109 protein-coding genes and 4 tRNA genes (2 of these 113 cut by a window edge) are annotated in these 113,562 nt (G+C 69.2%); 70 read left to right on the forward strand and 43 right to left on the reverse strand.

Translation table 11 applies throughout. The features are described from left to right. On the forward strand, positions 1 to 1,064 hold the 3' portion of the coding sequence (locus tag MA876_RS11835) for a glycosyltransferase (RefSeq protein WP_248149117.1). It extends 610 nt beyond the left edge of the window; only the last 1,064 of its 1,674 coding nucleotides appear in the window; its start codon lies beyond the left edge, outside the window; the stop codon is at positions 1,062 to 1,064. On the opposite strand, the gene MA876_RS11840 is transcribed toward MA876_RS11835, so the two are convergent. Beyond that, positions 1,050 to 2,213 (reverse strand): glutamate--cysteine ligase, encoded by a 1,164-nt coding sequence (locus tag MA876_RS11840; protein WP_248149118.1) that lies wholly within the window; start codon positions 2,211 to 2,213, stop codon positions 1,050 to 1,052. The two genes, MA876_RS11835 and MA876_RS11840, sit on opposite strands and share 15 nt — an antisense overlap. A 191-nt stretch (positions 2,214 to 2,404) precedes the next feature. Here MA876_RS11840 and rpsP point away from each other — a divergent pair, with 191 nt between their 5' ends. The 5 genes from rpsP (at position 2,405) to glgX (MA876_RS11865) (ending at position 6,640) form a co-directional block, all read left to right on the forward strand. After that, positions 2,405 to 2,833, forward strand: coding sequence for a 30S ribosomal protein S16 (rpsP, locus tag MA876_RS11845; protein ID WP_248149119.1), 429 nt, complete (start codon positions 2,405 to 2,407; stop codon positions 2,831 to 2,833). 4 nt (positions 2,834 to 2,837) lie between these two features. Beyond that, complete coding sequence (locus tag MA876_RS11850; RefSeq protein WP_248149121.1) at positions 2,838 to 3,068, forward strand: RNA-binding protein; 231 nt, start codon at positions 2,838 to 2,840, stop codon at positions 3,066 to 3,068. Then, positions 3,068 to 3,652: a ribosome maturation factor RimM gene (gene rimM / locus MA876_RS11855; protein WP_248149123.1), complete on the forward strand. Its 585-nt coding sequence runs from the start codon at positions 3,068 to 3,070 to the stop codon at positions 3,650 to 3,652. Before MA876_RS11850 ends, rimM begins: the two co-directional genes overlap by 1 nt. A 1-nt stretch (position 3,653) precedes the next feature. Continuing rightward, complete coding sequence (trmD, locus tag MA876_RS11860; RefSeq protein ID WP_248149125.1) at positions 3,654 to 4,343, forward strand: tRNA (guanosine(37)-N1)-methyltransferase TrmD; 690 nt, start codon at positions 3,654 to 3,656, stop codon at positions 4,341 to 4,343. Between the two features lie 86 nt (positions 4,344 to 4,429). Continuing rightward, positions 4,430 to 6,640: a glycogen debranching protein GlgX gene (gene glgX / locus MA876_RS11865; protein WP_248149130.1), complete on the forward strand. Its 2,211-nt coding sequence runs from the start codon at positions 4,430 to 4,432 to the stop codon at positions 6,638 to 6,640. A gap of 175 nt (positions 6,641 to 6,815) precedes the next feature. Here glgX (MA876_RS11865) and map read toward each other — a convergent pair whose 3' ends face one another. Further along, on the reverse strand, positions 6,816 to 7,598 hold the full coding sequence (gene map, locus MA876_RS11870) for a type I methionyl aminopeptidase (RefSeq protein ID WP_248149131.1): 783 nt from the start codon (positions 7,596 to 7,598) through the stop codon (positions 6,816 to 6,818). 117 nt (positions 7,599 to 7,715) lie between these two features. On the opposite strand from map, the gene MA876_RS11875 reads away from it, so the two are divergent. The 8 genes from MA876_RS11875 (at position 7,716) to MA876_RS11910 (ending at position 13,086) form a co-directional block, all read left to right on the forward strand. Further along, on the forward strand, positions 7,716 to 8,210 hold the full coding sequence (locus MA876_RS11875) for an MFS transporter permease (protein WP_248149132.1): 495 nt from the start codon (positions 7,716 to 7,718) through the stop codon (positions 8,208 to 8,210). A gap of 171 nt (positions 8,211 to 8,381) precedes the next feature. Then, a complete protein-coding gene (gene rplS, locus MA876_RS11880) occupies positions 8,382 to 8,726 on the forward strand; it encodes a 50S ribosomal protein L19 (protein WP_248149133.1) in 345 nt (114 codons plus the stop codon). A 163-nt stretch (positions 8,727 to 8,889) separates the two neighbouring features. Further along, positions 8,890 to 9,645 (forward strand): signal peptidase I, encoded by a 756-nt coding sequence (lepB, locus tag MA876_RS11885; RefSeq protein WP_248149135.1) that lies wholly within the window; start codon positions 8,890 to 8,892, stop codon positions 9,643 to 9,645. Next, entirely contained in the window at positions 9,642 to 10,301 is a 660-nt protein-coding gene (gene rnhB, locus MA876_RS11890; RefSeq protein WP_248149137.1) for a ribonuclease HII, read from the forward strand. Before lepB ends, rnhB begins: the two co-directional genes overlap by 4 nt. Before the next feature lie 22 nt (positions 10,302 to 10,323). Then, entirely contained in the window at positions 10,324 to 10,647 is a 324-nt protein-coding gene (locus MA876_RS11895; protein WP_248149139.1) for a DUF2469 family protein, read from the forward strand. Between the two features lie 125 nt (positions 10,648 to 10,772). Further along, positions 10,773 to 11,141 carry a YraN family protein gene (locus tag MA876_RS11900; protein ID WP_248149141.1) on the forward strand — a complete coding sequence of 123 codons (369 nt, stop codon included), beginning with the start codon at positions 10,773 to 10,775 and terminating at the stop codon, positions 11,139 to 11,141. Further along, positions 11,138 to 12,622 carry a YifB family Mg chelatase-like AAA ATPase gene (locus MA876_RS11905; protein WP_248149154.1) on the forward strand — a complete coding sequence of 495 codons (1,485 nt, stop codon included), beginning with the start codon at positions 11,138 to 11,140 and terminating at the stop codon, positions 12,620 to 12,622. Before MA876_RS11900 ends, MA876_RS11905 begins: the two co-directional genes overlap by 4 nt. Further along, entirely contained in the window at positions 12,619 to 13,086 is a 468-nt protein-coding gene (locus MA876_RS11910) for a hypothetical protein (protein WP_248149156.1), read from the forward strand. The genes MA876_RS11905 and MA876_RS11910 overlap by 4 nt, the downstream gene beginning before the upstream one ends. Before the next feature lie 65 nt (positions 13,087 to 13,151). On the opposite strand, the gene MA876_RS11915 is transcribed toward MA876_RS11910, so the two are convergent. The 11 genes from MA876_RS11915 to MA876_RS11960 all read right to left on the reverse strand — a co-directional run bounded on the left by MA876_RS11915 (position 13,152) and on the right by MA876_RS11960 (position 21,170). Further along, complete coding sequence (locus MA876_RS11915; protein WP_248149158.1) at positions 13,152 to 13,556, reverse strand: hypothetical protein; 405 nt, start codon at positions 13,554 to 13,556, stop codon at positions 13,152 to 13,154. 126 nt (positions 13,557 to 13,682) lie between these two features. Further along, complete coding sequence (locus MA876_RS11920) at positions 13,683 to 14,108, reverse strand: hypothetical protein (protein ID WP_248149169.1); 426 nt, start codon at positions 14,106 to 14,108, stop codon at positions 13,683 to 13,685. Between the two features lie 5 nt (positions 14,109 to 14,113). After that, complete coding sequence (locus tag MA876_RS11925; RefSeq protein ID WP_248149171.1) at positions 14,114 to 14,344, reverse strand: hypothetical protein; 231 nt, start codon at positions 14,342 to 14,344, stop codon at positions 14,114 to 14,116. After that, positions 14,341 to 14,520, reverse strand: coding sequence for a hypothetical protein (locus MA876_RS11930; RefSeq protein WP_248149174.1), 180 nt, complete (start codon positions 14,518 to 14,520; stop codon positions 14,341 to 14,343). The genes MA876_RS11925 and MA876_RS11930 overlap by 4 nt, the downstream gene beginning before the upstream one ends. Further along, on the reverse strand, positions 14,513 to 15,091 hold the full coding sequence (locus MA876_RS11935; protein WP_248149177.1) for a hypothetical protein: 579 nt from the start codon (positions 15,089 to 15,091) through the stop codon (positions 14,513 to 14,515). Before MA876_RS11935 ends, MA876_RS11930 begins: the two co-directional genes overlap by 8 nt. After that, complete coding sequence (locus tag MA876_RS11940) at positions 15,084 to 15,470, reverse strand: hypothetical protein (RefSeq protein WP_248149180.1); 387 nt, start codon at positions 15,468 to 15,470, stop codon at positions 15,084 to 15,086. The genes MA876_RS11935 and MA876_RS11940 overlap by 8 nt, the downstream gene beginning before the upstream one ends. Next, positions 15,470 to 16,279: a hypothetical protein gene (locus MA876_RS11945; RefSeq protein WP_248149182.1), complete on the reverse strand. Its 810-nt coding sequence runs from the start codon at positions 16,277 to 16,279 to the stop codon at positions 15,470 to 15,472. The genes MA876_RS11940 and MA876_RS11945 overlap by 1 nt, the downstream gene beginning before the upstream one ends. A gap of 5 nt (positions 16,280 to 16,284) precedes the next feature. Next, positions 16,285 to 18,291 carry a DUF3631 domain-containing protein gene (locus MA876_RS11950; protein ID WP_248149185.1) on the reverse strand — a complete coding sequence of 669 codons (2,007 nt, stop codon included), beginning with the start codon at positions 18,289 to 18,291 and terminating at the stop codon, positions 16,285 to 16,287. Continuing rightward, complete coding sequence (locus tag MA876_RS11955; protein WP_248149188.1) at positions 18,288 to 18,650, reverse strand: hypothetical protein; 363 nt, start codon at positions 18,648 to 18,650, stop codon at positions 18,288 to 18,290. The genes MA876_RS11950 and MA876_RS11955 overlap by 4 nt, the downstream gene beginning before the upstream one ends. Beyond that, positions 18,647 to 18,775 (reverse strand): hypothetical protein, encoded by a 129-nt coding sequence (locus MA876_RS19070; protein ID WP_275562774.1) that lies wholly within the window; start codon positions 18,773 to 18,775, stop codon positions 18,647 to 18,649. The genes MA876_RS11955 and MA876_RS19070 overlap by 4 nt, the downstream gene beginning before the upstream one ends. An 874-nt stretch (positions 18,776 to 19,649) precedes the next feature. Continuing rightward, positions 19,650 to 21,170 (reverse strand): recombinase family protein, encoded by a 1,521-nt coding sequence (locus MA876_RS11960; protein ID WP_248149191.1) that lies wholly within the window; start codon positions 21,168 to 21,170, stop codon positions 19,650 to 19,652. 123 nt (positions 21,171 to 21,293) lie between these two features. Here MA876_RS11960 and dprA point away from each other — a divergent pair, with 123 nt between their 5' ends. Continuing rightward, positions 21,294 to 22,502: a DNA-processing protein DprA gene (gene dprA / locus MA876_RS11965; RefSeq protein WP_248149194.1), complete on the forward strand. Its 1,209-nt coding sequence runs from the start codon at positions 21,294 to 21,296 to the stop codon at positions 22,500 to 22,502. Positions 22,503 to 22,682: 180 nt separating this feature from the next. Further along, positions 22,683 to 23,585: a tyrosine recombinase XerC gene (locus MA876_RS11970; protein ID WP_248149197.1), complete on the forward strand. Its 903-nt coding sequence runs from the start codon at positions 22,683 to 22,685 to the stop codon at positions 23,583 to 23,585. Positions 23,586 to 23,597: 12 nt separating this feature from the next. Here MA876_RS11970 and MA876_RS11975 read toward each other — a convergent pair whose 3' ends face one another. Beyond that, positions 23,598 to 24,149, reverse strand: a complete 552-nt coding sequence (locus tag MA876_RS11975) for a murein hydrolase activator EnvC family protein (RefSeq protein WP_248149199.1) — start codon at positions 24,147 to 24,149, stop codon at positions 23,598 to 23,600. 304 nt (positions 24,150 to 24,453) lie between these two features. Between MA876_RS11975 and rpsB the strand changes: the two genes are divergently transcribed. The 9 genes from rpsB (at position 24,454) to MA876_RS12020 (ending at position 31,276) form a co-directional block, all read left to right on the forward strand. Continuing rightward, entirely contained in the window at positions 24,454 to 25,440 is a 987-nt protein-coding gene (gene rpsB / locus MA876_RS11980; protein ID WP_248149202.1) for a 30S ribosomal protein S2, read from the forward strand. A gap of 98 nt (positions 25,441 to 25,538) precedes the next feature. Then, positions 25,539 to 26,366: a translation elongation factor Ts gene (tsf, locus tag MA876_RS11985; protein WP_248149203.1), complete on the forward strand. Its 828-nt coding sequence runs from the start codon at positions 25,539 to 25,541 to the stop codon at positions 26,364 to 26,366. A 110-nt stretch (positions 26,367 to 26,476) separates the two neighbouring features. Then, the gene (gene pyrH / locus MA876_RS11990; RefSeq protein WP_248149207.1) at positions 26,477 to 27,196 is read left to right on the forward strand and encodes a UMP kinase; all 720 of its coding nucleotides are present in this window, start codon (positions 26,477 to 26,479) and stop codon (positions 27,194 to 27,196) included. 52 nt (positions 27,197 to 27,248) lie between these two features. Next, entirely contained in the window at positions 27,249 to 27,803 is a 555-nt protein-coding gene (gene frr, locus MA876_RS11995; RefSeq protein ID WP_248149210.1) for a ribosome recycling factor, read from the forward strand. A gap of 7 nt (positions 27,804 to 27,810) precedes the next feature. Then, positions 27,811 to 28,845 (forward strand): phosphatidate cytidylyltransferase, encoded by a 1,035-nt coding sequence (locus MA876_RS12000; RefSeq protein WP_248149213.1) that lies wholly within the window; start codon positions 27,811 to 27,813, stop codon positions 28,843 to 28,845. Further along, positions 28,842 to 29,477, forward strand: coding sequence for a DivIVA domain-containing protein (locus tag MA876_RS12005; RefSeq protein WP_248149216.1), 636 nt, complete (start codon positions 28,842 to 28,844; stop codon positions 29,475 to 29,477). The genes MA876_RS12000 and MA876_RS12005 overlap by 4 nt, the downstream gene beginning before the upstream one ends. Before the next feature lie 70 nt (positions 29,478 to 29,547). Then, on the forward strand, positions 29,548 to 30,258 hold the full coding sequence (locus MA876_RS12010; RefSeq protein ID WP_248149219.1) for an aggregation-promoting factor C-terminal-like domain-containing protein: 711 nt from the start codon (positions 29,548 to 29,550) through the stop codon (positions 30,256 to 30,258). 11 nt (positions 30,259 to 30,269) lie between these two features. Further along, on the forward strand, positions 30,270 to 30,554 hold the full coding sequence (locus MA876_RS12015) for an Rv1322 family protein (protein ID WP_248149222.1): 285 nt from the start codon (positions 30,270 to 30,272) through the stop codon (positions 30,552 to 30,554). Next, positions 30,551 to 31,276, forward strand: coding sequence for an alpha/beta hydrolase (locus MA876_RS12020; protein ID WP_248149238.1), 726 nt, complete (start codon positions 30,551 to 30,553; stop codon positions 31,274 to 31,276). The genes MA876_RS12015 and MA876_RS12020 overlap by 4 nt, the downstream gene beginning before the upstream one ends. Here MA876_RS12020 and MA876_RS12025 read toward each other — a convergent pair. Further along, the gene (locus MA876_RS12025) at positions 31,273 to 32,343 is read right to left on the reverse strand and encodes an AI-2E family transporter (protein WP_248149241.1); all 1,071 of its coding nucleotides are present in this window, start codon (positions 32,341 to 32,343) and stop codon (positions 31,273 to 31,275) included. The genes MA876_RS12020 and MA876_RS12025 overlap by 4 nt on opposite strands. A gap of 163 nt (positions 32,344 to 32,506) precedes the next feature. Between MA876_RS12025 and MA876_RS12030 the strand changes: the two genes are divergently transcribed. After that, positions 32,507 to 34,333: a DUF8094 domain-containing protein gene (locus tag MA876_RS12030; protein ID WP_248149243.1), complete on the forward strand. Its 1,827-nt coding sequence runs from the start codon at positions 32,507 to 32,509 to the stop codon at positions 34,331 to 34,333. Further along, the gene (locus tag MA876_RS12035; protein WP_248149246.1) at positions 34,330 to 35,265 is read left to right on the forward strand and encodes a tetratricopeptide repeat protein; all 936 of its coding nucleotides are present in this window, start codon (positions 34,330 to 34,332) and stop codon (positions 35,263 to 35,265) included. Before MA876_RS12030 ends, MA876_RS12035 begins: the two co-directional genes overlap by 4 nt. Here MA876_RS12035 and glgB read toward each other — a convergent pair. From glgB to glgX (MA876_RS12050), 3 genes are all read right to left on the reverse strand, one after another. Further along, complete coding sequence (gene glgB, locus MA876_RS12040) at positions 35,262 to 37,382, reverse strand: 1,4-alpha-glucan branching protein GlgB (RefSeq protein ID WP_248149253.1); 2,121 nt, start codon at positions 37,380 to 37,382, stop codon at positions 35,262 to 35,264. The genes MA876_RS12035 and glgB overlap by 4 nt on opposite strands. Further along, complete coding sequence (locus MA876_RS12045) at positions 37,379 to 39,463, reverse strand: maltotransferase domain-containing protein (protein WP_372491524.1); 2,085 nt, start codon at positions 39,461 to 39,463, stop codon at positions 37,379 to 37,381. The genes glgB and MA876_RS12045 overlap by 4 nt, the downstream gene beginning before the upstream one ends. A gap of 71 nt (positions 39,464 to 39,534) precedes the next feature. Then, positions 39,535 to 41,619: a glycogen debranching protein GlgX gene (gene glgX / locus MA876_RS12050; RefSeq protein WP_248149256.1), complete on the reverse strand. Its 2,085-nt coding sequence runs from the start codon at positions 41,617 to 41,619 to the stop codon at positions 39,535 to 39,537. A 55-nt stretch (positions 41,620 to 41,674) separates the two neighbouring features. On the opposite strand from glgX (MA876_RS12050), the gene MA876_RS12055 reads away from it, so the two are divergent. From MA876_RS12055 to ligA, 3 genes are all read left to right on the forward strand, one after another. Next, entirely contained in the window at positions 41,675 to 42,832 is a 1,158-nt protein-coding gene (locus MA876_RS12055; RefSeq protein ID WP_248149259.1) for a cysteine desulfurase family protein, read from the forward strand. A gap of 182 nt (positions 42,833 to 43,014) precedes the next feature. Beyond that, entirely contained in the window at positions 43,015 to 44,112 is a 1,098-nt protein-coding gene (mnmA, locus tag MA876_RS12060) for a tRNA 2-thiouridine(34) synthase MnmA (protein ID WP_248149263.1), read from the forward strand. A gap of 29 nt (positions 44,113 to 44,141) precedes the next feature. Then, positions 44,142 to 46,523: an NAD-dependent DNA ligase LigA gene (gene ligA / locus MA876_RS12065; RefSeq protein ID WP_248149267.1), complete on the forward strand. Its 2,382-nt coding sequence runs from the start codon at positions 44,142 to 44,144 to the stop codon at positions 46,521 to 46,523. Between the two features lie 132 nt (positions 46,524 to 46,655). On the opposite strand, the gene MA876_RS12070 is transcribed toward ligA, so the two are convergent. Then, positions 46,656 to 46,898 carry a hypothetical protein gene (locus MA876_RS12070; protein ID WP_248149270.1) on the reverse strand — a complete coding sequence of 81 codons (243 nt, stop codon included), beginning with the start codon at positions 46,896 to 46,898 and terminating at the stop codon, positions 46,656 to 46,658. A gap of 144 nt (positions 46,899 to 47,042) precedes the next feature. On the opposite strand from MA876_RS12070, the gene MA876_RS19075 reads away from it, so the two are divergent. Further along, positions 47,043 to 49,889: a helix-turn-helix transcriptional regulator gene (locus tag MA876_RS19075; protein ID WP_308221657.1), complete on the forward strand. Its 2,847-nt coding sequence runs from the start codon at positions 47,043 to 47,045 to the stop codon at positions 49,887 to 49,889. On the opposite strand, the gene MA876_RS12085 is transcribed toward MA876_RS19075, so the two are convergent. Then, positions 49,870 to 51,573, reverse strand: a complete 1,704-nt coding sequence (locus MA876_RS12085; protein WP_248149273.1) for a long-chain-fatty-acid--CoA ligase — start codon at positions 51,571 to 51,573, stop codon at positions 49,870 to 49,872. The two genes, MA876_RS19075 and MA876_RS12085, sit on opposite strands and share 20 nt — an antisense overlap. Before the next feature lie 110 nt (positions 51,574 to 51,683). Between MA876_RS12085 and gatC the strand changes: the two genes are divergently transcribed. From gatC to MA876_RS12115, 6 genes are read left to right on the forward strand one after another with little or no spacing between them, the layout of a single operon-like run. Next, positions 51,684 to 51,983: an Asp-tRNA(Asn)/Glu-tRNA(Gln) amidotransferase subunit GatC gene (gene gatC / locus MA876_RS12090; RefSeq protein ID WP_248149276.1), complete on the forward strand. Its 300-nt coding sequence runs from the start codon at positions 51,684 to 51,686 to the stop codon at positions 51,981 to 51,983. Beyond that, positions 51,980 to 53,500, forward strand: a complete 1,521-nt coding sequence (gatA, locus tag MA876_RS12095) for an Asp-tRNA(Asn)/Glu-tRNA(Gln) amidotransferase subunit GatA (protein ID WP_248149279.1) — start codon at positions 51,980 to 51,982, stop codon at positions 53,498 to 53,500. Before gatC ends, gatA begins: the two co-directional genes overlap by 4 nt. Continuing rightward, entirely contained in the window at positions 53,500 to 55,014 is a 1,515-nt protein-coding gene (gatB, locus tag MA876_RS12100) for an Asp-tRNA(Asn)/Glu-tRNA(Gln) amidotransferase subunit GatB (RefSeq protein ID WP_248149281.1), read from the forward strand. The genes gatA and gatB overlap by 1 nt, the downstream gene beginning before the upstream one ends. A 38-nt stretch (positions 55,015 to 55,052) precedes the next feature. Further along, the gene (locus MA876_RS12105) at positions 55,053 to 56,312 is read left to right on the forward strand and encodes a DNA polymerase IV (protein ID WP_248149284.1); all 1,260 of its coding nucleotides are present in this window, start codon (positions 55,053 to 55,055) and stop codon (positions 56,310 to 56,312) included. Between the two features lie 48 nt (positions 56,313 to 56,360). Then, positions 56,361 to 56,681: a hypothetical protein gene (locus MA876_RS12110; RefSeq protein ID WP_248149287.1), complete on the forward strand. Its 321-nt coding sequence runs from the start codon at positions 56,361 to 56,363 to the stop codon at positions 56,679 to 56,681. Beyond that, the gene (locus MA876_RS12115; RefSeq protein WP_248149289.1) at positions 56,656 to 57,249 is read left to right on the forward strand and encodes a nucleoside/nucleotide kinase family protein; all 594 of its coding nucleotides are present in this window, start codon (positions 56,656 to 56,658) and stop codon (positions 57,247 to 57,249) included. The genes MA876_RS12110 and MA876_RS12115 overlap by 26 nt, the downstream gene beginning before the upstream one ends. On the opposite strand, the gene MA876_RS12120 is transcribed toward MA876_RS12115, so the two are convergent. The 5 genes from MA876_RS12120 to orn form a co-directional block, all read right to left on the reverse strand. Beyond that, positions 57,250 to 57,735 (reverse strand): DUF2017 family protein, encoded by a 486-nt coding sequence (locus tag MA876_RS12120; protein WP_248149292.1) that lies wholly within the window; start codon positions 57,733 to 57,735, stop codon positions 57,250 to 57,252. Next, positions 57,732 to 58,034 (reverse strand): ATP-dependent Clp protease adapter ClpS, encoded by a 303-nt coding sequence (gene clpS, locus MA876_RS12125; RefSeq protein WP_372491525.1) that lies wholly within the window; start codon positions 58,032 to 58,034, stop codon positions 57,732 to 57,734. The genes MA876_RS12120 and clpS overlap by 4 nt, the downstream gene beginning before the upstream one ends. Next, complete coding sequence (locus MA876_RS12130; protein WP_372491530.1) at positions 58,025 to 58,372, reverse strand: metallopeptidase family protein; 348 nt, start codon at positions 58,370 to 58,372, stop codon at positions 58,025 to 58,027. The genes clpS and MA876_RS12130 overlap by 10 nt, the downstream gene beginning before the upstream one ends. Positions 58,373 to 58,400: 28 nt before the next feature. Beyond that, positions 58,401 to 58,476 (reverse strand) — tRNA-His (locus MA876_RS12135). 37 nt (positions 58,477 to 58,513) lie between these two features. Next, positions 58,514 to 59,140 carry an oligoribonuclease gene (gene orn / locus MA876_RS12140; RefSeq protein WP_248149315.1) on the reverse strand — a complete coding sequence of 209 codons (627 nt, stop codon included), beginning with the start codon at positions 59,138 to 59,140 and terminating at the stop codon, positions 58,514 to 58,516. An 86-nt stretch (positions 59,141 to 59,226) separates the two neighbouring features. On the opposite strand from orn, the gene MA876_RS12145 reads away from it, so the two are divergent. From MA876_RS12145 to MA876_RS12160, 4 genes are all read left to right on the forward strand, one after another. After that, positions 59,227 to 59,299, forward strand: a tRNA-Arg gene (locus MA876_RS12145). Positions 59,300 to 59,361: 62 nt separating this feature from the next. Then, on the forward strand, positions 59,362 to 62,289 hold the full coding sequence (locus MA876_RS12150) for an alpha-mannosidase (protein WP_248149318.1): 2,928 nt from the start codon (positions 59,362 to 59,364) through the stop codon (positions 62,287 to 62,289). Positions 62,290 to 62,298: 9 nt separating this feature from the next. Next, a complete protein-coding gene (locus MA876_RS12155; protein ID WP_248149320.1) occupies positions 62,299 to 63,654 on the forward strand; it encodes an MFS transporter in 1,356 nt (451 codons plus the stop codon). 27 nt (positions 63,655 to 63,681) lie between these two features. Beyond that, on the forward strand, positions 63,682 to 63,894 hold the full coding sequence (locus MA876_RS12160; protein ID WP_248149323.1) for a methyltransferase: 213 nt from the start codon (positions 63,682 to 63,684) through the stop codon (positions 63,892 to 63,894). A 32-nt stretch (positions 63,895 to 63,926) separates the two neighbouring features. On the opposite strand, the gene yczE is transcribed toward MA876_RS12160, so the two are convergent. Next, the gene (gene yczE, locus MA876_RS12165; RefSeq protein ID WP_248149327.1) at positions 63,927 to 64,559 is read right to left on the reverse strand and encodes a membrane protein YczE; all 633 of its coding nucleotides are present in this window, start codon (positions 64,557 to 64,559) and stop codon (positions 63,927 to 63,929) included. A 61-nt stretch (positions 64,560 to 64,620) separates the two neighbouring features. Here yczE and yczR point away from each other — a divergent pair, with 61 nt between their 5' ends. Continuing rightward, complete coding sequence (gene yczR / locus MA876_RS12170; protein WP_248149332.1) at positions 64,621 to 66,045, forward strand: MocR-like transcription factor YczR; 1,425 nt, start codon at positions 64,621 to 64,623, stop codon at positions 66,043 to 66,045. Between the two features lie 4 nt (positions 66,046 to 66,049). Here yczR and MA876_RS12175 read toward each other — a convergent pair whose 3' ends face one another. Next, the gene (locus tag MA876_RS12175; RefSeq protein WP_248149335.1) at positions 66,050 to 66,313 is read right to left on the reverse strand and encodes a hypothetical protein; all 264 of its coding nucleotides are present in this window, start codon (positions 66,311 to 66,313) and stop codon (positions 66,050 to 66,052) included. Positions 66,314 to 66,546: 233 nt separating this feature from the next. Here MA876_RS12175 and MA876_RS12180 point away from each other — a divergent pair, with 233 nt between their 5' ends. The 4 genes from MA876_RS12180 (at position 66,547) to MA876_RS12195 (ending at position 69,904) form a co-directional block, all read left to right on the forward strand. Further along, positions 66,547 to 67,053 carry a single-stranded DNA-binding protein gene (locus MA876_RS12180; protein ID WP_248149338.1) on the forward strand — a complete coding sequence of 169 codons (507 nt, stop codon included), beginning with the start codon at positions 66,547 to 66,549 and terminating at the stop codon, positions 67,051 to 67,053. A 45-nt stretch (positions 67,054 to 67,098) separates the two neighbouring features. Further along, positions 67,099 to 67,614: a DUF6993 domain-containing protein gene (locus MA876_RS12185; RefSeq protein WP_248149341.1), complete on the forward strand. Its 516-nt coding sequence runs from the start codon at positions 67,099 to 67,101 to the stop codon at positions 67,612 to 67,614. A 126-nt stretch (positions 67,615 to 67,740) separates the two neighbouring features. Further along, entirely contained in the window at positions 67,741 to 69,420 is a 1,680-nt protein-coding gene (gene ettA / locus MA876_RS12190; protein ID WP_248149344.1) for an energy-dependent translational throttle protein EttA, read from the forward strand. Then, positions 69,413 to 69,904 (forward strand): acyl-CoA thioesterase, encoded by a 492-nt coding sequence (locus MA876_RS12195; protein WP_248149347.1) that lies wholly within the window; start codon positions 69,413 to 69,415, stop codon positions 69,902 to 69,904. Before ettA ends, MA876_RS12195 begins: the two co-directional genes overlap by 8 nt. Here MA876_RS12195 and MA876_RS12200 read toward each other — a convergent pair. Continuing rightward, a complete protein-coding gene (locus MA876_RS12200) occupies positions 69,892 to 70,761 on the reverse strand; it encodes an acyl-CoA thioesterase (protein ID WP_248150138.1) in 870 nt (289 codons plus the stop codon). The genes MA876_RS12195 and MA876_RS12200 overlap by 13 nt on opposite strands. A 108-nt stretch (positions 70,762 to 70,869) precedes the next feature. Between MA876_RS12200 and MA876_RS12205 the strand changes: the two genes are divergently transcribed. After that, positions 70,870 to 71,541, forward strand: coding sequence for a DUF8185 domain-containing protein (locus MA876_RS12205; protein ID WP_248149350.1), 672 nt, complete (start codon positions 70,870 to 70,872; stop codon positions 71,539 to 71,541). Here the strand turns inward: MA876_RS12205 and MA876_RS12210 are convergent. Genes MA876_RS12210 through MA876_RS12220 form a run of 3 tightly spaced genes read right to left on the reverse strand, consistent with a single transcriptional unit; the run spans position 71,538 to position 74,783 of the window. Further along, positions 71,538 to 73,208, reverse strand: coding sequence for an FAD-binding dehydrogenase (locus tag MA876_RS12210; protein ID WP_248149353.1), 1,671 nt, complete (start codon positions 73,206 to 73,208; stop codon positions 71,538 to 71,540). The two genes, MA876_RS12205 and MA876_RS12210, sit on opposite strands and share 4 nt — an antisense overlap. Positions 73,209 to 73,242: 34 nt before the next feature. Next, positions 73,243 to 73,698: a globin gene (locus tag MA876_RS12215; RefSeq protein ID WP_275562794.1), complete on the reverse strand. Its 456-nt coding sequence runs from the start codon at positions 73,696 to 73,698 to the stop codon at positions 73,243 to 73,245. Beyond that, positions 73,695 to 74,783: a mechanosensitive ion channel family protein gene (locus MA876_RS12220; RefSeq protein ID WP_248149364.1), complete on the reverse strand. Its 1,089-nt coding sequence runs from the start codon at positions 74,781 to 74,783 to the stop codon at positions 73,695 to 73,697. Before MA876_RS12220 ends, MA876_RS12215 begins: the two co-directional genes overlap by 4 nt. Positions 74,784 to 74,863: 80 nt before the next feature. Between MA876_RS12220 and MA876_RS12225 the strand changes: the two genes are divergently transcribed. Then, positions 74,864 to 76,738, forward strand: coding sequence for an endonuclease/exonuclease/phosphatase family protein (locus tag MA876_RS12225; RefSeq protein WP_248149367.1), 1,875 nt, complete (start codon positions 74,864 to 74,866; stop codon positions 76,736 to 76,738). Positions 76,739 to 76,781: 43 nt separating this feature from the next. Here the strand turns inward: MA876_RS12225 and pepN are convergent, their stop codons facing one another. From pepN to MA876_RS12240, 3 genes are all read right to left on the reverse strand, one after another. Beyond that, positions 76,782 to 79,328: an aminopeptidase N gene (gene pepN / locus MA876_RS12230; protein ID WP_248149370.1), complete on the reverse strand. Its 2,547-nt coding sequence runs from the start codon at positions 79,326 to 79,328 to the stop codon at positions 76,782 to 76,784. Between the two features lie 89 nt (positions 79,329 to 79,417). Then, positions 79,418 to 80,770, reverse strand: coding sequence for a permease prefix domain 1-containing protein (locus MA876_RS12235; protein WP_248149373.1), 1,353 nt, complete (start codon positions 80,768 to 80,770; stop codon positions 79,418 to 79,420). 1 nt (position 80,771) lies between these two features. Further along, positions 80,772 to 81,131: a PadR family transcriptional regulator gene (locus tag MA876_RS12240; protein ID WP_248149376.1), complete on the reverse strand. Its 360-nt coding sequence runs from the start codon at positions 81,129 to 81,131 to the stop codon at positions 80,772 to 80,774. A gap of 72 nt (positions 81,132 to 81,203) precedes the next feature. On the opposite strand from MA876_RS12240, the gene MA876_RS12245 reads away from it, so the two are divergent. From MA876_RS12245 to MA876_RS12270, 6 genes are all read left to right on the forward strand, one after another. Further along, positions 81,204 to 81,746 (forward strand): ribose-5-phosphate isomerase, encoded by a 543-nt coding sequence (locus MA876_RS12245; protein ID WP_248149379.1) that lies wholly within the window; start codon positions 81,204 to 81,206, stop codon positions 81,744 to 81,746. 9 nt (positions 81,747 to 81,755) lie between these two features. After that, entirely contained in the window at positions 81,756 to 82,733 is a 978-nt protein-coding gene (locus MA876_RS12250) for an Fpg/Nei family DNA glycosylase (RefSeq protein ID WP_248149382.1), read from the forward strand. Between the two features lie 9 nt (positions 82,734 to 82,742). Further along, complete coding sequence (locus MA876_RS12255) at positions 82,743 to 83,393, forward strand: FMN-binding negative transcriptional regulator (protein WP_248149392.1); 651 nt, start codon at positions 82,743 to 82,745, stop codon at positions 83,391 to 83,393. Next, a complete protein-coding gene (locus MA876_RS12260) occupies positions 83,390 to 84,874 on the forward strand; it encodes an amidohydrolase (RefSeq protein ID WP_248149404.1) in 1,485 nt (494 codons plus the stop codon). Before MA876_RS12255 ends, MA876_RS12260 begins: the two co-directional genes overlap by 4 nt. 64 nt (positions 84,875 to 84,938) lie before the next feature. Beyond that, the gene (locus MA876_RS12265) at positions 84,939 to 86,336 is read left to right on the forward strand and encodes a sensor histidine kinase (protein ID WP_248149416.1); all 1,398 of its coding nucleotides are present in this window, start codon (positions 84,939 to 84,941) and stop codon (positions 86,334 to 86,336) included. A gap of 4 nt (positions 86,337 to 86,340) precedes the next feature. Beyond that, the gene (locus tag MA876_RS12270; RefSeq protein WP_248149419.1) at positions 86,341 to 86,997 is read left to right on the forward strand and encodes a response regulator transcription factor; all 657 of its coding nucleotides are present in this window, start codon (positions 86,341 to 86,343) and stop codon (positions 86,995 to 86,997) included. A 93-nt stretch (positions 86,998 to 87,090) separates the two neighbouring features. On the opposite strand, the gene MA876_RS12275 is transcribed toward MA876_RS12270, so the two are convergent. Both MA876_RS12275 and MA876_RS12280 read right to left on the reverse strand, forming a co-directional pair. Beyond that, positions 87,091 to 88,365 (reverse strand): ion channel protein, encoded by a 1,275-nt coding sequence (locus MA876_RS12275; RefSeq protein WP_248149420.1) that lies wholly within the window; start codon positions 88,363 to 88,365, stop codon positions 87,091 to 87,093. A gap of 72 nt (positions 88,366 to 88,437) precedes the next feature. Then, positions 88,438 to 88,923, reverse strand: coding sequence for a Dps family protein (locus MA876_RS12280; RefSeq protein ID WP_248149421.1), 486 nt, complete (start codon positions 88,921 to 88,923; stop codon positions 88,438 to 88,440). A gap of 163 nt (positions 88,924 to 89,086) precedes the next feature. Here MA876_RS12280 and MA876_RS12285 point away from each other — a divergent pair, with 163 nt between their 5' ends. From MA876_RS12285 to MA876_RS12295, 3 genes are all read left to right on the forward strand, one after another. Beyond that, a complete protein-coding gene (locus tag MA876_RS12285) occupies positions 89,087 to 91,231 on the forward strand; it encodes an acyltransferase family protein (RefSeq protein WP_248149422.1) in 2,145 nt (714 codons plus the stop codon). After that, positions 91,228 to 91,764 (forward strand): gamma carbonic anhydrase family protein, encoded by a 537-nt coding sequence (locus MA876_RS12290; RefSeq protein WP_248149427.1) that lies wholly within the window; start codon positions 91,228 to 91,230, stop codon positions 91,762 to 91,764. The genes MA876_RS12285 and MA876_RS12290 overlap by 4 nt, the downstream gene beginning before the upstream one ends. Before the next feature lie 243 nt (positions 91,765 to 92,007). Continuing rightward, positions 92,008 to 92,358, forward strand: a complete 351-nt coding sequence (locus tag MA876_RS12295) for an A1S_2505 family phage non-structural protein (RefSeq protein WP_248149433.1) — start codon at positions 92,008 to 92,010, stop codon at positions 92,356 to 92,358. Here the strand turns inward: MA876_RS12295 and MA876_RS12300 are convergent, their stop codons facing one another. Together MA876_RS12300 and MA876_RS12305 are read right to left on the reverse strand one after the other, a co-directional pair. Further along, positions 92,359 to 93,240, reverse strand: coding sequence for an alpha/beta fold hydrolase (locus MA876_RS12300; protein ID WP_248149437.1), 882 nt, complete (start codon positions 93,238 to 93,240; stop codon positions 92,359 to 92,361). Positions 93,241 to 93,371: 131 nt separating this feature from the next. Beyond that, positions 93,372 to 93,445 (reverse strand) — tRNA-Gly (locus MA876_RS12305). Positions 93,446 to 93,699: 254 nt separating this feature from the next. Here MA876_RS12305 and MA876_RS12310 point away from each other — a divergent pair. The 5 genes from MA876_RS12310 to clpX all read left to right on the forward strand — a co-directional run bounded on the left by MA876_RS12310 (position 93,700) and on the right by clpX (position 98,169). Beyond that, positions 93,700 to 93,773: transfer RNA gene (locus tag MA876_RS12310), tRNA-Pro, on the forward strand. A gap of 69 nt (positions 93,774 to 93,842) precedes the next feature. Further along, entirely contained in the window at positions 93,843 to 95,270 is a 1,428-nt protein-coding gene (gene tig / locus MA876_RS12315) for a trigger factor (RefSeq protein ID WP_248149451.1), read from the forward strand. Between the two features lie 143 nt (positions 95,271 to 95,413). Next, positions 95,414 to 95,998 (forward strand): ATP-dependent Clp protease proteolytic subunit, encoded by a 585-nt coding sequence (locus tag MA876_RS12320; protein WP_248149454.1) that lies wholly within the window; start codon positions 95,414 to 95,416, stop codon positions 95,996 to 95,998. A 30-nt stretch (positions 95,999 to 96,028) separates the two neighbouring features. Continuing rightward, positions 96,029 to 96,700, forward strand: a complete 672-nt coding sequence (locus tag MA876_RS12325; RefSeq protein ID WP_275562804.1) for an ATP-dependent Clp protease proteolytic subunit — start codon at positions 96,029 to 96,031, stop codon at positions 96,698 to 96,700. A gap of 200 nt (positions 96,701 to 96,900) precedes the next feature. Beyond that, positions 96,901 to 98,169 carry an ATP-dependent Clp protease ATP-binding subunit ClpX gene (gene clpX / locus MA876_RS12330; protein ID WP_248149458.1) on the forward strand — a complete coding sequence of 423 codons (1,269 nt, stop codon included), beginning with the start codon at positions 96,901 to 96,903 and terminating at the stop codon, positions 98,167 to 98,169. Between the two features lie 31 nt (positions 98,170 to 98,200). On the opposite strand, the gene MA876_RS12335 is transcribed toward clpX, so the two are convergent. Next, entirely contained in the window at positions 98,201 to 100,255 is a 2,055-nt protein-coding gene (locus MA876_RS12335; RefSeq protein WP_248149462.1) for a M3 family metallopeptidase, read from the reverse strand. Positions 100,256 to 100,346: 91 nt separating this feature from the next. Here MA876_RS12335 and MA876_RS12340 point away from each other — a divergent pair, with 91 nt between their 5' ends. Genes MA876_RS12340 through MA876_RS12350 form a run of 3 tightly spaced genes read left to right on the forward strand, consistent with a single transcriptional unit; the run spans position 100,347 to position 102,459 of the window. Further along, positions 100,347 to 100,970, forward strand: coding sequence for a winged helix-turn-helix domain-containing protein (locus MA876_RS12340; RefSeq protein WP_248149466.1), 624 nt, complete (start codon positions 100,347 to 100,349; stop codon positions 100,968 to 100,970). Further along, positions 100,967 to 101,185 (forward strand): hypothetical protein, encoded by a 219-nt coding sequence (locus MA876_RS12345; protein ID WP_248149469.1) that lies wholly within the window; start codon positions 100,967 to 100,969, stop codon positions 101,183 to 101,185. Before MA876_RS12340 ends, MA876_RS12345 begins: the two co-directional genes overlap by 4 nt. 2 nt (positions 101,186 to 101,187) lie before the next feature. After that, positions 101,188 to 102,459 (forward strand): MFS transporter, encoded by a 1,272-nt coding sequence (locus MA876_RS12350; RefSeq protein ID WP_248150145.1) that lies wholly within the window; start codon positions 101,188 to 101,190, stop codon positions 102,457 to 102,459. A 30-nt stretch (positions 102,460 to 102,489) separates the two neighbouring features. Here the strand turns inward: MA876_RS12350 and MA876_RS12355 are convergent, their stop codons facing one another. From MA876_RS12355 to MA876_RS12365, 3 genes are all read right to left on the reverse strand, one after another. Further along, on the reverse strand, positions 102,490 to 102,738 hold the full coding sequence (locus tag MA876_RS12355; protein WP_248149472.1) for a hypothetical protein: 249 nt from the start codon (positions 102,736 to 102,738) through the stop codon (positions 102,490 to 102,492). Then, on the reverse strand, positions 102,738 to 105,323 hold the full coding sequence (valS, locus tag MA876_RS12360; protein ID WP_248149475.1) for a valine--tRNA ligase: 2,586 nt from the start codon (positions 105,321 to 105,323) through the stop codon (positions 102,738 to 102,740). The genes MA876_RS12355 and valS overlap by 1 nt, the downstream gene beginning before the upstream one ends. A 78-nt stretch (positions 105,324 to 105,401) precedes the next feature. Continuing rightward, positions 105,402 to 106,061 (reverse strand): pentapeptide repeat-containing protein, encoded by a 660-nt coding sequence (locus MA876_RS12365; protein WP_248149479.1) that lies wholly within the window; start codon positions 106,059 to 106,061, stop codon positions 105,402 to 105,404. A gap of 345 nt (positions 106,062 to 106,406) precedes the next feature. Between MA876_RS12365 and MA876_RS12370 the strand changes: the two genes are divergently transcribed. The 5 genes from MA876_RS12370 (at position 106,407) to ndk (ending at position 113,200) form a co-directional block, all read left to right on the forward strand. Then, a complete protein-coding gene (locus tag MA876_RS12370; protein ID WP_248149481.1) occupies positions 106,407 to 107,165 on the forward strand; it encodes an endonuclease domain-containing protein in 759 nt (252 codons plus the stop codon). Positions 107,166 to 107,674: 509 nt separating this feature from the next. Continuing rightward, positions 107,675 to 111,031, forward strand: a complete 3,357-nt coding sequence (ileS, locus tag MA876_RS12375) for an isoleucine--tRNA ligase (RefSeq protein ID WP_248149484.1) — start codon at positions 107,675 to 107,677, stop codon at positions 111,029 to 111,031. Then, entirely contained in the window at positions 111,028 to 112,368 is a 1,341-nt protein-coding gene (locus MA876_RS12380) for a bifunctional folylpolyglutamate synthase/dihydrofolate synthase (RefSeq protein ID WP_248149486.1), read from the forward strand. The genes ileS and MA876_RS12380 overlap by 4 nt, the downstream gene beginning before the upstream one ends. After that, positions 112,365 to 112,769, forward strand: coding sequence for a DUF4233 domain-containing protein (locus MA876_RS12385; RefSeq protein WP_248149488.1), 405 nt, complete (start codon positions 112,365 to 112,367; stop codon positions 112,767 to 112,769). The genes MA876_RS12380 and MA876_RS12385 overlap by 4 nt, the downstream gene beginning before the upstream one ends. Before the next feature lie 17 nt (positions 112,770 to 112,786). Beyond that, positions 112,787 to 113,200, forward strand: a complete 414-nt coding sequence (ndk, locus tag MA876_RS12390) for a nucleoside-diphosphate kinase (RefSeq protein WP_248149490.1) — start codon at positions 112,787 to 112,789, stop codon at positions 113,198 to 113,200. A gap of 1 nt (position 113,201) precedes the next feature. On the opposite strand, the gene MA876_RS12395 is transcribed toward ndk, so the two are convergent. After that, positions 113,202 to 113,562 carry the 3' portion of a vitamin K epoxide reductase family protein gene (locus MA876_RS12395; protein WP_248149492.1) on the reverse strand. The gene runs 257 nt beyond the window's last position, so 361 of the gene's 618 nt are visible here — the last part of the coding sequence; its start codon lies off the right edge, out of view; its stop codon occupies positions 113,202 to 113,204.

Genomic DNA, 113,562 nt, shown 5'->3' on the forward strand with positions numbered 1-113,562 from the left:
ATCCCGCCGACAAGCTCGAGATCCTCATCCTCGTCGAGGAGGAGGATGACGAGACGCGCGATGCCATCGCGGTGAGCGATCCGCCCGCGAATTTCACGGTCGTGACGATCCCCAAGGGCGCGCCGCAGACCAAACCGCGCGCGTGCAACGTCGGGCTCGAGGTCGCCCGCGGCGACTACCTCGTGATCTACGACGCCGAGGACGCCCCCGAGCCGGATCAGCTCAAGAAGACGCTGATCGCCTTCTCGCGCGCCGATCCGTCGGTCGTCGTGATGCAGGCGGCGCTCAACTACTTCAACGCGCGGGAGAACATCCTCACCCGCATGTTCTCGCTCGAGTACAGCTACTGGTTCGACTACATGCTGACGGGGCTCGACGTCCGCGACCTGCCGATTCCGCTCGGGGGCACGTCGAACCACTTCCGCACGGGCGCGCTGCGCGAACTCGGCGGGTGGGACCCGTACAACGTCACGGAGGACGCCGACCTCGGCATCCGGGCCAGTGCCCTCGGGTACCGCGTCGGCGTCGTCGACTCGACCACGATGGAAGAGGCGACCTCGCACATGGGGATCTTCATCGGGCAGCGCAGCCGCTGGATCAAGGGCTACATGCAGACGGCGCTTGTGCACGCTCGGCGCCCGTTCGCCCTCATCCGCGAGATCGGGGTGCGGCGGTTCGCGGCGTTCGCGCTGCTGATCGCCGGCACGCCGCTGACCTTCCTCGGCGTCATCCCGTTCACCGCCCTGACGATCTTCTCGTTCGTGTTCCCGTGGATCGATGCGTCGGCGGCGTTCCCGCCCGTCGTGCTGTGGCTCTGTCTGCTGAACTTCCTGATCGGCAACGCGCTGATGGTATACCTCAACATGATGGGGCCCTACAAGCGCGGGGCGTTCTGGCTCGTCGGGTGGGCGATCCTCAACCCGATCTACTGGCTGCTGCACTCCGCTGCGTCGTACAAGGCGCTGTGGCAGCTCATCACGAAGCCGCACTACTGGCAGAAGACCGAGCACGGACTGTCGAACTTCGTCCTCGAGGAGGAGCCTGCGCAGTCAGTGCCCCAGTGACGCGAGGTGCTCGCGCAGCGTAGGACCTGCGCGGAACTCGCGGATGAGGTGATGCACGACTTCGCGCAGGTCGCCGTCCGCGGCGTCGGCGACGAGGGTCTGGCGCGTGGAGCTCGCGCCTTCGGTGAGGATCCGCTCCAGGCCGGCGAACTCGCGCGCGCACTTGAGGTCGACGGCGATGTCGGCGAGCAGGTCCGTCGTCTCGCGCAGGTGCTCCACGACCTGCCGCTGCGTGCCGTCGGCATCCACGATGACGCGGGCGTCGAGCCCGTACCGGGCGGAGCGCCATTTGTTCTCGCGCACGAACCACGGCGGGAGCGTCACGAGCTCACGCCCCTCGTCGAGTTCGCGCGAGAAGTGCTCGACGAGCACCTGGACGAGGGATGCCACGGCCGCGAGTTCGGGAAGGGTCGACATCCCGTCGCACGCGCGGACCTCGATCGTGCCCCACTTGGGGGCGGGGCGGATGTCCCACCGCACTTCGCTCGCGTCGGCGATGACGCCTGTGCGCACCATCCCGTCGAGGTAGGTCTCGAACTCCGCCCAGTCGCCGAGCGGCCAGGGAAGCCCCGCCGTGGGCAGCTGCTGGAAGACGAGGGCGCGGTTGGACGCGTAGCCGGTGCGCTCGCCCGCCCAGAACGGGCTGGAGGCCGACAGCGCCTGCAGGTGGGGGAGGTACACCGTCAGGGCGTTGATGATGGGGAAGACCTTGTTGACGTCCTCGACGCCGACGTGGACGTGGATGCCCCAGATCATCATGTTGCGTCCCCACCACTGCGTGCGCTCGATGAGCTTGTGGTAGCGGGTCTTGTCGGTCACCTGCTGGTCGTACCACTGCGCGAAGGGATGACTCCCCGCGCAGAGCAGCTCGACGTCGAGAGGATTCGACACCGTCCGCACGGCGGCGATCGCGTCGGCGATGTCGTCGACGGCGGCAGCGACGGTGTCGCCGATCCCACTGGTCACCTCGACGGTGTTCGTGAGCAGCTCACCGGTCACGGTGTAGCGCTCATGCTCCGTCGCGGCATCCAGCGCCTCGATGATCTCGGGGGCGCGCGGCACGAGATCGCCGGTCTCGCCGTCTGCGAGCATGAGCTCCCATTCGATTCCGACCGATGATCGGGCGGATGTCGCGAAGGCCTCCGTCATGGGCACAGTCTGACATGCGCACCACGTGTCGCCATGGTTCGCGACGTGCCGTGTCATCTGGCAGAATAGAGGGTCGGACGACGTACTCGACCCTCTATCCAGTACGAGCGTCCCCCTTCAGAGCTTCCGCCGGGTGTGCACCCCACTCTCCAGGCGATCAGTTCGTCCACTCCCACACATTCAGGAGAATCGTGGCTGTCAAGATCCGTCTCAAGCGCCTCGGCAAGATCCGTGCGCCCTACTACCGCATCGTCGTGGCCGACTCGCGCACCAAGCGCGATGGTCGTGTCATCGAAGAGATCGGCAAGTACCACCCCACCGAGCAGCCCTCGTTCATCGAGGTCGACTCCGACCGCGCGCAGTACTGGCTCGGTGTCGGCGCGCAGCCGACCGAGCAGGTGCTCGCGATCCTCAAGCTGACCGGCGACTGGGGCAGGTTCCAGGGCGACGCGAACGCCGTCTCGACCGTCCAGACGGCCGAGTCCAAGGCCGCGTTCGAGGCTGACACGACCAAGAAGTCGGTCGTCAAGCCCAAGGTCGAGAAGAAGGCCGAAGAGCCCGTCGCCGAGGCTCCCGTCGAGGCGGAGGCCGCTGCAGCCGACGCCGACGCGGCAGAGTAAGACCTTGCTCGCCGCCGCGCTCGAGCACGTCGTCAAGGGGATCGTCGATCACCCGGACGACGTCCGCATCCATTCGTCCACGTCGCCTCGCGGTGACGTCCTCGAGGTGCGTGTGCACCCGGACGACCGTGGACGCGTGATCGGGCGCGGCGGCCGCACGGCCAAGGCGCTGCGCACGCTCATCTCCGCTCTCGCCGACGGCCGCCGCGTGCGCGTCGACGTCGCCGACGACTGATGGCCGCTGCATCCCCCGACCGTACGCAGCTGCGTGTCGGCCGCCTCGTCAAGGCGCACGGACTCAAGGGCGCGTTCAAGCTCGAGCTCTACACCGACGACCCCGAGGGTCGATTCGCGCCGGGCACGACCTTCACGCTGCAGGTTCCCGAGTCCTCGCCGTGGCACGGCAAGCCCCTCACGGTGCGCGAGTTCCGCTGGATGAACAGCCACCCCGTCGCGTTCTTCGAAGGCGTCGACGACCGCAACACGGCGGAGGAGCTGATCCGCGCGATCCTGTGGATCGACCAGGATTCCGCCGATGCCCCCGCCGAAGAGGACGCCTGGTACGACCACCAGCTGGTGGGTCTCGATGTCGTGCGCGACGGTGCGAGCGTGGGCCGCGTCATCCGCGTCGACCACCTCCCCTCGCAGGACCTCCTGATCGTCAAGACCGCGGGCGATGAAGTGCTCGTGCCGTTCGTCAAGGCCATCGTTCCCGAGGTCGACATCGCTGCCGGTCGCGTCATCGTCACGCCGCCGCCGGGACTCTTCGAAGAGCTGCCCGGGGCCGACGACATCGCAGAAGAGTCCGCCGAGGACTGACGTGCGCATCGACGTCGTCTCGATCTTCCCCGAGTTCTTCGACGTGCTCGAGGTGTCGCTGCTGGGCAAGGCGCGCGGCAGGGGCATCCTGGACATCCGCGTCCACGACCTGCGCGCGCACACCCACGACCGTCATCGCACCGTCGACGACACGCCGTACGGCGGCGGTGCCGGAATGGTCATGAAGCCCGAGCCGTGGGGCGACGTGCTCGACGAAGTGGCGACGGATGCCGCATCCCGCCCGATCTTCGTCTTCCCCTCGCCCGCGGGCGAGCGGTTCACCCAGGCGACCGCACGCGAACTGTCGTCGGCGCCGCATCTCGTCTTCGGCTGCGGCCGCTACGAGGGCATCGACGAGCGCGTCTTCGCCTACGCCGCGACGCTCGGCGACGTACGGCTCGTGAGCCTCGGCGACTACGTGCTCAACGGCGGGGAAGTCGCCGCGATGGCCATGATCGAAGCGATCGGCCGCCTCGTTCCCGGGGTCGTCGGAAACCCCGAGAGCCTCGTCGAGGAATCGCACGAGGACGGACTGCTGGAGTACCCCTCGTACACGAAGCCCGCGTCGTGGCGCGGCTACGACGTGCCCGAGATCCTGCGCAGCGGCGACCACGGCAAGGTCGCGCAGTGGCGCCGTGGTCAGCAGCTCGAGCGGACGCGAGAGCGTCGACCCGACCTCCTACCCGACTGACCGCGCGGAGTCCAGCGTCGGCGGCGAGCGTTCCGGCTGGCTAGCCTGAAGTCGGGGGCCGACGTACTCCCGGAACGGGAGAAGCCGTGGAAGCATGGCCGGGATCGACCTATCCGCTGGGTGCGACGTTCGATGGAAACGGCACGAACTTCGCGCTCTTCAGCGAGGGCGCGACCAAGGTCGAGCTGTGTCTCTTCGGCGAACGCGGGCACGAGACGCGCGTCGAGCTCGTCGATGTGGACGCCTTCGTGTGGCACGCGTACCTCCCGAACGTCGGCCCAGGGCAGCGTTACGGCTTCCGGGTGTACGGCGAGAACGACCCCGCCCAGGGGTTGCGCTTCAATCCGAGCAAGCTCCTGCTCGACCCCTACGCGAAGGCCGTCGAGGGACAGGTCGAGTGGGGGCAGACCGTCTTCGGCTACGACTTCGGCGATCCCGACTCACGCAATGACGACGACTCGGCAGCGGCGATGATGAAGGGCGTCGTCATCAGCCCGTTCTTCGACTGGACGGGAGACCGCCAGCCGAAGACCCCGTACGCCGAGTCGTTCATCTACGAGGCACACGTGAAGGGACTCACCGAGCTGCATCCGGATGTCCCCGAAGAACTCCGCGGCACCTACAGCGGAGTCGCCCACCCGGCTGTCATCGATCACCTCGTGAAGCTCGGCGTGACGGCGATCGAGCTGATGCCCGTCCACCAGTTCGTCGACGACTCGACACTGCAGGAGAAGGGGCTCTCGAACTACTGGGGTTACAACACAGTCGCCTTCTTCGCGCCGCAGAACACCTACTCGTCGACGGGTGAGCGCGGGCAGCAGGTGCAGGAGTTCAAGGGCATGGTGCGGGCGCTCCACGCGGCGGGCATCGAGGTGATCCTGGATGTCGTCTACAACCACACCGCCGAGGGCAATCACCTCGGTCCCACGCTGTCGATGCGTGGCATCGACAACGCCGCCTACTACCATCTCGAAGACGACGACAAGCGGTATTACACCGACTACACCGGCACGGGCAACAGCCTCAACGTGCGGCACCCGCACACACTCCAGCTCATCATGGACTCGCTGCGCTACTGGGTCCTCGAGATGCACGTCGACGGATTCCGGTTCGACCTCGCCTCGACCCTCGCGCGCGAGTTCTACGAGGTGGACCGGCTCGCGACGTTCTTCGAGCTCGTCCAGCAGGACCCCGTGGTCTCGCAGGTCAAGCTCATCGCCGAGCCGTGGGATGTCGGGCCGGGAGGCTACCAGGTGGGCAACTTCCCGCCCCAGTGGACGGAGTGGAACGGCAAGTACCGCGATACCGTCCGCGACTTCTGGCGCGGCGAGCAGCAGGCACTGGGTGAGTTCGCGTCGCGGCTCACCGGGTCGTCCGACCTGTACGAGCACTCGGGGCGCAGGCCCGTGGCATCCATCAACTTCGTCACCGCCCACGACGGCTTCACGCTGCGCGACCTCGTGTCGTACAACGACAAGCACAACGAGGCGAACGGTGAAGACAACAACGACGGGGAGTCGCACAACCGCTCCTACAACTTCGGCGTCGAAGGGCCGACGGACGATCCGGAGATCAACACGCTCCGCGCACGACAGCAGCGCAACTTCATCGCGACACTCCTTCTGTCGCAGGGCGTGCCGATGCTCCTGCACGGCGACGAGCTGGGCCGCACGCAGGGCGGCAACAACAACGGCTATGCGCAGGACAACCCGACGACCTGGATCGACTGGTCGAAGGTCGATCAGCCCCTCGTGGAGTTCACGGCGGCGCTCGCGCGGCTGCGACGCGAGCATCCGACCTTCCGGCGCAGCCGATTCTTCGACGGGCGCCCCGTCAAGATGGAGGAGGGTGCGCCGATCCCCGACATCGTGTGGGGGCGACCGGACGGCACGGTCATGCAGCCCGAGGACTGGGACTCCGGGTTCGGTCGCGCGATCAGTGTCTTCCTGAACGGCGGCGGCATCCGAGAGCGGGATCGCCGAGGTGAGCCGATCGACGACAAGCACTTCTTCATCCTCTTCAATGCGGGCGACGAACCGACGGACTTCACGCTGCCTTCGCCGCGGTTCAGCCCCGAGTGGGACGTCCTGATCGACACGGCGGGAGTCCGGGCGAACACCGACCCGATCAAGCCGGGCGACGTCGTGACTCTCGAGCAGAAGTCGCTGATGGTGCTGTGCGAGCACACGCTTCCCGAGCCCGAAGTCGACCATTCCGTCGCGGCGTCGCTCACGGCCCAGGCGAATCCGCTGCACCCCGACGATCTGCCGGGCAAGTCTCCCAAACCGGAGCTGTGACATGGCGCGGCATCCGATCTCGACCTATCGGCTCCAGATCCGAAAGGACTTCGATCTGGATGCCGCTGCCGCGATCACCGACCACCGTCGCGATCTGGTGTGTCGTGGGTGTGCGTGTCGCCGCTGCTGACCGCGTGCACGCGAGAGCGTCGACCCGACCTCCTACCCGACTGAATCAGGCCGCGCCCAGGTGCGAGCGGTCGGTCAGCACGATCGGGCCGTCTTCGGTGATCGCGATCGTGTGCTCGGAGTGGGCGCCGCGCGAACCGTCGGCCGATCTCAGCGTCCAGCCGTCCGGATCGGTGATCAGCTCGTCCGTCGTCTGCAGGAACCAGGGCTCGAGCGCGAGCACGAGACCCGCCCGCAGGGGATATCCCCGCCCGGGCTTGCCGTCGTTGGGCACGTGCGGATCGCCGTGCATGATGCGTCCGACGCCGTGGCCGCCGAAGTCGGTGTTGATCTCGTAGCCGTCCGCGTGTGCGATCGTCGCGATCGCGTGAGAGATGTCGCCGATGCGGTTGCCCGCGACGGCGGCGGCGATCGCGGCATCCAGCGCGCGTTCCGTCGTGTCGATCAACGCGAGGTCCTCGTCGCGGGGTGTGCCGACGACGAACGAGACCGCGGAGTCGGCGACCCAGCCGTCGACGGACACGGCGAAATCGAGCGAGACGAGGTCGCCGTCGCGCAGGTCGTAGTCGAAGGGGAGCCCGTGGAGCACGGCGTCGTTCACCGAGGTGCAGATGACCTTGCCGAACGGACGCGCGCCGAACGACGGGTGGTAGTCGATGTAGCAGGACTCGGCGCCGGCGCGACGGATGAGGTCGTGCGCGCGACGGTCGATCGCAAGCAGGTTGGTGCCGACCTTCGTCTCGTCGCGCAGTGTCGCCAGTGTCTCGGCGACGAATCTGCCCGCGGGCTTCATCGCCTCGATCTCGGCGGGGGTGCGCAGCTCGATCATCGGCCGTCCTCTCTTCAGGTCCATTCTGTCGGATGCACGGGCCTCTGGCTGAGAGGATGCCCCGGGTCGCACGCGGACCGGGCCCGCGGTCCCGCGGACCGGCGTAGCATCTGTGGCATGTGGCTTCGTCGCGGATTCTTCGGTTGGCTCCTTCCGGCCGCCTTCGTGCTGCCGCTGTGGCTGTTCATCGGCTGGGCGGTCACGGGCGCCGGCGGCTGGGCGTTCCTGTGGATGGTGTTCGCCGTCCCTGGTGTCTTCGTCTGGCAGCTGATCCTGACCCTTCTCGTGCGCGCGCGCGGCACCGTCCGGGCGCAGCGCGCGGTGTCGTGGTGGGACGTGCTGGGCTTCACCGTGTGGCATCTGCTCGTCATCGCGCTCGGCTTCTTCAACCCCGCCTGGTGGACCCCCGTGCTCATCGTCGCGGTGCTCGTTGGGCTCGGGCTGTTCTGGGGGGAACTCGCTCAGCTGTGGCGCGAAGCGCGCCCGACCAGCATCCTTCTCCGCACGAACGACGGCGTCGGCTACATCCCGCCGACCCCGACGTCCGAGCCTGCCGCCGAACGCCCCGAGATCATCGTGGTGACCGAGAACCGCAGGCCGACCGACGCCTGATCGTCGCGTTTTGGCCGGTCGCGGCATCCATGGCAGAATGGCTGTTTGTGCCCTGACCAGGTTCTGCCTCAGGGGAACCGTCGCCCGGCCTTCGCCGGCGGCCTCGGGCACACGACATCCTTTCCATTCCTTCCCGCGGTCGACCTGTGGCGGCCGCAGAGAGAAACGATCATGCAGATCCTCGACTCCGTCGACGCGGCATCGCTGCGCTCCGACATCCCGACCTTCGCCCCCGGCGACACCGTCAAGGTGCACGTCAACATCACCGAAGGCAACCGCTCGCGTATCCAGGTGTTCCAGGGCGTCGTCATCGGCCGCTCGGGCGACGGCGTGCGCGAGACCTTCACGGTCCGCAAGATCAGCTTCCAGGTGGGCGTCGAGCGCACCTTCCCCGTGCACAGCCCGGTCATCGACCACATCGAGCTCGTGACCCGCGGTGATGTGCGTCGCGCCAAGCTCTACTACCTGCGCGAGCTCCGCGGCAAGAAGGCCAAGATCAAGGAGAAGCGCGACTGATCGCGTCTCCTGCGAAGCCCCGGACCACCGCGGTCCGGGGCTTCGTGCTTCCCGCCGAGAACAAACCGCGAATGCGCGCCCGGCGACGCGCTGCGGCGCGTCGGATGTGCGAACCTTGGAACACGACTGCGCCCCCGCGCGGCGAGCACCTCGAAGGACCCAGATGACGACCGAGCAGACCGCTCCCGAAGCGCCGCTCCCGACACGACGATCCGAGGCAGAGCGCAACGCTCCGCGGCGGAAGGGCTGGGTCGTGTTCCTGCGTGACGTCGTCGTCATCATCCTCGTGGCGGTGCTCGTCTCGTTCCTGGTCAAGACGTTCGTCGTGCGGTCGTTCTACATCCCTTCGGGATCGATGATGAACACCCTCATGATCGACGACCGCATCTTCGTCGACGAGCTCACGCCGCGTTTCGGCGCGTACGAGCGCGGCGACATCGTGGTCTTCCGCGACCCCGGCGGCTGGCTGCCGCCGAGCCAGCAGCCTGCCCGTCCGCCCGTCCTCGAAGCGGTCGATTGGGTGCTCTCCCTCGTCGGGCTCACAGCTCCCGACAGCGACGACCATCTCGTCAAGCGCATCATCGGGCTGCCCGGCGACCACGTCGTGTGCTGCAACGCCCTCGGCCAGATCACCGTGAACGGCGTGCCGATCGACGAGACCGCGTACACCAACCTTCCCGACGGCAGCCCTGCCTCGGCGGACTCCTTCGACGTGACCGTGCCCGAGGGGAGCCTCTGGGTGCTCGGCGACAATCGGAACCGGTCCAAGGACTCGCGCTACAACCAGGACCAGCCCGGAAAGGGCTTCGTGCCGATCGACAACGTCGTCGGCCGGGCGTTCATCATCACATGGCCGTTCGACCGGTTCGGGCTCCTCGATTTCCATCACGAGGTCTTCTCGGGGGTGCCGGCTCCATGACGGTCGCCGAGCCTCGTCTGACGCTCGAACGCCGGCTGCTCAAGGAGCATCCGATCGTCATCGCGTGCGACGAGGTGGGACGGGGCGCCCTCGCGGGTCCCGTCGCCGTGGGCGCTGCGGTCATCGACGCACCCCGCGCGCGCAAGCGCGTCCCGCAAGGGCTCCGCGACTCCAAGCTCGTGCCCGAGCTTCGGCGGCCGGATGTCGCGGCCCGCGCTGCATCCTGGGTATCCGCGAGTGCGGTCGGATGGTCGAGCTCCGCCGAGATCGATGAGATCGGCATCATGCGGGCGCTGGGGCTCGCCACGATCCGCGCCCTGGCCGACCTGCGCGCGCACGGCATCGTGCCCGAGGAGGCGATCGTGATCCTCGACGGCAACTACGACTACATCACGCCTGCGGGCGCGACCGGTCTCCTCGTCCGGCCCGTCATCAAGGCCGACCGCGACTGTGCGAGCGCCGCCGCGGCATCCGTCATCGCCAAAGTCGCGCGCGACGCGCTCATGACCGAACTCCACGACGACGAGCCGGTGTACGGGTGGGCGCGGAACAAGGGCTACGCGAGCCCCGACCACCGCGACGCGATCCGATCCCACGGGCTTTCGGCACAGCATCGGGCCTCGTGGTCCATCGCCGACGCCCCGACGCTCTTCTGAGCATCTCTAAGATGGAAGCACCATGGATGACGACGTCTTCGAGGACTACGACCGCGAACTCGAGCTGGCGCTCTACAAGGAGTACCGCGATGTCGTGGCGCAGTTCCAATACGTGATCGAGACCGAGCGCAGGTTCTACCTGGCCAACGAGGTCAACGTCGTGCGTCGCGACACCGAGCACGACTTCTACTTCGAGATCTCGATGACCGACGTCTGGGTGTGGGACATCTACCGCGCCGACCGGTTCGTCAAGAGCGTGCGCGTCCTCACCTTCAAGGACGTCAACGTCGAAGAGCTCTCGCGGCGCGACTTCCACCTCCCCGAGGAGCTCTCGCTCGACAACTGAGCATCGCTCTCCTCCACCGTCGCTCGCGCTCATCGGTTCCTCCACCGCGGGGGTCGATTCCGCCCCTCTCCACGGTTCGCCGGATCTAGGGTTCGGCCTCGATGCGCTGCCCGCAGGCTGGGGGAATGGCAGCGAAAGACGACCTCGGCAGAGCCGGTGAAGCCCGTGCAGCGCGGTACCTCGAGACGATCGGGTGCACGATCGTGGACCGCAATTGGCGGTGTCGCGACGGCGAGTTGGATCTCGTCGCGACGACACCGACCTCGCTCCTGATCGTCGAGGTCAAGACGCGCCGCGGCGCCGGGTACGGGCATCCGCTCGAGGCGATCGATCCGGTCAAGCAGACCCGACTGTGGCGGCTGGGCATGGCGTGGATCGCCGCGCATCGGGATGTCGTGCAGGGGCGTCGGCTCCAATTCGCCGCGATCGGTCTGACGGGCCCGGATCCGGCGACCGCAGTACTCGATTTCGTCCCCGACCTCGAACTGCGATGAGCGTCGCGCGCACGTGGGCCGTCGCGCTCACGGGTCTCGACGGTCATCTGATCGACGTCGAGGCCGACCTTTCCAACCAGCTTCCCGAGTTCAAGATCATCGGCCTCGCCGACAAGGCGCTCGGCGAAGCCGTGCAGCGCGTTCACAACGCGAGCGCCAACAGCGGCCTGCCGCTGCCACGACGACGTCTGACGGTCAACCTCTCGCCTGCGAGTCTTCCCAAACAGGGCTCGGGCTTCGATCTCGCGATCGCGATCGCGGCGCTCGCGACCGAGACGGCGATGGATGCCGCGTCCGTCGCCTCCACCGCCCACCTGGGAGAACTCGGGCTCGACGGCAGGCTCCGGCCCGTGCCCGGCATCCTTCCCGCCGTCCTCGCCGCGGCTCGCGGCGGCGTGCGCCGTGTCGTCGTGCCCGCCGCGAACCTCGCCGAGGCCGCGCTCGTCGACGACGTCGAGGTCGTCGGCGCGATCAACCTCGCCGCGGTAGCCGCGCTCCACGGCGCCGCCGTCGATGTTCCGGATCAGATGCCCGTTCTCGTGCCCGACACGGATCCCGTTGCGGAGTCCCGTCTCGACCTGGCCGACATCGTGGGTCAACCCGAGGCTGTCGATGCGCTCGTCGTCGCCGCGGTCGGCGGCCACCATCTGCTCATGTCGGGGCCGCCCGGTGCGGGCAAGACGATGCTCGCGCGGCGGCTGCCCGGCATCCTCCCCGACCTCGATGACGACGCGGCGCTCGCGGCGGCATCCCTGCGCTCCCTCTCGGGCCGCGCCGTCACGTCGCTCTCTCGAGTACCGCCGTTCGAGGCCCCGCACCACAGCACGAGCGTCGCGGCGCTCGTCGGCGGCGGGTCGCGCGTCGTGCGTCCGGGCGCCATCGCACGCGCGAGCGAAGGCGTCCTCTTCCTGGATGAAGCGGGGGAGTTCCAGGCCAGCGCTCTCGACGCGCTCCGCCAGCCGCTCGAAAGCGGCGCGATAGAGATCCATCGCGCCGGCTTCTCGGCCTCCTTCCCCGCCCGGTTCCAGCTCGTCCTCGCGACGAACCCCTGCCCCTGTGGCAATTACGGCGTGCGGGGTGCGGCGTGCATCTGCACTCCGATGGCGATGCGGCGCTATCTCGGCAGGCTCTCCGGCCCCCTGCTGGATCGCATCGACATCGAACTGCACCTCGCACGGGTCTCGGTCGCGGCACGCGCTCGCGAGCTGCCCGCCCTGACGACGAGTGCCGCGCGCGCCCGCGTGCACGAAGCGCGACTGCGCTCCGCTCATCGTCTGCGCGAAACGCCGTGGACGCTCAACGTGCAGGTGCCCGGAACGTGGCTGCGCGACGGGCCGTCCGCGCCCAGCCCGGCCGTGCGTCGACCGCTCGATGCCGCACTGCATCGAGGTGCGCTGACGCTGCGCGGGTACGACCGGGTCCTGCGTCTCAACATATCGAGTCAAGTCATAACTAATGACGGCGATAGGCTCGCGTCGTGACTCCGAGCCCCGCCGCAACCGAAGCCGCGACGACGGCCGCCGCGATCGATCCGACTCTTCTCGTGCTGCTGCCGATCATCGGCGTGTTCGCGACGATTCTCGGCGGCTTTCTCGGCGCGTGGATTCAGGGTCGCCGGGAGCATCGGAAGTGGAAGCGAGAGAAGCGGTACGAGGCTTACGTGCGGCTCGTCGCGACGCTCATCCAACTGCGAGAGCTCCGCCGCGAAGAAGCCGATCGGAAGCTCGACCCCGACAATCCACGATTCGCCAACCTCGAAGCGCGTCTCGACAAGTTCAGCGATATCAAGGGAGATCTGCAAGCGCCGTATACGGTGCTCGGGCCGAGGGCGATTGGCGACGCCTTCGCGCTCGTGAACTCGCTCCCGCCCGATAGCCCCGAGTCGATCGCGGCGTGGGATGCGCTCGTGGGGGCTATGAGGAAAGAACTCGACGTCGACGACTGAGCCCTCCCGCCCGCGAGAAGAGGGCCGGGGCACTCTCATTCCCCGGCCCTCTCGTCTCTGCCCGCTTAGGTGTGTCCTAGTCGGTTGTCGCTCGGGCCGGCTTGCCACATCGTGACGCGGCTCGGCGCCGACGAGAGATCCGTCCCGCGAACGCCCGGCATCGTGACGGCGCCGATCACGTTGAGGTCGCCGCCGATCGACACGGAGCCGGCCATGTAGGCCGCGACGTACGCCGCCACCTTCATGTCGATGCGGGCGTCGATCTGCGCGTTCGTCCATCTCGACGCCGTCCATGCGTCGAGCTGCGCCTGCATGTCGGCGATCAGCGCCTGGAGTTTCGCGACGTTGTTTGCGAGCGCTTCGCCGCTAGGTGCCTCAAGTGTGGAGATCCGCGTGGCGAGGTCGTCGAGTTCGTCGATCAGCCAACCGAGCTCGGAGGGGATCGCGCCGACGCGCGTGCTACGACGCATTCGGATCACTCTCCCGCGCGATGTAGCGAGAAAGGCTCGCGGACATGTGTTCCATCTGTGCGACGAGCCCCTCGAGCTTCGCGAGGAGGTCGCCGTTCGTCGGTTCCGTCTCGACGGCCGCGGCGGTCACGATGCGCCGCCGTAGCGTGTCGCGTGCCAGGCTTCGCGCTGCCGCTCATAGGCGCCGCGCTCGTTCTCGTCGTGCGCGGCGCGCTGCCGGGCGTGATACGACTCGACCGTCTCGCGGTGCCCGTCGTCGGCGATCGTGCGTGAGGGGGTGGCCTCTTCGCTTTGCCAGCCCCTCGTCGCGCCTCGCACGACGCGACGGCCGGAACGGGCGGGCGGGCCCTCGAGGCGGCGGGCTTGAATCTCCGACGTCGAGAGCGTTTCGCGCTCGTCCGCCTCGTCGTCGCCGGAGTCTTTGACGCGCGCCCGACGATCGCCGGTAACGAGGGCGTCGGCTTGCTTCTCGGTCGGCGTTCGCCTCGACGCGAGCTCATCTTCGATCGCGTCGATTCGCTGCTGCAGTCGTCGTTCTTCTCGTGTTGCCACTGTGATCAGTGCTCCTTCGTTGTCGGTGCGGCCATGAAGCCGCGGGCGGTCAGCACGGCCACCGCGGCCGCACGGTTCGGGGCGAGCACGGCGACCTCGCCGTCATGCTTCGCGAAGCAACGGCGGCAGAGGATCCCGCCGCTCGGGAGGATGCCGTGGTCGCCATTGGCGGGGATCTCCCGCTTCATGCATCCCGAGCATGTGAACGGCGCGTAGGCGTAGGGATTCGTGGTCATCGCTGCGCCTTTCCCGCTGCGCGACGGCTTGCCCGGTAGCGGGTCGTGACCGCGTCCCACTCCAGCGACTCGGCCTCGGTGAACTCGCGGTCGAGAGCGAGCAAGGCGCGGATGCGGTCGCGGGTCGAGTCGACGGCGCCGAGCGGCCGCCACGCCTCGGGGAGCGGCCTACTCATCGTCGTCGTCCGTGAGGTAGAGCACTCCGTCGACCTGATAGCCGATCGAGCCGACGGCGGGGCCTCGGCGACGTCTGCGCGGCTTCTCCGGCTCCGAGGGCTCAGAATCCGTCGCCGGCTCGTCTGTCGCGGGAGACGGCGACGGGGCGCTCCGCGTGCCGTGATCCGGCCGGGCGGCCGCCGCCTCGGCTGCGCGCGCGGCCTGCCGCTTCTCGTAAGCCTTCGCGCGCTTCGCGTTGTCCTTCTCGGCGATCGTCACGACGGCGAAGAGGTCAGGGAGATCGGCGGCCGGCGTCGGCTTCGCGTTCGGGCGATGCGCCCGCGCGTCGCGACGGTACGCCTCGCCCCATGCCCGTTGCTCGAGGATCGTCATCCGTTCCCACTTCGCGCGAGCCTTCGCCATGCGCCGATCGAACTTCGCCGAGTCGCGGGCCTTCTCGGCGGCGAGCTTCTTCGGCGTCATGCCCGGCTGTGCGAGCCGGGTCGCGTCGAGAATCGCGATCGTCTCGCGGAGCTCTTCCAGGACGAGATTCGGCGTGTCGTCGTCGCGCGTCCGCCTCGGCTTACGCATCGTCGCCCGCCTTGATCGTGAGGCCGAGCATCCGCACGCGGGCGGCGTCGGCGGCGAGGATCGTCCGATAGCAGGCGTTCCGCTCGGCGATCGTCTCGGCGCTCGCCAGGTCGATGTTCGCCTGCCGGATGATCTGGTCCTGCCGATCCTCGACCTCGGCGCGGATGAGGTCGGGATCCTGCTGCCCGAGAAGCTCGATATAGCCGGCGCGGGCGAGTTCTTCGACCTCGACCTGCGTCCGGCCGATCTGCCGAGCGATCACGCCCCATCCCGTGCCCGTGCGGCGGAGGGCGATCGCGCGGATCGCGTCCTCCACGTCGCGCTCACGCATCCGCTCCGCCGTCCGCTCGAGCTCGGCGGCCTTCTTCTTGCCTCCCATTAGTCGTCCTCGGGGTCGTTCTCGTCAGTGAGGTCTTCTCCCTCGTCGTCGTCCTCGGGGTCGTTCTCGTCGTCGAGGTCGTCGGACTCGTCCGCCTCGGCCTGCATGCGTGCGGCCTTCTCGGCTTCCTTGACGGCCTCTTTGACCTGCTCGAGGATCTGCGCGGCGTAGCCGACGGCCTTCGCGAGCTCGGTACGGGCGAGATCGACGTGGACGGCCGGGGCGCCGGCCTCGCCCATCTCCCGGCGCGCTGCCTTCATCGGGGCGGGCGTGAAGTCGCCGCTCGAGAGCATGCCGAGCAAGCCGAGGGCGCCGGTCATCGTCGCCTCGGCGCGGAGAGCGATCTGCGACGCACTGGCGACGGAGAGGATCGCGGAGTCGAGAGCGGTCAGCCCTTCGGCGCGAAGCGCCGGCGTGTTGTGGGCGACGCATTCGATGTACTCGTCGCGGCGCGATTCGAGCCCTCCGAGCGCGCCCTCCCAGGCGAGGTCGAGATCTTCGACCGCCTCGCGCGCTGCCGCGCGGAGCTTCTTGATCTCCTTCGGCTTGACCGGCTTCCCTTCGCGGGCCGCGTTCCGGGCCGCGATGCGCGCGTCCTCGTCGGCACGTTCGAGGGCGACGTGGGCGGCCTGCCGCTCCCGCTCCACCTTCTTGAACGCGACGTGCGCCTCGGTCACCTTCTCGGCGATCTTCTTGACGGCGGCGACGTCCGTCGAAGCGGGGTCGATGACGTGGAGACGGTTGAGCGAGTAGCCCTCGCGGCCGTCATTCCAGCGGATTTCGTTGATCTTGAGTTCGGTCGTGCTCACTGTGATCAGTGCTCCTTCGTTGTGGCGGTTGTGGGATTGTCGAGCGGCAGGGTTACCGGCTCGGCGGGGAAGTCGGGGAGGTAGCGCAGCCATGCGTCGGCGAAGTCGGCGCGCTCCCAGCCCTTCGCGACGCCGATCGAACCGCCGAAGCGGATCGCGTGCGCGGGCGGGATGCCGTAGCCGTCAAACGTGCGGCCGAGGAAGCGCGAGTCGATCGCGCCCTTTCCGCCGAGGTCGCTCCACGGCGCATCTTCCAGCCCGACGAGCTCGAGAAGGATCTCCGTGGAGCGCAGTCGGGCGTCGCCGTCCTTGTCGAAGATGCGCCGCACGTCGGCGAGAAGTCGGATGCCGAGCGACGCCGGACGATCGCGGGCGTCGCGGAGGATGACCAGGGCGGCGTCGCGGGCAAGGCGCGGCCATTCTCCGCCGGCGGCATCCGCGACGGCGAGGAGTGGTTCCCAGACGTCTGCGTCGCGATCGGCGATCCCGTCGGGCATCTCCGGCCAGGGTGCGCCGATGCTCTTCGCTGCCGTGCGCGCCCACGCTGCCAGGCGATCGCGCGTCGCCTCGAGCTCGCTGCCGTTCTGCCGCTCGCGGTAGGGCTCTACGACCTCGTCGGCGCGGCGGCGGCGCATGGGGATGACGACGGAGCGCGTGCGGATCGTGTCGGGGAGTTCGCCGAGGCCGGCCATTGCCACGGCCGCGAACGTCGAGAACTCTTCGAGGATGACCTCTTTACCGCGCGTCGCCGCTCGGTTGTACTTCGCGCCGCGGCGATGCCCGCTGTTGTAGATGCCGCGGAGCTCTTCGGCCGTCGCGTCACGCGATCGCACGCCGAAGAGGGTGTCGACCTCGTCGTGGAGGATCGTCGGCGGACGATCGCCGGAGTCGATACGACGGGCGAGGAAGGCGACCGACGTGTTCATCGTCTCGACGGCGTCGGGGACGAGACGCGCGAGCACTTCGAGGACTCGCGTCTTCCCGCTGCCCGGCTCGGGGCTGTTGACGTAGAGGCGAGGCGTCGAGTCGAAGCGGTCGATCATGTGGGCGTGTGCCGCCCACAACGTGACCGCGGCCTCGTGCCATTCCGTCGGCAGGGAGACGAAGCGGCGGATCTGCCGGCGGATCTCGTCGAGTACGACCGCGCCCTCCGAGAGCGGAAGCGTTGCCGGCTCGGCGTGGCGCTGCGCGATCGCTCGCTTCTCGTCGTGTGTGAGAGCGAACGTCGCCGGCGGGAGTCCGAAGCGGCGGACGGAGCCCTGCAGCGCGTTGTCGAAGGCGGCGGCGTACTCCGAGCCCCACCCGTCCGCGTAGACGGCGCGGGCCTTATCGATCGCCTTCTCGACGCCGGGGTGCCCGGCTTGGCCGAGCTTCACGAGAGCCGCGACGGCTTCGAGCATGTCGGCGTGCCCCATGTCTCGGGAGCGGAACGCCTTCCGTGCTGCCTTGACCTCGTCGGACGGCTTGCCGGGCACCAGACGCTCGAGGTACTCGTCGACGCCGGCCAGGGTGTCGCGGCCGGCGGATGCCGAGCGCTGCCCGCTCACGACGAGCCACGCGGGCGCCTCTGCGAGCTCGGCGACGGATGCCGGCGGCGCGACGTAGAGGACGGCGTAGGACTCGCCGGTGCGGCGGTCGATCCCGCTGCCGCGCTCGAAGAGATCCGCGGAGCCGTTCGGAACGTCGATCCCCTCCGGCGCGACGTAGAAGGCGTGAGAGCCGCCCGAGGGCGTCGCCTGCTGCCACGTCGCCGGGAGATCGTGGCCGAGGCGTGCGAGAGCCGCGAGGCCGTCCTTCCCGCCTTTCACGTCGAAGTCGGCGATCGCGAGGCCGGAGGGGCCGGCGACGACGGCGGGGAGCGCGTCGGGATGCTTCGCCCACCAGTCGCGGATCGTCTTCTTCGACGTCGTCGCGTCCTTCAGGCCGTGCTTCGTCAGGGGGCGCTTGTCCGAGCCGCACGGGAAGACATGCCAGCCGAGGCGCGCGGCCGCGAGCGCGTGATCGACGCTCACTTGCCGGCCTCGTTCGTGTTGCGCATCGCTGCGGCGATCGACTCCGCGATCGCCGTCCGCCAGAGGATGATCGCCGTCCGACGGCGGGCCTCGCGGTTCGGCCACTGCCGATCGGCGAAGCGGCGGTCGACCTCTTCCAGCCACGGCTCGAGCTCGGCGGCGGAAGGCTCAGGCGCGCGCTTCTTACGAGGCGGAAGGCCGGCCGCCTCGCGCTCGGCATCTACGCGCGCCCATCGCTTCGTGGCGGCCGCGCGCGAGCGCTCGGAACGCTGCTCGGGCGTCATGTTCGCCGCTGCGCGGATGCCGCCGAGCGATGAGTGCGCGCGGTCCGGCGTCGGCCCCTTCCCTCGGCCGGTCATCGCACACCCGCGAAGAGGGCGGCGAGGTCGGAGACGATCGCGGGGCGGAGCGGCGGGGCGTCGTCGACGACGCGGGAGATGATCGCGCGCTCTTCGAGTGAGAGCGGGGCGAGCGGTGCAGACATGGCAATCGAATCCCTTTGAGAGATTCGCGATGTCTGCAAGGACGGGCGAAGAGGCCCCTCCTCGGCGTCGGAGTTGACGCCTGCCCGGTGACTCTGCGGCACCGGCCGGATACGACGAGCCTAGCATGGCTTGGCATCGTTGCAAGCGCATTTATCCCAGGTCAGTGTCGCTTTTCGGCCAATGGCTGAGAGAGGGCCGACGGGGCTCGGAGGGTGTAACCGCGTGTAACCGACGTGTAACCGATGCGGCGTCGAAACTCCCGCGGAAATACGCGGGTGTAACCGATGTAACCGATGTAACCGACTTCTGCGGGTGAAGAGGGCAGACGGGGAGCGGGATGTGCCCGAGTGCCTGCTGTTACCTACCTCCCCAAAACAACAACAAGTAGCGGGAGAGGCTTACCCTCGCCTTCTCGGCCGGAACTCGGTTACATCGGTTACATCGGTTACGCGCTCGGCGCTAATCGGGGGAGCGGGCAGGGATAAGCGGTTAGCAACGTGGCACGGTCACTATTCCAGCGGCAGGGGCGAGACAGTGAGCCCCGTGCGAGTTCGAGGACGGCCGCCGCCTCTGCCTCTATCGCCAGGATCTCGGCCGCCGCCACTATTCGCGGATTCTCGGCCGAGTTACGACCAGCCATTCCACGCGAGCCGGAGAACTCGAGGCGGGGCCGAACTACCGCCGCCGCTACTCTGTCGCCATGGACGCGAGCGAACTCGAGCCGTGCGCGATCTGCGGCTCCCCGGTCTACGAGACGTTGGTCCCCGGCGATCGGCGCGCCGGCGTCTCGGGAGCGTCGAGCGTCGAGCGGATATGCACCGATCTCGCGTGCCCGAGTAACACGGGCCGCGGCCTCCCCTTCGCCGCTGCGCCCTAGTGCCAGGCGAGATCTAGCGTCGCCTCGGTATGCGCGAGACGGCCGGCGCCGTCGCGGGGCGTGCGCGAGCCCTTGCCCGGCGATCGCATGACGATGCCGACGAGCTTCCGCACGACTGCCCGCTGCCGGTCGATATCGAGGCCGGCCCACGCCTCCGCGACGGCCGTCCATCGCGCCTCGTAGTCGTCGCCTGCCGCCTCTGCCGTCTCGACGAGGGCGCCGAGCACGTTCACGCGGCCGGCGTCCGTGAGCGCTGCCTCGAGTCGGGCGATCCGCTCGCGCACGTCACGGAGGGCCGGCGTCGCGGCGTCCATCGTCGTGAGCCCCTGCCCGACGAGCGAGAGCACGTTCTGCTCGCCCGCCTTCGCCTCGCGGAGCTCCGTCTGGAGCGCGACGGCGTCGGGCGTATCCGTGCGGCGGAGGATCTGCGCGGCGACGTCCGGCCGTGACAGGCGATCGAGTACGACGTGCTCCACGTAGTGATCGGCGTCGTCGCGCTTCCGGGATAGGTGAGGGCTCGCTCCGCATCGGTACGTCGCGACGCCGTTCTTCGTCGCGCCGGCCTTGACGGGCGCGCCGCACACCCCGCATGTCGCCGTGCCCGATAGAAGCGCCTTCGGCGTCCCGCCGGGATTGGATCGCCGAGCGGGATCGGAGAGCAGGTCACGCGCTGCCGCCCACGTCTCCGGCGAAACGAGCGGCTCCCACGACCCCGTCGGGAGATCGCCGAGGCCGAGGTTGTGCGACTGCGACGGCGATCCGCTCTCACGAGGCGGCGCCACGAGTCCGGCGTATCGAGGGTTAGCGAGCACGGCGCGGACGGCGTACGGCTCGAAGGCGTGCCCGACGGTCGTCGTCAGGCCGTCATCGTTCCACGCGCGAGCGATCGCCCGAAGCGTCGCCCCGGCGAGAAGCATCGCGTAGCCGCGCCGGACGGCTGCCGCTTCGGGCGCGTGCGGCTCGTGCCCGTAGTCCGGCCACTCTCGCCCGTCCGCTCCGACGCGCTTCGGCCAGTCCGTCGAGGCGCCCGCGCGGAGCTTCGTGTAGCCGAACGCGCGTCGCCCGCCCGCGGGCAGCAGACGTTCCCGGCGATGGGCGTTTGCCCGCTTCTGCCGCTCGCTCTTCCGGCGAACCTCGAAGCGCGCGAGGCCGGCCGCGAGAGTCGCCCGGAACTCGCCGTCGGCGGTCGTGAGATCGAGCTCGCCGTCGACAGTGGCGATCCGCACGCCCGTCTCGAGAAGCGTCACGAGATCGCGGATGCCGCGAAGGATCCTGTCCTGATCGACCGCGACGACGACGTCGATCCGGCCGGCCTTCGCGTCTTCGATCAGGCGGTGCCAGGCCGTGCCCGTGCCTCGCGGCTTCGACGCGCTCACGTCGTTGTCGACGTACTCGCCGGCGATCTCCCAGTCCCGCGTCGTCGCGAGTCCGCGGCATCGTGCGCGTTGCCGGTCGATCCCTTCGGCGCGTCCGTCCCTGTCCATTGACTGCCGGAGGTAGATCGCCGCGTTCGTCATGGAGCAAGTATGACCTAAAGCGATGCTCTTACTCGCGTGGTCGCTCGCCGACCTCGCGGGTCGGTCGCAGCTCGCTGTCGACGACATCGGCCGAGCGCTCTATCTCAAGAAGGGACTCACGACATGACACCGTTCGACCTCACGCCGACCGCCGCTCGGCGCGCGCTGGCCGGGATCACCGACGTCGACCACCTCGAGGACGAGGCGGCGATCGATCGCTACGCGCGAGCGATCTGGAGCGGTGTGGGCGAACCGGGCGACGGCGTCGCCGGTGAGCTCGTCGCAGCCCTCGGCGCACCCGAGGCGCTCGCCCGCGCCGCCGATCGCGCACTGCGGCTCGACGGGGTGTCGGCTCACGATCTCGAACGAGCGCGCGATCGCTGGAAGCCCCGGTTGCGAGCGCAGCCCATCGTCGACGCGCTGTCGATCGCGGCCGCGCGCGGCATCCGTCTGCTGACTCCGGACGACCCGCACTGGCCGGGGCAGGTCCACGACCTCGGGCGCCACGCACCGCTCTGCCTCTGGGTCCGTGGCGACACCGCGGCACTCGCGTCTCTCCAGCCCTCGGTGGCGATCGTCGGGGCGCGTGCCTCGACGGGGTACGGAGATCACGTCGCGATGGAGCTCGCCGCCGAGCTCACGGGTGGTGGCATCCCCGTCGTCTCGGGAGGCGCGTACGGCATCGACGGCGCGGCGCACCGTGCCGCTCTTCGCGTGGGCGGCCGTACCGTCGCGCTCCTCGCGGGCGGCGTCGAGAAGGCCTATCCGACGGGCCACACGCGCCTCATCGACGACATCGCCGATGCCGCTGCGGTCGTGAGCGAAGTGCCGTGCGGCTCCACGCCGACGAAGTGGAGGTTTCTGCAGCGCAACCGACTGATCGCAGCCCTGTCCGATGCGACGATCGTGGTCGAGGCGGGCTGGCGCAGCGGTTCGCTCAACACGGCGAATCACGCCCTCCAACTGGGACGCGCGCTCGGTGCCGTGCCCGGGCCCGTCACGAGTCCCGCCTCCGCGGGAGCCCTCCAGCTTCTGCGCTCGGGGCAGGCTCAGTGCATCACGAGCGCCGACGATGTGCGCGAACTGATCGGACTCGGCGCGACCGCGTCGCAGCATCCCTCCGACGGTCGCCCCGCGACGGACTCCGCGACACGTGTGCGGGATGCGCTCAGCACGCGATCCTGGCGCGACGCGAGCGACGTCGCACAGCGCAGCGGAATGGCGCGCATCGAGGTCGAGGGCCTGCTCGGGATGCTGCAGCTGGGCGGTGAGGTCGAACGCGGCGCGGGGGGATGGCGGCGCGTGGCGGGCGCTGCGGTGCGCGGGGCGTAGGCGTCGCCTCGTGCGTGGCGCCCCTCGCGAGTGGGCGCCCGAGGTGCGAGGTGGTGGGGGAGTCGGGGTGTCCGCTAGTGAGGACTCCGGCACCGCGCGTCGCGGCGCACATCGTCGTGCCGGGGCCGTGGCGCGGAGCGCCGCCGCGCGGTCCGCACTGCAGCGGGGCATGCTGGGAGCGTGGAACTCGGGAACGCGGCGGATGTCTACGCACGGCACCTCGCCGATGTGCGTCGGCTCTCGCCCGCGACGGTTCGCGCGTACCGGGCCGACCTCGCCGATCTCGAGGCCTGCGTGCGCGGCGGCGAGCTCGAGGCGATCGACGTCGAGGATCTGCGCGAGTGGCTGTGGCACGCGACCAAGCGCGGCGACGCGCGGTCCACGATCGCGCGCCGGACGGCGGCCGTCCGGGGCTTCTTCGCGTGGGCGAGTGAGACCGGACTCGTGTCCGGCGACCCGAGCGTGCGGCTCGTGGCGCCCAAGCGCGGTCGAACGCTGCCCACCGTCGCCACCGCGGAGGGGCTCGCCGAGGCCCTGGATCGGCTCGCCGCCGGCGCCGAGGCAGGGGACCCCATCGCGCTGCGCGATCATGCGCTGATCGAACTGCTCTACGGCACGGGGATCCGCGTGTCGGAGCTCTGTGGACTCGATCTCGACGACATCGACCGGGCACGGCGCACCGTGCGCGTGCTCGGCAAGGGCTCGAAGGAGCGGGTCGTGCCGTTCGGCGGTGCATCGCAGCGCGCGCTCGACGCCTACCTCGTCCGCGGCCGGCCGGCTCTCGTGGCGCGCGGTGGCGAGGCATCCGTCCGTTCCGTCTTCCTCGGCGCGCGCGGTGCGCGGCTCGGTGCGCGCGCTGCGTACGACGTGGTCGCGCGCACCCTCGGTCCCGTGGTGGGCGGCGCCGCCGGCCCCCACGCTCTGCGGCACTCCGCCGCGACCCATCTGCTCGACGGGGGAGCGGACCTGCGCACCGTGCAGGAGATCCTCGGCCACGCGAGCCTCGGAACGACGCAGATCTACACGCACGTGTCGAGCGAGCGGCTCACGTCCGCGTATCGCCTGGCCCACCCGCGCGCCTGAACCGCCTCGCGCTCAGCAGCACGGCAGAAGCACGGCGCGCGGCACCCCGCCGAGCAGCAGCAGTGGATTGATGTACTCGCCGTCTCGTCGCACACCGAAGTGCAGGGCGCCGGGCGCACTGTGCCCACCGAGTGCGACGACCCCGACCTCGTCGCCCCGCGCGACGGCGTCGCCGGCCCGGAGCTCGGACTCGATCGGCTCGAAGGTCGTCACGAGGCCGTCGCCGTGGTCGATGGTCAGGATGCCGCGCCCGGCCACCGCACCCGAGAAGGCGACGATCCCCCCGGCCGGCGCCATCACCTGCGGGCCGCCGAGCGGACGCAGGTCGATGCCGCGGTGACCTGGCGCGTAGTCGTGCGCGGGGGCGGAATACGGTTCGTCCAGTCGGAATCCGGCGAGCGGCCAGGTCCACGCTCTCGTGTCGTCGGAGACCGTGGATGCGACGGGCCGGTGCGCGCCGCCGAATGCCGCGGCGTCGGTGGCCGTCGCCGCCGCGCCGACGAGGACCACGAGCATGACGAGCCCGACGGATCGCGCCGTGCGCCCACGTGCGGAGGTTCCCATACGACGAGCATGCGTGCCGGCCCGAGCATCGCGGTGTGGGCCCACGGCATCCGGGGAAGAGGACTCCTCGTGCGGCGACTGGGGAGGAGTCATGACTGGTACACTGATGGGGCACCCCGTTCATCGGGGTGACTACGCGTGCCCAGAGCGCGGCGGGTTCCCAGAGAACACCGCTCCGTGGCACACACCCCCTACGGTCCTGCGAAAGCGGGCGGGAGTGTGGCCGGGCACCAGGCTCGCCGGCCGATTCGGTCCGGCGCGAAACAACCGCACGGCGCGAGAGCGCCAGAACAGGAGAACGGCCATGGCCGTCGTCACCATTCGCCAGCTGCTCGACAGCGGCGTCCACTTCGGACACCAGACCCGCCGGTGGAACCCGAAAGTCAAGCGCTTCATCCTCACGGAGCGCTCCGGCATCCACATCATCGACCTCCAGCAGTCGCTGACGTACATCGACAAGGCGTACGAGTTCGTCAAGGAGACCGTCGCCCGCGGCGGCACGGTTCTCTTCGTCGGCACCAAGAAGCAGGCGCAGGAGATCATCGCCGAGCAGGCGACGCGCGTGGGCCAGCCCTACGTCAACCAGCGCTGGCTCGGTGGCCTCCTCACGAACTTCACCACGATCTCCAAGCGCCTCGCGCGCATGAAGGAGCTCGAGGAGCTCGACTACGAGACCCCCGCCAACAGCGGCTTCACCAAGAAGGAGCTCCTGCTCAAGAAGCGCGAGCTCGACAAGCTGCACAAGTCGCTCGGCGGTATCCGCAACCTGACCAAGACGCCGTCCGCGATCTGGGTCGTCGACGCCAAGCGCGAGCACCTCGCGGTCAACGAGGCCACGAAGCTCGGCATCCCCGTCATCGGCATCCTCGACACGAACGCCGACCCCGACGAGTTCCAGTTCCCCATCCCGGGCAACGACGACGCGATCCGCTCGGTGGGCCTGCTCACCCGCATCATCGCGGACGCCGCCGCCGAGGGCCTCATCCAGCGCCACCAGCCGACCGACGAGTCGGCCGAGGCAGCCGAGCCCCTCGCCGAGTGGGAGCGCGAGCTGCTCGAGCAGAGCGCGCCGGAGCAGTCCTCCGCCGATACCGAGAAGGTCGCCGACGAGGCCATCGCCGCCGCCGACCTCGCCGAGGCCGTCGAGGCAGAGCAGGCCGTCGAGGGCGAAGCCGCGACCGAGTCGGCCGCGGACGCCGCCGGTGCCGCCGCTCACGACGAGGCGATCGCCGCTGCTGCGGGCGAGACGGCGACCGAGGTCGCGGACGCCGAAGCGGCCGACGCCAAGTAAGCGCACCACACAGCAATCGCCCGGCGGGACTCGTACACAACGGGTCCCGCCGCGGCATCCTGAGACACACTCACCACCAATCAAGGAGCCGCCACACCATGGCAAACTTCACGATCGCTGACATCAAGGCGCTGCGCGACCAGCTCGGCACCGGCATGGTCGACACCAAGAAGGCTCTCGAAGAGGCCGACGGCGACGTCGAGAAGGCCGTCGAGATCCTGCGCCTCAAGGGCGCGAAGGGCAACGCCAAGCGCGCCGACCGTTCCACGAGCGAGGGCCTCGTCGCCGCTCGCGAGGTGGGCGGCAAGGTCACCCTCATCGAGCTCGCGTGCGAGACGGACTTCGTCGCGAAGAACGACCGCTTCATCGCGCTGGCGGACAAGGTCGCGGATGCCGCGGCCACCGTCTCGGCCGACTCGGTCGAGGCCGCTCTCGCGGCGGACGCCGGCGGTCAGACCGTCGAGCAGCTCATCGCCGACGAGGCCGCCATCATCGGCGAGAAGGTCGAACTGCGTCGCGTGCGCACGCTGTCGGGCGACCACTTCGAGGTCTACCTGCACAAGACCAGCAAGGACCTCCCGCCGCAGGTCGGCGTCGTCCTGGCCTACTCGGGCGACGACGCCGAGACGGCGCGCAGCCTGGCGCAGCACATCTCGTTCGCCAACCCGTCCTACCTTTCGCGCGACGAGGTCCCCGAGGCCGACGTCGAGAAGGAGCGCGAGATCGTCACCGAGATCTCGCGTCAGGAGGGCAAGCCCGAGGCTGCGCTGCCGAAGATCGTCGAGGGCCGCGTGAACGCGTTCTTCAAGCAGGTCTCGCTGCTCGATCAGGACTACGCCAAGGACAACAAGCTCTCCGTCGCGCAGGTCGCGAAGGACGCCGGCATCACCCTGACGGGCTTCGCCCGCTTCAAGGTCGGCGCGTAGCACGTCGAAACGGCCCGCATCGGATTCGATGCGGGCCGTTTCCGTGCCCGCACCCCTGCCCGGAGGGTCTCCGGGCAGATAGTTTGTACACGCGACGAGAGGAACCCCCCGTGATCGATGAAGCCACCGGACGCCGCCGCGTCCTCCTCAAGCTCTCCGGAGAAGCGTTCGGAGGAGGTCAGCTCGGTGTGAATCCGGATGTCGTCAGCGCGATGGCACAGGAGATCGCGGCCGCGGTCGACCGAGTCGAGATCGCCGTCGTCGTCGGCGGGGGAAACTTCTTCCGCGGCGCCGAGCTGAGCCAGCGCGGTATGGACCGCGGCCGGGCCGACTACATGGGCATGCTGGGCACCGTCATGAACGCGCTCGCCCTGCAGGACTTCCTCGAGCAGGCGGGCGCGGCGACGCGCGTGCAGTCCGCGATCTCGATGACGCAGGTCGCCGAGCCGTACATCCCGCGCCGCGCCGAGCGACACATGGAGAAGGGGCGCGTCGTGATCTTCGGCGCGGGTGCAGGCCTGCCCTATTTCTCGACGGACACCGTCGCGGCGCAGCGTGCGCTCGAGATCGACGCGCAGGAGGTGCTGGTCGCCAAGAACGGCGTCGACGGCGTGTACACGGCGGATCCGAAGGAGGATGCGTCGGCCACCCGGATCGACCGCATCACCTACCTCGACGCTCTGCAGCGAGGACTCAAGGTCGTGGATTCCACCGCCTTCAGCCTCTGCATGGACAACAGCATGGACATGCGGGTGTTCGGCATGGAGCCCGCGGGCAACGTGACGCGCGCGCTCCTCGGCGAGTCGATCGGCACACTCGTCACCGCGTGAGCGGCGCCGCCCCAGTAGACTCGACCCCGTACGAAACACCGGAGGAGACACAGTGATCGCGGACGTCTTGGCAGATGCCGGAGCGCGCATGGACCGCGCCGTCGAAGGTGCGAAGGAGGACTTCGCGACCGTGCGGACGGGCCGGGCGAACCCCCAGCTCTTCCAGAAGGTGCTCGTGGACTACTACGGCAGCCCCACGCCGCTCGCGCAGCTCGCATCGATCAACAGCCCCGAGGCGCGCACGCTTATCGTCACGCCGTACGACAAGTCGGCGCTGAAGTCGATCGAGCAGGCGATCCGCGACATCCCGAACCTCGGCGTCAACCCGACGAACGACGGCAACATCGTGCGCATCACGATGCCCGAACTCACCGAGGAGCGGCGCAAGGAGTACGTCAAGCTCGTGCGCTCCAAGGGCGAGGACCACAAGGTGCACATCCGCGGCATCCGTCGCAAGTCCAAGGACGACCTCGACGACCTCAAGAGCGAGTTCGGCGAGGACGAGCTCGTCCGTGCCGAGAAGGAGCTCGATGCGCTCACGCGCGCCCACGTCGATGCGATCGACGACGCGCTCAAGCGCAAAGAGGCAGAACTTCTCGAGGTCTGAGGGAACGATGGCATCCGGCGCTGATCCGGCAGAGACGCCGCCGCAGAGCCGCAAGGAGCTCCGTGAGGCGGCGGAGCCGGTCGCAGTGACCCCTGAGGCGGGGGCGGCCTTCCAGTCGCACGTCCGCGCCGCTCGCACCGAGTTCGAGAACCAGGTCGCCCACGCGCGCGCCGACTTCGACGAGGTCAACGAGCGCATCAAGCAGCGCACGGGACGTGACCTCATCGTCGCGACGCTCATCGGTGTGGCGATCGGCGCGCTCCTCGTCCTGTCGCTCATCTTCTTCAAAGAAGGGTTCGTGGTCTTCGCCCTGGCGGCGGCACTCCTCGGACTCTTCGAGTTCACGCGCGCGCTGCAGACCGCCGGTCGCCGAGTCGATCTCGTGCCGCAGCTGATCGCCGGCACGGCGCTCGTCCTGTCGGGCTGGTTCCTCGATCCCTGGCTGCTGTGGGTCGCGACCTTCGTCGCCATCTCGTTCATCGCCATCTGGCGGCTCGTCGCGCAGATGGCCGCCGCCGACGGACGCACCTACGGTGAAGTGCTGGCCGACGTCCTGATCGGCGGCTTCGTCCAGCTGTACGTCCCGTTCTTCGCGAGTCTCACGCTCGTCCTGCTGCGCGAGGACGGCGGGCAGTGGTGGGTGCTCGGCTTCATCATCGTCGTCGTCTCGGCGGATGTCGGCGCCTATGCCGCCGGTGTGAGCTTCGGTCGACACCCCATGGCCCCGCGCATCAGCCCGAAGAAGACGTGGGAGGGCTTCGCCGGTGCAGCCCTCGCGACGACGACGGCCGGCGTCCTCGTGGGTCTCTTCATGATCGGGATCGACTGGTGGATGGGGGTGATCTTCGGCCTCGTGCTGCTCGTCACGGCGACCATCGGCGACCTGGGAGAATCGATGATCAAGCGCGATCTCGGCATCAAGGACATGAGCTCCTGGCTGCCGGGTCACGGGGGAGTCCTCGACCGGCTCGACTCGATCCTCCCGTCGACGGTCGCAGCCCTCGCCATGTTCTTCCTCTTCACCCCCCTGGTGGCTTCATGACTCAGGTCGACCCCAATCCGGCGGATTCCGCCCCGGCGGAGCCCACCCCTGCCCCGGCGGACTCCGCCCCGGCTCCGGCGGATTCCGCCCCGTCCGCTTTTCCGCTCACGCGCGGCCGCACGAAAGGCTACGAGCCTCGTGCCGTCGACGCGTTCCTCGAGCAGGCGCGGGCGGCCTTCGAGCGCGGTGGCGAGCACGTGAGCGCGGCTGACGTGCGTCAGGTCGCTTTTCCGCTCGTCCGCCGCGGCTACGTGATCGCGGTGGTCGACACGGCGCTCACGCGGATCGAGGACGCCTTCGCCGCGCGCGAGCGCGACCTCGCCGTCGCGCGCCCGGGCGGTGCGAAGGAGTGGGTGGGCGGTGCCCGTGAGACGGCGCAGGTCGTCCTCGATCGTCTTTCCCGACCCAAGAGGCAGCGCTTCGCCAAGGTGGGTCCGCTGCGCTACGGCTATCGGATCGACGAAGTGGACCTCGTGGCCGACAAGCTGGCGCGCTATCTCGCGACCGGTGATGCGGTGACCGTGGAGCAGGTGCGCAACGTGGCGTTCCGGATGCAGCGCGGCGGATACCGCGAAGCGCAGGTCGACGCGGTCCTCGACGCCGTGACGGAAGTCATGCTCGCGGTCGCATGAGGGGTTCCTCATCCTGACGGAGTCGCTCGGATGGCACGCTCAGGGTGACCTTCGGTAGACTCGGCGCACTGTGACTTCCGGCGACCAGATGCTTCCGACGCGGCGTTCGAGCCGCGGGAATGCCGTGACCCCGGCGACGGCGCAGCCCCTCGCTGTACGCGCCGCACCGGTCTCGCCCCGTGTGGCACCCGCCGCTCCCACCCGCTGGTCCCGTCGCCGCAGCGTGCTGGGCGTCTTCGCCGCGTTCGCGGCGATGGGCTTCGTCGTCGCCTACGTCGGGCCGACGGGCATGTCGATCTCGCAGGCGAGCGCCGACGAGCAGACGTCGCTGTTCGCGAGCGGACTCGATGACGTCCAGAGTCGCGAGGTCCCCGCCGATGCCGAGCCGGCCGTCGCCGCGGAGTTCGCTCGGGACGGCTACGAGGTGTACGTCAAGCCGAAACCCGCTCCGGTCGTCGTGAAGAAGACCCCGACGGTCGCGTTCGCGCCACCGCAGTACACAGGCGGCGGTTCGCCCGCCGAGTGGATGGCCGCCGCCGGGATCGCGGAGTCGGACTGGGGCTACGTCGACTACATCGTCGGCAGGGAGAGCGGGTGGAACCCGAACGCGACGAACCGCTCGTCGGGTGCCTGCGGACTCGTCCAGGTGTATCCATGCTCGAAGCTGGCGAACGCCTATGACCCCGTCGTGAATCTGGGCTGGGCGAACAACTACGCCAACGGACGGTACGGCAGCTGGGCCGGCGCGTACAACTTCTGGATCACCAACCACTGGTGGTAGGCGCTCCAAGGATGCCACGATCACACAGACGTCGCCCCGACAGCGCCGGCGACGACTCCTTCGACCGCCTGCTCGCCGGGTGGAAGCGCCAGGAGACGCGCCGTGGTGTGGACTGGACCGTGCAGCCCGTCTCGGCGCAACAGGCGCAGAAGAGCTACACGTGCCCCGGATGCGGGCGATCGATCGACGCCGGCGTCGCGCACGTCGTGGCGTGGCGCGCTGACGGCGTGCTGGGCGACAGCGCCGATCTGGCGGCACGTCGGCACTGGCACGAGCACTGCTGGAGGATCGGATGACGACGGAGATCCGCGGACCCGTCCTGCTGCCCGCGCGCCGTGAGGACATCGAACTCGAGACGCTCGACGGACTCACTCTCGTCGGAGAGCTCGCCCAGCCTCAGGATCGCGATCCCGTCGCGACGCTCGTGACACTGCATCCACTCCCCACCGCGGGCGGGTTCATGGACTCGCACATCCTTCGCAAAGCCGCCGCCAGACTGCCCGCCCTCGCGGATCTCGCGGTCCTGCGGTTCAACACCCGCGGGACGACGTCGGCGCGGGGTACGAGCGACGGAGCCTTCGACGGCGGCAACGCGGAGTCGTTCGACCTCGCAGCGGCGATGGAGTTCGTCCGCGATCGCGGCCTGCCTCGGCCATGGCTCGTCGGCTGGTCCTTCGGCACCGAGATCGCGCTCAAGTACGGTCGCGATCACGACATCGAGGGCGCGATCCTGCTGTCGCCTCCGCTGCACCGGGCGACGCCCGACGAGGTCGCCGCGTGGTCGGGGGATCGCCGCCGCGTGATCGCGCTCATCCCCGAGTTCGACGACTACCTGCGGCCGGATGCCGCGACCGAGCGTTTCTCGAGTGTGCCGGACGCGACGCTCATCCCCGTCGAGGGCGGCAAGCACCTGTGGGTCGGCGAGACCCAGACCCGCCGCGTGCTCACCGAGATCGTCGCGGCGGTCAACCCCGATGCCCTGCCGCTGCCGACCGAATGGGACGGCCCCACGGCCTAGCGTTCGTTCTGCCGCGGGATGAGGACCTGTCGGTAGATGATGAGGATGCTCGCCGCGACCGGGATCGCCACGAGGGCTCCGAGGAGTCCCAGGAGCGAACCACCCGCCAGAGCCGCGATCACGACGACGGCGCCGGGCACCGAGACGGCGCGCCCCATGATGCGCGGCGAGATCACGTAGGCCTCGATCTGCATGTAGATCAGGTAGTAGATCGCCGCGATGAGCGCAGTGGTGGGGGAGCCGAGGCCGGGGATGAGGCACGTCAGCACGATGATGGTCGAGCCGGTGAGGGTTCCGACGAGCGGGATGAGCGAGAAGAAGAACGCGATGACCGCGAGCACGGCGGGGAAGGGCGCGCCGATGATCGTGAGGAAGATCGCGCTCAGAACGCCGTTGATGACGCCGAGCGAGAGCTGCCCGATGACGTAGTAGCCGACCGAGTCGGTGATCTGCTCGGCGAGGTCGATGAACCGCTCGCGCTTGGAGGCCGGGACGATCTGGTAGATGGCGCGCTTGAGGCTCGGCGTGGATGCCGTGAAGTAGATCGTGAGGATCAGCACGATGAAGGCGCCGCCCAGGCCCGCGATGATCGCACCGCCGACCACGATGAGCCCCTCGCCGATCGAGCTGCCGATCTGGCCGTAGTCCAGACTCACGAGCCAGTCGTTGATGTAGTCGAAGACCTCGTCGACCTTCAACAGTGGGAAGGTTTCGGTCATCCATGCCTGGAGGTCTCCGACGGGGTCCCAGGAACCGGATTCGACGAGACGCTGGATCGCGGAGACCAGCTGCGTGACCTGCCCGACGATGATCGGGATGACCATGAGGATGATCCCGGCGAACGCCGCGAGCACCGCCAGGATCGTGATGAGCACGGCCACCCAGCGCTTGAGCTTGCGCCGCTCGAGCCATCCGACGATGGGTTCCAGGCCCAGAGAGAGGAACAGTGCCGTGCCGACGTACAGCAGGATCGTCGAGAGGTTCTGGATGCTGCCGATGAGCAGCAGTCCTAGCCCGACACCGAGCGTCGCGACGAAGGCGGTGCGGAACGGATTGTGGAACTTCATATCTGCTACCGCCTCCCGGAACGCGCTGCTCTCACCCTATGCACTATCGACGCCCAGCCGGGTGATTGGCCCCTCTCGGGCGATCTCCAGGCGTGTTTCGCTAGTCTGAAATGTCGGATCGAAGGTCCGCCGCGCCATCGCGCGGACCGGAAGAGGGTAATTCGTGCGTTTCGTATGGGCAGTGGCGGCATTCGTGCTCGCCACGGTGATGATCGGCGCGGGCATCGCGCAGCGCACGATCTTCCAGGGCCCGCGGACCTCGACCACCACGATCGCCGTCGAAGAGGGGGCTCCGTACGTTCTGATCGACGGGGCCGTGCTCAACACGCTTCCCGGCACTCAGACGCTGCGCGCCCACGGCGACGGCGACATTTTCGCCGCGTACGGTCGCACGTCGGACATGCAGGACTGGCTCGCCGATACGACCTACACGCACGTCACGCTCGATGACGAATCACTGCCGCAGTCCGAGTCGGTCGAGTCGGCTCCGACGGAGGAGCCCGAGGCGACCCCGACCCCGGCGCCGAGTGCGGATGAGGATGCCGCGGCAGAGACCCCTGCGCGGAGCCCGATCGGCTCCGACCTCTGGCTCGACGAGTTCCAGCAGGCGGACGTGCTCATCGCACCGCTCCAGCTCCCCGCCGAGATGAGCGTGCTGGTCGCCGCGGACGGCACCGAGCCGGCTCCGACGGACATCTCGATCTCGTGGCCGATCGGCAACGGCACTCCGTGGGCCGGACCTCTCATCGTCGCGGGCGCGATCGTCATGGCGGTCGGTGTGTTCCTCTACATCCTCGGCATACGACACGTGCGTCGCGCGCGTGGTCCCCGGCGCAAGGGCCTCCCGGTGCCGATGACGGAACCGATCGATCTCGCGGTCGAGCAGGCCGACAAGGGCGTGATCTCCGCCGGTCAGACGCGCAAGTCGCTGGGCGCCGGGCGCAAGTCCCTGATCGCCATCCCCGCCGTCGCCGTCTCGGCGCTCCTCTTCGCGGGCTGCTCCGCAGACTCCTGGCCCCAGTTCGGCGAGACGGCCACGCCGTCGCCGACGGCGAGCGTCATAGTGCCGGAAGGGCAGGACGCGCCCGCGGTGACGAAGGCTCAGGCCGAACGCATCCTCACGCGCATCGCGAAGACGGCGGCCGACGCCGATGAGGCGATGGATCCCGCTCTCGCCGCGACCCGCCTCGACGGCGCGGTTCTCGCGGCGCGCGAGACGAACTACAAGCTCCGCGGCGCGATCTCGGACTACGCCGCGCCGAAAGCCGTGCTCACGAAGCCGCTCGAGATCGTGCTCCCGCAGTCGTACGACGAGTGGCCGCGCTCGGTCCTCGCCGTCGTCGACGACGCGGAGTCCAAGACGTCGAGCATCATGATCATGACCCAGGACGACCCGTGGTCGCCCTACAAGCTCTCGTACCAGGCCAGCCTCGAGGCATCCACCCTCATGCCCGATCTCGCGGCATCGTATGTGGGCGCGCCGCAGGTGCAGCCCGACTCGCCGTTCCTCATCATGCCGCCCGATCAGGTGGCGGCCGCGTACGCGGACATCATCGACAAGGGCGACGAGAGCGAGTTCGCGGGGATGTTCGACGCCGAGACCGATCACCTGCGGCCCAGCATCGCCGCGGACCGTCAGCGACGCCTCGACGACTTCCTCAAGACGGGCACGAACACGGGCCAGCTCACGTTCTCGGCGGTGCCGGGCACTTTCGACCCCTTCGCGATCGCGACCCTCGAAAGCGGGGCGATCGTCGCGGTGAACATCCACGAGGTCGAGAACGCGACCCCCACGAACACGGACGCCGTCATCAAGCTTCCGGATTCACCGACCGTCAAGGCTCTCGCCGGGGCCGACCAGTCGCCTTCCGGGTTCACCACGACCTTCACCGATCAGATGTTCTTCTATGTGCCCGGACAGGGCTCGAGCGAGAAGATCCGTCTGCTCGGCTACGGCTCCGACATCCTCGACGCGAAAGTGATCAAGTGACCGATCCCACTCCGGCGGCCGCCCTGCGCGGCGCCGTCGATCTCTCCTCGCTCCGCAATCGCCCCGCCGCGCCCGCCGCCGGCGGGTCGACTGCTCCCGCGGCGCCGTCTCTCGTGTTCGACGTCACCGACGAGACCTTCCCGCAGGTGCTCGAGCTCTCGCGTACCGTGCCGGTCGTCATCGACCTGTGGGCGGAGTGGTGCGGGCCGTGCAAGCAGCTGAGCCCCATCATCGAGAAGGTCGTCACCGAGCTCGCAGGTCGTCTCGTGCTCGGGAAGGTCGACGTCGACGCGAACCCGCAGCTCACCCAGGCGTTCCGCGCGCAGTCCATCCCGATGGTGGTCGCCCTCGTCGGCGGTCAGCCGGTGCCGTTGTTCACGGGAGCCGTCCCTGAGCAGCAGGTGCGCGAGGTGTTCGACCAGCTGCTGCAGCTCGCGGCGCAGAACGGCGTGACGGGTGTCGTGCCGGTGGATCCGGATGCCGCAGCAGACCCCGATGCCGAGCCCGTCGAGCCGCCGCTCCCGCCGCTGCACGCCGAGGCCTTCGCGGCCATCGAAGAGGGCGACTACGCGCGCGCGATCGGCGCGTACGAGAAGGCCCTGGCCGAGAACCCCCGCGACGCCGACGCCCGCGCCGGCCTCGGTCAGGTGCGCCTGCTCGACCGCGTGCAGGGTCTGGATCTGCAGGAGGCTCGGGCCGCTGCGGCCGCCGCGCCGACCGATGTCGCTGCCCAGTTCGCCGTCGCCGATCTCGATCTGTCGGGTGGACACGTCGAGGACGCGTTCGGTCGCCTGCTCGACCTCTTCGCCGCGCTGCCGTCCGACGAGCGCGGGCCCGTGCGCGAACGGCTGCTGGAGCTGTTCGGACTCATCGGCGACGCGGACCCGCGCGTGATCCAGGCCCGCGGTCGCCTCGCCAACCTTCTCTTCTAGGAGCTCTTCGCGAGCCAGACGACGCCGAGGGGCGGGACGATCATCGTCGCCCGTCCGTTGTCGTCGGCGTGCACGGCGCCGTGATTGCCGACGCCCGACCCGCCGAACGCCTGCGCGTCGGAGTTGAGCACTTCGCGCCACTCGCCGGACTCACCCAGATCGATCTCGTAGCGATCGATCGGCACACCCGAGAAGTTGCAGATCACGACGACGGCGTTGCCGTGCCAATCGCGCCGCGAGAACGCGATGACGTTCGGATTCCAGGACGGCGCTCCGAGCCGTGAGAACGCGGCCCCGTCGCTGTCGCGCGACCACATCGCCGAGTGGTCGCGATACGCGCGGTTCAGCTCGGCCACGAACGTCAGCAGCTCCTGATGGGACGGCTGGTCCAGCATCCACCAATCCAGGCTCCGACCTTCGGACCACTCGGAGAGCTGGCCGAACTCCTGACCCATGAACAGCAATTGCTTGCCGGGGTGGCCCCACATGTAGGCGAGGAAGGCGCGCATGTTCGCGAGCTTCTGCCAGTGGTCGCCGGGCATCCGGCCGAAGAGCGAACCCTTGCCGTGCACGACCTCGTCGTGGCTGATCGGCAGGATGAAGTTCTCGCTGAAGGCGTAGACGAACGAGAACGACAGCTCTCCCTCGTGATGCGACCGATACATCGGATCGCGCTTGATGTACTGGAGCGAGTCGTTCATCCAGCCCATGTTCCACTTGAACCCGAACCCGAGTCCGCCCTGGCTCGTGGGCGCCGTGACGCCGGGATAGCTCGTGGACTCCTCGGCGATCATCGCGATGCCGGGGTAGCGCTTGTAGGCCGTCGCGTTGACCTCCTGCAGGAACCCGATGGCCTCGAGGTTCTCGCGTCCGCCGTGGACGTTCGGCTCCCACTCGCCGTCCTCGCGCGAGTAGTCGAGATAGAGCATGGATGCCACGGCATCCACCCGCAGGCCGTCGACGTGGAACTCCTCGAACCAGTAGAGGGCGTTGGCGACGAGGAAGTTCCGGACCTCCTTGCGGCCGTAGTCGAAGATGTACGTTCCCCAGTCCTTGTGCTCGCCGCGCCGGCGATCGGGGTGTTCGTAGAGCGCCTGGCCGTCGAAGCGAGCGAGGGCGAAAGCATCCTTCGGGAAGTGGCCGGGGACCCAGTCCATGATGACGCCGATGCCGGCCTGGTGCAGGCGGTCGATCAGGTACCGCAGGTCGTCGGGAGTTCCGAACCGGCTCGTGGGGGAGTAGTACCCCGTCACCTGGTAGCCCCAGGAGCCGCCGAACGGGTGCTCGGCGAGCGGCATGAACTCGATGTGCGTGAATCCCTGCGCCGTCACGTACTCGATCAGGGGGTCCGCGGCGTCGCGATACGACAGACCGGGGCGCCACGAGCCGAAGTGCACTTCGTAGACCGACATCGGCAGCGACACAGGGGTCGAGTGGGACCGGGCATCCATCCAGGCAGAGTCCTGCCATTCGTGCCGTGCCTTCGTGACGACGGATGCCGTGGCGGGCGGCACCTCGGCCCAGCGCGCCATCGGGTCGGCCTTGAGGATCCACTCGCCGCTCTTGGTGAGGATCTCGTACTTGTACGCGGTGCCCTCGGGGAGCCCGGGGACGAGGATCTCCCAGATGCCGCTGCCGCCCATCGAGCGCATCGAGTGGCCCTGGCCGTCCCAGCCGTTGAAGTCGCCGACGACCCGCACTGCCTGGGCTCCCGGTGCCCACACGGCGAAGGAGACGTCCTCGCCCAGAACGTGCGACCCGAGGACGCGCCAGAGCTCTTCGTGGCGGCCCTCGGCGATGAGGTGCAGGTCGAGCTCGCCGACCGTCGGCAGATGGCGATAAGGGTCGTCCGCGACGAAGTCCGGTCCGTTCGCGTAGGTCGTGACGAGTTCGTAGGCACCGGGCTCGCCGGCGTGGGCGCCCTCCCAGATGCCGGCGCGCACGTGGGCGAGGGGCGCGCGGTCTCCGTCGGCGAACACCGCGGTCACGCTCTCGGCGAGCGGACGTCTGGCGCGCACGACCCAGCCCGTGCCGTCGTGGTGGAGACCCAGCACGCTGTGCGGGTCGTGGTACGAGCCCGTCGCGACGGTGTCGAGCGTGCGGTCGTCGATGGTCATGCGCGCCCCTTGATGTGCAGGATGTGGACCGGCGCGGTGAAGGCGTCGAGTTTGACGAAGTTGTGGTCGGTCCACGTCCAGGTCGCGCCGGTGACGAGGTCCTCGACCTCGAACGGGTCGCCCGGCTCGACGCCCCACACGCGGGTGTCGAGATGCACCATGGTCTGACGCACCGAGTGCGGGTCGACGTTGGCGACGACGAGGATCGTGTCGGAGCGCCCCGTCGGCGAGAGCGCCGCGTCGAGGTGCTTCGAGTAGACGAGGATCGCGTCGTCGTCGCTCCAGTGCACCGTGAGGTTGCGCAGCTGTCGCAGGGCGGGGTGCGCGCGGCGGATCTCATTGAGCCGGCGCAGCCACGGGGCCAGCGAATCGCCGGCGGCCTCCGCGGCATCCCAATCCCGCACCTTGATCTCGTACTTCTCGTTGTCGATGTTCTCTTCGGAACCCGGCCGCGCGACGTTCTCGAACAGTTCGTACCCCGCGTACACGCCCCACGTGGGTGCGGCCGTGGCGGCGAGAGCAGCGCGGATCGCGTAGGCCGCGCGCCCGCCGAACTGCAGGTACTCGGTCAGGATGTCGTGCGTGTTGACGAACAGGTTCGGCCGCATGAAGTCGGCCGTCTCGGTCGCGATCGAGGTGAAGAACTCGGCGAGTTCCTCTTTCGTGTTGCGCCACGTGAAGTACGAGTAGCTCTGCTGGAAGCCGGCCTTCGCGAGCGTCTGCATGACCGCGGGCCGCGAGAAGGCCTCGGACAGGAAGATGATGTCGGGGCGCTGCGCGTTCACCGACGCGATGAGCCACTCCCAGAACTCGAGCGGCTTGGTGTGCGGATTGTCGACGCGGAAGATCGTCACGCCCTGAGCGATCCAATGGCGGATGACCCGCAGGACCTCGGCGTAGACGCTGGCGGGGTCGACGTCGAAGTAGACGGGGTAGATGTCCTGGTACTTCTTCGGCGGATTCTCGGCGTAGGCGATCGTGCCGTCGGCGAGGGTGAGGAACCACTCGGGATGCTCCGTGACCCACGGATGATCGGGCGAGGCGTTGAGAGCGAGGTCGAGCGCGACCTCGAGACCGTTCTCGTTCGCCGCGCGGACGAAGGCCCGGAAGTCGGCCATCGACCCGAGTTCGGGAGCGATCGCGTCGTGGCCGCCGGCTTCGGACCCGATGCCGTACGGCGAGCCGGGGTCGCCTGGCTCGGCCGTGAGGGTGTTGTTGCGTCCCTTGCGGTTGGTGAGGCCGATCGGATGCACGGGCGGCACGTAGACGACGTCGAAACCCATGTCGCGCACGCCCGCCAGGCGACCGCGCGCCGTGCGGAGGTTGCCGGGCTTGACCCGGCCGTCCTTGAACCGCTTCGCACCCTCGGAGCGGGGGAAGAACTCGTACCACGCTCCGACTCCGGCCCGCTCGCGCTCGACCAGGAGCGCGAGGGTCTCACCGACCGCCCCGATCGACATGAGCGGTCGCGCGGCGAAGCCGGCGGCGATGGCGGGGTCGTTGACGACGATCAGGGCCGCCGCTTCGTCGGCTCCGGCGTCTCGCAGCGCAGCCGCGGCGATCTCGAGAGCGCGACGCTCCGCGAGCGGGCGGTCCTTCTCCGCGCGCGCACGGTCGAACAGCAGGGCGCCGGATTCCCGCATGAGGGCGACGTCGACGCCCGCCCGGATCTTGACGTCGGCCGCATGCCGCCACGTGGTGAACTCGTCGCCGAACGCCTCGAACCGGAAGGTCCAGACACCCTCTTCGAGCGGTGCGACGAGAGCCCTCCACTCATCGAGTCCGTTGTTCAGGGGCGACAGAGCATGCAGCGATTCGTCCCCGGCAGGGGAGAAGAGACGCACATGGACGCCGATGCGGTCGTGCCCCTCGCGAAACGATGTCACCTCGAACGGGACCGCCTCGCCCGCGAAGGCCTTGGGGCGGTACGGTTCGCCGGGGATCGCGGGCGACGGCTTCACCAGCGGGATGCGACCCGTCGCGGTCGGAAACGGCGAGCTGTCCGCGGGCGCCGGTCGGAGGGGGATGGCGGAGGCGCTCCGCCACGGACGGGAGGGCGCGGAGCGCGACGTCGTGACCACGTTCCGAACCTACCGTCAGCCCCGCATCGCGACCAGGCGTGGCGCACCGCGCGTTGTGGCGCTATCGTGCCTCACTCGGCCCGGAAGAGATGCATCGACGTGCCGTTCAGGGGAACGACGTCACCCGGAGCGTGCGTCGCGCGCTGTGCGAGCGGAACCTCCTCTTCGCTCGACCAGAGCGAGACGTAGCGATCGACGCCGTCGATCACGGGGAGGGTGACGTCGATCGGGCGCTCGTTGCCGTGCACCATGAGCAGGATGCGGTTGAAGTCCTCGACCTCGGGAGTTGACGCTGCGACGTACTGCAGGGTGCGGTGCGTCGGGTCGGTCCAGCGGTCGCCCTCCATCGTCTGTCCGCTCTCGTCGTACCACTCCATGACGGAGGCCGACGGCGTGACCTCGCCGAGCCGCGCGAATCGGCTGGGCCGGAGAGCCGGGTTCTCCTGGCGGAGCGCGATGAGCCGCCGCACGTGCTCCTGGAGCTCCTGCTGCCACGGCGCGTGCTCCCACGAGAGCCACGTGAGCGGCGAGTCATGGCAGTAGGCGTTGTTGTTGCCGCGCTGCGTGCGTGCGAACTCGTCGCCCGCCGTCAGCATCGGCACACCGGCCGAGAGCAGCAGAGTGCCGAGCAGATTGCGCATCGCCTTGCGCCGCGTGGCCAGGATGCCCTCGTTCGTCGTCGGGCCCTCGGCGCCGTGATTGAACGAGCGGTTCGTGTCGGCGCCGTCGCGGTTCTGCTCGCCGTTCCCCAGGTTGTGCTTGACGTCGTACGAGACGAGATCGCGCAGCGTGAAGCCGTCGTGCGCCGTGACGAAGTTGATGCTCGCGAGCGGACCGCGTTCCGCGCTGAAGGTGTTGGACGACCCGGCGAGGCGCGTCGCGAAGCCCCCGATTCCGACCGGTGCGCTCGATGCGCGACGCGCGTAGTCGACGTCGCTCAGCCAGAAGTTGCGCACGCGGTCGCGGTAGCGATCGTTCCACTCCTGCCAGCCGTCACCGAAGTTGCCGGTCTGCCAGCCGCCCATGCCGACGTCCCACGGCTCGGCGATCTTCTTCACGTCCGCGAGGGCCGGGTCGGCGAGGATCGCCTGGAGGAGCGGGTGCTCGGGGGTGAAGGTGTGCGCGGCGTCGCGGCCGAGCGTCGCCGCGAGGTCGAAGCGGAAGCCGTCGACCTGCAGATCGTTCGCCCAATAGCGCAGGGAATCGAGGACGAGGCGTGCCGCGGCATCCGTCGCCGTGTTCACCGAGTTGCCGCAGCCGGTGACGTCGATGTAGGAGCCGTCGTCGTTCTGTCGGTAGTAGCCGCGGTTGTCGATCCCGCGAAGGCTGGTGCGCGGACCGCCGATGCCCTCTTCGGAGGTGTGGTTGTAGACGACGTCGAGGATGACCTCGAGTCCCGCCTCGTGCAGGAGCCGCACCATGCCCTTGAACTCGCGCAGGATCGCCTCGGGACCTTCGCGGCGGGCGTCCTCGGTCGCATAGGCGGCATGCGGAGTGAAGAAGTTGACCGTGTTGTAGCCCCAGTAGTTCGCGAGCCCGTGCTGCAGGAGGCGCGGTTCGGTCGCGAACGCGTGAACGGGGAGCAGCTCGACGCTCGTGACGCCGAGATTCACGAGGTGCTCCACGATGGCGGGATGCCCGAGCCCCGCGTACGTGCCGCGCAGGGCGCCCGGCACACCGGGGTGACGCTTCGTGAGGCCCTTGAGGTGACCTTCGTAGATCACGGTGCGGTCGAGCGGGATGTTCGGCTTCGTGACACCGCCCCAATCGAAAGCCCCGTCGACCGCGACCGAGCGCCAGCCTTCGTAGCCGCTGCTGACGAGGCCCCTCGAGTAGGGCTCGATCAGCAGCGTGCCGCGGTTGAACGTGTTGCCCGGCGCGTGCGCGCCGTCGACGTGCAGGGCGTACCGCACGCCCGGCCGCAGCAGCGGCGTCGAGACCTGCCACACGCCGCCGCCCACGGGCTCGAGCGGCAGCTGGTCGGTGATCCAGTCGAGATCCGTGTCGTCGAAGACGACGAGCTCGATCGCGTCGGCGGTTCCCGACCAGACGCGCAGGGTGCCGGCATCCGGCCCGTAGGTGACGCCGAGGGCGTCCAGCTCGGGGCTGAGGAGTCCCGGGGTGGTCGTCAGGGCAGGGGCGTCCGTGCTGGGCATGCGTTCTACAGTAGTAATGCCATGCGTCGGAGTTGTTACACGGGCGGGGGAGTGTGTGGCGGTCTATCTCGATCACGCGGCGACGACGCCCCTGCGGCCCGAAGCCCGCGACGCGTGGCTCTCGGCGTCCGAGCTCGTCGGCAACGCCTCGTCCATCCACGGTGACGGTCAGGCCGCGCGACGCCTGCTCGAGGAATCCCGCGAGCGACTCGCCGCCGTGATCGCATGCGACCCGATCGAGGTCGTGTTCACCTCGGGGGGCACCGAGGCGATCAATCTCGCGCTCAAAGGCCTGTGGTGGTCGAACCCGCACGGAGCGATCGTGCTCCCGGACGGAGAACACCACGCCACTCTCGACGTCGTCGAGTGGCTCGAGCGAGCGGAGGGCGCGACCGTCCGGGCGGTCGCGCTGGACGGCGTGGGACGCGTACCCGTCGACGCGTTCACGGGGGCCCTCGCCGATGCCGCGTTCGCGACGGCGCTCGTCGCGAACAACGAGACGGGCACGATCAACGACGCCTCGGCGCTCGCCGCGGCATCCGCGTCCGCCGGCGTACCCCTGTACCTCGACGCGGTGTCCGCCTTCGGGCACGTGCCGGTGTCGTTCCGGATGTGGCGGGGGGATGCCGCGGCCGGCGCCGGCCTCGTCGCGCTGAGCGTCTCCGCGCACAAGATCGGCGGCCCGGTGGGCGTCGGTGCACTCGTCGCGGCGCGCACGGCCCGATTGACGCCGCTGCTGCACGGTGGAGCGCAGCAGCGGCGACTGCGCGCCGGGACACAGGATGTCGCGGGAGCCGCGGCCTTCGCCGTCGCCGCCGAGCTCGCCGCCGCCGAGCTCGCGGCCGAGGCCGACCGGCTGGCGGTGCTCCGCGACGCGCTCGTGCGCGGCATCCTCTCGACGATCCCCGGTGCCGAGCTGCTCGGCGACGCGGCTGACCGTCTGCCGGGCAACGCGCACGTGCTGTTCCCGGGCGCCGCGGGCGAGACGCTGCTCTTCCTGCTCGACCAGGCGGGCATCGCGGTGTCGACCGGGTCGGCCTGCCAGGCGGGTGTCCCCGAGCCGTCGCACGTCGTGCTGGCGCTCGGCCGCACGGATGCCGAAGCCCGCGAAGTGCTGCGCTTCACGCTCGGGCGCACGACGACGTCGGCCGACGTCGAGGCCGCCCTTGCGGCACTGCCGCCCGCGGTCGAACGCGCACGCGCTGCGCGCTGAGCGGTGCCGTCCCGCTGTGCAACCGCCCACGTCGTTCGGCCACCGTGTCGCAAACCGTAGGAGAACCCGGCTGGGGCAGCGCAATGCGGACCTGCACATGGAGAATCTCCTACGGTTCACCACACCGCGCCGCGGCCCCGGACGCGGAGCCGCCTGCCAGGGTGCGCTCGTAGACTGGAGGCATGCGGATTCTTGCGGCCATGAGCGGGGGAGTGGACTCCGCCGTCGCGGCAGCGCGCGCCGTCGAGGCGGGCCATGACGTCGTCGGCGTGCACCTGGCGCTCTCGCGGGCGGGCGGAACCCTGCGCACCGGCAGCCGCGGCTGCTGCACGATCGAAGACGCGATGGATGCCCGCCGGGCGGCCGATGTGCTGGGCATCCCGTTCTACGTGTGGGACTTCTCGGAGCGGTTCCGCGACGACGTCATCGCCGACTTCGTGTCGGAGTACCAGGCCGGGCGCACGCCCAACCCGTGCATGCGCTGCAACGAGAAGATCAAGTTCGCGGCGCTCCTCGAGCGCGCGCTCGAGCTCGGATTCGACGCCGTGTGCACGGGACATTACGCGACGCTGGTGGAGAGCCCCGACGGGCTCGAGCTGCACCGGGCGTCGGATGCCGCGAAGGACCAGTCGTACGTCTTGGGCGTGCTGACGGCCGAGCAGCTCGCGCACACGTACTTCCCCCTCGGCTCGACGCCCTCCAAGGCCGTCGTGCGTGCCGAGGCGGAGGCGCGCGGCCTCTCGGTCGCGCAGAAGCCCGACAGCCACGACATCTGCTTCATCCCCGACGGAGACACCCGCGGCTGGCTCGCTGAGAAGGTCGGCATTGCGACGGGCGATGTCGTCGACCGCTCCGGTGCCGTCGTCGGCTCTCACGAAGGAGCCCACGCGTTCACCGTCGGTCAGCGCCGCGGACTGAAGCTCGGAGTACCGGCCGCCGACGGCAAGCCGCGGTTCGTGCTCGAGGTGCGGCCCGTCTCGAACACGGTCGTCGTCGGGCCGAAGGAGGCCCTCGCGACCGCCGAGATCGCGGGCGAGCGGCTCTCGTGGGCGGGTCGGGCGCCCTCGTCGGATGCGTTCGACTGCGACGTGCAGATCCGCGCGCATGCCGAGCCCGTGCCGGCTCGCGCGACGATCGCCGACGGTGTCGTGACGGTGCGTCCGGTCGATCCGTTCGAGGGGGTCGCGCCCGGCCAGACCGCGGTGCTGTACGACGGCACCCGGGTGATCGGGCAGTTCACGATCGCGCGCACCGTGTCGGCGGTCCCCGCCCCGGTGTGAGTGTCGTCGCCGGTTCATAGACTGGCGGGGTGGCAGACGCACCGACCGAACTCGACGACCTGAGTCTCGAACAGGCCCGCACCGAGGCCCAGCGCCTCACCGACCTCATCATCGGCGCGCGTGACGCGTACTACGGCGCCGATGCCGAGATCGTCGACGACGCGACGTACGACGGGTGGATGCATCGGCTCGAGGCGATCGAGCGGCTCCATCCCGAGCTGCAGGGCCAGGACTCGCCGACGCAGTCCGTGGGCGCGGCGCAGAACTCGCAGTTCGCACCCGTCGAGCACGCCGAGCGCATGCTGAGCCTCGACAACGTCTTCTCGCTCGACGAACTGCGCGAGTGGTGTGCCAAAGCCGAGGCCGGCGCAGGGCGCGCGGTCCGCTGGCTCACCGAGCTCAAGATCGACGGCCTGGCGATCAGCCTGCGGTACGAGAACGGCGTGCTGACGTCCGCCGCGACGCGGGGCGACGGACGTGTCGGTGAGGATGTCACGGTCAACGCGGTGCGCGTCGCGGGCATCCCGCAGCGACTCGCGGGGTCGGGGCATCCACCCCTCGTCGAGGTGCGCGGCGAGGTCTTCATCCCCACGGCGGCGTTCGAGGCGCTCAACGCTCTGCAGGCGGACATGCGCGACCGAGCGGTCGAAGAGACGCGCGCTCGATCGCGCGCGTTCGACGAGGCGAAGGCGCGGCTGAGTGCCGAGCGCCGGTTCCCGTCGTTCGCGAACCCCCGGAACGCGGCCAGCGGCGGCCTGCGCCAGCAGCTCGACAAGAAGGACGGTCTCGAGCTCGAGGCCGGGCGCGCGCGCATCGACTCGCTGCGCCTCTTCGTGCACGGCATCGGGGCGTGGGAGCGCCCGCCCGTCGACTCGCAGAGCGAGACGTACGCTCTGCTCGCCGAGTGGGGTCTGCCGACGAGCCCCTACTTCCGAACGTCCGACACGATCGACGGCGTCACGGCGTTCGTCGACCACTACGGCGAGCACCGGCACGACGTCGAGCACGAGATCGACGGCGTGGTGGTCAAGGTCGACGAGCTGGCGCTGCACGACGAGCTCGGGGCGACGAGTCGCGCGCCCCGCTGGGCGATCGCGTACAAGTACCCGCCCGAGCAGGTCAACACGAAGCTCCTCGACATCGTGGTGTCGGTCGGGCGGACGGGCCGCGCCACGCCGTTCGCCGTCATGGCGCCGGCGCGCGTCGCGGGCTCGGTCGTGCGACAGGCGACGCTGCACAACCAGGATGTGGTGCGGGCCAAGGGCGTGCTGATCGGCGACATGGTCGTGCTGCGCAAAGCGGGCGATGTGATCCCCGAGGTGCTCGGTCCGGTCGTCGAGCTGCGCGACGGCACCGAGCGCGAGTTCGTGATGCCGGCCGACTGCCCCGAGTGCGGTTTCCCGCTCGCGCCGGCGAAAGAGGGCGACATCGACCTGCGCTGTCCCAACACGCGTGCCTGTCCGGCGCAGGTGCGCGGCCGCGTCGAGCACATCGGCTCGCGCGGTGCGCTCGACATCGAGGCGCTGGGCGAAGTGACGGCGGCGGCCCTGACGCAGCCGTCTGTGCCGTCGACCCCGCCGCTCGAGACCGAAGCGGGGCTGTTCGCGCTCGAGCTCGCGGACATCGTCGACATCGAAGTCGTCGTCCGCGACGCAGAGACGGGTGAACCCCGGGTGGATGCCAAGACGGGCGAAGTCGTGCGGCGCACGCCGTTCCAGCGGGTCGAGGTGACCTACCCGCCCGGCTACGAGAACGCGTCGCCTGCAGAGCGGCGCGCAGCCGGCGTGCGCAAGGATCACCGCATCGTCCTCCCGTCGGCGCAGGCGATCACGCTCCTCGCCGAGCTCGAGAAGGCGAAGACCAAGGACCTGTGGCGTCAGCTCGTGTCGTTGAACATCCGGCACGTCGGTCCGGTCGCGGCGCGCGCTCTCGCACAGTACTTCGGGTCTCTCGAAGAGATCGAGCGGGCTTCGGCCGACGAGCTGGCGGGCGTCGAGGGAGTCGGTTCCATCATCGGTGAGTCTCTCCGGGAGTGGCTGGCCGTCGACTGGCACCAGGACATCGTCAGCGAGTGGCGGCGAGCGGGAGTGGCATTCGCGGTTCCCGGTCATCCTGGGCCCGGCGCGGCTGCCGCCTCGGGCGGAGTGCTCGAGGGTCTCACCATCGTCGCCACGGGTTCGCTCGAAGGCTATTCGCGAGAGGGTGCACAGGAGGCGATCCTGGCAGCGGGCGGCAAGGCCGCGTCGAGCGTGTCGAAGAAGACCGACTTCGTCGCCGCGGGTCCGGGCGCGGGCTCGAAACTCGCGAAGGCCGAGGAGCTCGGCGTGCGCATCATCGACGCCGCACAGTTCCGCATCCTCGTCGAACAAGGTCCTGCCGCACTCGAAGCCCTCGCTCCCGACGCGGGGTGATGTCATGAGCCAGTGGCTGCTACCGCATCGTGCCGACCGGGCCCCGGGTGGTCGCCGGTGCGACGCCGGGAGAGCAGGCGATCGTCGGGGCGCGCGCCGGTCGACTGGAATGACCGACGCGCGACCCCGCCGTCACTGCGGACGGGGGAGGTGCGGCTGACCACCGCGCCGGGGGACGTGGCGCTCGGAAGCGTCCACGCTCTCGTCGTCGACTGTCTGCATGGCGCAGGTGCGATCGACGACCGGGGCGATGCCGATCGCGCCGGCTGGAGCGATCGGGCCCGCGACGACGCCGCACATGCCGAGGACGAGGGCGGCGAACGACGTGCTCGCGAACGGTGGCATCAGTCGCGGGCGACGTGAGTTGGTGTCCATGGGATGACTCCTTCGAGTGGGTGGTTGCGATAGCTCCACGGTCCGCTCCGAGACGCGCCGCCGCATCAGGGCGCACCCCTCAGATCGCGTCGCAGCCCCCTCAGATCGGTCCCGCGGAACTCCATCGACTGGCACACTGTGCATGTGGTTGCCTTCGGAAGCGACGCACAGGTTCGGCTGTTCGGGCGGGATGACGTCAAACGGTCGATCGTCGCGGCGCTCGCGGAGGGTGCGGACGGGCACGGCGGAAGCGTCGTCATCGTGGGGGAGCCGGGGGTCGGCAAGACGCTGCTCGCCGCCGCGGCGTCGGCGGAGGTTCCAGACGCGCACGTGCTGCGCACGGCGTGCCTGCCTCTCGCGACGCTCGCCGTGCCGTTCCTCCCGCTGCGGGGGCCGTTCCGCGACCTCGCCGGCAGCGCGACCTCGATCGACTTCGACGGGTCGCCCGGAAGAGTGCTCGAATCGCTGGACCGTGTGATGGATGCCGCGACCGGCGCCGAACGGATCGTGCTCGTCATCGACGATGTGCAGTGGGCGGACGACGCGACTCGTGATGCGCTGCTCTACCTGCTCTCGGCGCCCGCATCCCGACGCGTCTCGATGCTCGCCACGGTGCGGCGATCGGACGACGGCGAGCCGCACGGCATCGACTTGTGGCTTTCGCACGTGGAGCGGATGCGCGAGTGCACAGTGATCTCGCTGGGGCCGCTCGACCGAGCGGCCACGACCGATCAGATCACCCACCTGATCGGGGCAGCGCCGTATCAGTCGCTGGTCGAGGAGGTGTGGTCGCACACGCGCGGGTTCCCCTACCTGACGGCGCTGGTCGTCGCGGGACTGGATGCGCGAGCGCGATCACTTCCCGATGCTCTGCCGCGAGGCCTCGTCGACTCCGTCCTGGCGAACGTCCGTGCCCTCGGCCCGGTCGCCGTCGCGGTCCTGTCGCTCCTCGCGATCGCTGGAAGACCGATGTCGGTCGCGGAGCTGCACGAGGTCGCCGCGATCGCGGAGGGTCCAGGTGCTCTCAGCACGAACGACGTGCAGACCGCGCTCGCTCTCGCGCGCCGCGCGCGGATCACGTCGCCCCACGGTGTCGGGGAGTGGTTCGCGCATCCGCTCACCGCCGAGGCGCTCGCGCAGAACGTGACCGAGACGCAGCGTCGTCTCTGGCATTCCGCGTTCGTCTCGACGCGCCACGATGTCGATGAGGGTCTTGATGCCGAGGAGGTCGCGTGGATCGCCGACCACGCCGCGGCCGCCGACGATCCCGTCGAGGCATACAGCTGGGCGCTGCGCGCAGCGGAGGGAGCGATGCGCGGAGAGGCCTTCGAACAGGCGGCGGCCTTCATGCACCGTGCCATCCGGCTGCGCGAGCGTGTGGCCGGAGCGGCCGTGCAGACCGAAGAGGAACTCCTGACTCTGCACGCGCGCGCCGCAGGGCTCGCAGGCGCGCTCGACGACGAGCTCGCCTCGACGGAACGCCTGCTCGAGATCGTCGATGTGGACGACACCGGCCGGCGCGCGGCGCTGACGGCACGCCGTCTGCTGGTCAGATCGGCGGCGCTGCAGCACTATCCATCCGCCGAGGACGTCGCACTTCTGCTCGAGCTCGCTCGGCGTTCCCCACCGGGCGTGGACCGTGCATTCGCGTACGGGCTCGCCGCTCTCTGGGTGGAGGACTCCGAGGTCGCACGGTTCGCCGCGGAATCGAACGACCCGAGCAATCGCACGACGATCGAGCCCGACCTGTGGTCGCTCGTCGCACGTGTTCGCGCGGCGTCCGTCGGAGGGGACGAGGCACTCGTCCGATCGCTCTCCGCGACCGCTCGTTCACGAGCGCTCGACGAACGGGACGGTCTTGCGTACAACATCGCTGCAATGGAGTCGATCTTCGCCTCGGCGCCTTCGATCTCGGAGGAGGTCGCCCTCGCCTTCCGGACTCATCGCACCGAGGCATCCGGCATCCTCGCACACACATTTCTCGCGTGGTTCGCAATGCTGGAGGCTGGTACCTGGTTCGATCTTGGGCGGTGGACCGACTGCGCCGCGGCGCTGCGCGTGACGATCGGCGCCTATCCCCGCCGTCCGGTGGAGATCGCGGTCGGAACCATCGCGGGGTGGCTGGCCCTTCGGCAGGGCCGTCTCGAGGCGGCCGCGGGTCACTTCGAGGTCGTCGCCGTGCTCGCCGCCCGAGCCGGTGAGAGCCTGACGTCGGAGTCCGCTCAGGCCCGGGCCGAACTCGCCCTTGATCGCGGCGATCTGGCGTCGGCGACAAGCGACCTGCGTGTGGCGTTCGAGAGGACCGCCGAGTCGGATCTGGGCATGCTGGAACCCCTCCTCGCGCGGGCACTCGCAGACGCGAGAGCCGCATCGCGCGAGGAGGCCGTCGAACTCGCGCGCCTGCTCCACGCCGCGGAGCAGGCGGAGACGTTGGACTCGGGCGATGCGCCTGCGTTCGCCCGGTCCGCCCTGCGGGATGCGGAGGTGGCGCGCGCGGATGGTGAACCCTCCGACGCGCCGTGGATCCGTGCTGCCGATGCCTGCCGCGCAGCGGGGATGGAGTGGGATGAGGCTTACGCGTGCCGCCGCTGCGCAGACGCACTCCTCTCGGCGACGCCGCCCGATCGCGCAACGGCATCCGTCGTCGTCCGCAGAGGGCTGGCGATCGCGACGCGCATCGGCGCGGCGCCCCTGGAGCGCGCCCTCCGAGAACTCGCGCGCTTCGCTCGCATCGTGGTCGACACCGATACCCCTGCCGGCGGGCCGGACGATGAGACGCCCGCTGCGGAGCTTCCCGGTCTCACCGCGCGCGAGCGCGAGATCGTCGCCTTGATCGTGCGGGGCCTCACCTACAGCGAGATCGCACGTGAGCTCTTCGTGAGCGAGAAGACCGTGTCATCCCACGTGTCGAACATCCTCCGTAAGACCGGTGCGACGAACCGCATCGACCTCGCCGTCAAGGCGACGCGCCTCAGCTCGAACCCGCGTTGAGGTTCAGCAGCGAGTCGCGCACCTGACGGCGCAGGACCTTTCCGATGAGCGACTTCGGCAGCTCGTCGACGACGTAGAGGCGTCGAGGCACCTTGTACGGCGTCAGGATGCCGCGGGCGAACTCGCGGATGGCCTCGACGTCGACCTCCTTGCCGGGATCGACGACGATCGCGGCGACGACCTCTTCGCCGGAGTGATCGCTCGGCAGGCCCACGACGGCGGCCTCGACGACGTCGGGATGCTGGCGCAGGGCGTTCTCGACTTCGGTCGGCATGACGTTGAAGCCACCCGTGATGATGAGCTCCTTGATGCGGTCGACGATGCGCACGAAGCCCGCTTCGTCGATCTGCACGATGTCGCCCGTGCGGAACCATCCGTCGACGAACACCTTCTCGGTCTCTTCGGGCTTGCCGTAGTACCCGCTGAAGACCTGCGGACCGCGCACGACGAGCTCGCCGCGCTCACCCGCGGGCACGTCCTTCGTCGGCTCGTCGGGGTCGACGACGCGACACTCGGTGCCGGGGATCGGAAGTCCCACCGTGCCGGGCACGCGGTTCTCGGCGACGGGGTTGGCCATGAGCACGGGCGAGGTCTCGCTGAGACCGTAGCCCTCGACGAGGTACCCGCCGGTCGCCGCCTCGAAGGGCACGACGAGCTCGTGGGGCAGCGCCATCGCGCCCGAGATCGCGACTTCGGTGCCGGCGAGAGACACGCCCTTCTCCTGTGCGGCCTTGAGCAGACGATCCGCGATGGGAGGCACGAGAGGCAGGAAGGTCGCGGGATGCTTCTTCGTGACCTCGAGCACCATGTCGGGGTCGAAGCGGGGGAAGAGCACGAGACGCGCGCCCATCGACATCGCGAAGGTGAGGCACAGCGTGAGTCCGTAGGCGTGGAACATGGGCAGCACGGCGTAGACGACGCATCCCGGTCCGCGCACGATCGACGGCACCCACGCGCGCGCCTGCGCGGCGTTCGACAGCAGGTTCCGGTGCGTGAGCGAGGCGCCCTTGGGCGTGCCCGTCGTGCCGCTCGTGTACTGGATGAGGGCGAGGTCGTCGGTCTTGGGCTTGGGGTGCGCCTGGGGCAGCGGCTCGAAGCCGACGATGCTCTCCCAGGATGTCGCACCGGTCACCCGCTCGTGCAGCGCGTTGCGCGCTTCGCGGGCCTTCGCGATCGGCAGCTTGAGCGCCATGCGCGTGCCGAACGGCATCGCCTTCGTCACGTCGACCGAGATGAGTGCGGTCACCGCGAGGTCGTCGGGGAACTCCTGCACGGTCGAGACCACCTTCGACCAGACGATCGCGTGCTTGGCCCCGTGGTCTTCGAACTGCTTGCGCAGCTCGCGCGGTGTGTAGAGCGGATTGTGCTCGACGACGACGGCACCGAGGCGCAGGATCGCGTAGAACGCGACGATATGCTGCGGGCAGTTGGGCAGCACGATCGCGACCGGATCCCCGGCCTTGACGCCGTGCGCCTTCAGCCCCGCGGCGGCGCGCTCGATCTGCTCGTGCATGTGGCGGTACGTGGTCTCGCGGCCGAAGAACTGCAGTGCCGGTGCGTCGGGGTAGTCGCGGACGGATGCCTCGACGATGTCGACGAGCGAGCCCGACACCGGTTCGAGGTCGTCCGGCACTCCTTCTGCGTAGCTGGCGATCCAGGGGCGAGGAGGGTCGTACGTGGTCACGATGCCAGCCTATGCCCGCGCTGTGGAGCGGCACGAGCGCTCGCTGCCGGGACGGCACGAGTGCCCGTCGGCCGCAGGGGCGCACGAGTGGCGGCAACTAGACTGTCGTGGTGTCTGAAATCACCCCCGAACTCGTGCGCCATCTCGGCGTGCTCGCCCGGATCCAGTTGAGCGATGACGAGGTCGAGCGCCTGACGGGCCAGCTCGACGTCATCGTCGACAACATCGCGAAGGTCTCCGAGGTCGCGACTCCCGACGTCGTCGCGACGAGCCACCCGATCCCGCTCGAGAACGTCTTCCGCGCCGATGTCCCCGGAGACATGCTGACGGTCGCCGAGGTGCTGCAGAATGCTCCGGATGCCGCGAGCGACCGGTTCCGTGTCACCGCGATCCTGGGGGAGGAGCAGTGACCGATCTCATCCGGCTCACCGCCGCGGAACTCGCCTCCCGGCTCGCATCCGGCGAGGTGTCGAGCGTCGAAGCGACGCAGGCGCACCTCGACCGCATCGCCGCCGTCGACGGCGACGTCCACGCGTTCCTGCACGTCTCCGACCACGCGCTCGAGGTCGCGGCCGACATCGACCGCCGTCGCGCCGCGGGCGAGCAGCTCGGCCCCGTCGCCGGCGTTCCGCTCGCGATCAAGGACGTGCTCGTCACGACCGATATGCCCTCGACGAGCGGCTCACGCATCCTCGAAGGCTTCCTGTCGCCCTACGACGCGACCGTCGTCGCGCGCTCGCGCGCCGCGGGTCTCGTGCCGCTCGGCAAGACCAACATGGACGAGTTCGCGATGGGCTCGTCGACCGAGCACTCCGCGTACGGCGCCACGCACAACCCGTGGGACCTCGACCGCATCCCCGGGGGATCCGGCGGAGGCTCGGCCGCGGCCGTCGCGGCGTTCGAGGCCCCGCTCGCGCTCGGCTCGGACACGGGCGGGTCGATCCGTCAGCCCGCGCACGTCACCGGCACGGTGGGCGTCAAGCCCACATACGGCGGGGTGAGCCGCTACGGCGCGATCGCTCTCGCGTCATCGCTCGACCAGGTCGGTCCCGTGACGCGGACGGTGCTCGACGCCGGCCTCCTGCACGACGTCATCGGCGGGCACGACCCGCACGACTCGACGTCGCTGACCGAGGCGTGGCCGTCGTTCGCGGCGGCCGCACGCGAGGGTGCCACGGGCCAGGTGCTCAAGGGCCTCAAGGTCGGCGTCATCTCGGAGCTCCCCGACAGCGGCTTCCAGGCCGGTGTGTCGGAGTCCTTCCGCGCCGCTCTCGCGGCGATGGAGGCCCAGGGTGCCGAGATCGTCGAGATCTCCGCCCCGCACTTCGAGTACGGTGTCGCGGCGTACTACCTGATCCTGCCGGCCGAGGCATCCAGCAACCTCGCGAAGTTCGACTCGGTCCGTTTCGGTCTGCGTGTCGACGTGCCCGGAGGCACGGTCGAGGACGTCATGGCGAAGACCCGCGACGTCGGCTTCGGCGAAGAGGTCAAGCGCCGCATCATCCTCGGCACCTACGCCCTGTCGGCGGGCTACTACGACGCGTACTACGGCTCGGCGCAGAAGGTCCGCACGCTCATCCAGCGCGACTTCGACGAGGCCTTCGCGAAGGTGGACGTCATCGCGACGCCGTCGGCGCCGACGACGGCGTTCAAGCTCGGCGAGAAGATCGACGATCCGCTGCAGATGTACCTCAACGACGTCACGACGATCCCGGCGAACCTCGCGGGCGTTCCGGGCATCTCGATCCCGTCCGGCCTCGCCGCCGAGGACGGCCTGCCCGTCGGCATCCAATTCCTCGCTCCCGCCCGCGAGGACGCGCGTCTCTACCGCGTCGGCGCCGCGCTCGAAGCCGTGCTGCTCGACCAGTGGGGCGCGCCGCTCCTCGACAGGGCACCCGCGCTCGGTGCGAACGGAGGTGCCCGCTGATGGGCAAGGACAAGCTGATGGACTTCGACGCGGCACTCGAGCAGTTCGAGCCCGTGCTCGGGTTCGAGGTGCACGTCGAGCTGAACACCGAGACCAAGATGTTCTCGGCCGCCGCGAACCCCGCGCACGCGTCGAACCACGACGCGGCGCCGAACACGCTCGTCGCCGCGGTCGACATGGGCCTGCCGGGCGCCTTGCCGGTCGTCAACGAGACGGCCGTGAAGTACTCGATCAGCCTCGGGCTCGCCCTCGGCTGCTCGATCGCGCCGTCGAGCCGCTTCGCCCGCAAGAACTACTTCTACCCCGACCTGGGCAAGAACTACCAGATCTCGCAGTACGACGAACCCATCGCGTTCGAGGGCTCGGTCGACATCGAGCTCGCGGGCGGCGACATCGTGACGGTGCCGATCGAGCGCGCGCACATGGAGGAGGATGCCGGCAAGCTCACGCACATGGGCGGCTCGACCGGTCGGATCCAGGGCGCCGAGTACTCGCTCGTCGACTACAACCGCGCCGGCGTGCCGCTCGTCGAGATCGTCACGAAGCCGATCTTCGGCACCGAGCACCGCGCACCCGAGATCGCGAAGGCGTACGTCGCCGCGATCCGCGACATCGTGATCGCCCTGGGGATCTCCGAGGCGCGGATGGAGCGGGGCAACCTGCGATGCGACGCGAACGTCTCGCTCCGCCCCCGCGGGCAGGAGAAGCTCGGGACGCGCACCGAGACCAAGAACGTCAACTCGATGCGGTCCGTCGAGCGCGCCGTGCGCTACGAGATCCAGCGTCAGGCCGCGATCCTCGCCGCCGGCGGCACGATCACGCAGGAGACGCGCCATTGGCACGAGGACACCGGTACGACCTCGCCCGGGCGTCCGAAGTCCGACGCGGACGACTACCGCTACTTCCCCGAGCCCGACCTGCTGCCGGTCGCGCCGTCGCTCGAACTGATCGAAGAGCTCCGCGCTGCCCTTCCCGAGCCGCCGGCCGCGCGTCGTCGCCGGCTCAAGACCGATTGGGGCTTCACCGACCTCGAGTTCCAGGACGTCGTGAACGGCGGCCTTCTCGCCGAGGTCGAGGCCACCGTCGCCGCAGGAGCATCACCCGCAGCCGCCCGCAAGTGGTGGACCGGCGAGCTGACGCGCGTCTCGAACGCCTCCGACCGCGAGCCTGCCGAGCTCGTGACGCCCGTCGCCGTCGCGGATCTGCAGAAGCTCGTCGACGACGGCACGCTGACCGACAAGCTCGCGCGCCAGGTGCTCGAGGGCATGATCGCGGGCGAGGGATCGCCACAGCAGATCGTGGATGCCCGGGGTCTCGCGGTCGTGTCCGATGACGGAGCGCTCATCGCGGCGATCGACGAGGCGCTCGCGGCGCAGCCCGACGTGCTCGAGAAGATCCGCGACGGCAAGGTACAGGCGGCGGGTGCCGTCATCGGCGCGGTCATGAAGGCCATGAAGGGTCAGGCGGACGCCGCACGCGTGCGCGAACTCGTACTGGAGCGCGCGGCTCAGTAACAGAGAGCGGTGTCGTCGCTGGCGACGAGAATGGATGCATGGGACGCGGCGACGGATCGGGCAGGCTGACATCGCCCGACGATGCGGACGACAGCGGCACCGGCATCCTGCACGTCGACATGGACGCCTTCTACGCGTCCGTCGCGGTGCTCGACGACCCGTCGCTGCGCGGCAAGCCCATCATCATCGGCGGGCTCGAGGGGCGGGGCGTCGTGTCGAGCGCGTCGTACGAGGCGCGGCGCTTCGGTGTGCGCTCGGCGATGCCCATGGGCCAGGCGATGCGTCTGTGCCCGACCGCCGTCGTCGTCCAGCCCGAGTTCGGTCGGTTTCTCGAGGAATCGGCGAAGGTCATGGCGATCTTCCGCGACTTCACTCCGCTCGTCGAGCCGCTCTCGATCGACGAGGCGTTCCTCGATGTGCGCGGAGCGCGGCGGCTGTGGGGGAGTCCGGGTGAGATCGCGCGGATGCTGCGTGCGCGCGTGCTCGATGAGACGGGGCTCGTCTGCTCCGTCGGCGTCGCGTCGACCAAGCACGTCGCGAAGATGGCCTCGACGCTGAGCAAGCCTGACGGGCTGCTCGTCGTGCCGGCGGACGAGACCGCGCGCTTCCTCGCGGCGCGGCCGGTCGGCGCACTGTGGGGCATCGGACCGAAGGCCGCCGAGTCGCTCCAGGGTCGCGGCATCCACACTGTCGCCGACATCCTGCAGACCCCCAGGCCCGTGCTCGACCGCGCTCTCGGGCCGGCGATGGGGGAGCGCATCTGGCACCTCGCCCGCGGACAGGATGCACGTGAAGTGCAGACGGAGCACGTGGAGAAGAGCGTCGGCCATGAGGAGACCTTCCACACCGACATCGCCGACACCGCCATTCTGCGCGGCGAACTCCGGCGACTCGCCGACCAGGTCGGGGCCCGCCTGCGGCGTCACGGGTGGGAGGCCTCCACCATCTCGATCAAGGTGCGCTACGCCGACTTCACGACGATCACCCGTTCCCAGACGCTCGTCGAGCCGACGGCGGTGGGCCAGCGGATCGGGGATGCCGCGCACGAGCTCTTCGCGACGGTCGATCGCTCCCAGTCCGTGCGGCTGATCGGCGTCCGCGCCGAGAAGCTGAGGCCCGCCGGAGGCTCCGCGCTCGCACTGTGGGACGACGATGCCGAGTGGCGCAGCATCGAAGGGGCTCTCGACGGCGCCGCGGCGCGGTTCGGGAAGGGCGCCGTCACGAGGGCGAACCTCCTCGGCAAGGCGCGCGGTGGCGGCACGCTGCCGTCCAGTCCGCGGCCTCCGCGCGCAGACTGACGCATCCGCGCACTGGGCAGGCGTGGCCAGGCCGAGTAGCGTGGGGTCATGCCCAACATCGCACTCGAACTCGGCAAAGCGTCCGCATCCTTCGGCGTGAAGGGATCCTACGGTGAGGCGCAGGACGTCGGCGGCGTGACGATCATCCCGGTCGCCGCCTCATGGTCGGGCTTCGGCGGTGGCTCCGACGACGCCGGCAACGGCGGTGGCGGCGGTGGCGGCTGGTCGATTCCGATCGGCGCATACATCCGCAAGGGCGACGACCTGCGCTTCGAGCCGAACATCATCGCCCTGCTCGCAGTCGCGGTCCCGTTCGTCTTCTTCGCCGGACGAGCGCTCAGCCGTGTCATCCGCGTCCTCAAGAAGTAGCACCGACCCCGTCGCCGCGGCGCTCGATGCCGCCGCCGACCGCGTCGTCTCGGTCGTCGCGAAGCTCGGCGTGAGCAACCCCGTCATCCTGATCGACGGTCGCAGCGGCGCGGGCAAGTCGAGCCTCGCCCGTGCGGTGGTGACTCGGTGGCCCTTGCGAGGGCGCGTGCAGCTGGTGGCGCTGGACTCCCTCTACCCGGGGTGGGACGGACTCGACGACGGGGTGCTCGCGGCGCAGGACCTCATCCTCCGTCCGCATGCGCGCGGTCTCATCGGTGTGTGGCAGCGGTGGGATTGGGATGCGGCGGCCTACGCCGAAGCGCATGCCGTCGACCCCTCTCTGCCGCTCGTCGTCGAGGGATCGGGGTTGCTGACCCCGATCACCGAGAAGCTCGGCGACGTGCGGGTGTGGCTCGAAGCGCCCGACGCGTCGCGCAAACGGCGCGCGCTCGACCGCGACGGCGACACCTATCGCCCGCACTGGGCGCGGTGGGCGCGCCAGGAGGACGAGCACATCGTGCGGGATGACCCGCGCAAGCGGGCGACGCTCGCCTTCGACGTGCCCTGATCAGGCGTCGAGGGCGCCCACGAGCCCGTCGAGGCGATAGCCGAGCCAGTCGTAGATGCCGTACTTCGGGTCGTCGTGGTCGTGCTCGTCGTCGTTCACGATCCCGAGCCGCGTCGCGAGCACGAGCCGGATCGCGGCGAGGGTGCGCAGCCACGCCTGGACGTCCTCGCGATCGAGCACGATCGAGACCTGCTCGACGAACGCGGGATCGTCGAGGTCGTCGCCGAGTTCGCCGACGTGGCCGAGCGTCGCGAGCACGCGCGCGGCATCCGACCGACGCCTTCCCAGGAGGTCGCTCTCGGTCACCTCGCGGAACTCACGCGCCGCCTCGGGGTCTTCGTACGCGTCGGGGACCAGGCGCAGGACGGCCGGATCGTCACCGGAGTCGGCCGACTCGTCGAGCAGCTCATCGAACTGCACGACGAGCCCGGCGAGATGCGCCGCCTCGATGCGGGCCAATTCGAGCACGATCGTCTCGGGGGTCATCGCGGTGCCTCTCTCACGGTCGCCCAGAGTCCGTAGTCGTGCATGGCCTGTGCGTGCAGTTCCATCTGCTCGCGTGCGCCCTCGGCGACGACGGCGTGACCCTCGTGGTGCACAGCGAGCATGAGGCGCTCCGCCTCGGTCTTCGAGAAGCCGAAGTACTCGCGGAACACATGGCTCACGTAGCTCATGAGGTTGACGGGATCGTTCCATACGACGGTCTGCCACGGCGGTGACGCAGCGACGGACTCGTGGCGATCCACGTCGATGTCGGGCTGTGCGAGCGGGGACATCAGGCCCACCCGAGTTCGTGCAGCCGAGCATCGTCGATGCCGTAGAAGTGAGCGATCTCGTGGACGAGCGTCGTATGCACCTCATCGCGCAGATCGTCCTCGGTGTCGCACGCCGCGAGGTGCGGCTCGCGGTACACGATGATGCGGTCGGGCAGCTCGCCCACGCCGTAGCGTTCGCGTTCGGTCAGCGCCCAGCCGTCGTAGAGCCCGAGCAGGTCGAGGCTGCCGTCCTCGGGGCGATCCTCGACGACGAACACGACGTTGTCGAGACCGTCGACCATGTCGTCGGGAAGGCGATCGAGCTCGTCGACGACGAGGGTCTCGAAGGCGGCGGCATCCATTTCCATCATCGTGATGACGAAGAGAAAGCGAACATGGGGTGGCTAACGGGACTTGAACCCGCGACCCCCGCGACCACAACGCGGTGCTCTACCAACTGAGCTATAGCCACCATGTCTCCCGCTCGCGCAGGCAACCAGAAGATTCTCTCATATCTCGGGGACGAACGACGACACGACGGACGCTGCGATCGCACGTGCTCCGTCACTCGTCGGACCGGGCTGCGGCACGAAGACCGCCTGCCGGTAGTAGCCGAGCTCACGGATGGATTCGAGGATGTCGGCGAGAGCGCGATGACCCCCGCCCTTCGCCGGCGCGTGGATGTACGCACGCGGATACCAGCGACGCGAGAGCTCTTTGATGCTCGACACGTCGACGTTGCGATAGTGCAGCCAGCGGTCGACGCGCGGCATGTACTTCGCGAGGAACATGCGGTCGGTGCCGATCGTGTTGCCCGCGAGAGGCGCCTTACCCTCGAGGGGCACGAAGCGCTGGATGTACTCGAGCGCCTGGAACTCGGCCTCGGCGACCGACACACCGTGCGGGATCTCTTCGAGCAGCCCCGACTTCTCGTGCATCGCGGTGACGAAGTCGTTCATGTGCTCGAGTGCGGAAGCATCGGGCTTGATGACGACGTGGAAGCCCGGATCGAGCACGCGAAGCTCGAAGTCCGTGACCACGACGGCGATCTCGACCAGCTCATCGACGGCGAGGTCGAGGCCGGTCATCTCGCAATCGATCCAGACCAGTCGATCGTTCTCCGATGCTCCCACCATGCGATCCATCCTAATGAGCGGCTCCGACGCAGGCCCCGCGGATCGTTTCTCGATCGATCGAGCCGGACGGTACCGTAGAGATGCCCGCCCCCGTAGCTCAGTGGATAGAGCAACAGCCTTCTAATCTGTCGGTCGCACGTTCGAATCGTGCCGGGGGCACCCAGCGTCTCGAGGACGCCACCACCGCGGTTAGGCTTGTCGGCGGCCCAAAGACGGAGGCAATGGTGCGCGGCTTCGCGGAATTCCTGTTCGGACTCGAGGCGCGGCAGCCGCGCGAGTTCCGGCGACTGCTGCGCGTGCGCGCGCAGATCTACACGACGATCGCACCCCTGCGCGCCGAGATCCTGCGCTCGCCCGAGCCGATCCCGTTCGCTCAGCTCGACGCATCCGCTTTCCGTCCCATCGCGCCCGGGACGGCGTGGGGCAAGAAGATGGATTGCGCGTGGCTGCACGTGACGGGCGAGATCCCCACCGACGCCGGTGAGGTCGTCGTCATGCTGGGCCTGCGTGGCGAGGGCCTCGTCTACGCACCCGACGGCGAGATCGTCGACTCGACGTCGACGGTGTTCCTGCAGGGCGACCTGCCGCATTCCGGCGGAAAGTACCGGCCCGTGCGGGGGCTCGACCTTACGACGGGAACGGTGGACTTCTACGCCGACATCGCCTACAACGGCATCCTGCTGTACGAGTACGGACGGGCGGTGTTCCACGGTGCTCACCTCGCGCGGCGCGACGAGGCCGTGTTCGCGCTCTACTACGACTACATGACGCTGCTGGCGCTGGCGGATGCGACAACGGATGCCGCGCTGAGCCGTGGGCTGTTCGCATCGCTGCGCGAGGCGTACGCGCGCTTCGGTCGCGGCGACATCGGGGGAGCGCGCGCGGCACTCGCCCCACATCTCGAAGCGCCGAGCGACAGCACCTTCGTCTACGACGCGATCGGCCACGGGCACCTCGACATGGCCTGGCTCTGGCCCCTGCGCGAGACCCACCGCAAGTCGGCGCGCACGTACGCGAAACAGCTCGACAATCTGGCCGTCGAACCCGATTTCGTCTACGGCACGAGTCAGCCGCAGCAGATGGCGTGGATCAAGCAGGAGCACCCCGAACTCTTCGGACGCGTGAAGGATGCCGTCGCCGCCGGACGCATGGAACTCCAGGGCGCGTTCTGGGTCGAGCCCGACACGAACCTGCCGAACGGGGAATCGCTCGTGCGACAAGCGCTCGTGGGACGCAGGTTCCTCGAGGAGGAGTTCGGGATCACCCGCGACGAGCTGCGCCTGTGCTGGCTGCCGGACACTTTCGGCTACAACGGCAACCTGCCCCAGATCCTGCGCAAGAGCGGAATGGACTGGTTCCTCACCATCAAGCTCGCGTGGAACAAGGTCAACGACTTCCCGCATCGCACGTTCCACTGGGAGGGCATCGACGGCTCACGGGTTCTCGTGCACATGCCCCCCGAGGGCGACTACAACAGCCGCGCGGCGGCGGACAATCTGCTGGGCGGCATCGACCGCTACCCCGAACGGGATCTCGAGACCGCGCTCCTCGTCTACGGCGCCGGTGACGGCGGCGGCGGCCCGGGCGAAGTGCACCTCGAGTTGACGCGGCGTGAGCGTGACCTCCGCGGGCTGCCGAAGGTCGTGCCCGGCCGCGCACACGAATTCTTCACGCGTCTCGCGCAGCGCGACATCCCGCACGTGCACTCCGGTGAGCTGTACCTCGAGACCCATCAGGGCACGTACACGACGCAGGGGAACATCAAACGGATGGGTCGGGTGCTCGAGCGCAAGCTCCACAATGCCGAAGTCCTCGCCGTGATGACCGGCAACGACAGCCGCGAAGCTCTCGCGCAGCACTGGCGCGACGTGCTGCTCAATCAGTTCCACGACATCATCCCGGGGTCTTCGATCTCTCGTGTCAATGTCGAGGCCATCGAGACGTACGAGCGGATCGAACGCGACCTCGATGCGCTCTCGGCGCAGTACACCGCGCAGCTGCCTGCGGCGGAGGCCGCGGCATCCGTCGTCAATCTCACGTCGTTCCCGCGCGACGAGTTCGTCCGTTCGGGGGATGACTGGTTCCACGCGACCGTCGCACCGTACGCGGCGGCGGCGCTCGTGCCGGCGGAGCCGCGCGACGACCTGTCGTTCACGGGCGACACGATGACGAACGGCGTGCTGATGCTGCGATTCGGACCTTCGGGAGAGATCGTCTCGTGCACGGATGCCGCCGGCACGGAGCACGCGCGTGACGGCTTCAATCGGCTCGTGCTGCACCGGGACCCGTACCAGTTCCCGTTCGACGCGTGGGACATCAAGCAGGATTACCACCGCACGCCCGGCAAGCCCCTCGCGCCGACGTCGCTCGAGACGGCCGTCGACGGTCCGACGATCGTGCGCACGCAGCGCTTCCGGTTCTCGAACTCGACGATCGAGCAGCGCATCGTGCTCGAGGCCGGCAGCGATGTCGTCCGGTTCGAGACGACGGTCGACTGGCACGAGAAGCACCGGATGCTGCGGGCCGAGTTCCGTCCGCAGCGGTACGCCGACACCGTTCGATGCGAGATCCAGTTCGGTCACATCGAGCGGGTCACGACGGAGCGGGATGCCGTCGAGACGGCGCAGTTCGAAGTGTGCGCGCACAAGTGGATCGCCCTCGAGGACGCGACGGGCGGCTTCGCTCTGCTCAACGACGGCAAGTACGGCCATCGTGTGAAGAACGGCCTCGTGAGCCTCAATCTGCTCCGCTCGCCGACGTTCCCCGACAAGAACGCCGACAACGGCATCCATCGCTTCACCTATGCCTTCACCCCGTTCGCGTCGGGTGACCTCGCGAAGGTCGTCCGTGAGGGATACCGCCTCAACAATCCGCTGATCCCGGCCGCGGGGGCGTCGTTCGACCCGCTCATCCAGTCGAGCGAGGCGGGCGTCGTCGTCGAGACGGTCAAGATCGCGGAGTCGGGCTCGGGCACGATCGTGCGCCTGTACGAGAGTCTCGGGCGGCCCACGACCACAGCGCTCACGACGTCGCTGCCCGTGCGGAGCGCCGTCGAGACGGATCTGCTCGAGGTGCCCATCGGCGCCACCGACCTGTCGGCGATCGAACTCGGTGCGTTCGAGATCAAGACGATCCTGCTGGAGGGCTGAGCCGTGTCGATGGCAGTTGCACGATCGATCACCCCGCGCGCGCAGCGTGTCGCAGTGGTCACGGCGGGCTTCGGCCAGAACGCCGTGCTCACGATGGTGACGACGTTCATCCTCGTCTACCTGATCGAGTACGCCCACGTGAGCGCGGCCGGCATCGCGGTCGTGACGGGCATCATCACGGCGACGAAGGTCTTCGACGCGTTCGCCGATCCCGTCATGGGCAGTCTGATCGACCTCACGCGCACGCGCTGGGGCAAGTTCCGGCCGTACATCCTGTTCTCGGCCGTTCCGGTGGCCGTCCTGTCGGCGCTTCTGTTCAGCGCGCCGGATGCCACGGAGCCCGCGAAGCTCGTCTTCTTCGGCGTCTGCTACTTCCTGTGGGGCATCGCCTACACGATGTGCGACGTGCCGTACTGGGGCCTCATCGGCTCGGCGTTCCCCGACTCGCGCGAACGAGCCGGCGTGATCTCGAACGTGCGTGCCTTCGGTGCGATCTCGCTCGGAATCGTGACCCTCGGGATGCCGTGGATCGCGCGGTGGCTGAGCTTCGGCGACGACACGACGGCGTTCGGCTGGAGCCTTGCGGCGGCGCTCGTCGCGGTCGTGGGCATGGGCCTCTACCTGCTCGCCTTCTTCCGGACCCGCGAGCGCGCCACGAGCGCCCTGTCCGAGCGACTCACGATGCGCGTGCTGTTCGGCACCCTCGTCAAGAACACGCCCCTGCTCATGGTGCTGCTCGGCTCGATCTTGGGATTCGGCCGACTGATCGTGCAGGCCGGTGGCGCGGTCTTCGTCGTGATCGCCTACGGCGACGAGGGGTACTTCACTCTCATCGGCGCCGCGATCATCGTCGGCATGGTGCTGTCGTCGTTCCTGGCGCCGCTTCTGCTGCGGCTCGCGACCGGCAAATCGCTGATCATCTGGAGCACCGCGGCGGCCGTCGTGCTGTACCTCGCGATGTACGTCGTCGGCTTCGCGAACCTCATCGCGGTGCTCGTCTTCATCTTCCTCACGGGGCTCACGCTGGGCATCTTCGTCGTGGTCCAGACGACGATGATCGCGGACGCGGTCGACGATGTCGAGCGCCGTACGGGTGTGCGCAACGACGGCATCTCGTTCTCGACGTTGACGTTCGTCTCGAAGATCATGAACGCCCTCGCGGTGCTGGCATTCGGCATCTTCATCGTCGCCGCCGGCTACGGAGCGGATTCCGCGGTCACACCTGAGATGCAGGCGATCGTCTGGGCATCGATCACCCTCGTCCCGGCGATCAGCTGCCTCATCTCGATCGTGCCTTTCGCGTTCTACCGGATCGGTCTGCCGGCGCGCGGGGAAGTGCTGGCCAAGGCGGGCTCGCAGGCGTAGCGTCGGGGCTATCGGAAGGAGTGCATCATGAGCACGACCGAGACCCACCACGCTCTCTGGGTCGCCTACGGAACGGGCGGCGTCCAGGGCAGCATCCGCAAGGACGAGAACGGCTACACGGTCACGATGGCCGGCGCGGAGGAGTCCGCCGGAACCTATCCGACGATGGAGATCGCGAAGAGCGCTCTCCACGCGCGGATGACTCCCGGGAGCGACTGGCCCCAGTTCCGCGAGCACTGAGCCCGGATCGCGGTCTCGTCGCGGGGCTGTCGTCAGTCCGCGGCGACGCCTTGCGCCGCGCTGCGTGACGTCGACGTTCCGACATTCTTTCCTCGGCGCGTGTCGAGAAGCGGGAGCGCGATGTGGACGAGCGGCCCGATCAGCACGGCGAAGAGCACCGTCCCGATGCCCACCGTGCCGCCCAGGAGCCAGCCGACGAGCAGCACCGACAGCTCGACGCCCGCTCGACAGACCCAGATCGGCCAGCCGAGCTTCGCGTGCAGCCCGGTCATCAGCCCGTCCCGAGGACCGGGGCCGAACCGCGCGCCGATGTAGAGGCCGGACGCGACGGCGACGAGCACGATCCCGCCGAGCAGGGTCGCGAACTGTGCGATCACGCCCTCGACGGGAGGGAACACCGTCAGCACGACCTGCATGCTCGTGCCGACGAGCAGGATGTTGGCGATCGTCCCGACGCCGGGCTTCTGCCGCAGCGGGATCCACAGCAGCAGCACGAGGAACCCGACGATGTTCGTGATCCAGCCGATTCCGATGCCCGTGCGTACCGAGAGGCCCTGGGCGAACACCGTCCACGGATCGACGCCGAGCCCCGCTTCGACCGTCATCGCGCACCCGGCCCCGTAGAGGACGAGACCGACGAGGAGCTGGATGACGCGGCGAGGCATGCAAACATCCAATCGTACTATTGGACTGGGTCATGCAGTCCAATATGGATACAGTGGCCGGATGGACTCCCGGATCTCCGCCCGCGCGCTCTCGATCGCCCTCGGTGGCTGGCGGACGCGCGAACCCGTCTACGAGGCGCTCGCGGACGCCATCCGTCTCCTGTGCCTCGACAACCGCATCGCCCCGCGCACAGCGCTTCCCGCGGAGAGGGAACTCGCGCTCGCTCTCGGGGTCAGTCGCAGCACCGTCGCCGCGGCGTATCGCAGCCTGCGCGACACCGATCACATCGCGAGCACGCGTGGATCGGGGAGTGTCACGCGCCCTCTGCAGCGGCGTGACCCCGGACGCATCGTGCCCACGGAGGGCACGATCGACCTGCAGCAGGCGAGCCCACCCGCCTGGCCTGGACTCGCCGGCATCATGTCGGAGGTCGCGCTCTCGTCGACTGCCCTCGTGTCGCGCGTCGGATACGACGTCCTGGGGCGCAGCGAGCTTCGTGAGGCGATCGCCGCGAGGTATCGCCTGCGCGGCATCCCGACCCGCGCCGACGACATCCTCGTCACGACCGGGGCGCAGAGCGCGATCCATCTGCTCGCCTCGGTGCTCCTGGGTCGGGGTGACCGCGCGCTCATCGAGACGCCGACGTATCCGCATGCGGCCGATGCGCTGCGTCGCGCCGGGGCGCGCCTGGTGGGACTGCCGGTGACGACGAGCGACGGCTGGGATCTCGATCGCGCCGAGCAGGCGTTCGCGCGGACGCTGCCGGTCTTGGCCTACCTGATGCCGGACTTCCAGAATCCGACGGGTCGTTCGATGAGTCCGCAGGAGCGTCGCGTCATCGCGCGCGCGGGGGAGCGGGCCGGCACGGTGCTCGTCCTCGACGAGACCACGGCCGACCTCGACGTCGATCGAGGCGTCGTCGAACCGGGATTCGACGACGCGGATCCCTCGACCATCGTGCGCATCGGCTCGCTCGGCAAGACGGTGTGGGGCGGGCTGCGCGTCGGTTGGATCCGGGCGGATGCCGACCTCATCCGTCGCCTCATGGCCGCGCGTCCGACGCACGACCTGGGCACCCCCGAGTTCGAGCAGGCCGTTGCGGCAGCGCTGTTCGCCCGCTACCCCGAGATCGTCGCGCAGCGTTCGCATCTGCTGCGCGAAGGGCGCGACGTCGTCGCCGCGCACATCGCCGCGGCGTTCCCCGAGTGGACCGTGCCGCCCACGAGCGGCGGAGTGTCGCTGTGGATCGAGCTCGACGCGCCGCTGAGCTCGAGCCTGGTCATGGACGTCCGCTCGCGCGGAGTGCTCCTCTCGGCCGGGCCGCGCTTCTCGGTCGAGGGCGGTCACGACCGACACCTGCGGATTCCGTTCACCGCGCCGCCCGACGACCTGGCGCGGGCGGTCGCGCTGCTGCGGGAGTCCTGGGAGCGCGTGCGGGGCGGCGCGCCGATCGCGCATCTGGAGCGATTCGACGCCGTCGTGTGACGCGTCACCGCGCGTACCGCAGGCAGTCGACCGCATCGTCGGCAGTCCAGAACTCGCCCAGATCGCGGAATCCGCGGATGGATGCGTGGAATCGCCGTGCGCGGTAGCGCATCGCGTCGCCGACGCCGATCGCTTGAAGATGGCCGATGACGCGGCCGTCGCGATCGATCACCCGCCATAGCGACGCGGCGGCGCGCGCAAGGCTCACCGACGAGAGCGGAGAGATGGTCGGAGCGTCGAGCGGCTCCGCCTCCAGAGTCGGAAACATGTCATTCCCCCTTCCACATTCGAAGATAGATACGGGCTCCGACATTCGCCCGCGTGAGCGATGACCCGCCATTCCTCCACATGCAGAGGGCGGTCCCCCGTCGTCCCCAGTTCGCGGTGCGGAAGCGCAGCGCGCTGAGAACGGAATGCATCCTCGTTTCAGGCGGCGGTGACCGACGGGCACCGGATCACCGCCGCCGAGCCGGAGAAAGTCTCCGATCGAAAGGAAGAACGATGAGCGACACCATCACCATCACGGGCAACGTGGCCACGGTCCCCGAGTTCAAACGCTCGGGCGCCGGCCTGCCCATCGCGACCTTCCGCGTCGCGAGCAGCCAGCGCAAGTACGACCGCGGCACCGGCACATGGATGGAGACGGGCACCAACTGGTTCCAGGTCTCGGCGTTCCGCGGTCTGGCCGAACACGCGTTCGAGTCGCTGCGCAAAGGCGACCGGGTCATCGTGAGCGGGCGGCTCCGTGTGCGTCAGTGGGACAACGGCACCAAGCAGGGGACGAGCGTCGACATCGAGGCGGATGCCGTCGGCCACGATCTGCTGTGGGGTACGTCGGTGTTCACGAAGACCGGCGGGGCGCAGCCTGCGTCGTGGCCTACCGACGGCGACCGGGTCGAGAGCGACGGCGTCGAGAGCACAGCGAACCCCGCTGCCGAGTGGCACGTGGCCGCGGCGCCGGATGACGCGCGTGAGCTCGCGCTCGCCACGGCGGACACGCCCTTCTGAGCGTTCCCAGCGGGCGCTCGGGGGCACGCGGCCTAGACTCTGGGCGTGCATCTCCACCCCGAGCGCCCTCGTCCCGCGACACGACGCCCGGGCCTCTCGCTCGCGGCGGCCGCGCTGGCGGCGCTCATCCTCGCCGGGTGCACGGCGCAGCCCGTGCCCAGCCCATCGCCGTCCGTGTCGGACGGTCCGACGACGGCCGCCAGCCCGACGGCGAGCGAAGACCCCGCTCCGACGCTGGATCCCGAGGGGTCGGCCGACGACAATCTGCCCTTCTTCGCCGCTGTCGTGGCCGAGGTCTGGGCGACGCCCGAGCAGAGCCAGGGGCGAGCGTACATCGACGCGCTGACGGCGGCAGGGTTCGACCGGGCCGCGATGCAGGTGACGAACGACGTCTCGACCGTGGGCAACGCCGCCGAAAGCATCCAGTTCTCGGTCCAGTGGGGCGATGAATGCCTCGTGGGTCAGGTCGGCCCCGCGACGGGTGCGCCCGTCGCCGTCGTCGTGCCGGCACTGGAGACGGGCGGATGCCTCATCGGTGCGACGCGACCGATCGACTGGTGACTCGCTCCTCGCCGCCTGATCCTCGGGTGGCGGTTGGTAGGCTGAACACTGACTTCCCGCCCGGTCATCGCGCGCTCTCGCGTGGCCCGGCGGACTGGATCCCCGACTCGAAGGTGGTACACCGCGGTGGCCGAATATATCTACTCGATGGTCCGTGCCCGCAAGGCGGTCGGCGAGAAGCTGATCCTCGACGACGTCACGATGTCGTTCCTGCCCGGAGCCAAGATCGGCATGGTGGGTCCGAACGGTGCGGGCAAGTCGACGATCCTCAAGATCATGGCCGGGCTCGACACGCCCTCCAACGGCGAGGCCAAGCTCTCGCCCGGCTTCAGCGTCGGCATCCTCATGCAGGAGCCCGAGCTCGACGACTCCAAGACCGTGCTCGAGAACATCCAGGACGGCGTGGCGATCAAGCCGAAGCTCGATCGCTTCAACGAGATCTCGGCGCTCATGGCGGATCCCGACGCCGACTTCGATGCACTGCTGGCTGAGATGGGCACGCTGCAGGAAGAGATCGACGCCGCCGACGCGTGGGACCTCGATTCCCAGCTCGAGCAGGCGATGGATGCCCTCCGCACGCCGCCGGCCGACGCCGACGTCACGAACCTCTCGGGCGGTGAGCGTCGCCGCGTGGCGCTGGCGAAGCTGCTCCTGCAGAAGCCCGATCTGCTGCTTCTGGACGAGCCGACGAACCACCTCGACGCCGAGAGCGTGCTGTGGCTCGAGCAGCACCTCCAGGCGTACAAGGGCGCGGTGATCGCCATCACCCACGACCGCTACTTCCTCGACAACGTCGCCGAATGGATCGCCGAGGTGGACCGCGGACACCTCTACCCGTACGAGGGCAACTACTCCACCTACCTCGAGAAGAAGGGGCAGCGGCTCGACGTCCAGGGCAAGAAGGACGCGAAGCTCGCCAAGCGCCTCAAAGAGGAGCTCGAATGGGTGCGCTCCAACGCCAAGGGTCGACAGGTCAAGTCCAAGGCCCGACTCGCCCGGTACGAGGAGATGGCGGCCGAGGCGGAGCGCACGCGCAAGCTCGACTTCGACGAGATCCAGATTCCGGCGGGCCCGCGCCTCGGCAACATCGTGATCGAGGCCAAGAAGCTGCAGAAGGGCTTCGACGGCCGCTCGCTCATCAGCGATCTGAGTTTCACCCTGCCGCCGAACGGCATCGTCGGAGTCATCGGGCCGAACGGTGTCGGAAAGACGACGCTCTTCAAGACCATCGTCGGCCTCGAACCGCTCGACGGCGGCGATCTCAAGGTCGGCGAGACCGTCAAGATCAGCTACGTCGACCAGTCGCGCGCGAACATCGACCCGAACAAGTCGCTGTGGGAGGTGGTGTCCGACGGCCTCGACATCATCACGGTCGGCAAAACCGAGATCCCGTCGCGCGCCTACGTGTCGAAGTTCGGCTTCAAGGGTCCTGACCAGCAGAAGAAGGCGGGAGTGCTGTCGGGCGGTGAGCGCAACCGTCTGAACCTCGCGCTGACGCTGAAGGAGGGTGGCAACCTGCTCCTCCTCGACGAGCCGACCAACGACCTCGACGTCGAGACCCTCTCGTCGCTCGAGAACGCGCTCCTCGACTTCCCGGGCTGCGCCGTCGTCATCACCCACGACCGGTGGTTCCTCGACCGCATCGCGACCCACATCCTCGCCTACGAGGGCACCGACGAGGACCCCGACAAGTGGTACTGGTTCGAGGGCAACTTCGAGGCGTACGAAGAGAACAAGATCGAGCGCCTCGGCCCCGAGGCCGCGAAGCCGCATCGCTCCGCGTACCGCAAGCTCACGCGTGACTGACGGAGCCATCGGGCGCGTCCATATCCCCATCCATCTGCGGTGGGGGGACCTCGACGCGCTCGGGCACGTCAACAACACGTCGATGCTCAAGCTCCTCGAAGAGGCGCGCCTGCGTGCCTTCTGGCGTCCCGAGGACGGCACAGACGGCCCTCCTACGGCTGTGCTCGACATGTCGGTGCTCGAGGGCGGGGGCACACGGGCCACGCTCATCGCACGGCAGCAGATCGAGTACCTTCAGCCCGTGCCCTACGGGCAGCGTCCGCTCGACGTCCAGCTGTGGATCGGCAAGATCGGCGGCTCGAGCATCGAGGTCTGCTACGAGGTGTTCAGTCCGTCAGGCGATGAGCCGCAGACGCTCTACGCGCGGTCATCCGCCGTCGTCGTCCTCGTCGACACCGCGTCGGGGCGACCGACGCGGCTGACTGCGACCGAGCGGAGCGCCTGGGAGCCGATCGTCGGCGAGCCCATCGTCTACCGCGGCTGATCCGCCAGCCGGACTCCGTCCGGCACCCGCACCATGATCTCCTGCGCGACGCTCGCGAGCAGCACGCCGTCGCGCGAATAGATCCGCCCGCTCGACAGGCCCCGACCGCCGCGTGCGCTCGGAGACTCCTGCACGTACAGCATCCATTCGTCGACGCGTCCGGCTCGGTGCCACCACATCGCGTGGTCGAGGCTCGCGACCTTGAGTCCGGGCGTCGCCCACGCCAGACCGTGGGCGCGCAGGATCGACTCCTGGATCGTCAGGTCGCTCAGATAAGCGAGGGCCGCGCGGTGCAGGTCGGGGTCGTCTCCGATGGGGCGCCGCACCTTCATCCACACGGCCTGCCGCGGAGTGGCTTCTTCGTCGGCGGTCAGATAGATCGGCGACGGCACGTGGCGGAGATCTGCGGGGCGATCCAGGAACAGCCGCTTCGTCATGGGGTGCAGGCCCTCGAGCTGCGCCTCGATGTCGGGCAGGTCCTCCGGAGCGGGGACGCCCTCGGGCATGGGCTCCTGGTGATCCAGCCCCGGATCCTCGTCCTGGAACGACGCGATCATCGAGAAGATCGGCACGCCCTCCTGGAAGGCCTGCGTGCGCCGCGTCGAGAACGAGCGTCCGTCGTGGATCCGGTCGACGGCGAACGTGATCCCCTTCGACGCATCGCCCGGGCGCAGGAAGTACCCGTGCATCGAGTGGACCGATCGGTTCTCGGGAAGTGTGCGCGAGGCCGCGACGATCGACTGGGCGAGCACCTGTCCGCCGTAGACGCGGCCGAGCGGCATCCGCTGCGAGACTCCCGTGAAGATGTCCTCGGTCGTGCGGGCGTCCGACCCGGTCAGGTCGAGTACCGCGAGCATCGAGGCGACGGGGTCGGCCTCGGGCTCGGCATCCGTCTCGACGGTCTGAAAGGCGTCGGTCACGTGGTCTCCGTCTCGGCCAGGGGGTCGGTTGGTAGTTTAGAGCGGATGCCTCAGCGACTTCTCTTCGCGGATGCCCACGCGGCGGCCGACGCTCTCACCTTCGCCCGCCGGACCGCCCCGCTCGGAGACGGTGCCGTGCGTCTGCGCGCGACGCGCGGCGTCCTCGTCATGACGAGCGCACCCCTCGCGCCCCGCGGTCTGTTCGACTCGACTCCCACGGTGCTGGCGGTCCGCGTGCTCGCGGTCGATCCCGAGCTCGAGTGCGACATCGTCGTCGAGGCGTCGGCGCTCACGACGGCGATGGATGATGCGAGAGCGGTCGAGCTCCCCGAGACGGGACTCTCGCCCGCGTGGGCAGGCGTCTCCCCACCGCAGGGCGGATGGATGCCGGGACCCGGCATCCCGGCGTCCACCCTCGCGAGCCGTGCGCAGTGGGGGATCGCGGACGTCGCCCAGACGGTTCCCACGGACGCCGGCGAGGACGCCGTGCGCGTCGTCCGCGCCGCCGTGTGGGGCGCTCAGGACGACGACCTGAACGGTCTGCCGCTCGGCGTCGCGTTCGCCGCGTTCGCGCTCGGGTTCATCGCAGGGGAGGAGGATGCCGCGGTCCGCACCGCCGGGGTCTGGACCCGCGTCACCCTCGCGCGGGGTCATGTCATCGTCCGGGGGCCCGCGCGCATGGGCCTCACCGAGGTGCGGGCGACCGGCGCGAGCTAGACGTCGGCCGCCATCGCGCGGCCGGCCGTACGGCCCGAGAACAGGCATCCGCCGACGAACGTGCCCTCCAGCGCGCGGTACCCGTGCACGCCGCCGCCGCCGAAGCCGCTCGCTTCGCCGGCCGCGTACAGGCCGGGGATGACCGTGCCGTCGGCGGCGAGCGCGCGGCCGGACAGATCGGTCTCGATGCCGCCCAGCGACTTGCGCGTGAGGATGTGCAGCTTCACGGCGATGAGCGGGCCGTTCGCTGGGTCGAGGATGCGATGCGGCTTCGCCGTGCGGATCAGCCGGTCGCCCCGGTACGCACGTGCAGAGCGCAGCATCGCGATCTGGGAGTCCTTCGTGAAGTCGTTGTCGATCTCGCGGTCGCGCGCCTCGACCTCGTAGCGCACGCGTTCGGCATCGAGCGCATCCCCGTCCGGTAGCGCCTTCATCCCGGCGATGAGCTCGTCGAGGGTGTCGCGCACGACGAAGTCCGCGCCCTTGTCCATGAACGCCTGGACGGGACCCGACGCACCTTTGCCCAGGCGCGACTGCGCGAGGAGCTTGACGTCCTTCCCCGTGAGGTCGGGGTTCTGCTCGCTGCCCGAGAGGGTGAACTCCTTCTCGATGATCTTCTGCGACAGGACGAACCACGAGTGGTCGTGCCCCGTCGTGCGCAGATGCGCGAGAGTGCCGAGCGTGTCGAAGCCGGGGAACAGCGGCACAGGCAGACGGCGGCCCGTGGCATCCAGCCACACCGACGATGGCCCGGGGAGGATCCGGATGCCGTGGTCCGGCCAGATGGGATCCCAATTGCCGATGCCCTCGACGTAGTGCCACATGCGATCGCCGTTGATGAGGTGGGCTCCGGCGTCGGCGCTCACGTCGAGCATCGAGCCGTCGACGTACGCCGGGACGCCCGTGATCATCGATTTCGGGGCTTTGCCGAGGCGCTTCGGCCAGTTCTTGCGCACGAGGGCGTGGTTGCCGCCGATCCCGCCGGACGACACGAGAGTCGCTCCGGCCCGGATCTCGAACGCCCCGACCACTTCGCGCGAGGACGCATAGCCGCGACCGGCGCCGGAGGGCGCGAGGACGTCGCCCGACGCGCCCGTGACGGCCCCGCCGGACACCGTGAGGGCTGTGACGCGGTGGCGGGGCAGGATCGTCAGGCGACCGGATGCCTCGCCCGCCTCGACCTCGGCCTGGAACGGCGCGACGATGCCGGGGCCGGTGCCCCACGTGATGTGGAAGCGGGGCACGGAGTTGCCGGGACCGGTCGCGGTGTATCCGCCGCGTTCGGCCCAGCCGACGATGGGGAAGAAGCCGACGCCCTTCTCCCGCAGCCACGCGCGCTTCTCCTGATGGGCGAACTGCAGGTACGCCTCGGCCCAGCGGCGCGGCCAGGCATCCTCTTCGCGGTCGAAGCCGGCATTGCCGAACCAGTCCTGTCGCGCGAGCTCGAGCGAGTCGGTGATGCCCATCCGCCGCTGCTCGGGAGAGTCGACGAAGAACAGCCCGCCGAACGACCACCACGCCTGGCCGCCGAGGTTCGAGCGGGGCTCCTGATCGACGATCACGACATGCTTGCCGGCGGCGACCGCTTCGCTCGCAGCGACGAGCCCCGCGAGGCCCCAGCCGATGACGAGCAGGTCGGTGGTGCGGGTCGTGGGGGATGCGGGCATGCGGTTCGACTCCTTCGTCGCGGGTGGGGGGATGTCAGGTGGAAGGATGCAGGGGGAGCGAGCCGCCGTCGCGACCTGACGAGGTCGGTCCTATGCCGGTCGGCTCGAAGGTGTTCACCATCGCGTGCGCGGCGCGAAGAAGATAGTCCCACAGCGTCGCCTCGTGCAGGGGCGGCAGCTCGAGTTCGTCCACCGCGACCCTCATGTGCGCGAGCCAGCGGTCACGGGCGTCGGGGTTGACGTGGAAGGGCGCGTGCCGCATCCGCAGCCGCGGATGACCCCGCGTCTCGCTGTACGTCGTCGGCCCGCCCCAGTACTGCTCGAGGAAGAGGGTCAGGCGCTCCTTGGCGGGGCCGAGATCCTCTTCCGGGTACATCGGCTTCAGCACCTCGTCCTCGGCGACGCCGCGGTAGAACGCGTCGACGAGGCGCACGAACGTGTCGTGACCGCCGATCTCTTCGTAGAAGCTCAGAGGCACAGCATCCGTCATGACTCGATCCCCGGGTCCGCGGGCGGCGTATGCGGCTTCTTCGCGGCGCCCTTCTTGGGCTTCCACACGGGGTTCGCGTCGGCGATGGGCTGCGGCTTCGTCTTGGGCGGGTTCGCGCCGCGGACGCGCCCCGCGCCCTCGAGGCCCGACAGCATGATCGAGTTCATGGCGGGGAGCGTGATGCCGTGCTCGTCCATCGCGTGCTTGAGTCGCATCCTCAGCTCGCGCGCGACGTCGTCCTTCGCATTGGCGCGCGTCTTCATGACGAGACGGATGACGAGGGCATCGCCCGACACGGACTCGAGCCCCCAGACCTCGGGTGTCTCGAGGATGCGCGAGCGCCACTTCGGCTCCTTCGCGATCGACTTCGCCGCTCCCAGCATGAGCGTCTCGACCTCGTCGATGTCGGCGTCGGTGGGGACGGCGAGGTCGACGATGACGCGCGACCAACCCTGCGACATGTTGCCGATGCGCGTGATCTCGCCGTTTCGGACGTACCAGAGTGTGCCGTTGACGTCGCGCACGTGCGTGATGCGGACGCTGACGTACTCGACGATGCCCGTCGCGAGCCCCAGATCGACGACGTCTCCGATGCCGACCTGGTCTTCCGCGACGATGAAGATGCCGTTGAGCACATCCTTCACGATGTTCTGCGCGCCGAAACCGAGGCCCGCGCCGACGGCGGCCGTCAGTAGCGTCAGCGACGCCAGGGCGTTCGGCGCGAGCACGTTGATGATCAGCAGCAGCGACACGATGACGATCGAGACGTTGACGATGTTCTGCAGGATCGAGCCGAGCGTGCGGGTGCGCTGGACGAGGCGGACGGATGCCAGGGGCGAGCGATCGAGCGCCTGCGTGTCATCCACGTTCGCCTTGTTCTTGGCGCCGTTGACGATCCTCCGCACGACGCGGCGGATGACGAGCTTGAGGATCCAGCCGAGCAGGACGGCGAAGACGACGATGGCCAGGACCCGAAGCAGGTTCCATCCGGAGGCGACGAAGAAGGCACCGATGGCCTCCCAGAATGCGGCGTCGGTGATCGTCGGTTCGGGCGGGGTGCCGGTGTCAGCGAAGATCCAGTTCATCGGCTCGATCCTAACGACCGAGCCCGGACAACTCCTGACTGCTCCTCGACCACGGTTCGTGGTCGCGCCAGACTGAGCGCATGCAGCTGCGTTCGCTCTCGGCGCTCGGTGTCGTCGCCGTCTGGCTCCTGACCGACTTCTGGCGGCTGTGGACGCCGTCCCTCATCACGATCTTCGGCCGCGCGGCCGAGACGCCGCCCGAGCTCATGGGGCTGTATGCCCTCGGGGTCATGGCTGCGCCGCTCATCCTTCTCGCACTCATTCCCCGCAGCGCTCCACGCCTCGCGGCGTGGCTGCTCGTCGCGGCCCTCGCCGTGCGGATCCTCCTGCAGATGAACCCGGACGGCGGGGCGGTGCAGCTGTACGGCAGTTCGCTCGGCGTCGCGCTGTCGGTCGCCGCGCTGTGCCTGGCCACAGCGGCGCTCGGGCGGGCGCTCGTGCCGAGCGTCGTGCTGGGCGTCGCGGTCGCGACGACGACGCATGCCGCGCTCGGCACGTTCGGCGCCGTGTGGCGGATGGATGCCTGGGCCGTCGCCCTCCTCGTCGCGCAGGCGCTGCTCGTCGCCCTGGCCGTGCGAGAGGCGACGTGGGTGCGATCCGAATCGGTCGCTCCGCGGACGGCGATGCTCCTGCTCCCGGCGATGCTCCTGCTGCAGCTCGCTCTCGTGAACGTGGGCCGCGGATCGGCGATCGACGCGTTCTGGGGTCCGCTCGCCGTCGTGGCGGGGGCCTGGGCAGCCGTCGCGGCATCCCTGTTCGCCTCGCCGCGACGGAGGCCGTGGATCTCTGGGGTCCTGCTCGTGGCCGCCGTCACCGTCAGCATGCTCCCGGAGGTGACCCGCGGCGGCGCGGAAGGCGTGCTCAGCGGTCTCGCCGTCCTCGGCTTCCTCGCGGGGCCGGCAGCCCTCGCCCGTCTGCTGCTGTTCGCCGCTCCCGGCCGCTCACCCCGCCGGACGGCACTCGCCGCCGGCGTCGGCGCCGTCGTATGGACGGCGGTGTTCTTCGTCTTCTACGCCGGCTACGACCTCGGCTATCGCGCCGACGTCGCGATCGTGCTGCTCGCCATCGCCGTCGCGGGCTGGACGGTCGCCTACCGCGCCGGCGGGCCCGTCACCGATGCCGACGTCGTCGCATCGGTCGTCCGCGTCGACGAGTCGGGTGCGCGGGATGTCGGAGCGTCGGTCATCGCGGGTGTCGCGGCTCTCGTGCTGACCGCCGTCGCCCCCGCCGCGACCATCCCGACGCGTGCGGTGGCTGCCGGCGATGACCTGACGGTCGCGGCGTACAACCTGCGCATGGGCTACGACATCGACGGCGTGTTCGACCCCATCGGGGTCGCCGAGCAGCTGCGCCGCAGCGATGCCCGCGTCATCCTGGTCAGCGAGATCGACCGAGGGTGGCTGCTCAACGGCGGGCAGGACCAGCTCGCCATCCTGGCGCGGATGCTCGGCATGCGGGCGGTGTTCGGCCCCGCCGCGGATCAGGTCTGGGGCGACGCGATCCTCACCGATCTGCACGTGAGCGATGTGCACACGGAGCGCTTCCCGATGTTCGACGCCGTCACGGGGGCGGGCATGACGATGGCGACGGTCACCTGGAACGGGACTCCCGTCCGGGTGATCTCGACGCATCTGCAACCTGACTCGGGCGGCGAGGACCGCACCCTCCGCCAGGCCGAGATCTTCGCCGATCGGATGGCGGCGGCCGCCGCCGAAGGCCCCCTCATCGCGGGTGGAGACCTGAACACCGAGCCCGGCACACCGGCGTGGGATGCGATGGTCAGCGCCGGAGTCGAGGACGCGCTCGCGGGGATCCGGCCCGCCCTGACCTCTTCGGCCGACGATCCCGACAGCGAGATCGATCATCTCTTCGTCGCGCGCCTCGATGTGGCCGCGGCATCCGTCGTCGTCTCGCAGCTCTCGGACCACTTCATGATCACCACGACGGTGGAATGACGAACGGCCCGCCTCGCGAGGAGACGGGCCGTTCGATCCGCGGCTACTGCGCGTCGCGCTCCTGCACGGCGAGCGCACGCTCGACGCCCGCGAGGTTCTCGTTGACGAGACGGCGCAGGGCCGGAGCGGCATCCGCGTTCGCGGCGAGCCACGCGCGGGTCGCGTCGCGCAGCTCGACGTTCGCGAGTGCGGCGGGATACAGGCCCACGATCAGGTACTGCCCGATCTGGTACGAGCGCGAGTTCCAGATCGGGAGCAGCATGTCGAAGTACGGCGCCACGAACTCGCCGAGCACCGAGACGCCCGCCGGATGGGTGAAGCCGAGAGCGGCGGCGCGCACGATCGTGTTGGGCGCGTCATCCTTCTCGATGAGGGAAGCCCACGCGACCTGGCGAGCTGCGACGTTGGGCAGGGCCGCCTTGGCTTGAGCTGCGAACTCGCCGCCCTTGGCGGTGTTGTCGGCGGCGAGGGCTGCGTCGATGTCGGAGGCCTCGACGACCCCACCGGCGGCGAGCGAGACGAGCAGCGCCCATGAGAGGTCGGTGTCGATCTCGAGACCGTCGAGCGAGACCTCGCCGTCACGGAGAGCCTTCACCGTCTGCCACTGGGACGGGGTCGAAGCCGCCGAAGCGAATGCGGTGACGAACTGCAGCTGGTTGTCGCTGCCGGCCTCCGCGTCCTGGGCGAGAGCCCACAGGCCGTCGGCGACCTTCTCGCGGGCTGCCGCGCGCGTGGCGGGCGCGACGTACGAGTTCGCCGCCAGCTGCAGCTGCGCGAGGGTCGTGCGCACCGTCGTCGACTCGGTCTCGCTCGCGATGTTGCGCAGCACCAGGTCGAGGTAGTCGGTGGCGGATGCCTCGGCATCGCGCGTCTGGTCCCACGCCGCACCCCACACGAGCGAGCGGGCGAGAGGGTCGCTGATCTTCGCGAGGTGGTCGATCGCGGTCTGCAGCGAGCGCTCGTCGAGGCGGATCTTCGCGTACGCGAGATCCTCGTCGTTGAGGAGGACCAGGTCGGGCCGCGCAATGCCCTTGAGCTCGGGCACCTCGGTGAGGTCGCCGTCGACATCGAGTTCGACGTGGTGCACACGCACGAGCGCGTCGCCCTGAAGGCTGTAGAAGCCGACGCCGAGGCGGTGCGGGCGGATCGTCGGGTAGTCGGCGGGAGCCGTCTGCACGATCGCGAAGCGCGTGATGAGACCGTCGTGGTCGGTCGTGATCTCGGGCGACAGCGTGTTGACGCCGGCCGTGTCGAGCCACTTCTTCGACCACGTCGACAGGTCGCGGCCGCTCGTGGCCTCGAGCTCGGCGAGCAGGTCGGCTGCCTCGGCGTTGGCCCACTGGTGCTTCTGGAAGTACGCCGCGACACCCGCGAAGAACTCCTCGATGCCGACCCACGCAGCGAGCTGCTTGAGAACCGAGCCGCCCTTGGCGTACGTGATGCCGTCGAAGTTCACCTGCACGTCTTCGAGGTCGTTGATCTCGGCGACGACGGGGTGCGTCGAGGGCAGCTGGTCCTGGCGATACGCCCAGGTCTTCTCCATGGCGTTGAACGTGGTCCACGCCTCTGTCCACTCGGTCGCCTCGGCCGTCGCGATCGTCGATGCCCACTCGGCGAACGACTCGTTGAGCCAGAGGTCGTTCCACCACTTCATCGTGACGAGGTCGCCGAACCACATGTGCGCGAGCTCGTGCAGGATCGTGACGACGCGGCGCTCCTTGACGGCATCCGTCACCTTCGACCGGAAGACGTACGTCTCGGCGAACGTGACGGCGCCCGCGTTCTCCATCGCGCCCGCGTTGAACTCGGGGACGAAGAGCTGGTCGTACTTCGCGAACGGGTACGGGAAGCCGAACTTCTCCTCGAAGTACGCGAAGCCCTGCCGGGTCTTGTCGAAGATGTAGTCCGCGTCGAGGTGCTGCCAGAGGCTCTTGCGACCGTAGACGCCGAGGGGGATGACGCGACCCGACGAGCTCGTGAGCTCCGACGTCGTGACCTCGTACGGCCCTGCGATGAGCGCGGTGATGTACGACGAGATGCGCGGAGTGGGCTCGAACGTCCACGTCGCGACGCCGTCGCCGGCCGCGGCGGGCTCGGGGCTGGGGGAGTTCGAGACGACCTTCCACGCTGCCGGCGCCGTGACCGTGAACTGGAACGTCGCCTTGAGGTCGGGCTGCTCGAACACCGCGAACACGCGGCGGGAGTCGGGCACCTCGAACTGGCTGTAGAGGTAGACCTCGCCGTCGACGGGGTCGACGAAGCGGTGCAGACCCTCGCCCGTGTTCGTGTAGAGCGTGTCGGCGTCGACGACGAGCTCGTTCTCGGCCTCGAGGCCGTCGAGCGCGATGCGCGAGTCGGCGAAAGCCGTCGTGGGGTCGATCGTGCGGCCGTTGAGCGTGATCTCGCGCACGTCGCGGGCGATCAGGTCGATGAAGGTCGACGCGCCAGGTGTCGCGGTGAAGCGCACGACGGTGCGCGAGCCGAAGACCTCGGCGCCCTTCGTGAGGTCGAGGGCGATCTCGTACGACTGCGTGTCGACGATCGCGCGGCGCTCCTGCGCCTCGATTCGGGTGAGGTTCTCTCCAGGCACAGCGTGCTCCCATGGGGTGATGGCGGGCGGGATGCCGCGGATGGCGCTGCTGGCGCCGACGACAACCCTCCTACCTTACCCGCGCCGGTTCAGGCGTATCCGAAGAGCGGCGGGAACACGATGACCACTGCGAGGCACCACGCGAGGTAGACCGGCACGTAGGCCGTCTGCCACCGCTCGAGCGTCGCGAACGGCGTGCGCCCGATCACGAAGCGCACCTGCAACCACAGCGCCACGACGAGATTGACGAGGAGGATCAGGTTGAGGCCCAGCGAGGCCGCTTTGTTCGCCGTGACGCCGAAAGCGCCGATGCGGGTGAGCATCGCGATCAGCACGATGAGGTCGACGGCGATCGCACTCGCGAGCAGGAGTACCTGCAGGCGATCGAACCACCCCGGCTTCGCGAGCGGATCCCGTGCCGAGAGGGAGTACAGCAGCAGGCCGAGGACGACGAGGAGCGTGAGGTCGAACAGGATCAGGAGGTTGCGATCCACCGTGTCGAGCCCGCCCTGCAGCAGACCGACCACGATCAGCGCGAGGAGCAGTGCCGTGAAGAGCGGCGTGAAGGCCTTCGTGAGCACCGGAGCGATGTTCTCGATGACGGACTGCTTCGTCTCGACGAGCCATGCGGCGAGGATCGTCGCGCCCGCCGCCCCGCACGGCAGCACCCAGTCCTGCACGAACGGCAGCACGTCGACCTGGATGGCGGAGAACAAGCCGAGGGTCAGCGCGACCAGCACGCCTCCACCCAGCGCGACGAGGGCGAAATACACGACCCACTCACCGGTGAAGCGGATGAAATCCATTCGGCGCGGGATGCTGCGCCAATCGCCGGCGACGAAGACGATCGCCGTCAGCAGCCAGAGGGCTACCGGAGCGTGCAGGACCGCGAGCATGTAGGTCATGCCATCTGGATCCAGCGGGTACAGGTCGAGCGCTCCGGCGACCGCGAGGAAGCCGGCCGCGGTCGCGCCGATCGCGAGCAGCGGCGCGCGACGGATGACCGCGAAGTACGCCCCGAGCACGGCCAGCACGAGGAGCACGCCGTTCGCGAAGCCGAGAGCGCTGCCTCCGAACATCTGAGGTTCGCCCGCGCCCGCGACCAGGGGCGGGATCTTGACGACCACGGCGGCCACGAGCGCGAAGCCGACCGCCGTCCACACCGACGCGGTCGAAGCCGTCGGCGATGGTGTCAGCTGCTTCCACAGCCGTTCGCTGTGCTCTGCCGCGTACTCGCTCGTGAGGCGGTCGACGTGTCCGAGGCGCTTGATCGCGATGAGGAACGCCTCGTCCGGCGAGAGGCCGGACGCTTCGAGTTCGTCGATGCGGTCGCGCAGGTGGGACTCGAGCTCATCGGCGTCGCTCTGCGAGATCGCCGGCCGCGCCGAGACGGCGGCACGCCACTGCGCGATCGCGGGCTCGAGATCGAAGTCCGCAGGCATGTCAGGCCATCCCCATGACAGGGGCCGGGCCTCCGCTGGCCGGCCACACACGCGAGAGCGCATCGTGCACGGCGGCCCACTGCACGTGCTGCTCCTCGAGCGTCTTGTGCCCCGAGCGGCTCAGCCGATAGACCTTGCGCGGCCTGCCCGCGTCGGATCGCGACCAGTCCGCGTCGACGTAGCCGAGCCGCTCCAGGCGATGAAGGAGGGGATACAGCATCCCGTCGCTCCACTCGAGACGACCGTCGGAAAGGTCCTTGACGCGCTGCAGGATCGCGTATCCGTACGACTCGCCCTCTGCGAGGATGCCGAGCACGAGCGGTGTGGCTGCCGCGGCCACGAGGTCTTTGCCGATGCGCACGATCGCTCCTATACCTAGAGGTGCATGGTACCTAGAACTGCAAGGTATCACGGCGTCCCTAGGATGAGAAGCATGCGCATCCACATCGCGACCGATCACGCGGGCCTCGACTTCTCGACGCAGCTGCAGCATCACCTGGCGAACCAGGGTCACGACGTCGTCGACCACGGTCCGCTCGAGTACGAGCCGCTCGACGACTACCCGGCCTTCTGCATCCGCGCAGCTCAGGCTGTCGTCCGCGACCAGGCCGACGGCATCGAGACGCTCGGCGTCGTCTTCGGCGGCTCGGGCAACGGCGAGCAGATCTCGGCCAACAAGGTCGAGGGCGTGCGCGCGGCGCTCGTGTGGAGCATCGCGACCGCCGAACTCGCGCGCGAGCACAACGACGCGAACGTCATCGCGATCGGCGCCCGCCAGCACACGTTCGACGAGGCGGCGTCGTTCATCGACCGCTTCATCGCGACGCCGTTCTCGAACGAGGAGCGTCACGTGCGCCGCATCGGCCAGATCGCCGCCTACGAGCGCGACGGTGCGCTCGAGCCCGACCCGCGCGCGCGGCCCGGGTGGCCCGTCGGTGGCGAGTCGGCCGACGACTTCGACCCCGAAGCGGGCTGACGCTCCTCCATGCCCGAGGGTCATTCCGTCCACCGCATCGCGCGGCAGTTCGATCGCAACATCGTCGGCCACGCCGTGCACGCGTCGAGTCCGCAAGGTCGCTTCGCCGAGGGGGCGAGCGTGATCGACGGCCGCACCGCGACATCCGTCCGCGCTGTCGGCAAGCAGATGTTCCTCGAGTTCGACGGGGACCTCTGGCTGCGCGTGCACCTGGGCATGTACGGCGCGTGGGACTTCGCCGGCGAGATCCAGGCCGATCCGACGATCGCAGCCGCCAACGGGCGAATGGGGCAGACCAACCAGCGCGGCACGGTGTTCGACGACGCCGGAGAGAACTCGCTCACGTCGATCGGCGCACCGCGCCGCACCCGGGTGCGGATGTCGGAGCAGACGACGGGACTGCCGGAGCAGGATGCCCAGTGGCCGCCACCCGTCGTCGGACAAGTCCGGTTGCGCCTGCTCACCGAGGTCACGTGCGCCGATCTTCGAGGCCCCACGGCCTGCGAGCTCCAGACGCCTGACGAGGTCGCGGCGACCATCGCGAAGCTCGGTCCCGACCCCCTCGTCGACGACGTCGCTGCGGGGGAGCAGCGCGTCGTCGAGGTCATCGCCCGCAAGCCGACGGCGATCGGCCAGCTGCTGATGGATCAGGGGGTCGTGAGCGGCATCGGCAACGTCTACCGTGCCGAGCTGCTGTTCCGCGCGCGTCAGAACCCGCACACGCCCGGCAGAGACGTGCCGTCGGACGTCGTGCGCGGCATCTGGCGCGACTGGGTGCGGCTGCTCCAGATCGGCGTCGAGACCGGGCAGATGATGACGATGGACGATCTCTCGCCCGACGGGTGGCGAGCCGCGATGGCGAGCCGCGACGACCGGCACTGGGTCTATCACCGCGCAGGGCTCCCGTGCCGCGTGTGCGGCACGACGATCCTCGTCGAGGAGATGGCGACGAGGAAGCTGTACTGGTGCCCGAACTGCCAATCGTAGGCTGATCGCATGCGCCAGAACCCGAGCTTCGCGATGACGGATGTCACCGAGCTCCGCCGCCTGATCTCCCGCAATCCGTGGGTCACGCTCGTGAGCCAGACCGATGACGGGCTCGTGGCATCCCACTACGCCGTCCTCCTCGACGACGAGCGCGACGACCTCACCATCGTGGGGCACGTCGGTCGCCCCGACGACCTCATCCACGGGCTGGGGGAACGTGAACTGCTCGTCGTCGTGCAGGGGCCGCACGGGTACATCTCACCCGGGTGGTACGACGGCGGCACGCAGGTCCCGACCTGGAACTTCGTCTCGGCGCACCTGTCGGGCGTCCCCGAGATCCTCAGCCCCGAAGAGAACCTGAGGGTGCTCGAGAAGCTCGTGGCGCATTTCGAGGGCGGGATGCCGCAGCCCCGGCTCATGTGGGAGCCCCCGAACGACCCGGACTTCGTGCGGCGTCTGGAGAAGGGCACGATCGGCTTCCGTCTCACTCCGACGAAGGTCGTCGCGAAGCGCAAGCTCAGTCAGAACAAGACGCCCGAGGTCGTCGAGACGATCATCGCCGAGCTGTCGGGCGACGAACGCTGGGCGAACGCCCCGCTCGCTGCCGAGATGCGCCGTGCGCACGACGCGCTCGCGGCGGCACGGGAGGAGAACGCATGATCGGCACGATCGTCGGTGCACGCGTCGCGGGCGCGGGGCGGGAACTGCTTCCCGATGACGGCCCCGTCGACGTCTTCCTCGACGATGGAGTGATCGCCGACATCGCACCGACGGGCGCACTGAAGTCCGCCGGCGACGTGCTCGACGCCGACGGCGCGTGGCTCATCCCCGGCCTGTGGGACCACCACGTCCACGTCGTGCAGTGGGCGCTCGTCGCGCAGCGCGAAGCGCTCGGGCATGCGACATCGGCGGCGCACGCGGCATCCATCATGGGATCCGCCCCCGTCCTCTCGGACGGACGACGCGTCGGCACGGGATTCCGTGACGCGCTCTGGCCCGACACCCCGACGCTCGCCGTTCTCGACGAGGCGACGGGCGACGTCCCGACGTACCTCATCAACGCCGATGTGCACAGCGTCTGGCTCAACTCGGCCGCCCTCCGCCGCGAGGCGATGCCGATCGACGCGACCGGCGTCCTGCGCGAAGCGCCCGCGTTCGAGATCTCGCGCCGCCTCAATGCCGTCGATCCGGTCGAGGGCGATCGCCTGGTCGCCGCGATGGCTCGGGATGCCGCATCCCGCGGCGTCGTCGGTCTCATCGACCTCGACATGGCGTGGAACGAGGATGCCTGGACCCGGCGCCTGGGCGCCGGATTCGACACGCTCCAGGTCGAGTTCGGCATCTACCCCGAGTTCCTCGATCGAGCGATCGCCGAAGGCCTCAGCAGCGGCGACGTCGCGCGGGGCGCGGCATCCGACCTCGCGCGCGTCGGCTCGCTCAAGGTCATCACCGACGGCTCGCTCGGCACGCGGACGGCGGCGTGCTCGCACGCCTACCCCGGCGACCCGCACAATCACGGACTGCTGACGGTCGACCCCGCGACGCTCACCGATCTCATGACGCGGGCGACCGGGGCGGGGCTCTCGTGCGCGATCCACGCGATCGGCGACGTCGCCAACTCGCACGCGCTCGACGCGTTCGCCACGACCGGAGCGTGGGGCACGATCGAGCACGCGCAGCTCGTCGCGCACGCCGACATCCCGCGCTTCGCACGCCTCGGGATCGCCGCCAGCGTGCAGCCCGAGCACGCGATCGACGACCGCGACATGACCGACACGATCTGGGTGGGACAGACCGCGCTGCCGTACGCACTCCGCTCGTTCGCCGACACCGGCGCGAATCTTCGCTTCGGCTCCGATGCTCCCGTATCGCCGCTCGATCCGTGGGCGGCGATGGCGGCGGCGATCTATCGCACCCGCGACGGTCGCGCACCCTGGCGCTTGGAGCAGGGCGTCGATGCGGCGACCGCGCTTGCGGCATCCACGCGCGGCGGCTCCACGGCCGGCGCGCGCATCGAGGTCGGCGCCGCCGCGGATCTCGCCCTGTGCGCCGAGAACCCCCTGACCGCGAGCGAGACCGGGCTCCGGGCGATGAGCGTGACGGCGACGCTGCTGGGTGGCAGGCTCACGCACGGGGGTTAGCCCCCGTGCGAGTCCGGGAGGAGGTCGGATGCCCGATTCCACGCCTGATCGCGAGGCTGGAGGCATGAGTTCGACGACCATGGTGCCCGGCACCGTCCCCACCGACATGACAGCCACCCCCGCCCGCGGCTTCTGGGCCTCGTACGGCGAGGCGTGGAGGCGCACGCCCGGGAGCGCGGTGTACCTGCTCGCGGTGTTCGTCCTCGCGATGGCGGCCGTCGGTGTGCTGGCGGGCCTGTTCTGGACCGGAGTGGGCCTCTTGATCCTCGTGGTCGGACTGCCGCTCATCGTGCTGACGCTGCTCATCGCACGCGGCTTCGGTGTGGCCGACCGCTTCCTGCTGCAGCTGACGGGTCTGCCCGCCGTCGAGGAGCCGACGTGGAACCGTGACGCACCCGACGCGACCGGATTCTGGGCGACGCTCACGCGCCCGATCCGCAACGCCCACTACTGGACCTCCCTCGTGCACGGCATGATCGTGAACCCGATCGTGAGCACGATCACGTTCGCGCTCACCGTCACGTGGCTGAGCGTCGGCCTGGGCGGACTGACCTATTGGTTCTGGGGCCTCTTCCTGCCGCGCGCGAACGGCGACGCGTGGGGGCACTACGTCGCGGATGCGGTGCCGATCTTCGCGGGCTGGAACGGCTGGGCCGTCGAGGTCGTCCTCTATCTGATCGCCGGCGTTCTCTTCACGTTCACGATGCCGTGGGTGCTGGGCGGGCTCGCCCGCGCCCACCACGGGGTCGCCCGGGGGCTGCTCGGCCGCTGGCAGTCCGACGACCTCGCGGCCGAGGTGCGGGCCGAAGCAGCGGCGCGCGGCGCGGCCGTCCACGCGGAGGACGTCGCCCTCCGCCGCCTCGAGCGCGACATCCACGACGGTCCGCAGCAGCGCCTCGTGCGCCTGCAGATGGACCTCGCAGCGCTCGAGCGTCGTGCGGAGGCGGGCGACGGCGATGCGGCCGCCGAGCTCGCCCGCGAAGCGCGGGGCCACGCGAAGGCCGCACTCGACGAATTGCGCGCGCTCTCGAGCGGTGTCGCACCGCCGCTCCTGCAGGACCGTGGTCTGTCGGCCGCCCTGACGGCCCTCGCGGCCGGTGCGCCGCTCTCGGTGCATGTCGACGTCGACCCCGAGATCGACGCCGCGGCGAGCCCCGAGATCGCCCGCACGGCGTACTTCACCGTCGCCGAGCTGATCACCAACGCGATCAAGCACTCCGGCGCGACGGCGGCGACGCTCAAGGCGTCCCTGCGTCCGGCCGAGGCCGGCACGATGGGGATGCTCGACATCTGGGTCGTCGACAATGGACGCGGGGGAGCGCGCTCAGCACCGGGCCACGGACTGGAGGGCCTCCGTGAGCGTGTCGCCGGCCTGCGGGGAACCCTAGTCGTCGACAGCCCGAGCGGCGGACCGAGCGCGCTCAGCATCCACATCCCGCTCCCTCAGGCCCCCGTATCCTGACGCCATGACCGAAGCATCCGCTCTGCGAGTCGTCCTCGTCGAGGATTCCGTGCTGCTGCGCGAGGGGCTCGTGCGGCTCTTCGACGAGGCCGGCTACGTCACGGCAGGGGCGTTCGGCGATGCCGAGGACATCGTCGCGCGGGTGCGGGAGGCGGCGGCGGATGTCGCGATCCTGGACGTGCGGCTGCCGCCGGGGTTCCGCGACGAGGGCATCCGCGCCGCGCTCCGGCTGCGCTCGGCAATGCCGGACGTCGGCATCCTCGTCCTGAGCCAGTACGTCGAGGGCGTGTACGCCCGCGAGCTGCTCGCCGAGGGGCAAGGCGGCGTGGGCTACCTGCTGAAAGATCGTGTGACGTCGCTCGACGAGTTCACGGATGCCGTGCAGCGCGTGCACGAGGGCGGCACGGTGCTCGACCCGCTCGTCGTGCGCCAGCTCATCGCCGCACGACCCGACCCGGTCGCGGCGCTCACTCCGCGCGAGCGCGATGTGCTCGAGCTCATGGCCGAGGGGCGCAGCAACGGGACCATCGCGCAGCGCCTCTTCATCGGCGTGGGCGCCGTCGAGAAGAACGTGAGTGCGATCTTCCAGAAGCTCGGGCTCGAGGAGTCCGGCTCGGACCACCGTCGCGTCCTGGCGGTGCTCGCGTTCCTTCAGCGGTGAGACAGCCCTGGTCTCTCGGGGTTTGGGGCGGAATATGTGCTTTGGGGCGGGAGATCGCCCGCCCCGAAGCGCGTGAGCTGCCCCAAACCCCGATCAAGGGGAGGACGAGTCAGATATCGCCGGCGGCTTCACGGCGAGCTCCGGCGCCTTCGTCACGAGCAGCCAGACCGGCAGAACGATGACGCAGAGCAGCGGCAGGAGCGTGATGTCGCCGGTCATCGCGACCGCGACGAAGATCGCCATCCAGCCGTCCTTCGTCGCCTGCAGCACGATGCCCATCGCACCGCACGCGATCGCGAGGCCGATGGGCATGCCGGGGATGATCGACTGGAAGAAGAGCCCGAGTGCCACGCCGACGAACACGGCCGGGAAGATGCGGCCGCCCCGGAACCCCGCGCTCGCGGCGACGAGCAGCGCGACGATCTTGACGATCGTGAACAGGGCGAGCTGCCCCGTCGAATAGTCGCCGGGATTCGCGATGAGCTCTCCGGTCTGCTCGAGTCCCTTGAACAGCGTGATCTGCCCGCCGATGACGCCGAGGATGCCGAGCACGAGACCACCGAGCGTCGTGAACAGCACGGGGTGCCGCAGGGCGTGGAACCCGCGGTGGATGTAGGGGAAGACGAAGGCGGCGAGGATGCCGAGACCGGCCGAGACGGCGGCGACGAGCAGTCCCGTGGCGAAGTCGGCGGGCGACGGGCCGCCGTACGCGGGCACGTCGAATGCGAGCGGGGGCGCCCCGAGCAGGTGCATCGTGAGGGCGCCGGCGCCCGCGGCCGCGACCGGGAGGAAGAGCTTGTCCCACAGCGACCCACCGCCGCGCACGGCGGCGACCGTGCCGGTCAGCACGAGTGCTGCGGCGACGGGCGTGCCGAACAGAGCCCCGATCGTCGCGGCCGAAGCGAGCAGGACGGCGATCTTTGTGGGCACGACCTTGACGAAGCGCGCGCAGAGCGCGACCGCGATCGCGCCGTTGATCGCGATGATCGGGTTCTCGGGCCCGAGGCTCACACCGCCGGCGAGGCTGATCAGGACCGCGAGCGCGATGCTCGGCACTTCGCGAAGGCGCGGCGGCGGGGTGTCGAGCTCGGTCGTCGCCGAATCGGGCCCCGCGTGCCCCGGTACGAACTGCACGACGAGTCCGACCGCGAGGCCGGTCGCCGTGAGGACGCCGATCGTGAGCCACGGGCTGTCGGGCGCGATGCCGACGGCATCCGGCAGGCCGTGCCACAGCACTTGCTCGAGCAGGTCGGCCAACTGCTCGAGGCTCCACAGCAGGAGCGCCGACACGACGCCGATGACGATCGCCGGGACTGCGAGCAGTACGAGGCTCCGGATGCTGGGGGCAGGGGCCACGTCGTCGGTCACGCACTCACCCTAGGGCTGATGCGCGAGCGGGGTCGAGGCCCGAAGGCCCCGACCCCGCCCGTCGGTGTTCGCTTACTCCGCGAGGTGCGCGAAGAGGAACCAGCGGTCCTTCTCGAGGCCGGCCTTGATCGCGATCGCGACATCCTGGCTCGTGAGGTCGACCTCGTCGAGGCCGTCGATCGCGGCCTGCGTGTCGGCGATGACGGCGTCCATGTCGGCGATCACGTCGCGGATCAGGGTCTCCCACTGCGTGAAGCCGGCGGGGACGGCCGTCGCCTGGGTCTTGGCCGCGACGGTCGCGACGCGCGCGTCGACCGGGAGACCGAGAGCGACGATGCGCTCCGCGGCGAGGTCTGCGCTGGCCTGAGCGTTCGACACCAGCGTGTCGAGCAGCTCGTGGATCGCGATGAAGTTCGAGCCGCGCACATTCCAGTGGGCCTGCTTGCCGTTCACGGCGAGGGCCTGGAGGCCGAGCACCAGCGGCGTGAGGAACTGGGCGGTGCCGGCGGCCATCGTGGGGTCTGCGGCGGTTGCGGGAATCGTGTTGGTCTTCGTCATGTCTGTCGCCTCCATCGTCGGGCGGAGTCCGTTCGCTCGAACGGGGCCCTTGTGGTCTCAACGCTACTCAGCCACGGACATTCCGCAAGCAAGCGAAGGCTGGGCTAAACGCCCGACGGTGGGGCGGTTCGGGATGCCGGAAACGAGCAGGTAGCGTCGAGGCGTGCCCTCCGCAGACCACGACCTCGGCCCGCAGGATCTCGGCGATCCCGCTCGGCTCCGCCGGCGCGAACCGCGCGACCGTTCGCCCGAGCACGCAGAGCCGTCGCGGTTCCTGCCGCACGTGCAGGGACTCCGCGCGATCGCGGTGATCTTCGTCGTGCTCTACCACTTCTGGCCCGCGCGCCTGCCGGGCGGCTACGTCGGCGTCGACATCTTCTTCGTCATCTCGGGGTTCCTCATCACGGGCCATCTGATGCGCGAACTGACGGCGACGGGCACGGTGCGGCTCGGCCAGTTCTGGGCGCGGCGCGCGCGCCGCCTGCTGCCGGCATCCCTCCTCGTCCTTCTCGTCTGCGCACTCGTCGCGATGTCGCCGTACCTCACCCCGACGTCGGCGCTGCCGAACGAGGTGCGCGAGATCATCGCATCCACGTTCTACGTCGAGAACTGGTTCCTGGCACTGAACTCGGCCGACTACCTGAACCACTCGGGCGACCCGACGACCGTTCAGCACTACTGGTCTCTGTCGCTCGAGGAGCAGTTCTACGTCATCTGGCCGCTCATCATGCTGCTCGCGGCATGGATCGGCGTGAAGTACTTCCGCGGCGCCCGCCGCAGGGCGGTGCTCATCGCCCTGGGCGTCGTGACCGTGGCATCCTTCGTCTTCTGCGTCGCCTTCACGATCACGAACCCGGCGCCCGCCTACTTCGTGACGTTCGCGCGCATGTGGCAGTTCGGCGTCGGTGCGATGATCGCCCTGATCCCGCTCCTGCAGGTGCGCAACGCCATCGTGAGCTTCTTCCTCGGGTGGGGCGGCGTGCTGGTGCTGCTCTTCGTCGCGTTCCGCTTCGACGGCCAGACGCCGTTCCCGGGGTACATGGCGGCGCTCCCGACGTTCGGTGCGGCGGCGATCATCGCGGCGTCGAACACGGAGCGCTGGTGGTACCCGACGCGGATCCTGGCGCTGCGGCCCGCGCAGTTCGTCGGCGACATCTCGTACTCGCTCTATCTGTGGCATTGGCCGCTCATCATCATCGCGCCGTCCGTCCCGTTCTGGGGGCTGACGATCTATCACCGCGTCGCGCTGCTCGTGCTGTGCTTCGTGCTCGCGTGGCTCACGAAGCGGTTCGTCGAGGATCCTGTCCGGTCGTGGAAGGTGCTCACCTCGCGGCCCGCGCGCGTGACGCTGTGGTCATCGCTCGCCGCGATGCTCGTCGTCGCGGGCGCCGCCGGCACGGCGTGGGCCGTCAACGCCTCCACCTACAACGAGGGTGTGCGCGCCCTGCAGGAGCTGCGCGAGAGCCCGCCCGAGTGCTTCGGCGCAGCCGTCGTGCTCGACGATGCGTGCGCGGGGACCGACTTCGGCGACACGATCCTTCCGGCGCCGGGATTCGCCGGCGTCGATCGGCCCGAGGCGGCGCAGTGCTTCGTGCAGCTCAACGATGCGCGGCCGGTCTCGTGCGAGTTCGGTTCGGAGGAGCCGGATGCTCCGCGCGTCGCGCTCATCGGCGACAGTCACGCCTATCAGCTGCTGTCGACGTTCCAGTCGCTCGCCGAGGAGAACGGATGGCACCTCACGACCTGGTTCAAGGGCGCCTGCCCGTGGAACACGACGCCGCTGTCGACCCCCGGTGCGTTCGGCGAGGCGTGCACCCAGTGGCGTGATGGCGTGCGTGCGCAGCTCGCGGACGCGGATCTGGATGCCGTCTTCACGGCCGCCATCGCGACGACGCCGTACTCCTCGGTCGGCTACGACTCGTCCTACGACGCGGCGGTCGCCGGGTACCAGGCCGCGTGGTCCGAGGTCCTCGACCGCGACATTCCCGTCATCACGGTCGTCGACAACCCCGTCTGGGAGACCGATCCGAACAAGTGCCTCAGGACGAGGGATGCGTCGGCCTGCGACGGACCTCGGTCGGAGCTGCTCGTGACGGACGATCCGCTGCGGGCCGCGGCATCCGGAATCGAGGGCGTGACGCTCCTCGACTTCACCGACGTCTTCTGCGGCGAAGAGGTCTGCTCGCCCGTCGTCGGCGGCGCGAACATCTACCGCGATCAGGACCACCTCACGGTGACCTTCGCGGACACCCTCGCTCCCTGGTACGCCGAAGCCATCGAGGCCGCTCTCGATAGAGTTTCGCCATGACGATTGCCGATGGCGCCAGCATCCTGTCCGTGAGCGGTCTCTCGCCCGTCCTGCACGCGTCGTCGTTCGTCGCCGACGGCGCGCGAGTGATCGGCGCCGTCACTCTCGGGGAGCAGGCGAGCGTCTGGTACAACGCGGTGCTGCGCGCCGATGGCGACACGATCACGATCGGTGCGCGCAGCAATCTGCAGGACAACGTCTCGGTCCACGTCGACCGGGGATCGCCGGTCCTGCTGGGAACCGACGTCTCGGTCGGGCACAACGCCGTCGTGCACGGCTGCACGATCGGCGATGGCGCGCTCATCGGCATGGGCGCCGTGGTGCTCAATCGCGCCGTCATCGGCGCGGGATGTCTCGTCGCTGCCGGCGCTGTCGTGCTCGAGGACACCGTGGTGCCGCCCGGATCCCTCGTGGCGGGCGTTCCCGCGAAGGTCCGTCGCGAACTCACTCCGGAAGAGAAGGACGGTCTGGTGCGCAACGCCGCCGCCTATCTCGCCCACACCGCGCAGCACGAGGACGCCGTCGAGGTCTGACGACCGCCTTCGGGTGTGCACATCGGCGGGACTCTTCGACGACACGCCGCTGGTCGACGCGGTCTGCCCGCGCGTCGTGGATGATCCCCGCCGTTGTGCACGCGCGACACGGCTGCTTGCATGGGGTGATGGATGCCGTCGGCTGGATCTTCGCCCTCTCGATGGGCGGACTTGTCGCGATCGTCACGTGGATGACCTTCCGCTGGATGCGCTCACGTGACGCGAAACCGGATGAGGAATGACGTGAGCCTGATCGAATCGCTCGCGCCGAACGAGGTCTTCGTCTTCGGCTCCAACAGCGGCGGCGCGCACGGCGGGGGAGCGGCGCGCTTCGCCTACGACCGCTTCGGTGCCGTGTGGGGGCAGTCCGAGGGCCTGCAGGGGCAGTCCTACGGCATCGACACGATGTCCGGGCTCGGCGTCCTCGAAGACCAGGCGCGACGGTTCATCGCGTTCGCCGCGGAGCATCCCGAAATGCGGTTCCTCGTGACCGAGGTGGGATGCGGCATCGCGGGTTATGCGCCCGACGACGTCAAGGGCTTCTTCGCGGGAGCGGGCGAGAACGTCGTGCTTCCGGCATCCTTCGTCGCCTGATCAGTCCTTCGCCGGCGGGTGGTTCGCCCCCCGGTGCACTTCGTAGACGCGCATGTGCTCCGGCCAGTCCGGGTCGTTGCCGATGGGGCGGTCGTCCATGAAGAGACGGATGACGTGCGCGAGCTGTTCAGGATGACTGAAGTTGATCGCGTGCGCGGCGCCCTCGAGCAGCACGACGAGCACGTGGTTGTCGGTCCGGCTCGCGATCTCGTCGATCCGGTGCGCGTGGGGGAGGAGCGGATCCTTCTCGCCCAGCACGACGAGCGTCGGGATCTTGAGCGCGAGCAGCCGCTCGAGCGACGGGTACTGCGTCAGCGCTTTGAAGAGCCGCGCGGTGCTGGGCACGCCGAACCGCAGATAGTCGGGCACCGCGACGCGTGCCATACGTGTGGGCTCGCGCGGGGCATCCATCGCCAACTGGGCCATCGCGCGCCGAAGGGGCCGGTTGAACAGACCGCCTGCGGGCGACACGAGCACGGCGCGCTCGACCCGCTCGGGGTAGTGGTGCGCGCACTCGAGGATGACGGGGCATCCCATCGAGTTGCCCACGAGTGAGACCTTCTCGACACCCTGATCGTCGAAGAAGTCCATCGCGGCGTGGGCGAGATCGGGGATGTCGAGCATGTCCTTGCGCTTGCCGCTGCGTCCGAAGCCCGGCAGGTCGGGCACGAAGGTGTGGAATTCGTCCGCGAGCCTCTCGGCGGTCGGGAGCAGGTACCGCCCCGACAGGCCGAACCCGTGCAGGTGCGCGAGCACGCGTGCGTCCGGCGCAGGGGTCGGCGACTCGCGGTAGAACACGTCGACGCCGTCGACGGTCGTCCACTTCTCGGCGAGAGTCGATGCCGGCTTGCGGGGAAGCTTTCGTGGCGAGTTCGCTGCCATGGGGACCTCCGGCGGATGGATGCCTCATCCTCTCGCCGCCGGGGGCGGCGGGCAATCACCCGTGCGGGGTGACTCTCGCGACACCAGCACGAATGCCCTCGCGCACGGACTGCGGCCGAACGTGAGGGCATTGGAGGGGCTGACGGGAATCGAACCCGCATCATTAGTTTGGAAGACTAAGGCTTTACCACTAAGCTACAGCCCCATTTCGGCTGGTGAGGGCCGAAATCGGATGCGGCGGCGAGCCGCTGCATCCACAATCCTACTGGACGCACGAACGGGCTTCGGACGCCCCGCCGTCGGAGAATGTCACGCTCGTCGGAGCAATCCGTGCGAAATGCACCGACAGGGGCGGAATTCTCCGACCGGACGACCTGAGCTTCGCGCGCCGGACCCGCCGACGCACGTCGGCTAGACTTCTCGGGGCCGTTTCGTGTCCGCGTACGCGCGCGACCTGCCCGGGGCGTAGCTCAGCTTGGTAGAGCGCCCGCTTTGGGAGCGGGAGGCCGCAGGTTCAAATCCTGTCGCCCCGACGAACGACCCTCACCCAGACTTCCAGACCCCCGCGCCCCTGCGCGGTCCAACCGAGGAGAACAACAGGCATGGTCACCAGCACCGTCGAGAAGCTCAGCCCCACGCGGGTCAAGCTCACCATCACGGTCACGCCCGAGGAGCTCAAGCCGAGCATCGCGCACGCGTACGAGCACATCGCACAGGACGTCCAGATCCCGGGCTTCCGCAAGGGCAAGGTGCCCGCCCCCATCATCGACCAGCGTGTCGGCCGCCTCGCGGTCCTCGAGCACGCCGTCAGCGAGGGCCTCGACACGTACTACCGCCAGGCCGCCGAGCAGAACGAGCTCCGCGTCATCGGCCGCCCGGCGGCCGAGGTCGTCACGTGGCCGAACGAGAAGGACTTCTCGGGCGACCTCGAGGTCACCGTCGAGGTCGACGTGCGTCCCGAGTTCGAGCTGCCCGCGTTCGAAGGCATCACGCTCGAGGTCCCCGCGGCCGAGGTCGACGAGGCCGCGATCGACGCCGAGCTCGACAACCTGCGCACCCGCTTCGGCACTCTCATCACGGTCGACCGTCCCGCCGCGAAGGGCGACTTCGTCGAGCTCGACCTCGTCGCCACGATCGGCGGCAACGAGATCGACCGCGCCGAGGGCGTGTCGTACGAGGTCGGCTCGGGCGAGCTGCTCGAAGGCATCGACGAGGCGATCGACTCGCTCACCGCGGGCGAGGACACCACGTTCCGCTCGTCGCTCATCGGCGGCGACCACGCCGGCGAAGAGGCCGAGGTCTCGGTGTCGGTCAAGGCCGTCAAGGAGCGCGAGCTCCCCGAGGCCGATGACGACTTCGCGCAGATCGCGAGCGAGTTCGACACCATCGCCGAGCTGCGCGAGAGCCTGTCGGAGCGCGTCGGCCAGCAGTCGGCCTTCACGCAGGGAGCCGCCGCCCGCGACGCCCTCGTCGAGAAGCTCATCGCCGAGGTCGAGATCCCCGTTCCGCCGCAGCTCATCGAGGACGAGGTGCACAACCACCTCGAGGGCGAAGGCCGCCTCGAGGACGACGTGCACCGTGCCGAGGTGACCGAGGCGAGCGAGAAGCAGTTCAAGACGCAGATGATCCTCGACAAGATCGCCGAGCAGGCGAACGTCCAGGTCTCGCAGGACGAGCTGACGCAGTACCTCATCCAGTCGGCCGCCCAGTACGGCATGGCCCCGCAGGAGTTCGTCGACGCGCTGCAGCAGGGCAACCAGCTGCCGGCCATGATCGGCGAGGTCGCGCGTAACAAGGCCCTCGCGGTCGCGCTCGGCAAGGTGACGGTCGTCGACTCGAACGGCAAGCCCGTCGACCTCGCCGGTTTCGTCGCGGTGGACGACGAGGCCGAGGCTGAAGAAGAGGTCGTCGAAGAGGCGCAGGAGCTCGCGGATGCCGCGGCCGACGCCGACGCGATCATCGAGGCGGAGGAGGCCGAGGCGAAGCCCAAGAAGAAGGCTCCCGCCAAGAAGAAGGCCGCTGACGCGTAATAACGCAGGGCTTGAGAAGAGGGTGGATGCCGCGGCATCCACCCTCTTCTCGTCTGTGCGCTCTGCCCAGGGCGAACACGGCCGGAAGCCCTGTGGCGCGCCGGTAGATTCGACTGCGACGACCACGGAATCAGGAGTGTCACATGGCCGAACCACTTGTCGCGACGAGCGTCTTCGACAGGCTGCTGAAGGACCGCATCATCTGGCTGGGATCCGAGGTGCGGGACGAGAACGCGAACGAGATCTGCGCGAAGATCCTGCTCCTCGCCGCTGAAGACAGCGAGAAGGACATCTACCTCTACGTCAACTCGCCCGGCGGCTCCATCACGGCCGGCATGGCGATCTACGACACGATGCAGTTCGTGCCGAACGACATCGTCACGGTCGGCATCGGCATGGCCGCCTCGATGGGGCAGCTGCTGCTGACGGCCGGCACGAAGGGCAAGCGCTACATCACGCCCAACGCGCGCGTGCTGCTCCACCAGCCGCACGGCGGCTTCGGCGGCACGTCGAGCGACATCCAGACGCAGGCCCAGCTCATCGTCTCGATGAAGAACCGTCTCGCCGAGATCACGGCGGCCCAGACCGGCAAGTCTGTCGAGCAGATCAACGAGGACGGCGACCGCGACCGCTGGTTCACGGCGCAGGAAGCCCTCGAGTACGGCTTCGTCGACCACATCCGCGAGTCCGCGGCCGACGTCGTCGGCGGCGGCGGAACCAAGGCCTGACGCGACCTGCGGCGAAAGAGAGAAGAACGAATGAACGTCCCCACCTTCGGCGGTCTGGCGAATCAGGGCCTGCAGATGCCCGGCAGCCGTTACGTGCTCCCGCAGTTCGAGGAGCGCACCGCCTACGGCTACAAGCGCCAGGACCCGTACAACAAGCTGTTCGAGGACCGCGTCATCTTCCTGGGCGTCCAGGTCGACGACGCCTCGGCGGATGACGTCATGGCCCAGCTGCTCGTGCTCGAGTCGCAGGACCCCGATCGCGACATCATCATGTACATCAATTCGCCCGGCGGCTCGTTCACGGCCATGACGGCGATCTACGACACGATGCAGTACGTGTCGCCGCAGATCCAGACGGTCGTGCTCGGCCAGGCGGCCTCGGCCGCGTCCGTTCTGCTCGCGGCCGGCGCGCCCGGCAAGCGCCTCGCGCTGCCCAACGCCCGCATCCTGATGCACCAGCCCGCGATGGGCGAGGCGGGCCACGGCCAGGCCTCCGACATCGAGATCCAGGCCGCTGAGATCCTGCGCATGCGCACATGGCTCGAAGAGACGATGGCCCGCCACACCGGCCAGGACGTCGCCAAGGTCAACAAGGACATCGACCGCGACAAGATCCTCTCGGCCGCCGAGGCGCTCGAGTACGGCATCGTCGACCAGGTGCTGACGACGCGCAAGCGCGGACAGGCCGCCATCGCGTCGTAGACGATGGATGCTGCGAAACCCCGTCGCCCGGCTCGCCGGCGGCGGGGTTTCCGCGTGCGTGCGCGTCGATCCGCTGTCGGCGGAGCGGCACGCCCGGCATCCACAAAGCGCGTCGCAATCCCGCTCGATGTCCTCACGACGGGTTAGGCTCGGAGGACATCCGGGGGGATGATCGCCCCTGTTCCACGAGGAGGAGCCTGATGGCGCGCATCGGTGAGAGTGCCGACCTGTTCAAGTGCTCCTTCTGCGGCAAGAGCCAGAAGCAGGTCCAGCAGCTGATCGCCGGCCCCGGCGTCTACATCTGCGACGAGTGCGTCGAGCTGTGCAACGAGATCATCGAAGAGCGCATGGCCGAGTCGTCCTCGGGCGTGGTGTCCGACTTCGATCTGCCGAAGCCCCGCGAGATCTTCGCCTTCCTCGAGGAGTACGTCGTCGGGCAGGAGCACGCGAAGCGCGCCCTCTCGGTCGCCGTCTACAACCACTACAAGCGCGTGCGCGCGCACGGCACGATCCAGCCGGCCGAGCAGCGTGCCGACGAGGTCGAGATCGCGAAGAGCAACATCCTGCTCCTCGGCCCGACCGGCTGCGGCAAGACGTATCTCGCCCAGACGCTCGCGAAGCGCCTCAACGTGCCGTTCGCGGTGGCGGATGCCACGGCTCTCACCGAGGCGGGGTACGTCGGCGAAGACGTCGAGAACATCCTGCTCAAGCTCCTGCAGGCCGCCGACTTCGACACGAAGCGCGCCGAGACCGGCATCATCTACATCGACGAGATCGACAAGATCGCCCGCAAGGCCGAGAACCCGTCGATCACGCGCGACGTCTCGGGCGAGGGCGTGCAGCAGGCGCTGCTGAAGATCCTCGAGGGCACGGTCGCGTCGGTCCCGCCGCAGGGCGGGCGCAAGCATCCGCATCAGGAGTTCATCCAGATCGACACGACGAACGTCCTGTTCATCGTCGCCGGGGCGTTCGCGGGTCTCGAGGACATCATCTCGAACCGCGTCGGCAAGCACGGGATCGGCTTCGGCGCCCCGCTGCACAACAAGGGCGACGACCTCACGCTCTTCAGCGAGGTCCGTCCCGAAGACCTGCACAAGTTCGGCCTCATCCCCGAGTTCATCGGCCGTCTGCCCGTCGTGGCCTCGGTCAACCCGCTCGACCGCGAAGCGCTCATGGAGATCCTGACGTCGCCGCGCAACGCGCTGGTCAAGCAGTACCAGCGCATGTTCGAGCTCGACGATGTCGCTCTCGAGTTCGAGGTCGAGGCGCTCGAGGCGATCGCCGACCTCGCTGTCGAGCGCAAGACGGGCGCCCGCGGCCTGCGCGCCATCCTCGAGGACGTGCTCGGCCCGATCATGTTCGACATCCCCTCGACCGACGATGTCGACAAGGTCGTCGTGACGAAGGCCTCGGTCGAAGAGGGCGCAGCGCCCACGCTCCTGCTCCGCGAGAAGCGCAAGAGCGCCTGACCCCGAAGGATCAGGCGCTCTCGATCGGACGTCAGGCCGCGAGGCCCCGGCGCTTCAGAAGCGGCTCGATCTCGGCATCCCGTCCCCGGAAGTCGCGGTACGCCTCGAGGGGGTCCTTCGACCCGCCCACACCGAGCAGCCGCTGGCGGAATCGATCACCGTTGTCGCGCGTGAGGCCGCCGTTCGAGCGGAACCACTCGACGGTGTCCGCGTCGAGCACCTCGCTCCAGATGTACGAGTAGTAGCCGGCGCTGTAGCCGCCTGAGAAGACGTGCGCGAAGTACGTCGACGAGTAGCGGGTGGGCACCGCGGGGTTGTCGAGTCCGATGTCGGCGAGGGCGGATGCCTCGAACGCCGCGACATCGAGGTCCTCGGCGGATGCGGCAGCGGCGTCGAGCGAGTGCCAGGCCTGGTCGATCCACGAGGCAGCGAGGTACTCGCTCGTCGCGAAGCCCTGGTTGAACGCTTCGCTCGCGGTGAGTTTCTCGACGACGTCGGCAGGCAGGGGTTCGCCCGTCTCGATGTGCTTCGCATAGTTCGCGAGGATCTCGGGCCAGTAGATCCACATCTCGTTGACCTGGCTGGGGAACTCGACGAAATCGCGGAACACGTTCGTGCCGGCGAAGTGCGGGTACGTGACGGTCGCGAAGAGACCGTGCAGTGCGTGGCCGAACTCGTGGAAGAGCGTCGTGACCTCGTCGAGAGTGAGGAGGGTGGGCTGGCCGGCTGCGGGCTTGGACACATTGAGGTTGTTGACGACGATCGGGTCGGTCCCGCGCAGGCGGGACTGCAGCACGATCGAGTTCATCCAGGCTCCGCCGCGCTTGGAGTCGCGCGTGTAGAGATCGAGGACGAACAGCCCCAGCGCCGAACCGTCGGCGTTGTGCAGTTCGAACACGCGCGTGTCAGGGTGATAGCCGGCCAGGTCGGTGCGCTCGGTGAACGTGACGCCGTAGAGCTCGGTCGCCGCGCGGAAGACGCCGTCCTGCAGGACGCGCTCCGCCTCGAACCACGGACGCAGGGCCGCGGTGTCGAGGTCGTACTCGGCCTGACGCACCTTCTCGGTGTAGAAGGCCCAGTCATGGGCGTCGAGTTCGAACGGCTCCGCCTCGGTGTCGATGATCGCCTGCAGCGCGGCCTGCTCACGGCGGGCGTTGTCGGCGGCGGGCACGGCGAGTCTGCGCAGCAGATCGTGCACGGCCTCCGGCGAGCCGGCGGTCTCGTCCGACGTGATGTACGCGGCGTGCGTGTCGTAGCCGAGCAGAGCGGCGCGCTCAGCGCGCAGACGCACGATCTCGCGCAGCACTGCGCTGTTGTCGTGCGCGTTGCCACGGCTGCCGCGCGCGCGTGAAGCATCCATGATCCGCTTGCGGCTCGCGCGATTCGTCAAGGACGACAGATGGGGATGCCCCGTGAAGAGCGTCAGACTCACGACCCACTTGTCCTCGAGGCCGCGGTCGGCGGCGGCCTGTGCAGTCGCCGAGAGCTCGCCCTCGGTGAGGCCGTCGAGATCCTCTGCCGAGTCGAACACGACGGCGAGGTCGTTCGTGTCGGCGAGGAGATTCTTCTCGAACGTGGTGGTCAGGGTCGACAGTCTCTCGTTGATCGCCGTGACCCTCTCCTTCGCCGCATCGTCGAGTCCCGCGCCGGCGTGCGACATCTCGCGGAAGTGACGTTCGACGAGGTAGCGCTGTTCGGGGTCGAGGTCGAGGGCGTCGAGCTGGTCGTGCAGGGTCTTGATGCGCCAGTACAGCTGGGCGTCGAGCTGGATCGAGTCCTGGTGGGCGGACATCAGGGGAGCCAGCGTCTCTTCGATCGCCTGGATGTCGTCGGTCGCATCGGCCGAAGAGACGGTGTAGAAGGTGCGTGCGACGTCGCCGAGCAGCTTGCCGCTCGTCTCGAGCGGGATCATCGTGTTCTCGAACGTGGGCATCGACCGCACGCGCGTGATGTTCGCGATCTCGGCCTTGTGCGCGGCGAAGGCCTGTTCGAAAGCGGGGAGATAGTGCTCGGGGCGGATCGCCGAGTAGTCGGGCAGACCGTAGGGGAGCGTGGTGGGGGACAGGAGGGGGTTCTCAGACGCCATGACACCAGCCTAATCGCGGCGGTGGAACCCGCAAAGCAATGTTTGCAAAGAGCTACTTGCAAAGAAGTCTTTGCATTGATATCTTCAAGCCATGGAAGAACAGCCCGAGGCGATCGACCCGACGGAAGCGCGCCACAATCAGGACCGCGTCCTCGACAGCGGCGCGCTGCGGGCTCTCGCGCACCCGCTGCGGGTGCGCATGTACGACATCCTCAGCCAGTACGGTCCTCAGACCGCCAGCTCCCTCGCCGAGATGACGGGGGAGTCCAGCGGTTCCACGAGCTACCACCTCCGGGCGCTCGCGAAGCACGACCTCATCCGCGAAGTCGCCGATCAGGGCACCGGACGCGAGCGCTGGTGGGAGCGTCCCGTCGGCGGCGTCTCCTTCGCCAACCCCGAGGCCATGGCGACGCCGGCCGGTCGAGCGGCGTCGCAGATCGTCATGACGGAGTTCCTGCGGGGCCGCAACCAGCAGCTCATGGACTTCGTCGACCGTGGATTCAACGGCATCGACGAGGACTGGCAGGAGGGCACCTTGCTCTCGACCGCCACGACCCGCCTCACTCCCGAGCAGAGCAAACTGCTCGGGCTCAAGATCATGGCGCTGATCGACGACGCCGTGGACACCTACCGCAATCAGACCGGCGAGAACGTCCGGCCCGTCAGCATCCGGGCCGATCTGTTCCCGCTCCCCGAGTTGGGAGAGAAGTCATGACCGCCATTCACGCCCCTCGCCTGCTGTCGCCCGCGACCCCGTTCGAGCGCTTCCTGCTCGCGACTGCCGCCCGCCTCGATCGGATCGTGGCCGTGCGCCTCGAGCGCCGCGCCGCGCGGACCTCATCGGTGCGCCGAGACCTGTCATCCGACGCCGCACTCGGCGTCCGCGCTCGCGCGACCCTGCTCGCGCCCGTCGCGAACCAGCTCCGTTGAGCGTGGCCACCGAGGCGTCGGTCAAGGCGCCGTTGACGAGGGACTTCGGCAAGCTCTGGACGGCTGCGGCCTTCAGCAACCTCGCCGACGGACTCGGGCGCACGGCGGTGCCGCTCATCGCGACGACGCTCACGCGCGACCCGCTCGCGATCGCGGCGATCGGCGCTCTCGCTTTCCTGCCCTGGCTCGTCTTCGGCCTGCCGGCCGGCATGATCGTCGATCGCTTAGACCGCCGCTGGATCATGGCGATCGCCAACACCCTGCGAGGCGGCACAGCCGCGGTCCTCGCCGTGCTCACCGTCACTGGCTCGCTCACGATCTGGTGGCTCTTCGCCGGCGTTCTCGTGTTCGGCTTCGGTGAGACGCTCTTCGACAACGCGACGAACGCGATCGTGCCGGCTCTCGTCGAGCGCCGCTCGCTCGATCGCGCCAACGGCTTCATGCAGGCCGCACAGGTCACGATCGACAGCTTCATCGCGACCCCCATCGCCGGCGTGCTCTTCGCCGTCTCGCTGGCCCTGCCGCTCTGGGTCGGCGCGGCGGGGTACGCGATCCCGATCGCTCTCGCGCTGCTCCTCCCACTCACCGCGGCTCGTGCCTTCGCGAAGGACGCGACAACGCAGGGCGAGTCGGCGGCAGCGCAGGCGGAACCGATGCCCGCGGCATCCACCGTCTCCGCTCGCGAAGCCGTGTCGTACCTCTGGAACCACCGCTTCCTGCGCTCGATGGTGATCTTCACCTCGATCATCGGCTGTGCGTTCTCGTTCGCGCAGGCGCCGACGATCCTGTACTTCCTCGACGAGCTGGATGTCGCGCCCGCCGCCATCGGCGTCGTGACTGCCGGGATCGGACTCGGAGCCCTCGTCGGGTCGCTGACCGCGGCACGGTTGGTCGCGCGGTTCGGCCGCGGTGCCGTCATGCTCGCGGCGAATCTGCTCGCCGGTGTGTCGCTCTTCGGCGTGTGGGCGGCGCCCGAGCTCGTGACCGGCATCATCGCGTATGCGCTGATGGCGTTCGCGGTCTCGACGTGGAACGTGCCGTGGGGCGCGCTACGTCAGGCGATCGTGCCGGGGCGCATCTTCGGCCGGGTGCTGGGCATCATCCGCACCTTCACCTGGGGGCTCTTCCCGTTCGCGACGCTCCTCGGAGGTCTCGTCGCGCGTGCCGACCTGCGGCTGCCGTACTTCATCGCGGGGGTCGTGACGCTCGTGACGACCCTGATCTGCGTCCGCCTGCTTCGGGATGCCTCGAATCACAACGATCCCGAAGCCTGACCCTGTGCAGGGGCCGTGCCATTCAGAGGCTCAGGCGAACCCGTCGTCCGCATCGTGCGTGACGACGGGTTCGCCGTCCTGACCGATGGTCACGATCACGCCGGTGTCGAGCTCGGCGATGGGGCGCCCCTCGAGCCAGGTGAGCGTCCACCGCGGGCGCGGCTGGCCGAGGTCGTCGTCGGGGATCGCGGCGTCGACCTCGCGGACGGCGCGGGCCACGGCATCCGGAACCGCCTTCGGCGGCTCGTCGCCCGACGTCCAACGCGTCCCGAGCTGCATCAGATCTCTCCGAGTTCGATGTCGGTGACCGCGAGCGAGTCGGCCTCGGCATAGGCGATGGCGGCGATGCGCCCCACGGCCTTTAGATCGCCCTCGGCGAGCTGGAGGGCGGCTGTCGTCGCGGCGGGCGCGGCGATCGTGAGGCGGTCGACCGGGTTCTTCTGCGACGCCTTCGCCTCGGTCTTGGCGCGACGGACGCCGACGAGCGCCTCGCTCACGGCCTTGAGAACGGCGGGGTCGCCCTCGATGCCGAGCGGCTCGGGCCAGGCCGCGGTGTGCACCGAGCCGTCCTCGAACCACGACCACGACTCTTCCGCCGCGAACGCGAGCACGGGGGCGAAGAGGCGCAGGAGCGTCGAGAGCGCCGTCCGCAGGGCGAGGGCGGCAGATGCCTGACCCACATCGGTCTGGTCGTACGCGCGCTCCTTGACGAGCTCGAGGTAGTCGTCGCAGAACGTCCAGAAGAACGACTCCGTGACCTCGAGCGCGCGGGCGTGGTCGTACGACTCGAACGCCTTCGTCGCCTCGCGCACGACGCCGTCGAGCGTCGCGAGCATCGAGGCGTCCAGGGCATGCGTGATCTGCGCACCGGACGGCACGGGGAACGACAGCACGAACTTCGAGGCGTTGAGCACCTTGATCGCGAGGCGACGGCCGATCTTGACCTGCGTGGGGTTCTGCGGGTCGAACGCGGCATCGGCGCCGAGGCGGCTCGAGGCGGACCAGTAGCGGACCGCGTCGGTGCCGTGCTGGGCCAGGATGTCGGCCGGCGTCACCACGTTGCCCTTCGACTTGGACATCTTCTTGCGGTCGGGGTCCACGATGAAGCCCGAGATCGCGGCATCGGTCCACGGCGCACGGTCGTCCTCGAGCGCGCTGCGCAGCATCGTCGAGAAGAGCCACGTGCGGATGATGTCCTGGCCCTGCGGGCGCACGTCGAAGGGCGCGACGAGGTTCCACAGCTCGGGGTCGCGCTCCCAGCCGCCCGCGAGCTGCGGCGTCAGAGACGACGTCGCCCACGTGTCGAAGATGTCCTTCTCGCCCTCGAAGCCGCCCGCGGCGCCGCGCTGCGCGGCGGTGTAGCCCGGCGGCACGTCGGTCGTCGGGTCCACGGGGAGCGATGCGAGATCGGGAGTGATCACGCGGTCGTAGTCACGCTCGCCGTTCTCGTCGAGGCCGTACCAGACGGGAATCGGCACGCCGAAGAATCGCTGTCGCGAGACGAGCCAGTCGCCCGTGAGCCCGCCGACCCAGTTCTCGTAGCGCACGCGCATGAAGTCGGGGTGCCACGTCATCTCTTTGCCGAGCGAGACGAGACGATCGCGCAGGGACTCGTCCCGCGCGCCGTTGCGCACGTACCACTGCCGCGTCGACACGATCTCGAGCGGACGGTCGCCCTTCTCGTAGAACTTCACCGCGTGGGTGAAGGGCTTGGACACCGAAAGGATGTCGCCCGTCTCCTGCAGCTTCTCGACAAGCGCCTTGCGCCCCGAGAACACGGTCTTGCCGGCCATCTCGGACTCGTACCAGGCCGATCCTTCGGCGCCGAGCCCCGCGGGCGCGTCGGGCAGGAAGCGGCCGTCGAGCCCGAGGCTCGTGAGGTTCGGAAGGTCGGAGCCGTCCGTGCGACGCAGCTCGCGCCACCACACGATGTCGGTCACGTCACCGAAGGTGCAGACCATCGCGACGCCCGTGCCCTTGTCGGGCTGGGCGAGGTGGTGACCGTGCACTTCGATCGGCGCGTCGAAGAAGGGCGTGAGCACCTTCTTGCCGATCGCGTCCTTGTGCGGGCCTTCGGGGTGCGTGACGAGCGCGATGCAGGAAGGCAGGAGTTCGGGCCGCGTCGTCTCGATCTCGATCGTGCCCGAGCCGTCGGCGTAGGGGAACGCGACCCGGTGGTACGCGGCCGGCTGATCGCGGTCCTCGAGCTCGGCCTGGGCGATCGCCGAACGGAAGTCGATGTCCCACAGGGTCGGGGCGAGCGACTGGTACGCCTCGCCGCGCTCGAGGTTGCGCAGGAACGCGAGCTGGCTCGTACGGATCGTCTCGTCCGAGATCGTGCGGTACGTCTGCGTCCAGTCGACGCTGAGACCGAGCTGGCGGAAGACCTCTTCGAACGCCTTCTCGTCCTCGAGCGTCAGGGCCTCGCAGAGATCGATGAAGTTGCGCCGGCTGATCGGCACCTGATTGGCGGGCTTGAGGCTCTTCGCATCGCCCTGGAACGGGGGAGTGAAGTCGGGGTCGAAGGGCAGGGACGGGTCGCACCGCACGCCGTAGTAGTTCTGCACGCGACGCTCGGTCGGCAGGCCGTTGTCGTCCCAGCCCATGGGGTAGAAGACCGTCTTGCCGCGCATGCGCTCGAAGCGCACCTTCACGTCGGTGTGCGTGTACGAGAAGACGTGGCCGATGTGCAGAGAACCGGATGCCGTCGGCGGAGGCGTGTCGACCGAGAACACCCCGGCACGGCCGACCTCGGCGGCGCGGACGCGATCGAACAGGTACGTGCCCTGCTGCTGCCACGCGGCATCCCACTTCGTCTCGAGACCTTCGAGGGCGGGCTTGTCGGGGATGGATGCATCGGCCATGGAGGTCTCCTAGCGATATATGCGGCACTGTGTGAGCGTGCCTGAGTGTGGGATGTCCCACGATTCTACCGCTCTCGGTCAGCTCTTGACCTTGATGCCCAGCGTTGCGGCGAACGCCGGCGCCAGCAGCTCGATCTGCCGCGGCGAGAGCGTCACGCCTCGGAGGGACGCGGCATCCGTGTACGACAGCGCTTCCAGCCCGCGGAGGTCCACGTCTTGGGCGCGCAGCCCCACCGAGTCCACTTCGTCGGACCTGGTGTTCTCGAACGCGACGCGGTCGCACCGCGCCTGGGGCAGGTCGAGCGTCGTGATGGTGGAGTCCGCGATGAGCACGTCGTCGACCTGCGCCCCCGCGAGCGTCAGGTAGTCGATGCGGACGCCTCGCAGCTCGACCTCGTCGAGCTCGGCGTCGGCGAGATCCAGGGTGCCGATGCGTCCGCCGGTGATGCGCACGCGCTTGAGCCGGGCATCCCGCGCCGTGACGGTGGTCGCGCGCAGGTCATCGATCACGACGTCGACGAGAGTGGCGCCGGTGAGGATGAGGTCGACGACGGATGCCGCGGCCACGCGGCATTCCGAGATCTCGCTGTGCGCAGCATCCGTCTTCTCTTCCAACCCCGTGATCTCGAGACGGAAGTGCTCCTCTCGCGCGGCCAGCCGCTCATGCGGCTCCAGCCGCGGCGGAAGATCGGGTGCGGAGACCCGCGGCGGCGCGGGGTCGTCCTTCTTGCCAGCCATGCCAACGACGCTATCGCGTGGCTCGGACAGCGTCCCCTTGCGCGGGGGACATGCGCGAATCGGAGGACCATGCGCGAATGGGAGGGGCGAAGCGTCCTTCGCGTCCTCCCGTTTGCCGATCACCCTCCAATTCGCTCAGCCTTCCCTCCTCCACATGACGCCGGCGCCGAGATTCTCCACAGATGGGAAGGCGATCGTGAGGCGACGATGCGATCGGGCCCGAGGCTCGTGGGGTGTCTCTTCTCTCCCTCATCCGTGAACGCGGCGGCGTGATCCCGACGCCCCCTGCTGTTCGATCAGGGCGTCAGCCGCCGAGAACTGACGGCCGCCGTCGCCGACGGCAGCGTGCTTCGCCCACGCCAAGGCTGGATCGCCGCTCCCGACGCTGAGCCCGACCTCATCCGCGCTGCGCGCGCGGGAGTCGTGCTGACCTGCGTCACGCAGGCGCGTCGGTTGGGATTGTGGATGCTGGACGACCTGCCGCTCCCGCATGTCGCGGCCCCGCCGACTTCGGGTCACGTGCGCATCAACAAGGACCGCGAGAAGAACCTGACGGCGGCGCGGGTGCACTGGGCGAGACCTCTCGTGCCGCGTGATCCCAGTTCGCTCGTCGACCCGATCGAGAACGTGCTGGCGAACGTCGCGATGTGTCTGCCGTTCGAGCAGGCGCTCGCGGTGTGGGACTCCGCTCTCAACAAGGGCCTTGCCGATCTGGCGGCGCTTCGCCGCCTCCCGCTCCCGGCCGCGGCGCGCCGATTGGCGGATGCCGCGGACCCGTTCCGCGATTCGGGACTCGAGACGATCGTTCCCCACAGACTGCGGTGGTTGAAGGTGCCGATCTTGTCGCAATCGTGGATCGCCGGCCACCGAGTCGACTTTCTCATCGGCGAACGCCTCGTGCTGCAGATCGATGGAGGCACCCACGTCGGGGTACAGCGATCGGAGGACATCGCCCACGACGCGGCTCTCATGCTTCTGGGCTACCACGTCATCCGCGTGGGGTACTGGCAGATCATCGACGAGTGGCCGACCGTGCAGAACCTCATCATGCGCGCCGTGGCCCAGGGTCTCCACCGAGCGGGAGACCTGCCCGCGCGTGGCTGAGCCGCGTGCAGACGGGAGGCCGAGGGGCGGGCAGAAGCGACGGTCGAGGCGTGCAGATGGGAGGGCCGCGGCGTGCGGACGGGAGGGCTGGGGCGTGCGGATGGGAGGGCTGGGGCGTGCAAACGGGAGGTCGGCGGGCGAACGGGAGGGCGAAGACATCCGATTCGATCCTCCCGTCTGCGCATCGCCCTCCCGATTGCGCCTGGCCCGCGCATCCCCGCGCCGCCAACGCCGCGAGAATGGGGCCATAGCCGCGCGCATGGCGCCGCAGCCGCGCTCGACCCCTTGCGCGGGGCCGGTAGACTGGACGCACGAGCATCGATCCGGCCATCACCGGGGAGCTCTCGGAAGAACAGGGTTTCGGCCCCCAGTAGAACCGAGCGGGGCAGGCCCGTCACAGCCGCAGTGAAAGAGGCCCGCCTTCGCGCCACGAAGGCAGGCAATGCCGGGTGGTACCGCGGTCCCAGGAGGATCGTCCCAGCGAGGATGACGACCCCGCTGGAGAGAACATGACCTACCCGAAGACCCGCGGGTCCTCGTTCGGACCCGCCGCCGTCGTGCCGAGCCCGAGGTTCCCCGAGATCGAGCGCGACACGCTCGCCTTCTGGGCCGAGGACGACACGTTCCGCGCGTCGATCGAGAACCGCGACGGGGCCGAGGAATGGGTGTTCTACGACGGCCCCCCGTTCGCCAACGGACTGCCGCACTACGGACACCTGCTGACCGGCTACGCGAAGGACCTCTTCCCGCGCTTCCAGACGATGCGCGGCAAGAAGGTCGACCGCGTCTTCGGCTGGGACACGCACGGCCTGCCCGCCGAGCTCGAGGCGATGAAACAGCTCGGCATCACCGAGAAGGACGAGATCGAGGCCATGGGCATCGACGTCTTCAACGGCAAGGCTCGCGAGTCCGTCCTCGCCTACACGCGCGAGTGGGAGGACTACGTCACCCGCCAAGCGCGCTGGGTCGACTTCGAACGCGGGTACAAGACTCTCGACACGGGCTACATGGAGTCGGTCCTGTGGGCGTTCAAGACACTCCACGACAAGGGACTCGCGTACGAGGGTCACCGCGTGCTGCCGTACTGCTGGCGCGACGAGACGCCGCTGTCGAGCCACGAGCTGCGCATGGACGACGACGTCTACAAGATGCGGCAGGACCCGTCGGTCACCGTCACGTTCCCGCTCGTCGGCCTCAAGGCCGAAGCACTCGGGCTCACGGGCGTCCGCGCGCTCGCCTGGACGACCACGCCGTGGACCCTGCCGACGAACCTCGCCCTCGCGGTGGGCCCCGGCATCCGGTACGTCGTCGTTCCCGGCGGTCCCGCCGGTGCGGCGGACGTGCCGGCGGGCGACGACCCCGAGGGCGCGACGGCGCACCGCTACCTGCTCGCGGAAGAACTCCTGAGCGGGTATGCGAAGGACCTCGGGTACGAGTCGGCGGATGCTGCGCGCGACGCGATCGTGCAGACGGTGACCGGTGCCGAGCTGGCCGACGTCCAGTACGACCGGCTCTTCGACTATTACGCCGATGCGGTGACGTGGGGAACGCAGAACGCCTGGCGGATCCTGGTCGACGACTACGTGACGACCTCCGACGGCACGGGCATCGTCCACCAGGCGCCCGCCTACGGTGAGGACGACCAGCGTGTGACTGAGGCCGCCGGCATCCCGCTCATCATGAGCCTCGACGACGGCGGACGCTTCCTGCCGCAGGTGACGGATGCCGCGGGCGAGCTGTGGATGGATGCCAACACCCCGCTGGTGCGTCTGCTGCGCGGTCAGGGCCGCCTGCTGCGCCTCGCGTCGTACGAGCACTCGTACCCGCACTGCTGGCGCTGCCGGAACCCCCTCATCTACAAGGCGGTCTCGAGCTGGTTCGTGCGCGTGACCGACATCAAGGACCGGATGCTCGCGAACAACGAGCAGATCACGTGGGTCCCCGAGAACGTCAAGCACGGGCAGTTCGGCAAGTGGCTCGAGGGCGCGCGGGACTGGTCGATCAGCCGCAACCGCTTCTGGGGCTCGCCGATCCCGGTGTGGAAGAGCGACGACCCCGAGTATCCGCGCGTCGACGTGTACGGATCGCTCGAAGAGCTCGAGCGCGACTTCGGACGCCTGCCGCTGAACGCGCAGGGCGAGCCCGATCTGCACCGGCCGTTCATCGACGATCTCACGCGCCCGAATCCCGACGACCCGACGGGCAAGAGCACGATGCGCCGGATCGAGGACGTCCTGGACGTCTGGTTCGACTCGGCGTCGATGCCCTACGCGCAGGTGCACTATCCGTTCGAGAACCATGACTGGTTCGATGCGCACTCGCCGGCCGACTTCATCGTCGAATACATCGGGCAGACGCGCGGCTGGTTCTACGTCATGCACGTGCTGTCCACGGCGCTCTTCGACCGCCCCGCCTTCACCGGCGTGTCGTGCCACGGCATCGTCCTCGGCAGCGACGGGCTCAAGATGTCGAAGTCGCTGCGCAACTACCCCGACGTGTCCGAGGTCTTCGACCGCGACGGCTCCGACGCGATGCGCTGGTTCCTGATGGCTTCCTCGGTGCTGCGTGGCGGCAACCTCGTCGTGACCGAGGAGGGCATCCGCGCCGGCGTGCGCGAGTTCCTGCTGCCGCTGTGGAACGCCTGGTACTTCTTCGCGACCTACGCCAATGCGTCCGGCGAGGGCTACGAGGCGCAGTGGCGCACGGACTCGACCGATGTGCTCGACCGCTACATCCTCGCGCTCACGGGCGACCTCGTGCGCGATGTGGCGACCGACCTCGAAGGGCTCGACTCCACGACCGCCGCCGCGCGCCTGCGCGACTTCGCCGAGGCGCTCACGAACTGGTACATCCGTCGTTCGCGCGACCGGTTCTGGGTCGGGGTGACCGATGATCCGAAGAGTCGTGAGGCGTTCGACACGCTCTACACGGTGCTCGAGACGCTCACGCGCGTCGCGGCGCCGCTCATCCCGCTCGTCTCGGAGCGTGTCTGGCAGGGGCTCACGGGCGGACGCAGCGTGCACCTGCAGGACTGGCCCGACGCGGACACCTTCCCGCAGGCGGCCGACATCCGCACGGCGATGGATGCCGTGCGCGAGGTCTCGAGCGTCGCGAACGCCCTGCGCAAGCGCGAGGGCAAGCGCGTGCGCCTGCCGCTTCCGAGGCTCACGGTCGTGGTTCCGGATGCCACGGCTCTCGCGCAGTTCGACGACATCGTGCGCGAAGAGCTCAACGTCAAGGCCGTCGAGCTCGTGGAACTCCAGGAGGACACCGCCGCCTCGTACGGCATCACGAACCGCCTGTCGGTCAACGCCCGGGCGGCGGGGCCGCGCCTCGGCCGCGATGTGCAGCGCGCCATCCAGGGCGCGAAATCGGGGGACTGGTCCCTCGACGGCGACGTGGTGGTCTCGGGCGGGCTGACGCTCGAACCGGGGGAGTACGACCTCGTGCTCGAGACCTCGGGTCGGCCGGAGGGCGAGGCGCTCGCGCTGCTCGACGGCGGCGGGTTCGTGCTGCTCGACACGACGACGACGCCCGAGCTCGAGGCCGAGGGTCTCGCGCGCGACGTCATCCGCGCCGTGCAGGACACCCGCAAGGCCGCCGGCTTCGATGTGAGCGACCGCATCGCGCTGTCGCTCGAGTTCGAGGACGACGAGGATGCCGCAGCTGTCGCATCCGCGTTCCAGGCCGCCGATGTCGCGGGCGAGACGCTCTCGCTCGCGTACGCCGTGGCTTCCCGTGCGGCGACTCTCCTCGTGGAGGGCGCGACGACTGCGGCGGAGTTCGACACGACGATCGACAAGGGCACGTACGCGAATCGCGGCTCCTTCACGGTGTCGGTGGCACGCGTGGAGGTGACGTCATGAACGATCGGGAACGGGCGGATGCCGTCTACAGCGCGCTCGTGCAGCGCCAGGGCGAACGGTGGGTGCAGCCTCGCGTCGAGCGCACGGCGCGCGTGCTCGAACTGCTCGACGATCCGCAGAAGACGTATCGCGTCATCCATGTCACCGGCACGAACGGCAAGACCTCGACGAGCCGCGTCATCGAGAGCCTCGTGCGCGCGCTGGGGCTTCGGACCGGACTGTTCACGAGCCCGCACCTCGAGCGCTTCACCGAGCGCATCATGGTCGACGGCGAGCCGATCGGCGACGCCGCGATCGCCGACGCCTGGGACGAGATCGATCCCTTCGTCTCGATCGTCGATGCCGAGCTCGAGGCAGCAGGGGACGCGCGACTGACATTCTTCGAGCTGCTGACGATCCTCGCGTTCGTCGCCTTCGCCGACGCGCCGATCGACGTGCTCGTGCTCGAGGTGGGCATGGGCGGATCGTGGGACTCGACGAACACGGCCGACGGTGACGTCGCCGTGTTCGCGCCGATCGACATCGATCACGCCGATCGTCTGGGCGCGACGATCCCCGACATCGCCGCCGTCAAGGCGGGCATCATCAAGCAGGGCGCCGCGGTGGTGTCGGCGCAGCAGCATCCCGCAGCCGCCGCCGTCCTTCGCACCGCCGCCGCGACGAAGGGCGCGACGATCGCCTTCGAGAGCGCCGAGTTCGGACTCGTCTCGCAGCGGTTGGCCGTCGGGGGACAGCTCATCACCGTCCGGGGCCTCGCCGGAACCTACGAAGACGAGTACCTGCCGCTCTACGGCGCGCACCAGGGCTTCAACGCGGCTCTCGCGATCGCAGCGGTCGAGTCGCTCGTCGGGCCTCTCGCGGGCGAGGTGCTGACGGACGGACTCGGAGCGGTCACCTCGCCCGGCCGGCTGCAGCTCGTCGGCACGAATCCGACGGTGCTGGTGGATGCCGCGCACAACCCCCACGGCGCGCGCGCTCTCGCGGCCGCTCTGCAGGAGTCGTTCGACTTCGACGAGTGGGGCGTCGTGCTCGGCGTGCTCGCCGACAAGGACGCCGAGGGCATCGTCGCCGAGCTCGCGCCGATCGCGGCACACGTCTTCGCGACGGCGCCGGACTCCGATCGCGCGAGCGACGCGGACGCGATCGCCGACCTCGCGGAAGCGCGCGATCTCCCGGTGACCGTGCACGACGACGTCGCGGTCGCGGCCGAAGCGGCGCGTGAGTGGGCCTCGGCATCCGACCGACGTGCCGTCGTCATCGCGGGATCCGTCATCCTCGCCGGCGAAGCCGTCTCGCTCGCCGACGCCGAGGACTGGAAGAGCGGGTGGCGGTCATGACGTCGAAGGCGGCGCCGAAGCCCCGGCGCGCCCGCGGGGCGGCCGAGTCGCTCGCCTCGATCGTGCTCGCCTTCGAGTCGATCATCGTCTTCCTCGGCGGGCTCGTGCTCTACGGCCTGAAGGCGCTTCCCGCCGGCATCGAGCCGTGGTGGGGGATCGTCGCCGGCACGGTGATGGCGATCCTCATGATCCTGACCGGCCGGCTCGTGCGGTATCGGTGGGGGATCGCCCTCGGATGGGTGCTGCAGGTCGTCGTCGCGCTGGGCGCGTTCTTCGAACCCGCGCTCCTGATCGTCGCCGTCATTTTCGGCGGCATGTACGCGTATGCCACCATCAAGGGGGCCGCATTGGACCGGCGCAACGCGCAGCTCGCGGCATCCACCCCTCCCGACGAATCCTGAACCGAACGGAACCACGCATGCCCACGGAAGAGACCCTCGTCCTCGTCAAGCCCGACGGCGTCGCGCGCGGCCTGACCGGCGCGATCCTCGCTCGCATCGAAGCCAAGGGCTACGCGCTCGTCGACATCCGCCTCGTCGAGCCCGACCGTGCGACGCTCGAGAAGCACTACGCCGAGCACGAGGGCAAGCCGTTCTACGAGCCGCTGCTCGAGTTCATGATGTCGGGGCCGTCGGTCGCGATCCGTCTCGCGGGCAACCGCGTCATCGAGGGGTTCCGCTCGCTCGCGGGCACGACCGACCCGACGACGGCTGCGCCCGGCACCATCCGCGGCGACTTCGGCCGCGACTGGGGCCTCAAGGTCCAGCAGAACCTCGTGCACGGCTCGGACAGCCCGGAGTCGGCCGCGCGCGAGCTCGCGATCTGGTTCTGACCTAGCGGAACAGGTCGTTGACGATCTGCACGACGGCGTTCATCTCGATCTGCGCGAGCAGCAGGATGACGGCGTAACTGAGGATCGCCGCGAGCGGCACCCACGCCATGCCGGCGTTCGCCGCCTTGCGGACGCCGGCCGGGGCCGGCACGATGCCCGAGCGCAGAAGATGGAGCGTCACGGCGTAGAACGTCGGGATCGTGACGGCCCACGTCACCATGCACCACGGGCACAGCGTGTGCAGGTCGTAGATGCTCTGGCTGACGAGCCAGATCACGAAGCCGAACGCGAAGGCGATCCCCGCCCAGAACGTGATCCAGAACCACCGCGCGAACCGTGCTCCGGCGAGGATCGCCGTGCCG

It is taken from the genome of Microbacterium aoyamense (genome assembly GCF_023155855.1).
GTDB classification, from domain to species: Bacteria; Actinomycetota; Actinomycetes; order Actinomycetales; family Microbacteriaceae; genus Microbacterium; species Microbacterium aoyamense.

Bases quoted from the DNA above. Each gene is read 5' to 3' on its own strand.
- MA876_RS11955 (WP_248149188.1), bottom strand. From the start codon at position 18,650: ATGACCGGCCGAGGGAAGGGGCCGACGCCGGACCGCGCGCACTCATCG.
- MA876_RS11925 (WP_248149171.1), bottom strand. From the start codon at position 14,344: ATGACCACGAATCCCTACGCCTACGCGCCGTTCACATGCTCGGGATGC.
- MA876_RS12320 (WP_248149454.1), top strand. From the start codon at position 95,414: ATGGCCGAACCACTTGTCGCGACGAGCGTCTTCGACAGGCTGCTGAAG.
- tsf (WP_248149203.1), top strand. From the start codon at position 25,539: ATGGCAAACTTCACGATCGCTGACATCAAGGCGCTGCGCGACCAGCTC.
- MA876_RS11900 (WP_248149141.1), top strand. From the start codon at position 10,773: ATGGCAGCGAAAGACGACCTCGGCAGAGCCGGTGAAGCCCGTGCAGCG.
- MA876_RS12255 (WP_248149392.1), top strand. From the start codon at position 82,743: ATGCGCCAGAACCCGAGCTTCGCGATGACGGATGTCACCGAGCTCCGC.
- MA876_RS12200 (WP_248150138.1), bottom strand. From the start codon at position 70,761: ATGCTCGCGGTACTCGACCTGACCGGGTCGGACGCCCGCACGACCGAG.
- MA876_RS11940 (WP_248149180.1), bottom strand. From the start codon at position 15,470: ATGGGAGGCAAGAAGAAGGCCGCCGAGCTCGAGCGGACGGCGGAGCGG.
- MA876_RS12220 (WP_248149364.1), bottom strand. From the start codon at position 74,783: ATGAACTGGATCTTCGCTGACACCGGCACCCCGCCCGAACCGACGATC.
- MA876_RS12260 (WP_248149404.1), top strand. From the start codon at position 83,390: ATGATCGGCACGATCGTCGGTGCACGCGTCGCGGGCGCGGGGCGGGAA.
- MA876_RS12205 (WP_248149350.1), top strand. From the start codon at position 70,870: ATGCCTCAGCGACTTCTCTTCGCGGATGCCCACGCGGCGGCCGACGCT.
- mnmA (WP_248149263.1), top strand. From the start codon at position 43,015: ATGCGGATTCTTGCGGCCATGAGCGGGGGAGTGGACTCCGCCGTCGCG.
- rimM (WP_248149123.1), top strand. From the start codon at position 3,068: ATGGCCGCTGCATCCCCCGACCGTACGCAGCTGCGTGTCGGCCGCCTC.
- MA876_RS12290 (WP_248149427.1), top strand. From the start codon at position 91,228: ATGACGATTGCCGATGGCGCCAGCATCCTGTCCGTGAGCGGTCTCTCG.
- MA876_RS12270 (WP_248149419.1), top strand. From the start codon at position 86,341: ATGACCGAAGCATCCGCTCTGCGAGTCGTCCTCGTCGAGGATTCCGTG.
- MA876_RS12070 (WP_248149270.1), bottom strand. From the start codon at position 46,898: ATGGACACCAACTCACGTCGCCCGCGACTGATGCCACCGTTCGCGAGC.
- MA876_RS12245 (WP_248149379.1), top strand. From the start codon at position 81,204: ATGCGCATCCACATCGCGACCGATCACGCGGGCCTCGACTTCTCGACG.
- MA876_RS12250 (WP_248149382.1), top strand. From the start codon at position 81,756: ATGCCCGAGGGTCATTCCGTCCACCGCATCGCGCGGCAGTTCGATCGC.
- tig (WP_248149451.1), top strand. From the start codon at position 93,843: ATGGTCACCAGCACCGTCGAGAAGCTCAGCCCCACGCGGGTCAAGCTC.
- MA876_RS19070 (WP_275562774.1), bottom strand. From the start codon at position 18,775: ATGTCTGCACCGCTCGCCCCGCTCTCACTCGAAGAGCGCGCGATCATC.
- glgX (WP_248149256.1), bottom strand. From the start codon at position 41,619: ATGCCCAGCACGGACGCCCCTGCCCTGACGACCACCCCGGGACTCCTC.
- MA876_RS12110 (WP_248149287.1), top strand. From the start codon at position 56,361: ATGCCCAACATCGCACTCGAACTCGGCAAAGCGTCCGCATCCTTCGGC.
- MA876_RS12265 (WP_248149416.1), top strand. From the start codon at position 84,939: ATGAGTTCGACGACCATGGTGCCCGGCACCGTCCCCACCGACATGACA.
- ileS (WP_248149484.1), top strand. From the start codon at position 107,675: ATGACCTACCCGAAGACCCGCGGGTCCTCGTTCGGACCCGCCGCCGTC.
- MA876_RS12380 (WP_248149486.1), top strand. From the start codon at position 111,028: ATGAACGATCGGGAACGGGCGGATGCCGTCTACAGCGCGCTCGTGCAG.
- yczR (WP_248149332.1), top strand. From the start codon at position 64,621: ATGGACTCCCGGATCTCCGCCCGCGCGCTCTCGATCGCCCTCGGTGGC.
- MA876_RS12235 (WP_248149373.1), bottom strand. From the start codon at position 80,770: ATGCCTGCGGACTTCGATCTCGAGCCCGCGATCGCGCAGTGGCGTGCC.
- MA876_RS12000 (WP_248149213.1), top strand. From the start codon at position 27,811: ATGGCATCCGGCGCTGATCCGGCAGAGACGCCGCCGCAGAGCCGCAAG.
- MA876_RS12155 (WP_248149320.1), top strand. From the start codon at position 62,299: ATGGCAGTTGCACGATCGATCACCCCGCGCGCGCAGCGTGTCGCAGTG.
- MA876_RS12180 (WP_248149338.1), top strand. From the start codon at position 66,547: ATGAGCGACACCATCACCATCACGGGCAACGTGGCCACGGTCCCCGAG.
- MA876_RS12215 (WP_275562794.1), bottom strand. From the start codon at position 73,698: ATGACGGATGCTGTGCCTCTGAGCTTCTACGAAGAGATCGGCGGTCAC.
- MA876_RS12210 (WP_248149353.1), bottom strand. From the start codon at position 73,208: ATGCCCGCATCCCCCACGACCCGCACCACCGACCTGCTCGTCATCGGC.
- MA876_RS12120 (WP_248149292.1), bottom strand. From the start codon at position 57,735: ATGACCCCCGAGACGATCGTGCTCGAATTGGCCCGCATCGAGGCGGCG.
- map (WP_248149131.1), bottom strand. From the start codon at position 7,598: ATGATCGAGCTGCGCACCCCCGCCGAGATCGAGGCGATGAAGCCCGCG.
- MA876_RS12160 (WP_248149323.1), top strand. From the start codon at position 63,682: ATGAGCACGACCGAGACCCACCACGCTCTCTGGGTCGCCTACGGAACG.
- MA876_RS11895 (WP_248149139.1), top strand. From the start codon at position 10,324: ATGGATGACGACGTCTTCGAGGACTACGACCGCGAACTCGAGCTGGCG.
- MA876_RS12175 (WP_248149335.1), bottom strand. From the start codon at position 66,313: ATGTTTCCGACTCTGGAGGCGGAGCCGCTCGACGCTCCGACCATCTCT.
- MA876_RS12225 (WP_248149367.1), top strand. From the start codon at position 74,864: ATGCAGCTGCGTTCGCTCTCGGCGCTCGGTGTCGTCGCCGTCTGGCTC.
- MA876_RS12325 (WP_275562804.1), top strand. From the start codon at position 96,029: ATGAACGTCCCCACCTTCGGCGGTCTGGCGAATCAGGGCCTGCAGATG.
- ndk (WP_248149490.1), top strand. From the start codon at position 112,787: ATGCCCACGGAAGAGACCCTCGTCCTCGTCAAGCCCGACGGCGTCGCG.
- glgB (WP_248149253.1), bottom strand. From the start codon at position 37,382: ATGACCATCGACGACCGCACGCTCGACACCGTCGCGACGGGCTCGTAC.
- valS (WP_248149475.1), bottom strand. From the start codon at position 105,323: ATGGCCGATGCATCCATCCCCGACAAGCCCGCCCTCGAAGGTCTCGAG.
- dprA (WP_248149194.1), top strand. From the start codon at position 21,294: ATGACACCGTTCGACCTCACGCCGACCGCCGCTCGGCGCGCGCTGGCC.
- lepB (WP_248149135.1), top strand. From the start codon at position 8,890: ATGACGACCGAGCAGACCGCTCCCGAAGCGCCGCTCCCGACACGACGA.
- MA876_RS12005 (WP_248149216.1), top strand. From the start codon at position 28,842: ATGACTCAGGTCGACCCCAATCCGGCGGATTCCGCCCCGGCGGAGCCC.
- clpX (WP_248149458.1), top strand. From the start codon at position 96,901: ATGGCGCGCATCGGTGAGAGTGCCGACCTGTTCAAGTGCTCCTTCTGC.
- MA876_RS11975 (WP_248149199.1), bottom strand. From the start codon at position 24,149: ATGGGAACCTCCGCACGTGGGCGCACGGCGCGATCCGTCGGGCTCGTC.
- MA876_RS12015 (WP_248149222.1), top strand. From the start codon at position 30,270: ATGCCACGATCACACAGACGTCGCCCCGACAGCGCCGGCGACGACTCC.
- gatB (WP_248149281.1), top strand. From the start codon at position 53,500: ATGGGCAAGGACAAGCTGATGGACTTCGACGCGGCACTCGAGCAGTTC.
- MA876_RS11905 (WP_248149154.1), top strand. From the start codon at position 11,138: ATGAGCGTCGCGCGCACGTGGGCCGTCGCGCTCACGGGTCTCGACGGT.
- rpsB (WP_248149202.1), top strand. From the start codon at position 24,454: ATGGCCGTCGTCACCATTCGCCAGCTGCTCGACAGCGGCGTCCACTTC.
- MA876_RS12105 (WP_248149284.1), top strand. From the start codon at position 55,053: ATGGGACGCGGCGACGGATCGGGCAGGCTGACATCGCCCGACGATGCG.
- orn (WP_248149315.1), bottom strand. From the start codon at position 59,140: ATGGTGGGAGCATCGGAGAACGATCGACTGGTCTGGATCGATTGCGAG.
- yczE (WP_248149327.1), bottom strand. From the start codon at position 64,559: ATGCCTCGCCGCGTCATCCAGCTCCTCGTCGGTCTCGTCCTCTACGGG.
- MA876_RS12020 (WP_248149238.1), top strand. From the start codon at position 30,551: ATGACGACGGAGATCCGCGGACCCGTCCTGCTGCCCGCGCGCCGTGAG.
- MA876_RS11930 (WP_248149174.1), bottom strand. From the start codon at position 14,520: ATGAGTAGGCCGCTCCCCGAGGCGTGGCGGCCGCTCGGCGCCGTCGAC.
- MA876_RS12365 (WP_248149479.1), bottom strand. From the start codon at position 106,061: ATGGCTGGCAAGAAGGACGACCCCGCGCCGCCGCGGGTCTCCGCACCC.
- MA876_RS11840 (WP_248149118.1), bottom strand. From the start codon at position 2,213: ATGACGGAGGCCTTCGCGACATCCGCCCGATCATCGGTCGGAATCGAA.
- MA876_RS11960 (WP_248149191.1), bottom strand. From the start codon at position 21,170: ATGACGAACGCGGCGATCTACCTCCGGCAGTCAATGGACAGGGACGGA.
- MA876_RS12385 (WP_248149488.1), top strand. From the start codon at position 112,365: ATGACGTCGAAGGCGGCGCCGAAGCCCCGGCGCGCCCGCGGGGCGGCC.
- MA876_RS12130 (WP_372491530.1), bottom strand. From the start codon at position 58,372: ATGGAAATGGATGCCGCCGCCTTCGAGACCCTCGTCGTCGACGAGCTC.
- MA876_RS12300 (WP_248149437.1), bottom strand. From the start codon at position 93,240: ATGGCAGCGAACTCGCCACGAAAGCTTCCCCGCAAGCCGGCATCGACT.
- MA876_RS12150 (WP_248149318.1), top strand. From the start codon at position 59,362: ATGGTGCGCGGCTTCGCGGAATTCCTGTTCGGACTCGAGGCGCGGCAG.
- rplS (WP_248149133.1), top strand. From the start codon at position 8,382: ATGCAGATCCTCGACTCCGTCGACGCGGCATCGCTGCGCTCCGACATC.
- MA876_RS12355 (WP_248149472.1), bottom strand. From the start codon at position 102,738: ATGCAGCTCGGGACGCGTTGGACGTCGGGCGACGAGCCGCCGAAGGCG.
- MA876_RS11915 (WP_248149158.1), bottom strand. From the start codon at position 13,556: ATGCGTCGTAGCACGCGCGTCGGCGCGATCCCCTCCGAGCTCGGTTGG.
- MA876_RS12280 (WP_248149421.1), bottom strand. From the start codon at position 88,923: ATGACGAAGACCAACACGATTCCCGCAACCGCCGCAGACCCCACGATG.
- MA876_RS12345 (WP_248149469.1), top strand. From the start codon at position 100,967: ATGACCGCCATTCACGCCCCTCGCCTGCTGTCGCCCGCGACCCCGTTC.
- rnhB (WP_248149137.1), top strand. From the start codon at position 9,642: ATGACGGTCGCCGAGCCTCGTCTGACGCTCGAACGCCGGCTGCTCAAG.
- MA876_RS12340 (WP_248149466.1), top strand. From the start codon at position 100,347: ATGGAAGAACAGCCCGAGGCGATCGACCCGACGGAAGCGCGCCACAAT.
- MA876_RS12025 (WP_248149241.1), bottom strand. From the start codon at position 32,343: ATGAAGTTCCACAATCCGTTCCGCACCGCCTTCGTCGCGACGCTCGGT.
- MA876_RS11935 (WP_248149177.1), bottom strand. From the start codon at position 15,091: ATGCGTAAGCCGAGGCGGACGCGCGACGACGACACGCCGAATCTCGTC.
- MA876_RS11875 (WP_248149132.1), top strand. From the start codon at position 7,716: ATGTGGCTTCGTCGCGGATTCTTCGGTTGGCTCCTTCCGGCCGCCTTC.
- MA876_RS12335 (WP_248149462.1), bottom strand. From the start codon at position 100,255: ATGGCGTCTGAGAACCCCCTCCTGTCCCCCACCACGCTCCCCTACGGT.